The sequence below is a fragment of the Streptomyces sp. NPDC056128 genome, from assembly GCF_042263835.1.
GTDB lineage: Bacteria > Actinomycetota > Actinomycetes > Streptomycetales > Streptomycetaceae > Streptomyces.
The window spans coordinates 108,536-223,878 of the sequence record NZ_JBHJVQ010000011.1; the positions used below are offsets into that span (position 1 = coordinate 108,536).

The 115,343-nt window shown below is 71.9% G+C and carries 89 protein-coding genes, 1 tRNA gene, 1 other RNA gene and 1 pseudogene (2 of these 92 running past the window's edge); 35 read left to right on the plus strand and 57 right to left on the minus strand.

Going from position 1 to position 115,343, the window contains the following annotated elements:
• The 4 genes in view from ACFC1X_RS22060 to ACFC1X_RS22075 are tightly spaced (at most 20 nt apart) and all read left to right on the plus strand, a layout consistent with a single transcriptional unit that may run on beyond the window.
• Positions 1–9, plus strand: partial view of an ABC transporter permease gene (locus ACFC1X_RS22060; RefSeq protein WP_376356114.1) — the final stretch only. 639 nt of this gene lie to the left of the window's left edge; the window shows 9 of its 648 coding nt (coding positions 640–648); its start codon lies beyond the left edge, outside the window; it ends in the stop codon at positions 7–9.
• On the plus strand, positions 2–1,309 hold the full coding sequence (locus ACFC1X_RS22065) for a betaine/proline/choline family ABC transporter ATP-binding protein (protein WP_376356116.1): 1,308 nt from the start codon (positions 2–4) through the stop codon (positions 1,307–1,309). The genes ACFC1X_RS22060 and ACFC1X_RS22065 overlap by 8 nt, the downstream gene beginning before the upstream one ends.
• On the plus strand, positions 1,306–2,199 hold the full coding sequence (locus ACFC1X_RS22070; protein ID WP_376356118.1) for an ABC transporter permease: 894 nt from the start codon (positions 1,306–1,308) through the stop codon (positions 2,197–2,199). The genes ACFC1X_RS22065 and ACFC1X_RS22070 overlap by 4 nt, the downstream gene beginning before the upstream one ends.
• Positions 2,200–2,219: 20 nt before the next feature.
• Positions 2,220–3,188 (plus strand): glycine betaine ABC transporter substrate-binding protein, encoded by a 969-nt coding sequence (locus tag ACFC1X_RS22075; RefSeq protein WP_376356280.1) that lies wholly within the window; start codon positions 2,220–2,222, stop codon positions 3,186–3,188.
• A 19-nt stretch (positions 3,189–3,207) separates the two neighbouring features.
• On the opposite strand, the gene ACFC1X_RS22080 is transcribed toward ACFC1X_RS22075, so the two are convergent.
• From ACFC1X_RS22080 to ACFC1X_RS22095, 4 genes are all read right to left on the minus strand, one after another.
• Positions 3,208–3,987, minus strand: coding sequence for a S16 family serine protease (locus ACFC1X_RS22080; protein ID WP_376356120.1), 780 nt, complete (start codon positions 3,985–3,987; stop codon positions 3,208–3,210).
• A 99-nt stretch (positions 3,988–4,086) separates the two neighbouring features.
• Positions 4,087–4,818: a hypothetical protein gene (locus tag ACFC1X_RS22085; protein WP_376356122.1), complete on the minus strand. Its 732-nt coding sequence runs from the start codon at positions 4,816–4,818 to the stop codon at positions 4,087–4,089.
• 31 nt (positions 4,819–4,849) lie between these two features.
• Positions 4,850–9,538, minus strand: a complete 4,689-nt coding sequence (locus ACFC1X_RS22090) for an RHS repeat-associated core domain-containing protein (RefSeq protein WP_376356124.1) — start codon at positions 9,536–9,538, stop codon at positions 4,850–4,852.
• Between the two features lie 95 nt (positions 9,539–9,633).
• On the minus strand, positions 9,634–10,104 hold the full coding sequence (locus ACFC1X_RS22095; RefSeq protein WP_376356126.1) for an ATP-binding protein: 471 nt from the start codon (positions 10,102–10,104) through the stop codon (positions 9,634–9,636).
• 157 nt (positions 10,105–10,261) lie between these two features.
• On the opposite strand from ACFC1X_RS22095, the gene ACFC1X_RS22100 reads away from it, so the two are divergent.
• Entirely contained in the window at positions 10,262–11,113 is an 852-nt protein-coding gene (locus tag ACFC1X_RS22100; protein WP_376356128.1) for a Scr1 family TA system antitoxin-like transcriptional regulator, read from the plus strand.
• Positions 11,110–11,355 (plus strand): DUF397 domain-containing protein, encoded by a 246-nt coding sequence (locus tag ACFC1X_RS22105; protein WP_376356130.1) that lies wholly within the window; start codon positions 11,110–11,112, stop codon positions 11,353–11,355. The genes ACFC1X_RS22100 and ACFC1X_RS22105 overlap by 4 nt, the downstream gene beginning before the upstream one ends.
• An 11-nt stretch (positions 11,356–11,366) precedes the next feature.
• On the opposite strand, the gene ACFC1X_RS22110 is transcribed toward ACFC1X_RS22105, so the two are convergent.
• The 3 genes from ACFC1X_RS22110 to ACFC1X_RS22120 all read right to left on the minus strand — a co-directional run bounded on the left by ACFC1X_RS22110 (position 11,367) and on the right by ACFC1X_RS22120 (position 15,752).
• Complete coding sequence (locus tag ACFC1X_RS22110; protein WP_376356132.1) at positions 11,367–12,014, minus strand: IclR family transcriptional regulator; 648 nt, start codon at positions 12,012–12,014, stop codon at positions 11,367–11,369.
• A 296-nt stretch (positions 12,015–12,310) separates the two neighbouring features.
• Positions 12,311–14,107: a DEAD/DEAH box helicase gene (locus ACFC1X_RS22115; protein ID WP_376356134.1), complete on the minus strand. Its 1,797-nt coding sequence runs from the start codon at positions 14,105–14,107 to the stop codon at positions 12,311–12,313.
• Between the two features lie 184 nt (positions 14,108–14,291).
• The gene (locus ACFC1X_RS22120; protein WP_376356136.1) at positions 14,292–15,752 is read right to left on the minus strand and encodes an MFS transporter; all 1,461 of its coding nucleotides are present in this window, start codon (positions 15,750–15,752) and stop codon (positions 14,292–14,294) included.
• 182 nt (positions 15,753–15,934) lie between these two features.
• On the opposite strand from ACFC1X_RS22120, the gene ACFC1X_RS22125 reads away from it, so the two are divergent.
• Positions 15,935–16,035, plus strand: a tRNA-OTHER gene (locus ACFC1X_RS22125).
• Here ACFC1X_RS22125 and ACFC1X_RS22130 read toward each other — a convergent pair.
• The 10 genes from ACFC1X_RS22130 to ACFC1X_RS22175 all read right to left on the minus strand — a co-directional run bounded on the left by ACFC1X_RS22130 (position 16,004) and on the right by ACFC1X_RS22175 (position 27,874).
• Positions 16,004–16,657, minus strand: a complete 654-nt coding sequence (locus tag ACFC1X_RS22130; protein WP_376356138.1) for an SUKH-4 family immunity protein — start codon at positions 16,655–16,657, stop codon at positions 16,004–16,006. The genes ACFC1X_RS22125 and ACFC1X_RS22130 overlap by 32 nt on opposite strands.
• Positions 16,658–16,819: 162 nt before the next feature.
• Positions 16,820–19,138, minus strand: coding sequence for a xanthine dehydrogenase family protein molybdopterin-binding subunit (locus ACFC1X_RS22135; protein WP_376356140.1), 2,319 nt, complete (start codon positions 19,136–19,138; stop codon positions 16,820–16,822).
• On the minus strand, positions 19,135–20,949 hold the full coding sequence (locus tag ACFC1X_RS22140; RefSeq protein ID WP_376356142.1) for a 2Fe-2S iron-sulfur cluster-binding protein: 1,815 nt from the start codon (positions 20,947–20,949) through the stop codon (positions 19,135–19,137). The genes ACFC1X_RS22135 and ACFC1X_RS22140 overlap by 4 nt, the downstream gene beginning before the upstream one ends.
• Positions 20,946–21,839, minus strand: a complete 894-nt coding sequence (locus ACFC1X_RS22145) for an FAD binding domain-containing protein (protein WP_376356144.1) — start codon at positions 21,837–21,839, stop codon at positions 20,946–20,948. Before ACFC1X_RS22145 ends, ACFC1X_RS22140 begins: the two co-directional genes overlap by 4 nt.
• A 241-nt stretch (positions 21,840–22,080) precedes the next feature.
• Entirely contained in the window at positions 22,081–23,694 is a 1,614-nt protein-coding gene (locus ACFC1X_RS22150) for a beta-N-acetylhexosaminidase (protein WP_376356146.1), read from the minus strand.
• Between the two features lies 1 nt (position 23,695).
• A complete protein-coding gene (locus tag ACFC1X_RS22155) occupies positions 23,696–24,553 on the minus strand; it encodes a carbohydrate ABC transporter permease (protein WP_352155504.1) in 858 nt (285 codons plus the stop codon).
• Positions 24,550–25,452 carry a carbohydrate ABC transporter permease gene (locus tag ACFC1X_RS22160; RefSeq protein WP_376356148.1) on the minus strand — a complete coding sequence of 301 codons (903 nt, stop codon included), beginning with the start codon at positions 25,450–25,452 and terminating at the stop codon, positions 24,550–24,552. Before ACFC1X_RS22160 ends, ACFC1X_RS22155 begins: the two co-directional genes overlap by 4 nt.
• Positions 25,453–25,475: 23 nt before the next feature.
• Positions 25,476–26,774, minus strand: coding sequence for an extracellular solute-binding protein (locus ACFC1X_RS22165; protein ID WP_376356149.1), 1,299 nt, complete (start codon positions 26,772–26,774; stop codon positions 25,476–25,478).
• A gap of 212 nt (positions 26,775–26,986) precedes the next feature.
• Positions 26,987–27,271 (minus strand): DUF3039 domain-containing protein, encoded by a 285-nt coding sequence (locus ACFC1X_RS22170; protein WP_007450147.1) that lies wholly within the window; start codon positions 27,269–27,271, stop codon positions 26,987–26,989.
• Between the two features lie 30 nt (positions 27,272–27,301).
• Positions 27,302–27,874 carry a YqgE/AlgH family protein gene (locus tag ACFC1X_RS22175; protein ID WP_161328407.1) on the minus strand — a complete coding sequence of 191 codons (573 nt, stop codon included), beginning with the start codon at positions 27,872–27,874 and terminating at the stop codon, positions 27,302–27,304.
• A gap of 234 nt (positions 27,875–28,108) precedes the next feature.
• Between ACFC1X_RS22175 and murA the strand changes: the two genes are divergently transcribed.
• Positions 28,109–29,455 carry a UDP-N-acetylglucosamine 1-carboxyvinyltransferase gene (gene murA / locus ACFC1X_RS22180; RefSeq protein ID WP_376356152.1) on the plus strand — a complete coding sequence of 449 codons (1,347 nt, stop codon included), beginning with the start codon at positions 28,109–28,111 and terminating at the stop codon, positions 29,453–29,455.
• Between the two features lie 185 nt (positions 29,456–29,640).
• On the opposite strand, the gene ACFC1X_RS22185 is transcribed toward murA, so the two are convergent.
• From ACFC1X_RS22185 to ACFC1X_RS22245, 13 genes are all read right to left on the minus strand, one after another.
• A complete protein-coding gene (locus ACFC1X_RS22185) occupies positions 29,641–29,922 on the minus strand; it encodes an HU family DNA-binding protein (protein ID WP_003990598.1) in 282 nt (93 codons plus the stop codon).
• Positions 29,923–30,274: 352 nt separating this feature from the next.
• Complete coding sequence (locus ACFC1X_RS22190; RefSeq protein ID WP_376356153.1) at positions 30,275–31,690, minus strand: NAD-dependent malic enzyme; 1,416 nt, start codon at positions 31,688–31,690, stop codon at positions 30,275–30,277.
• Between the two features lie 419 nt (positions 31,691–32,109).
• Complete coding sequence (locus tag ACFC1X_RS22195) at positions 32,110–34,431, minus strand: HelD family protein (RefSeq protein ID WP_376356155.1); 2,322 nt, start codon at positions 34,429–34,431, stop codon at positions 32,110–32,112.
• An 82-nt stretch (positions 34,432–34,513) separates the two neighbouring features.
• Positions 34,514–35,299: a zf-HC2 domain-containing protein gene (locus ACFC1X_RS22200; RefSeq protein WP_376356157.1), complete on the minus strand. Its 786-nt coding sequence runs from the start codon at positions 35,297–35,299 to the stop codon at positions 34,514–34,516.
• Between the two features lie 59 nt (positions 35,300–35,358).
• On the minus strand, positions 35,359–35,883 hold the full coding sequence (locus ACFC1X_RS22205; RefSeq protein ID WP_007450155.1) for a sigma-70 family RNA polymerase sigma factor: 525 nt from the start codon (positions 35,881–35,883) through the stop codon (positions 35,359–35,361).
• Between the two features lie 184 nt (positions 35,884–36,067).
• Positions 36,068–36,658, minus strand: coding sequence for a CGNR zinc finger domain-containing protein (locus ACFC1X_RS22210; RefSeq protein ID WP_376356159.1), 591 nt, complete (start codon positions 36,656–36,658; stop codon positions 36,068–36,070).
• A 285-nt stretch (positions 36,659–36,943) separates the two neighbouring features.
• Entirely contained in the window at positions 36,944–38,098 is a 1,155-nt protein-coding gene (locus ACFC1X_RS22215) for a uroporphyrinogen-III synthase (protein WP_376356161.1), read from the minus strand.
• Between the two features lie 107 nt (positions 38,099–38,205).
• A complete protein-coding gene (locus ACFC1X_RS22220; RefSeq protein WP_376356163.1) occupies positions 38,206–39,567 on the minus strand; it encodes a nitrate/nitrite transporter in 1,362 nt (453 codons plus the stop codon).
• 135 nt (positions 39,568–39,702) lie between these two features.
• Positions 39,703–40,629, minus strand: coding sequence for a hypothetical protein (locus ACFC1X_RS22225; protein ID WP_376356165.1), 927 nt, complete (start codon positions 40,627–40,629; stop codon positions 39,703–39,705).
• Between the two features lie 82 nt (positions 40,630–40,711).
• On the minus strand, positions 40,712–42,037 hold the full coding sequence (locus ACFC1X_RS22230) for an acyltransferase family protein (protein WP_376356167.1): 1,326 nt from the start codon (positions 42,035–42,037) through the stop codon (positions 40,712–40,714).
• Complete coding sequence (locus ACFC1X_RS22235; RefSeq protein ID WP_376356168.1) at positions 42,034–44,238, minus strand: polysaccharide deacetylase family protein; 2,205 nt, start codon at positions 44,236–44,238, stop codon at positions 42,034–42,036. Before ACFC1X_RS22235 ends, ACFC1X_RS22230 begins: the two co-directional genes overlap by 4 nt.
• Positions 44,238–45,395 carry a hypothetical protein gene (locus ACFC1X_RS22240; protein WP_376356170.1) on the minus strand — a complete coding sequence of 386 codons (1,158 nt, stop codon included), beginning with the start codon at positions 45,393–45,395 and terminating at the stop codon, positions 44,238–44,240. Before ACFC1X_RS22240 ends, ACFC1X_RS22235 begins: the two co-directional genes overlap by 1 nt.
• A 301-nt stretch (positions 45,396–45,696) precedes the next feature.
• On the minus strand, positions 45,697–46,668 hold the full coding sequence (locus ACFC1X_RS22245) for a LysR family transcriptional regulator (protein ID WP_376356172.1): 972 nt from the start codon (positions 46,666–46,668) through the stop codon (positions 45,697–45,699).
• A gap of 83 nt (positions 46,669–46,751) precedes the next feature.
• Between ACFC1X_RS22245 and ACFC1X_RS22250 the strand changes: the two genes are divergently transcribed.
• Positions 46,752–48,050 carry an MFS transporter gene (locus ACFC1X_RS22250; protein ID WP_376356174.1) on the plus strand — a complete coding sequence of 433 codons (1,299 nt, stop codon included), beginning with the start codon at positions 46,752–46,754 and terminating at the stop codon, positions 48,048–48,050.
• Here the strand turns inward: ACFC1X_RS22250 and vanX are convergent.
• The 3 genes from vanX to vanH are packed head-to-tail and all read right to left on the minus strand — an operon-like array spanning position 48,010 to position 50,757.
• Complete coding sequence (gene vanX / locus ACFC1X_RS22255; protein WP_376356175.1) at positions 48,010–48,726, minus strand: D-Ala-D-Ala dipeptidase VanX; 717 nt, start codon at positions 48,724–48,726, stop codon at positions 48,010–48,012. The two genes, ACFC1X_RS22250 and vanX, sit on opposite strands and share 41 nt — an antisense overlap.
• 14 nt (positions 48,727–48,740) lie before the next feature.
• Complete coding sequence (vanA, locus tag ACFC1X_RS22260) at positions 48,741–49,787, minus strand: D-alanine--(R)-lactate ligase (protein WP_376356176.1); 1,047 nt, start codon at positions 49,785–49,787, stop codon at positions 48,741–48,743.
• The gene (gene vanH, locus ACFC1X_RS22265) at positions 49,780–50,757 is read right to left on the minus strand and encodes a D-lactate dehydrogenase VanH (protein WP_376356178.1); all 978 of its coding nucleotides are present in this window, start codon (positions 50,755–50,757) and stop codon (positions 49,780–49,782) included. The genes vanA and vanH overlap by 8 nt, the downstream gene beginning before the upstream one ends.
• Positions 50,758–50,863: 106 nt before the next feature.
• Here vanH and murF point away from each other — a divergent pair, with 106 nt between their 5' ends.
• Positions 50,864–52,207 carry a UDP-N-acetylmuramoyl-tripeptide--D-alanyl-D-alanine ligase gene (gene murF / locus ACFC1X_RS22270; RefSeq protein WP_376356180.1) on the plus strand — a complete coding sequence of 448 codons (1,344 nt, stop codon included), beginning with the start codon at positions 50,864–50,866 and terminating at the stop codon, positions 52,205–52,207.
• A gap of 28 nt (positions 52,208–52,235) precedes the next feature.
• Here the strand turns inward: murF and ACFC1X_RS22275 are convergent, their stop codons facing one another.
• Entirely contained in the window at positions 52,236–53,393 is a 1,158-nt protein-coding gene (locus ACFC1X_RS22275; RefSeq protein WP_376356182.1) for a lipid II:glycine glycyltransferase FemX, read from the minus strand.
• 86 nt (positions 53,394–53,479) lie between these two features.
• Between ACFC1X_RS22275 and ACFC1X_RS22280 the strand changes: the two genes are divergently transcribed.
• Together ACFC1X_RS22280 and ACFC1X_RS22285 are read left to right on the plus strand one after the other, a co-directional pair.
• The gene (locus ACFC1X_RS22280; protein WP_376356184.1) at positions 53,480–54,175 is read left to right on the plus strand and encodes a response regulator transcription factor; all 696 of its coding nucleotides are present in this window, start codon (positions 53,480–53,482) and stop codon (positions 54,173–54,175) included.
• A gap of 10 nt (positions 54,176–54,185) precedes the next feature.
• Positions 54,186–55,268, plus strand: coding sequence for a sensor histidine kinase (locus ACFC1X_RS22285; RefSeq protein ID WP_376356186.1), 1,083 nt, complete (start codon positions 54,186–54,188; stop codon positions 55,266–55,268).
• Between the two features lie 120 nt (positions 55,269–55,388).
• Here ACFC1X_RS22285 and ssrA read toward each other — a convergent pair.
• From ssrA to ftsE, 5 genes are all read right to left on the minus strand, one after another.
• Positions 55,389–55,787, minus strand: a transfer-messenger RNA (tmRNA) gene (ssrA, locus tag ACFC1X_RS22290).
• A gap of 106 nt (positions 55,788–55,893) precedes the next feature.
• Positions 55,894–56,373 (minus strand): SsrA-binding protein SmpB, encoded by a 480-nt coding sequence (gene smpB, locus ACFC1X_RS22295; RefSeq protein WP_052841735.1) that lies wholly within the window; start codon positions 56,371–56,373, stop codon positions 55,894–55,896.
• Between the two features lie 45 nt (positions 56,374–56,418).
• Positions 56,419–57,597, minus strand: a complete 1,179-nt coding sequence (locus tag ACFC1X_RS22300) for a S41 family peptidase (RefSeq protein ID WP_376356189.1) — start codon at positions 57,595–57,597, stop codon at positions 56,419–56,421.
• A gap of 68 nt (positions 57,598–57,665) precedes the next feature.
• Positions 57,666–58,583 (minus strand): permease-like cell division protein FtsX, encoded by a 918-nt coding sequence (gene ftsX / locus ACFC1X_RS22305; RefSeq protein ID WP_122619808.1) that lies wholly within the window; start codon positions 58,581–58,583, stop codon positions 57,666–57,668.
• A 31-nt stretch (positions 58,584–58,614) separates the two neighbouring features.
• Positions 58,615–59,304 carry a cell division ATP-binding protein FtsE gene (gene ftsE, locus ACFC1X_RS22310; RefSeq protein WP_043372426.1) on the minus strand — a complete coding sequence of 230 codons (690 nt, stop codon included), beginning with the start codon at positions 59,302–59,304 and terminating at the stop codon, positions 58,615–58,617.
• A 214-nt stretch (positions 59,305–59,518) separates the two neighbouring features.
• On the opposite strand from ftsE, the gene ACFC1X_RS22315 reads away from it, so the two are divergent.
• Positions 59,519–59,710, plus strand: coding sequence for a hypothetical protein (locus tag ACFC1X_RS22315; protein WP_161330910.1), 192 nt, complete (start codon positions 59,519–59,521; stop codon positions 59,708–59,710).
• Positions 59,711–59,822: 112 nt separating this feature from the next.
• Here the strand turns inward: ACFC1X_RS22315 and ACFC1X_RS22320 are convergent, their stop codons facing one another.
• The 4 genes from ACFC1X_RS22320 to ACFC1X_RS22335 form a co-directional block, all read right to left on the minus strand.
• Positions 59,823–60,689, minus strand: coding sequence for a hypothetical protein (locus tag ACFC1X_RS22320; protein WP_376356192.1), 867 nt, complete (start codon positions 60,687–60,689; stop codon positions 59,823–59,825).
• Between the two features lie 324 nt (positions 60,690–61,013).
• Positions 61,014–62,120, minus strand: coding sequence for a peptide chain release factor 2 (gene prfB / locus ACFC1X_RS22325; protein WP_122619805.1), 1,107 nt, complete (start codon positions 62,118–62,120; stop codon positions 61,014–61,016).
• A 190-nt stretch (positions 62,121–62,310) separates the two neighbouring features.
• Entirely contained in the window at positions 62,311–63,555 is a 1,245-nt protein-coding gene (locus ACFC1X_RS22330) for a serine/threonine-protein kinase (protein ID WP_376356194.1), read from the minus strand.
• Between the two features lie 105 nt (positions 63,556–63,660).
• The gene (locus ACFC1X_RS22335) at positions 63,661–65,304 is read right to left on the minus strand and encodes a serine/threonine-protein kinase (RefSeq protein WP_376356196.1); all 1,644 of its coding nucleotides are present in this window, start codon (positions 65,302–65,304) and stop codon (positions 63,661–63,663) included.
• A gap of 438 nt (positions 65,305–65,742) precedes the next feature.
• On the opposite strand from ACFC1X_RS22335, the gene ACFC1X_RS22340 reads away from it, so the two are divergent.
• The 9 genes from ACFC1X_RS22340 to ACFC1X_RS22380 all read left to right on the plus strand — a co-directional run bounded on the left by ACFC1X_RS22340 (position 65,743) and on the right by ACFC1X_RS22380 (position 83,522).
• Positions 65,743–69,774, plus strand: a complete 4,032-nt coding sequence (locus tag ACFC1X_RS22340; protein ID WP_376356281.1) for an FHA domain-containing protein — start codon at positions 65,743–65,745, stop codon at positions 69,772–69,774.
• Between the two features lie 242 nt (positions 69,775–70,016).
• Positions 70,017–71,414, plus strand: coding sequence for an ABC transporter substrate-binding protein (locus ACFC1X_RS22345; protein WP_376356198.1), 1,398 nt, complete (start codon positions 70,017–70,019; stop codon positions 71,412–71,414).
• A gap of 3 nt (positions 71,415–71,417) precedes the next feature.
• Entirely contained in the window at positions 71,418–72,764 is a 1,347-nt protein-coding gene (locus ACFC1X_RS22350) for a carbohydrate ABC transporter permease (RefSeq protein WP_376356200.1), read from the plus strand.
• Positions 72,761–73,621: a carbohydrate ABC transporter permease gene (locus ACFC1X_RS22355; protein ID WP_376356202.1), complete on the plus strand. Its 861-nt coding sequence runs from the start codon at positions 72,761–72,763 to the stop codon at positions 73,619–73,621. Before ACFC1X_RS22350 ends, ACFC1X_RS22355 begins: the two co-directional genes overlap by 4 nt.
• 187 nt (positions 73,622–73,808) lie before the next feature.
• Entirely contained in the window at positions 73,809–76,061 is a 2,253-nt protein-coding gene (locus ACFC1X_RS22360) for a CDP-glycerol glycerophosphotransferase family protein (protein ID WP_376356204.1), read from the plus strand.
• Between the two features lie 91 nt (positions 76,062–76,152).
• On the plus strand, positions 76,153–78,360 hold the full coding sequence (locus ACFC1X_RS22365) for a CDP-glycerol glycerophosphotransferase family protein (protein ID WP_376356206.1): 2,208 nt from the start codon (positions 76,153–76,155) through the stop codon (positions 78,358–78,360).
• A 7-nt stretch (positions 78,361–78,367) separates the two neighbouring features.
• Positions 78,368–80,602, plus strand: coding sequence for a CDP-glycerol glycerophosphotransferase family protein (locus ACFC1X_RS22370; protein ID WP_376356208.1), 2,235 nt, complete (start codon positions 78,368–78,370; stop codon positions 80,600–80,602).
• Positions 80,599–81,876 carry a hypothetical protein gene (locus ACFC1X_RS22375; protein ID WP_376356210.1) on the plus strand — a complete coding sequence of 426 codons (1,278 nt, stop codon included), beginning with the start codon at positions 80,599–80,601 and terminating at the stop codon, positions 81,874–81,876. Before ACFC1X_RS22370 ends, ACFC1X_RS22375 begins: the two co-directional genes overlap by 4 nt.
• Before the next feature lie 92 nt (positions 81,877–81,968).
• Positions 81,969–83,522, plus strand: coding sequence for a hypothetical protein (locus tag ACFC1X_RS22380; protein ID WP_376356212.1), 1,554 nt, complete (start codon positions 81,969–81,971; stop codon positions 83,520–83,522).
• A gap of 20 nt (positions 83,523–83,542) precedes the next feature.
• On the opposite strand, the gene ACFC1X_RS22385 is transcribed toward ACFC1X_RS22380, so the two are convergent.
• Complete coding sequence (locus ACFC1X_RS22385) at positions 83,543–83,956, minus strand: organic hydroperoxide resistance protein (RefSeq protein WP_376356214.1); 414 nt, start codon at positions 83,954–83,956, stop codon at positions 83,543–83,545.
• Positions 83,957–84,094: 138 nt separating this feature from the next.
• On the opposite strand from ACFC1X_RS22385, the gene ACFC1X_RS22390 reads away from it, so the two are divergent.
• From ACFC1X_RS22390 to ACFC1X_RS22405, 4 genes are all read left to right on the plus strand, one after another.
• The gene (locus ACFC1X_RS22390) at positions 84,095–84,565 is read left to right on the plus strand and encodes a MarR family winged helix-turn-helix transcriptional regulator (RefSeq protein ID WP_376356216.1); all 471 of its coding nucleotides are present in this window, start codon (positions 84,095–84,097) and stop codon (positions 84,563–84,565) included.
• Between the two features lie 105 nt (positions 84,566–84,670).
• Complete coding sequence (gene galE, locus ACFC1X_RS22395; RefSeq protein ID WP_376356218.1) at positions 84,671–85,651, plus strand: UDP-glucose 4-epimerase GalE; 981 nt, start codon at positions 84,671–84,673, stop codon at positions 85,649–85,651.
• Positions 85,652–85,664: 13 nt separating this feature from the next.
• Positions 85,665–86,603: an ADP-ribosylglycohydrolase family protein gene (locus tag ACFC1X_RS22400; protein ID WP_376356220.1), complete on the plus strand. Its 939-nt coding sequence runs from the start codon at positions 85,665–85,667 to the stop codon at positions 86,601–86,603.
• Positions 86,604–86,613: 10 nt separating this feature from the next.
• Positions 86,614–86,898, plus strand: coding sequence for a class I SAM-dependent methyltransferase (locus ACFC1X_RS22405; protein WP_376356222.1), 285 nt, complete (start codon positions 86,614–86,616; stop codon positions 86,896–86,898).
• Between the two features lie 303 nt (positions 86,899–87,201).
• Here the strand turns inward: ACFC1X_RS22405 and ACFC1X_RS22410 are convergent, their stop codons facing one another.
• Positions 87,202–88,359, minus strand: a complete 1,158-nt coding sequence (locus tag ACFC1X_RS22410) for an FAD-dependent monooxygenase (protein ID WP_376356224.1) — start codon at positions 88,357–88,359, stop codon at positions 87,202–87,204.
• A 71-nt stretch (positions 88,360–88,430) separates the two neighbouring features.
• On the opposite strand from ACFC1X_RS22410, the gene ACFC1X_RS22415 reads away from it, so the two are divergent.
• Positions 88,431–88,988 (plus strand): TetR/AcrR family transcriptional regulator, encoded by a 558-nt coding sequence (locus tag ACFC1X_RS22415; RefSeq protein WP_376356226.1) that lies wholly within the window; start codon positions 88,431–88,433, stop codon positions 88,986–88,988.
• Here the strand turns inward: ACFC1X_RS22415 and ACFC1X_RS22420 are convergent.
• Positions 88,985–89,401: a hypothetical protein gene (locus tag ACFC1X_RS22420; RefSeq protein ID WP_376356228.1), complete on the minus strand. Its 417-nt coding sequence runs from the start codon at positions 89,399–89,401 to the stop codon at positions 88,985–88,987. The genes ACFC1X_RS22415 and ACFC1X_RS22420 overlap by 4 nt on opposite strands.
• Before the next feature lie 82 nt (positions 89,402–89,483).
• Here ACFC1X_RS22420 and ACFC1X_RS22425 point away from each other — a divergent pair.
• Positions 89,484–89,902: pseudogene (locus ACFC1X_RS22425) on the plus strand (hypothetical protein).
• A gap of 17 nt (positions 89,903–89,919) precedes the next feature.
• Here the strand turns inward: ACFC1X_RS22425 and ACFC1X_RS22430 are convergent.
• On the minus strand, positions 89,920–90,303 hold the full coding sequence (locus tag ACFC1X_RS22430) for a nuclear transport factor 2 family protein (RefSeq protein ID WP_376356230.1): 384 nt from the start codon (positions 90,301–90,303) through the stop codon (positions 89,920–89,922).
• Between the two features lie 77 nt (positions 90,304–90,380).
• Positions 90,381–91,013: a TetR/AcrR family transcriptional regulator gene (locus tag ACFC1X_RS22435; protein ID WP_376356232.1), complete on the minus strand. Its 633-nt coding sequence runs from the start codon at positions 91,011–91,013 to the stop codon at positions 90,381–90,383.
• Positions 91,014–91,195: 182 nt separating this feature from the next.
• Between ACFC1X_RS22435 and ACFC1X_RS22440 the strand changes: the two genes are divergently transcribed.
• From ACFC1X_RS22440 to ACFC1X_RS22455, 4 genes are all read left to right on the plus strand, one after another.
• Positions 91,196–92,122, plus strand: a complete 927-nt coding sequence (locus ACFC1X_RS22440; protein WP_376356234.1) for an ABC transporter permease — start codon at positions 91,196–91,198, stop codon at positions 92,120–92,122.
• Positions 92,115–93,005, plus strand: coding sequence for an ABC transporter ATP-binding protein (locus tag ACFC1X_RS22445; protein ID WP_376356236.1), 891 nt, complete (start codon positions 92,115–92,117; stop codon positions 93,003–93,005). Before ACFC1X_RS22440 ends, ACFC1X_RS22445 begins: the two co-directional genes overlap by 8 nt.
• Before the next feature lie 123 nt (positions 93,006–93,128).
• The gene (locus tag ACFC1X_RS22450) at positions 93,129–95,345 is read left to right on the plus strand and encodes a CDP-glycerol glycerophosphotransferase family protein (protein ID WP_376356237.1); all 2,217 of its coding nucleotides are present in this window, start codon (positions 93,129–93,131) and stop codon (positions 95,343–95,345) included.
• Positions 95,342–97,084, plus strand: coding sequence for a glycosyltransferase (locus ACFC1X_RS22455; RefSeq protein WP_376356239.1), 1,743 nt, complete (start codon positions 95,342–95,344; stop codon positions 97,082–97,084). Before ACFC1X_RS22450 ends, ACFC1X_RS22455 begins: the two co-directional genes overlap by 4 nt.
• 168 nt (positions 97,085–97,252) lie before the next feature.
• Here the strand turns inward: ACFC1X_RS22455 and ACFC1X_RS22460 are convergent, their stop codons facing one another.
• The 4 genes from ACFC1X_RS22460 to ACFC1X_RS22475 all read right to left on the minus strand — a co-directional run bounded on the left by ACFC1X_RS22460 (position 97,253) and on the right by ACFC1X_RS22475 (position 105,497).
• Positions 97,253–98,725 (minus strand): hypothetical protein, encoded by a 1,473-nt coding sequence (locus tag ACFC1X_RS22460; protein WP_376356241.1) that lies wholly within the window; start codon positions 98,723–98,725, stop codon positions 97,253–97,255.
• A 124-nt stretch (positions 98,726–98,849) separates the two neighbouring features.
• Positions 98,850–103,805, minus strand: a complete 4,956-nt coding sequence (locus ACFC1X_RS22465; protein ID WP_376356243.1) for an NAD-glutamate dehydrogenase — start codon at positions 103,803–103,805, stop codon at positions 98,850–98,852.
• Between the two features lie 458 nt (positions 103,806–104,263).
• Entirely contained in the window at positions 104,264–104,935 is a 672-nt protein-coding gene (locus ACFC1X_RS22470) for an HAD family hydrolase (protein ID WP_376356245.1), read from the minus strand.
• Positions 104,936–104,981: 46 nt separating this feature from the next.
• On the minus strand, positions 104,982–105,497 hold the full coding sequence (locus ACFC1X_RS22475; protein ID WP_376356247.1) for a DUF6912 family protein: 516 nt from the start codon (positions 105,495–105,497) through the stop codon (positions 104,982–104,984).
• A gap of 463 nt (positions 105,498–105,960) precedes the next feature.
• Between ACFC1X_RS22475 and ACFC1X_RS22480 the strand changes: the two genes are divergently transcribed.
• A complete protein-coding gene (locus ACFC1X_RS22480) occupies positions 105,961–106,677 on the plus strand; it encodes an Rv3235 family protein (RefSeq protein ID WP_376356249.1) in 717 nt (238 codons plus the stop codon).
• A gap of 125 nt (positions 106,678–106,802) precedes the next feature.
• On the opposite strand, the gene secA is transcribed toward ACFC1X_RS22480, so the two are convergent.
• Positions 106,803–109,649: a preprotein translocase subunit SecA gene (gene secA / locus ACFC1X_RS22485; protein ID WP_376356251.1), complete on the minus strand. Its 2,847-nt coding sequence runs from the start codon at positions 109,647–109,649 to the stop codon at positions 106,803–106,805.
• Positions 109,650–109,928: 279 nt separating this feature from the next.
• Between secA and ACFC1X_RS22490 the strand changes: the two genes are divergently transcribed.
• Positions 109,929–110,501 carry a GNAT family N-acetyltransferase gene (locus tag ACFC1X_RS22490; RefSeq protein ID WP_376356253.1) on the plus strand — a complete coding sequence of 191 codons (573 nt, stop codon included), beginning with the start codon at positions 109,929–109,931 and terminating at the stop codon, positions 110,499–110,501.
• 194 nt (positions 110,502–110,695) lie between these two features.
• On the plus strand, positions 110,696–111,871 hold the full coding sequence (locus ACFC1X_RS22495; RefSeq protein ID WP_376356255.1) for a winged helix-turn-helix domain-containing protein: 1,176 nt from the start codon (positions 110,696–110,698) through the stop codon (positions 111,869–111,871).
• A 6-nt stretch (positions 111,872–111,877) separates the two neighbouring features.
• Here ACFC1X_RS22495 and ACFC1X_RS22500 read toward each other — a convergent pair whose 3' ends face one another.
• The 4 genes from ACFC1X_RS22500 to ACFC1X_RS22515 form a co-directional block, all read right to left on the minus strand.
• Positions 111,878–112,642, minus strand: coding sequence for a response regulator (locus ACFC1X_RS22500; RefSeq protein ID WP_376356257.1), 765 nt, complete (start codon positions 112,640–112,642; stop codon positions 111,878–111,880).
• 225 nt (positions 112,643–112,867) lie between these two features.
• Entirely contained in the window at positions 112,868–113,560 is a 693-nt protein-coding gene (gene hpf / locus ACFC1X_RS22505; protein ID WP_059301636.1) for a ribosome hibernation-promoting factor, HPF/YfiA family, read from the minus strand.
• 287 nt (positions 113,561–113,847) lie between these two features.
• On the minus strand, positions 113,848–114,735 hold the full coding sequence (locus ACFC1X_RS22510) for a ComF family protein (RefSeq protein ID WP_376356283.1): 888 nt from the start codon (positions 114,733–114,735) through the stop codon (positions 113,848–113,850).
• Positions 114,736–114,836: 101 nt separating this feature from the next.
• On the minus strand, positions 114,837–115,343 hold the final stretch of the coding sequence (locus tag ACFC1X_RS22515; RefSeq protein ID WP_376356259.1) for an LpqB family beta-propeller domain-containing protein. The gene runs 1,341 nt beyond the window's last position; only the last 507 of its 1,848 coding nucleotides appear in the window; its start codon lies off the right edge, out of view; the stop codon is at positions 114,837–114,839.

The window sequence follows — 115,343 nt, forward strand, 5'->3', positions numbered from 1 at the left end:
CGTGCCTGAGACGACCGGGACCACCGCAGCGGCCGACGGGGCCGACGGGGCCGAAGCCACCACCCGGGCCACCACCGGGGCCACCACCGGGGCGACCATCGAGCTGGAGTCCCTCACCAAGCTCTACCCCGGCACCCCGCAGCCGGCCGTCGAGAACGTGTCGATGGAGATCAAGGCGGGCGAGACGGTCATCTTCGTCGGCCCGTCGGGCTGCGGGAAGTCCACCACCCTGAAGATGATCAACCGGCTGATCGAGCCCAGCGGCGGACGCATCCGCATCAACGGCGAGGACGTCACCGACATCGACCCGGTCAAGCTGCGCCGCAAGGTCGGCTACGCGATCCAGGCCTCCGGTCTCTTCCCGCACATGACCGTCGCCCAGAACATCGCCCTGGTGCCGCGGATGATCGGCTGGTCGAAGGCGCGGATCAGGTCGCGGGTGGAGGAGATGCTGGACCTGGTCGGCCTCGACCCCGGGGAGTTCCACAACCGCTATCCGCGCCAGCTGTCCGGCGGCCAGCAGCAGCGGGTGGGCGTGGCGAGGGCGCTGGCGGCGGATCCGCCCGTCCTGCTGATGGACGAGCCGTTCGGCGCGGTCGACCCGATCACCCGGGACCACCTCCAGGACGAGCTGATCCGGCTCCAGCACGAGCTGCACAAGACGATCGTCTTCGTCACCCACGACTTCGACGAGGCGATCAAGCTGGGCGACCGGATCGCCGTGCTGCGCGAACGCTCCCACATCGCGCAGTTCGACACCCCGGAGGCGATCCTCACCAACCCGGCGGACGACTTCGTCTCCGGCTTCGTGGGCGCGGGTGCGGCGCTGAAGCGGCTGAACCTGAGCCGGGTGCGGGACGTGGCGATCACCGACTACCCGACGGTGACCGTGGAGGACCCGCTCCAGCACATCTTCGACCGGCTCCGGGACGCGGGCACCAACGAGATCCTGCTCCTCGACCGGCGCGGCCGGCCCTACAAGTGGCTGCGGCGCGGCGACCTGATGCGGGCCAGGGGTTCGCTGGCGCGGGCCGGGACGCTGGTCCACGACACGGTGACCCGGGACGCGACGCTGCGGGACGCGCTGGAGGCGGTGCTCACCGACAACGCGGGGCGGGTCGCGGTGACCGGGCGGCGCGGGGAGTACACGGGCGTCGTCGACATGGAGACGCTGATGAACTCCGTGCACGAGCTGCTGGAGGCCGACCGGCTGGACGCGCTGGAGCACCAGCACGACTTGGAGGAGACCCGGAGCGGGCAGACCCATGCCGAGCAGGAGGGCTTCGGAGGGATCGGGGGCCGGGCATGAGCGGTTCGTCCCGGTCCCCCGGCGGGCGGCGTTCCGAGGGTGAGCACGAGGTCAAGGGTGTCGCCTTCCGGGACGACGAAGCGGACGAGGCCGACGAGGCGGAGCACGCGGCCGAGCAGGAGCCGCGGCGGCCGTCCCCGGCGGCGGCACAGTCCCGGGTCGGCTGGCGGAAGCTGACCTTCCTGCCGGTGGTCCTGATCGCCGTACTGCTGGCGACCTGGCTGTGGTTCCGGCAGGCGGATCTGGACGCGCTCAGCCGGAACGCGCTGTCGAACGGCCAGGTCACCAAAGCACTGTGGCAGCACGTCCAACTCACGGTGATCTCCACCTTCTTCGTACTGATCATCGCGATCCCGCTGGGCATCCTGCTGACCCGCCGGATGTTCCGGAAGGCCACGCCGGTGGCGATGGCGTTCGCCAACATGGGCCAGGCGACCCCCGCGATCGGCCTGCTCGCGCTGCTGGTGATCTGGCTGGGCATCGGCCGCCGGGCCGCCCTGATCGGCATCATCATCTACGCCGTGCTGCCCGTGCTCTCCAACACGATCGCGGGCCTGAAGGCGAACGACCCGACGCTCCTGGAGGCGGCCCGCGGCATCGGCATGTCCCCGCTGGGCGTGCTCACCCGGGTGGAACTCCCCCTGGCCGTCCCTCTCATCCTGGCCGGTGTGCGCACGGCGCTCGTGCTGAACGTCGGTACGGCGACGCTGGCGACCTTCGGCGGGGGCGGCGGCCTGGGCGTGCTGATCACCACCGGGATCACCAGCCAGCGGATGCCGGTGCTGGTGCTCGGCTCGGTTCTCACCGTGGCCCTCGCGCTGCTGGTGGACTGGCTGGCCTCGCTGGCGGAGCTGCTGCTGCGGCCGCGGGGCCTGGAGGTGGGGACATGAGACGGCCCCGAGTCGGCGCCATGAGCAGGCGTACGTGCCTTCTGCTGGCCGCCTCCGTCCTGGTGGCCTCGGCCGGCTGCGGCCTGACCAGCGGCTCCCCCATGGTCGACGACGTCGGACCCGGCTCCATCGGGCAGGGCCGGCCGCTGGAGGGCGCGGATCTCACGGTCACCTCGAAGGAGTTCACCGAGCAGCTGGTGCTCGGCGCGATCATGGGCATCGCCTTCGAGGCGGCCGGTGCCGAGGTGCTGGACCGCACCGGCATCCAGGGCTCCGTCGGCACCCGGGCGGCGGTGGAGAACGGCGACGCCGACGCCACGTACGAGTACACGGGCACCGCCTGGATCACGTACCTGGGCAACAGCAAGCCGATCGCCGACCCCCGGCAGCAGTGGCAGGCGGTGAAGGACGCCGACGCGAAGAAGGGGCTGACGTGGCTGCCGCCGGCGCCGATGAACAACACGTACGCGCTGGCGATGAACCAGGCGAACTACAAGAGGTACGGGACGAAGACGCTCTCGGAGGTCGCCCAACTGTCGAAGTCGGACCCGGGCGCGGTGACGCTGTGCGTGGAGGGCGAGTTCGCCAACCGCGCGGACGGGCTGCCGGGTCTGGAGAAGGCGTACGGGATGTCCCTGTCGGCCGGGAACGTCACGCAGATGGACACCGGCATCATCTACACCCAGACCGCGAAGGGCGCCTGCACCTACGGCGAGGTCTTCACCACCGACGGCCGGATCAAGTCGATGAACCTGGTGGTGATGGAGGACGACCGCAAGTTCTTCCCGAACTACAACGCGGCCCCCATGGTCCGGACCGCCACCCTCGAGGCGTGGCCCGCGATCGCCTCGGTCCTCGACCCGGTCACCAAGGCGCTGACCAACGACGTCGCGCAGACCCTGAACGCGAAGGTCGACGTGGACGGCGAGGATCCGCACCAGGTCGCGCTGGACTGGATGAAAGAGAAGGGCTTCGTGGTGGAGGGTTAGAGGAGACCGCCCGTGATGCTCAGCAGGCGGGCACGCCGCCCTTGCCGCTCTCCAGGGCGGTGAGGGAGTCGACGGCGCCCTTGAGGGTGGTGACCGGGATCAGCCGCAGCCCCTTCGGCAGCTCGGCCTGCGCGTCCGAACACTCGGCCTTCGGTACGAGGAAGACGGTCGCCCCGTCCCGCCGCGCGGCCTGCGTCTTGAGCGGCACCCCGCCCACGGCGCCGACCTTGCCGCCGGTGGTGATGGTGCCGGTACCGGCGATGACCTCGCCACCGGTGAGGTCGCCGGTGCCGAGCTTGTCGACGATGCCGAGGGAGAAGAGCAGCCCGGCGCTGGGCCCGCCGACGTCCTCCAGCCGCAGATCGACGTCGATGTCCTCGTTGCCGAGGCGCAGGTAGTCCAGGGCAGCCGTGGTCGCCGCATCCTGCGACTCCTTCATCTGCTCCTGGTTGTACTGCTCGATCTCGCTCACGTCGTCGCCGCTCGGGTAGACGGCGTCGCGCGGCATCACGGCCCGGTCGGTGTCGAACCAGCTGTCGACCACGTCACCGAGCCGGACCCGCGCATCCGGCCCGGTCGCCTCGATCGTGGTCATCCGCAACTGCCCACTCGTCTCGTGCGTCGGCGCCCCCTTGATCGTGATCACCTCGGCCCCCTGATTCTCCCCGAGCACATCCGCCGTCAGCCCCGGCTGCGCCACGGAGAACGGCAACGGCGCGAAGAGGGCGGCAGCGAGCAGCCCCACGACGGGGACACCGCAGACGGCGAGGAACTGGGGGCGGGAGAGACGTGAGAGCACGGGGTCAATCTAACGCGGGGGCGCTGCCGCTCGGGGTGGGGGCGGGGCGGCGGCCCCGGAGGACCGGTCCTCCGGGGGCTGTGGGGGACGGATGGGGGCTTACTGGACGCTGGTGCGGGCCACGGCATGCAGCCGGCTGGGGATCACCGGCTCCCGCGTCGCGTCGTGCGTCAGCTCGAGTGTGTCGCCGGTGCTGTCCACTCGCCAGACGGCGCCGTGCCGGTTCTCCCACTCGACGAAGCTGCCGGGAGCGCCGTCGAGCAGTTCCAGTTCCCGCACCAGCGTGTCCAGGGGTGCGAGGCCGCGGGCGTCACCCTTGCTCATGCTCTGGGTACGGGTGTTGTCGTAGCGCATCTTGACGAACGGCATCTCGGTTCGATCGAGCTTGTTCGGCTGGAGCATTTTGCGGAACCTCCCCCAGGCCTCTTCCTCGTTCTCCCTGCCGGAGATCTCACTGGCGTAGGCGGGAAAGACGGCGTAGGTGACCGCTGACAGCTCCGGGTTCTCGGTGCCGTGGTAGCCGTGCACTTCGGGGGCCGCCACTCCAACGGTGTCGAACTGCGTCCCGTCGTGGTGGAAGCCGCCGACGGCTACCAGGGGCCGCCCCTGCCCCACGAAGGTGTCGTCATGGGCGCGCGCGTGGGCGAGTAGTGCCGTGACGAGCGCCTCGTCGTAGCGACCACGTACGTTGACCTGCAGGTTGTGCTGGCCGTCGGTGGAAAGTGCGGCGGTGAAGGTGAACATCGGGTTCGGCGACCACCGCCACGCGGAGGCCAGACCCGGAACGGGAGCGGCGCCGGGCATGGCGGACAGGACGGATCCAAGGTTCATGAGGGTGGCTCCTGTGCTCGGGTCGGGGGCCCTAGCTGCATGAGTAGAGGGTGGGGTGGACATCCTGGCGGTAGGTGGCGTCCATGAGCGCACCGCCGCGGGAGTTCTCGCTTCTCGTCATGGGCTCCATGTTCTCGGGGCGGTTGTAGAAGTCGTTGCGGGTGGCCCGGTCGGAACGGTAGCCCGTCTGGTTCCAGTGATCGACCACCGGTGTCAGGTGCTCGTATGTGAGCTGGTTGGACGGGATGATCTCGCCCGCGGAGTTGCGCCAGGTCAGCTCGGACCTGGGGATGCGTTCCATGATCTGACGGCCCTGGGAGTCGAGCTGCCCGGTGGGCCGCATCGGTGTGCCGCCCTGGGCGATGCCCTCGTCGGTCCAGGTGGCGGTCATGGCGTCATGGGTGGACTGGCGATAGCTGCCGGGGTACTCGGTGTCGCGGTTGTGGGCCTGTACGGGCGAGTTCGGGTCCCTTTCCCAGCGGCCTCGCTGGCCGCGGATGCGGATGAGGCCCAGCGGGTCGAGGAGAATGAGCGGGTTGGCGACGTAGGCGTAGTCGTTCGGGTCCGGTGCCAGGCCCAGCGGATCGGCGCTGACGTAACGCGCGGTCTCCGGGTCGTAGTAACGGAAGTAGTTGTAGTTCCAGCCGGTCTCGGCGTCCGCGTACTGCCCGGGAAAGCGCAGGGGGCAGTCGGCTTCCGGCGTTGGGGGCGGTGCGCCGGTCGGCTGCCCCCAGGCCGTGAATCTGCGGTGCCAGACGATCCGGCCGTCCGCCGAGACGAGTTCGGTTGGCGTTCCGACGAGGTCGGTGACGATGGCGTAGAAGCGGGCGTCGGTGTCGCTCAGGTCGCCTGCGCCGCCGTTTCCGGTGGCGTCCGCTGCCGGCCGTTCCCGGCCGCCGGTCACTGTCTGGGCGACGGGTCGGTAGGAACCCGGTGCGTAGTCCCAGGTGGTGACGGTGCCGTCGGTCTCGATCTGTTCGGCGAGGCGTGTTCCGTCCCAGCTGAACGTCGTCTCCTCCAGCACGTCTCCGCCGGTGCCGAGGCGTTGTTTGCCGACCCGCCGGCCGTCCGGATCGTAGGTGTAGCGCCACTCGGATCCGTCCGGTGCGACGGTCCGGACCAGGCGGTCCTCCGAGCTCCACCCGTAGTGGGATGTGCGCCGTCCGCCACTGAGGAGACGGACGGTCCTGCGGATCAGGCGCCCCTGGCCGTCGTAGGCGTAGGTGGTACGTCCGGCACGGTGCAGTCTGGTTCCGTCGGCATGGTGGGGCTGGGGCTCCGCGGTTCCGTCGTACGGGGAGCTGGTGACGAGGTTGCCCGCGCGGTCGTACCCGTAGTTCTCCTCGCGGTCGGCGGTCCTCACCGCGGTAAGCCTGCCGACCGGATCCACGTCGAACCGGCGGCTTTCGCCGAGCAGCTCGTCGATCTCCCTGAGCGCTCCGTCGAGGTCGTACGTGTAGGTACGGTGCTGGAGCAGCTCACCGCCCACGTCGCCACTGCCGCGGTTGGGCGCGGTGACCGACTGCCCGGTCAGCCGGCCGGAACCGTCCCAGCTCTGGTGGAGCACCGCCTCCGCACCCAGCGTCCTGCGGATCTCACGATGGGCGGTGTCGTAGTCGAAGCGCAGTTGGCTGCCGGCGCCGCTCAGGGTCCGCGGGTGGCCCGTCGCCTCGTACGTCCAGGTCGAGGTGATGCCCGAGGGAGTGCGCCGGCTGATGCGACGGCCGAGGGCGTCGTACGTGTAGGTGGTGGTCCGGCCGTTGACCGTCTCGGTCAACGTGCGCCCCACGGAGTCGTAGGTACGTTCGACCGTGGTGTCGCGGTTGGCGGCGCGGAGCAGTGAGCCGGTGCTGTCGTACTCGTAGGTGGTGACCTCGTCCGCCGTGCGGTACCGGCGTGGCCGGCCGAGCAGGTCCACGGTCACGTCCGTGGTCTGTCCGGCGCCATTGCTCCACGACGTACGCTGCCCGGCCGCGTCGTGCGTGTAGGTGAGCGTGCGGCCGTTGAAGTCCGTCTCCCGGATCAGGCGGTTGGCCTCGTTGTAGGCGTACTCCCAGGTGCGGCCGTCCGCGTTGTGGACACCGGTCAGGTTCAGTTCGGTGTCGTAGGAGAACGTGTAGCAGCGGCCGTCCGGTGTGGTGCGGGAGGTCGGTTGGTGGAAGTGGGTGAACTCGTACGTGGTGACCGCACCGTCGCGGGCCGTGTGCGAGACGGGATTGCCTTCGCCGTCCCAGCTCCAGGCCTCCGTCGCGCCGTCCGGGAGCGAACGCCACGAGGCCAGTCCTTCGACGGTCCAGCCGAATCGATCGGTGGCGCCGGCGGGGTCGGTCACCGCGGTCACGCGCCCGAAGGAGTCGCGCCGCGCTCGGGTCGTCCGGCCCTCCGGGTCGGTGAGGGCCAGCGGCAGACCGGCCGGATCGGTCTGGATGTGCCGGGTGTGGCCGAGCGCGTCGGTGACGGAGAGGGGCCGCCCCAGAGCGTCGTAGCCGTAGCGGGTGGTCGCGCCGGACGGGTCGGTGACGGACAGGCGATTGCCCTGCTCGTCGTAGGTGTAGGTCCAGAACGAACCGTCGGGGTCCGTGAGCCGGCGGGTGCGGCCTGCCTCGTCGTAGTCGGCCCGGACAGAGCTGAGGTCCGGTCTGACCACCTCGGTCAGGTGACCGGCCGCGTCGAAGACCTGCCGGGTGGTGCGGCCCAGGGGGTCGGTCCAGGAGACGAGGCGTCCGTTCTCGTCCCACTCCCGGCGGGTCGAGGCTCCCAAAGGGTCGGTCACCTGGACGAGTTGCAGACGCTCGTCGAACCGGTAGGTGGTGGCCCGGCCGAGGGAGTTGCGGTACGTGTTGACGCGTGCCGCGTCGTCGTAGGTGAGGGAGCAGTCGAGGAAACCGTCCGCCCCCCTGCCGACCGTGACCCTGTGCCGCTCGTCGTAGGTGTAGCGGTACCAACCGCCGTTGCGGTCGGTCCAGCTCGTGATGCGGGACTCGGCGTCGTACGTGAGCTGGAAGTCCCGGCCCTGCCCGTCGGAGACGACGCGGAGATTGCCCTCCGTGTCATAGCCGTAGCGTCGCACCACCGCCCACGGTGAGTGGGCTTCCGCGCCGTAGCCGTCTTCCGGTGAGCTGAGAACGCTCAGGGACGTGACCCGGCCGTCTTCCGTGGCGATTGCCACCCGGTAGCCGCCGGAGTGACGCATCTCGACGAGGGCGCCCCCCTCGTCGTAGAGGAAGTCGATGCGGTGCCCGTTGCGGTCGGTTGTCGCGGCAAGAGGCAGGGTGTAGGCGGGGGTGTCATCGTCGCGCCGTACACCGGGGGCGAAGTGGTGGGTCCGTCCGGTCTCGTCGTCGTGGACGGTGATCGTGCCTGCGCCGTCACCGTTCCACGTCAACGGCCGTCGAGGCCCCTCCAGAGGCAGGGTCGCGGTGCCGGGTGCGGGAATCGGATAGGCCAGGAGCATGCCGTCCTCACTCGCGAATACGACACCCTGGTCGTCGATCTCCAGGCGCTGGTCCAGCGTCGAGGCCCAACTCGCCCCGAAGCATCGCCCCCAGCGGTAGGTCGAGACGTGGGTGCGCCGGACCAACAGCGGCAGGAGCCCGCCGAGTTCCAGGTCCACCTGCTCCATGAGCATCTCGCCGGACACCATGTCGATCGGGTCGCCGCCCCGGCACCGGCCCTTGTAGGGCTTGGCTTTCGCAAGAAGGTCCTTGGCGCCGGAGCGCAAGGTCTTCAGACCACCCCGCACGGCGGTGGCCATCCCCTTCATGCCCTTGGCGAGTCCGCCGAGGGTGGTCAGGCCCTTCATGCCGGGTATGCAGTCCAGAGCCGCCAGCCCCACATCCCACAGGGACGCCTGGCCCTTGCTGTATTTGTAGAGCGTGTCCGCAAGGACCACGAGAGCGGCCACGACGACGATCGCAGCGAGTATCGGGCCGCCGATGATCATCACGATGATCCCGAGGACCGCCACGACGACCTTGCAGACCGCGACGATCGTGTCCCAGTTGTCGGAGAACCAGTCGCCGACGTCCTCCCACCACGAACGGTTCTGGATGCCCGCGTCCGACGCCTCGTCGATCTTGTTCTTCGCGTCGCGGGCCGCGTCCTCGCGCATCTTGCGGGCGTCCTCGGCCATCTTCTTCGCCGCGTCCAGCGCGCTCTGCGCCGAGTCGACGGCCGACTGCGCGTTGGTCTGGGCCGTCCTGGCGTGCTGGGCGTCACGGGTGGCGGCGCGGACCTTCGCCTCGTCCGGCTTGTCCGCGTCCGACTTGCTGCCCGTCGGGTCGTCCTTGTACTTGTCCGCCTCCTTCGACGCCCGCGTCACCCACGAGTCCGCCGAGGACAGCTTCGACTGGGCGGAGGTGAGGTCCTGGCGGGCCTCGCGCGCCTTCACCAGCGCCTTGTCGGCCAGGGCCTGGGCGCGCTCCAGCTTCGGCCAGAAGTCGGCGAGGGCGTCGCCGCACATCCCGTACGACTTCTCGAGCTTCTTCAGGTTCTTCGGAACGCCGGAGAACTCTTCCTTGAAGACCGTCGCCGACTTGCCCGCCCACTCCGCGAGCGTGCCCTCCCCCGCCATGCCCTTCACCAGGCGCAGCGCCTCGGACACGTCGTCCGCGAAGTCGTGCAACGTCTTGGCGAGCGTGCGCACGCGTTGCGGGTCGCCTGGGGTCGGGTCCTTGTCCAGGTCCAGGACATGCCAGTCACTCGGCCTGTGGCCCACCATCACGCAACCCCCGTCGACGCACGCGCATCAGCAACAACCCGTATGCACACGTGAACTTACAAGGCGCGAGTGTTCGAGTGGAAGGTGGGCCGAGTTCAGCCGGCCGGCCGGATGTCCAGTTCGGCCCGGACCGTCTTGCCGGGCAGGGAGACGCCCCGTGAGACGCGGTCGACGACTTCCCAGCGGTCGGCGAGTGCGTCGACCAGGAGCAGGCCTCGGCCGGTGTCGTCCAGCGGCTTCGGGCTCGCCGCCTCCCCGCGTGCGGGCGGCCTGCGTTCCGCTCGGGTGTCGGAGACCTCGATGTGGAGGTGGACGTGCGGGACGTGCGTGAGGCGCAGTTCGAAGTCCCGGCCCGGGACGCGGCCGTGGGTCACCGCGTTGGCCGCCAGCTCCGCGACGATCAGTGTGGCGGTGTCGGAGAGGGCGGTCCGGTACGGGATGCCCCACGCATGGAGCTGGGTGGCCGTGAGGTGCCGGGCGAGGCGGGCGCCGAGCGGGGTGGAGCTGAAGCGCTGAGTGAACATACGTACGGTGAGTGGGAGTTGGTGGGGCGGGAGTGGCGTCATGGGGTCACCGTGACGTTCGGCCGGGCGGTCCGCCAGGTCAGCTACTCGTACGCTCCGTCAGCGTACGAGTACGAGGAGTGGACAGTGTCGGTGACGGGCTGTAACTCTGGGCGCCTTCGGAGTGTGCGGCGGGGAGAGCGTGCGGAAGGTGGCCGCCATGGCGGACGGTGCGGTGGATGCGGGCGTGGTCGGCGGGGGCGGTGAGCCCGACGTGTCCGACAGTCTCAGGACGTTCGGGGCCGTCGTCCAGGGGTTCCGGAAGCGGGCCGGAATGACGCAGGAGGAGCTGGCCGAACGGGTTCGGTACTCCGTGCAGACCGTGGCGTCCGTCGAGCAGGGGCGGCGGTTCCCCACCCTTGAGTACGTCCGGCGGGCCGAGGACGTGCTGGACGCGGCGGGCATCCTCAGCGGGGCTGTGCGGCATCTGTCGCGACAGCCGGGGCTCGCGAGCTGGTTCCGGCAGTGGGCCAGGTTGGAGGCCGCGGCCGTCAGCCTCAGTACGTATGAATGCCGGCTCGTCCCGGGTCTGCTGCAGACGGAGGGCTACGCGCGCACGCTGTTCGAAAACCAGTTGCCTCCGCTGAGTGACGAACAGATCGAGGCGCGATGGGTGGCGCGGGCCGAACGGCAGAAGTTGCTGTGGGAGCGGCCGAACACTGCGTTCAGCTTCATCGTCGAGGAGCATCTGTTCCTGCGCCGTACGGGCGGGGCGGACGTGACACGGCAAGTGATCGACCACGTAATGGAGCTGGCGGGTCTGCGCAACGTCGAAGTACAGGTGATGCCCTTGGTGCGGACGGCTCACGCCGGCCTGGCTGGTCCCATGCAACTGCTGGAGACGCCCGAGGCTCGCTGGTTCGCCTACAACGAGGGGCAGCGCGGGGGCCTGTTCGTCTCCGACCCGAAGGAAGTGAGCGTCCTCCAGATGAGGTATGCCAGGATGCGTTCACAGGCTCTCTCCCTCGAAGACTCCCTGGGCCTGTTGCAGGAGATGCGAGGAGCCCGATGAGCAGCACTGAGCTGGCCTGGTTCAAGAGCAGCTACAGCAGCGGTGGAGACGGAGACTGCGTGGAAGTGGCCGCCGCCTGGTTCAAGAGCAGCTACAGCAGCAGCGGAGACGGTGACTGCGTCGAGGTCGCCACTCGCCCCGCCACAGTCCACGTCCGTGATTCCAAGGACCGGCGCGGCCCCCAGCTCGCCCTCTCCCCCGCCGCCTGGCGCGACTTCGTCGCCTACGCCTCACACGGCTGAGGCAAGGCACGTCAGCGCAGGGCCTCCGCCACCTCGCGGGCCGCATGCATCACGCGGTCGCCCACTCGTTCTGGGACCACGTCGGAGAGCATGACCACGCCCACGCTGCCCTCCACGCCCGTCACTCCGAGCAGCGGCGCGGCCGCCCCGCAGGCGCCGGCCTCCAGTTCGCCGTGGGTCAGGGTGTAGCCGGGGCCGTCCGCGGCCTCGCTCGGCTGGCGGGCGGAGAGGATGGCCTTGCCGGCGGCGCCGCGTTCCAGGGGGTGGCGGAAGCCCGCGCGGTAGGCGACGTGGTAGTCGGTCCAGGTGGGTTCCACGACGGCCACGGCCAGGGCCTCCGCTCCGTCCACCAGGGTCAGGTGGGCCGTCGCTCCGATGTCCTCGGCCAGCGAGCGCAGGGCCGGCATGGCGGCCTCGCGGACGAGGGGGTGCACCTGGCGGCCCAGGCCCAGTACTCCGAGTCCGACCCGGGCGCGGCCGCCGAGGTCACGGCGTACCAGGGCGTGCTGTTCCAGCGTGGCGAGCAACCGGTAGACGACCGTCCGGTTCACGCCCAGCTTGTGGGACAGCTCGGTGACGGTCAGCCCGTGGTCCGTGTCGGCCAGCAGCTTGAGGACCCGCAGTCCCCGGTCGAGCGTCTGAGAGGTCTCCGCGGTCACGACGCCCACTCCTTAGTGGTGAGGTCGGCGGCCCCCTCGCGTCGGATGCGTCACAGAGTCCCGTCAGTGACGCGCTTCAGAGGCCGCCGATCGGCTGACGGTCCGGCCTCTTACCCGGGCCCCGTCGCTTCACGGCTGCGCTCCGCGGCGGCGCTGCCACGGGGCGTGTGCGTAGCGGGACAGTAACGACCAGGTCCGCTGAGCGGAAGGCTCCGTCCAGAATCCGGGCGGCAACCGTTATCCACTGTCGGTGTTTGTCCCGGTACGTACCGCACACGCCTCCGAGGGGGGCGGCGTCACTTCATGCGCGTCGCCCACTCCTGCACCTTGGCGATGCGCTGGCGCAGCTGTCCGCCGGTGGCCTCGGCGCTGGGCGGGCCGCCGCACACGCGGCGCAGCTCGGTGTGGATCACGCCGTGCGGCTTGCCGCTCTGGTGGACGTAGGCGCCGACCATCGTGTTGAGCTGCTTGCGCAGCTCCATCAGCTCCTTGTGAGAGACCACCGGCCGCCGCTCGGCGGGCAGTTCGAGCAGGTCGGCCTCTTCGTCGGGCTTCTTGCGGCTGTGCGCGATCTGGCGGGCCTGGCGCTTCTGGAGGAGGAGCTGGACCTGGTCGGGTTCGAGGAGCCCCGGGATGCCGAGGTAGTCCTGCTCCTCCTCGCTCCCGGGGTGGGCCTGCATGCCGAACTCGGCGCCGTTGTACATGACCCGGTCGAAGGTGGCCTCGGACTCCAGTGCCTCGAAGGAGAACTGCTCCTGCTCGCCGGTGTCCTCGTCCTGCTCCCGGTTCGCCTCGTCCATCTCCTTCTCGGACTCGGCGTACGGGTCCTCCTCGCCGTCCTTCTTGGGCTTGTCGAGGACGTGGTCGCGCTCGCGCTCCATCTCGTTCGCGAACGTGAGCAGGTCGGGCACGGTGGGGAGGAAGACGGAGGCCGTCTCGCCGCGGCGCCTGGAGCGGACGAAGCGGCCCACGGCCTGGGCGAAGAAGAGGGGGGTCGAGATCGTGGTGGCGTAGACGCCCACCGCCAGGCGCGGCACGTCGACGCCCTCGGACACCATGCGGACGGCGACCATCCAGCGGGAGTTGTCCTGGCTGAAGGTGTCGATGTTCTTGGACGCGCCGACGTCGTCGGAGAGCACGACGGTGGCCTTGTCGCCGGTGATCTCGCGGATCAGCTTGGCGTAGGCGCGGGCGGAGTCCTGGTCGGCGGCGATGACGAGCGCGCCCGCGTCGGGGATGGCCTTCCTGACCTCGGTGAGCCGCTGGTCGGCGGCGCGGAGTACGGCGGGCATCCACTCGCCGCGCGGATCGAGCGCGGTGCGCCAGGCCTGGCTGACGGCGTCCTTGGTCATCGGCTCGCCGAGCCGCGCCGCGATCTCGTCGCCCGCCTTCGTGCGCCAGCGCATGTTGCCGCTGTAGCTCATGAAGATGACGGGGCGCACGACGCCGTCGGCGAGCGCGGAGCCGTACCCGTAGGTGTAGTCGGCGGCGGAGCGGCGGATGCCGTCGTTGCCCTCCTCGTACTGGACGAAGGGGATCGGGTTGGTGTCCGACCGGAAGGGCGTGCCGGTGAGCGCGAGGCGCCGGGTGGCGGGCTCGAACGCCTCCAGGCAGGCCTCGCCCCAGGACTTGGAGTCACCGGCGTGGTGGATCTCGTCGAGGATGACGAGCGTCTTGCGCTGCTCGGAGCGGTTGCGGTGCAGCATCGGGCGGACGCCGACGCCCGCGTACGTGATGGCGATGCCGTGGTACTCGCGGCTGAGCGGACCGGCGCTGTACTCGGGGTCGAGCTTGATGCCTATCCGGGCCGCGGCCTCCGCCCACTGCTTCTTCAGGTGCTCGGTCGGCGCGACCACGGTCACCTGCTGCACGACGTGATGGTGCAGCAGCCAGGACGCCAGCGTCAGCGCGAACGTGGTCTTTCCGGCGCCGGGGGTGGCGACCGCCAGGAAGTCCCGGGGCTGTTCCTGGAGGTACTTCTCCATCGCCCCCTCCTGCCAGGCCCGCAGCTTGCTGGCGGTGCCCCAGGGGGCACGGCCGGGGAAGGCCGGGGACAGGTGGTGCGAGGTGCTGGAGCTGGCGGTGGTAGTCACGGTCTCCGAAGGGGTCCGAAGGGGGTGGAGCGGCTCGGCCACGTATGACAACCGGGCCACCCTACCGGCGCCCCGGCACGATCGACGCGCGCACCGGGGCGGGTCACCCCCGGGTGGGACGGACGTCACAACCACCCCGGCGCACCCACGCGCCGCGCCCGGCTCACCCACCGCCGCACCCGGCTCACCGCGCGCGCAGCCGTGTCGCCACCCACGCCCCCACCAGCGCCACGCCCGCCATCGGCAGGAACACCGCCGCGAAGGCCACCGGATGGGAGCCGGTCGCCTGCGTGGCCGCGTGGCTGACCGTGCCGCCGCCGAGGGCGGCGAACGCGGCTCCGCCGACCGACAGCAGGACGACGTTGGAGAGGCCGTCGGAGATCTGGAGGGCGGCGGAGTTGCTGCCGGCCTCCTCGGGGGCGGAGAGCTTGAGCAGGAGCACGCTGGTGGAGGAGATCACCAGGCCCATCCCGAAGCAGCCGAAGCCCCAGGCGACGGCCACCGTCCAGGCGGGTACGGCGTCGATCAGCACGCTGGGTGCCGTGGTGATGGCCGCCGCCACCAGGACCATGCCGAGGGCCATCAGGCGCTCGCGGTGGGGTTCCAGGCGCGGCCGGGACTGCAGCCAGGACCCCGCGGCCCAGGTCGCGCCACCCGCCGCGAGGGACAGGCCGGCCAGCGTGGGGCTGAGGCCGCGCTGGGTGACCAGCATCAGCGGCACGAAGGACTCGGCGGCGATGAACGAACCGGCGGCGATCCCGCGCAGCAGCACCACGGAGGGCAGGCCCCGCACCGCCCGGTAGGTGCCGCGCGGCAGCAGACCGAGGACGGCCGGGACGAGCAGCGCCACGCCCACCGCGCCGGGCAGCAGCGAGACCCAGCGCAGGTCCTGGGCGGCGTACTGGAGCAGGCCCGCGCCCAGCGAGATGGCGAGGGCGAGCCGGATGCGACGGCCGTCGAAGGAGGCGGGCGCGTTGCCACCGCCGACGGCACCGGAGGCGCGGGCGCGTATCTGCGGCAGCGCGAGCGCCAGCGGGAAGACGACCAGCACCGGGATGCCGACGAACACCCAGCGCCAGCCGAGGTGCTCGGTCACCGCGCCGGAGGCGAGCGGGCCGACGATCGACGGGACGACCCAGCCCGCCGCGAACGCCGCCATGATCGCGGGCCGCAGCCGCTCCGGGTAGGCCCGTCCGACGACGACGTACAGGGCGACGATCACCAGGCCACCGCCGAGCCCCTGCACGGCCCGCCCGAGGATGAACAGCCACATCGCGCCGGCCGTCCCGGACAGCACGAGCCCCACCGCGAAGGCGGCGATGCCACAGGTCAGCGACGCCAGCGGGCCCCGCCGGTCCGACCACTGACCGGAGAGCACCATCCCGAACAGACTCGTCGTGAAGTACCCCGAGAACGCGAACGCGTACAGCGACACCCCGTCCAGCTCCCGCGCCGCCACCGGCATCGCCGTACCGACCGCCGTCGCCTCGAAGGCGATCAGCACGATGACGGAGACGATGCCGATACTCAGCGCCCGGTAGGCGCGGCTCAGCACGGTCTCGTCGGGGACGGAGGGAACGGAGGGGGCGCCGGCGGTCGCGGCGGGGACGGCGACATCGGTGTCGCGGGGCTCAGGGACGGTCATGGTCGCCAGGGTAAGGGCCACAGCACCGCTTGACCCCTGTCGTGAGGCGGTACCGGACCGGGACCTTGGTCGTACGACCCCGCCCCGTTCATGAACGCGGTATGGCAGTCGTGTTGCGGCCCCGCCGGATTCCTTGAGCACCCGCCCGGGCCGCCCTACGGTCGGTCACGAGTGAAGGACACGGCCGTGTGCCCGAGTGGTTCAGGGGCTCGCCTGCGCTGTGTCCATCAGCGAGCTCCGCTCGCGGGGAGTTACGCGGGTTCGAATCCCGCCACGGCCTCCATCGCTGCCGCGCGGTGCAGCAGCCACAGGCTGAAGACGAGGGTGGAGACGTCCGGGGTCAGGGGGCGCGGGTCCGCGCCGTCGGCCGGGTGCCAGGACGCGACCTCGCCCGTCGCGCCGTCGAGCACCACGTCGGTGCCGTCGGGCAGTCGGCCCAGCCGGACGAGGTGGGCGGGCGGACCGTCCGCGAACTCCGTGCCGTAGTACTCCGCGAGGGTCGGCAGCGCCATTCCGTCGGTGTCCGCCAGGAGCGGGAAGGTGTCCTCCGGCAGGCCCGTCTCGCGCAGGAAGCGGCGGGTGGGCTCGTGGGTGAGGGACGGGGGGAAGTCGACGTCCTCGAAGCGGGCCACCCGGCCGGGGCCGAACTCACGGGTCAGCAGCCGGTAGGGCAGATCCAGGGCGAGGCCGGACGTCGTGCGCCGGCCCGCCGACAGGAGCAGACAGCCGATCAGCGCCGCCGACGTCCAGAACAGCGGCGTCTCGCGCCCCGGCGGCACCGGGCAGCGGGAGGGCTCCCGGGCCGAGGCCGTGGTGAGACGGGCGAGGGTCAGCAGGGACGGGAGGGACGGCAGGCGCGGTGGTGGCTGAGTCGTGTCCGTCGTGTCTTCCGTGACCGCCTGCATCGTCTCCCCCGGGTGTGCTCGAGCGTGGTGGGAGCGGCAGTCGTCCCCACCGCTTCGCAGCCTAGGGCCTGCCACTGACAACGCCCCGTCGCACGGGACCCGTCCGTCCCGTTACGTAGGACGCGTCCCGTGCCGCGCGCGTTGCCTCCCGGGCGGGGGACGTCAGTTCGCCGTGACCACCGCGGCCTGGGGCCGGATCGGGAGCCGGTTCACCGGGCGGCCCGTGGCCGCCCGTACGGCGGAGGCGACGGCCGCCGGGGAGGCCACCACCGGCACCGCGCTGACCGCCTTCGCGCCGAAGGGGGCGACCACGTCGCGTTCCTCGACGAGCTTCACGATCCGGATGTCCGGGGTGTCCAGCGCGGTCGGCAGGGCGTAGCCGGTCAGGTCGGGGTGGCGGATCAGGCCGCGCGGGGTGCGGAGGTTCTCCGTGAGCGCGATGCCGACGCCCTGCGTGACGCCCGCCTCGATCCGGGCGGTCAGCTGGGCCGGGTTGAGCACCCGCCCCACGTCCTGCGCGACGGCCAGCTCCACCACCCGTACCGAGCCGATCTCGATGTCGACGTCGACCACCGCGCGGATCGCGCAGAAGGACATGCCGACGAAGGCGTCGCCCTGGCCGGTCTCGTCCAGCGGTTCGGTCGGGTGCGGGCGGCACTGGGCGGTGGCCCACAGTTCCTTGCCGTCCAGCGCCTCGGCGACCGTGGTCGACAGCACGCCGTCGTACGAGGTGATCTTGCCGTCGGCGATCTGGAGCAGCTCGGTCGACATCCCGAACTGGTGCGCCAGGGGCTGGAGGAGCTGGGTGCGGACCATCTTGGCCGCCCGTTCCACCGCACCGCCCGACACCCAGGTGTGGCGGCCGCGGCAGCCCGCGCCGGCCGGGGGCTGGTCGGTGTCGACCGGCGCCACCTGCACGTCGTCGACGCCGAGGGTGTCCTGCACGATCTGCCGGGCGAGCGTGGTGAAGCCCTGGCCGGTCTCGACCGCCGCGCACAGCACCGTCGCCACGCCGTCCTGGACCTTCACGGTGGCGGTGGAGACCTCGTCCGCGCCCTCGGCGCCGAGCATGTGCACCATGCCGATGCCGTAGCCCACGCCCCGGCGCACCGCGCCCGGTTCGCCCGCGCCCTCGGGACCGCCGGGCAGCAGCCACTCGTCCTCGGGCGTGTCCTTGGGCAGTGCGGGCAGCGGGAAGTCGCGGACCGCCTGGAGGAGTTCGGCGACCGGGGCGGGGCAGGTGACGGACTGGCCGGTGGGGAGCACGTCCCCGGTGGCCAGTACGTTGCGCAGCCGCACCTCGGCCGGGTCGAGGCCGAGCTTCTTGGCGACCTTGTCCATCTGCGCCTCGTAGGCGGCGCAGACCTGCATGGCGCCCTCGCCGCGCACATGGCCGGAGGGCGGGTTGTTGGTGCGTACGGCCCAGCCCTCGATGAAGGCGTTCGGGACGACGTACGGTCCGCAGGCGAAGGCGACCGCGGCGGCCAGGGCGTCCGACGAGGTGTCGGCGTAGGCGCCCGCGTCGAGCAGGATCTGCGCCTCGACCTTCACCACCCGGCCCTCGGCGTCGGCGTGGTGGCGGTAGCGCAGGAGGGTGGGGTGCCGGTGGGCGTGGCCGAGGAAGGACTCCTCGCGCGTGGCGGTGAGTTTCACCGGGCAGCCGGTCTTCAGCGCGAGCAGGCCGAGGGGCAGTTGGAAGCCCTGATCCTCGCGGTCGGCGGTGGCGCCGGGCACCCCGGTGACGACGATCTTCACCTGTTCGGGCGTCAGGCCGTAGCACTCGGCGGCCGCGTCCCGGTCGCCGTGCGGGTCGGTGGAGGCCAGGTACAGCTCCACGCCGCCGTCCGGGCGCGGTACGGCCAGGCCCGCCTCGGCCCCTATCGGCGCCGGGTCCTGGCGGCCGATGCGGTAGAGGCCCTCGACGACGATCTCGCCGGCCGCGTCCGGGTCGCCGTGGCGCAGCGGGATGTGCCGGATCAGGTTGCCGTCGGGGTGCAGCGGCTCGGCCTCGAAGGCCTGCTCGGGGTCGATCACCGGGTCGAGCACCTCGTACTCGACGATGACGGCGGCGGCGGCCATCCGCGCGGTGTCGGGGTGGTCGGCGGCGACGGCGGCGATGGGCTCGCCGTGGTGGCGTACGACCTCGGAGGCGAAGACCGGGCGGTCGGCCCGGCCGCGTCCGTGCAGCGCGGTGCCGGGTACGTCCTCGTGGGTGACGACCGCGCGGACGCCGGGCATCTCCCGCGCGTGGGTGGTGTCGATGGACACGATGCGCGCGTGCGGGTGCGGTGAGCGCAGTACGGCCGCCCACAGCAGGCCCTCGGCCCACAGGTCGGCGGCGTACGGGAAGGTGCCCTCCGTCTTGGCGCGGGCGTCGGCGGGCGGCAGGGACGCGCCGAGGCCGTGCGGGATGGGCTCGGCGACGGGGGGCGCCGCCTCGGCGGGTCCCGCGGCCTCCGCAGTCGCGGCGTCGTTGCTCACGCGTGGCCTCCGTCCTGGCCGTGGTCACCGAAGGGCCGGTCGTGGGGTCCCGCTGCCGGGTCCGGTGCGCCGGGCGGTGGCTGGGGCTCGAAGGCCGACGCGTTGACGCCGCCCGCGCCCGGTCCTGCCTGGTGCGGGATGCGGGGCGCGTCGCCGTCCGCGGCGGTGTGCGCGTCGGCGCCGGCGTGTGCCTCGCGCTCGGCGACGACCTCCTGGACCGCCTCCAGGACACCGCGGTACCCGGAGCAGCGGCACAGGTTGCCGCACAGGGCCTGGCGGGCCTCCAGGTCGGTCGGCGCCGGGTTGCCCTCCAGGAGGTTGTGCACGGTCATCGCCATGCCGGGCACGCAGAAGCCGCACTGCACCGCGCCCCGCCGGGCGAGCGCCCGCTGCACGTCCGACGGCTGTCCGTCGGCGGCCAGGCCCTCGACCGTGCGGACCTCGCTTCCGGCCGCGGTCACGGACGGGACCAGGCAGGAGGCGACGAGACGTCCGTCGACCTGCACGTTGCAGGCGCCGCACTCGCCCTGCGAGCAGCCGTCCTTGGCGCCCGCGAGGCCGAGCCGCTCCCGCAGCACGTAGAGCAGCGACTCGCCGATCCAGGCGTCGGTGACGGGCCGGTCGGCGCCGTTGACCCGCAGCACGTACGAGGCGAGGGGGTGCTCGTCGTGCGCGGCGGCCGGGGCGCGTTCGTCGGCCGCGGGCGGGGCGGCCTGTACGTCGGTGTGTACGTCGGCGGGCGTGTCGCTCCCGGCCTCGGCCGGGTCGGCTCGCTCGGCCGGGTCGGCTCCTTCGGCCTGGTCCGCTCCGTCGGCCGGTCCGGTCCGGTCGCCGGCCGCGGCGGCCGGGCCCGTCACGGGCTCCTCCGCGGCCTCCGGCACGGATTCCGCGGTCACGTCCTCCGCGGCCCCCGCCGGGCGCCCAGCGGGGCCCTCAGGGGCCTCCTCGGCACCACGGGGACCGCCGGTCGCCGTGGCCTCGGCCGCCGGTGCCACGGAGTCGGCCTCCACGGCGGGTTCGGCGGGTGCCTGGGCGTACGGATCGGCCGGGTGCTGGGGCGGGCGCGACGTACTGGACGTCTGCGTCTCGCCGGTGCCGGGTCCGCCCTCCGCCGTGTCGTCGCCCCACGGCTGCCCGGCGGGCTGGGTCGCCCAGGGCGCGGGGGCGCCGCCCGGCAGGGTGGCCGGAGCGCCGGTGCCCCACTGCTCGGCCAGGGACGACGTGGTGAACTCGCCCGACTCGTCCGGAAGGTCGCCGCCGGCGACGGGGATGGACCACTGTCCGGTCACGTCCTGGCCGGACCCCGGCTCCGCGTCCTCGGGGGGCGCGGCCTCGGAGAAGTCCCACTGGCCGGTGGCGCCTGGCCGGTAGGTGAACCGTTCGCCGTCGCCCTGCCCGGCGTTCGCGTCGTAGGGCGCGGCCCCGCCGTAGGGGTCGTGCGGCGGCGGGTAGTCGGCGTAGCCCTGCTGAGCGGCGTGTTCCTGTCCGGTGTCCGGCAACTGCCACTGGGTGCCGTCCACGGGGGCGGACGGCATGGTCCAGGAGCCGGTGGCGGCCGGGTCGGTGCCGGTGGCGGGCGCGACCGTGATCTGCGGCGGCACGTAGCCGTGTCCGGGTGCGGCGAGCGGACTGTCGGAGGAGGCGAGGAGCGCGTCCACGCCGCCCTCGGGGAGCTTCACGAAGGCGGTGGCGCCGTCGTCGTAGTCGCCCTGGGGCAGCGGGTCCCAGCGGCCGCCGCTCGGGGGCGTGCCCTCTCCGTGCCGGTCGTCGTGCCGGTCGTCGTACCGGTCGCCGTGCTGGTCGTCGGTCACGACAGCGCCCTCCCCAGTGCTCGTCGGGCCAGCGCGGCGACGGTGCGCCGCAGGTGCAGTACGGCGGGCGGGAGCTGCGCCACGGAGCCGTCCTCGGCGGGGGCCGGGTCGGGGATGCAGGCGGCGGCGACGTACTCGCCGAAGCCGTGCAGCGCCTCCGGGACGATCGCGCGGCCGTTGTCCCAGTCGATGAGCGAGGCCACCCACTGCTCGGCCTCCAGGGGCCGCAGCGGCATCGGCGCGATGGCGCCCACGGCACAGCGCACCCCGCGCCGGGCGGGGTCGAGGACCAGCGCGACGGAGGCCGTCGCGCGGCCCGGACCGGTGCGGCCGGTCGCCTTCAGGAAGACCTGCGGCGCGTGCAGCAGCGGCATGCGCACGTAGCCGATCAGCTCGCCCGCGCGGAGCATCTCCATGCCGGCCAGCAGGTGCGAGACCGGCATCTCCCGGCGGGCGCCGTCCGGGCCCGCGATGATCAGTGTCGCCTCCAGGGCGGCCAGCACCGGCAGCGCGTCCCCGGTGGGGGCGGCCGAGGCGATGTTCCCGCCCAGGGTGCCGGCGTTGCGGATCTGCGGCGGTCCGGCCGCCCGCGCGGCGGCGGCGAGCGCCGGGATGAGCGCGGCGAAGTCGGGGCGGCCCATGCGGGCGTGCGTGAGGCCCGCGCCGAGCAGCGCGTGGCCGTCCTGGTACTGCCAGCCGCGGATCTCGCTGATCCGGCCGAGGCCCACCAGCGCGGCGGGCCTGAGCTGGCCGGAGTTGACCGCGGCCATCAGGTCGGTGCCGCCCGCGACGGGCACGGCGGCGGGCATGGCGGCCAGCGCCGCCACGGCCTCGTCCAGAGTCGTGGGCAGCGTGACGGCCTGCGCCGCCTGCGGTGCGTGCGTGGTCAAACCGACTGCCCCTTCCCGCTGTCCCACCTGGTCCCGCCCATGTGGCCGTACGGTACGACCTGACAGGGCGGACGTGGCAACTCTGGCACATCTTTGCAGGGCCCGAACGCAGGGGTCCGCTAGGAGGCATTCGCCCGACTCGTCCACAAGACGGCTGGTTTACCTGGGGATCTCCGGCGATCGGAACTACGCGCGATGCGTGCGAGTTGCCACTCTCAGGTGACGTTCAGGGGCTTTCTCCTTACTTGTTCGGCGGTGGCCCGTCGAGCGGCCGGCCGAGCACGCCGGGCCGCCGCTGCCAGGGCAGCGGACCGCCGGGGGGCCGGTAGCCGACGCCCAGGGCGTCAAGTCGCCGGTAGTGGGCGGCCATCCGCTCCTCGAAGGCGTCGAAGTCCCGGTCGGCCGGGTCGGGCAGGGTGCTCCAGGACACCTCGGCGAACGCGGCCAGCCTCGGGAAGGTCTGGTAGTCGACGCGTGCCTGGTTCTCCATCACCTCGGTCCACACGTTCGCCTGGGTGCCGATCACATGTCCGGACTCGCCCGGTGTCAGTTCCGCCGGAACCGGCTCGAACCGGTAGACGTCCTCCAGGGTGCGCACGAAGCCGATCGGCACCGGCTCGTCCGCACCGGCGTGCTGCCGGTGGTCCAGGTACACCTGCTGTTCGGGGCACATCACCACGTCGTGTCCCGCGCGTGCGGCGGCGATCCCGCCCGCGTACCCGCGCCAGGAGGCCACGGCCGCGCCCTTGGCGAGTCCGCCCTCCAGGATCTCGTCCCAGCCGATGAGCCGGCGTCCGCGTTCGCTCAGCCAGGTGTCGAAGTGCTGGATGAACCAGGCCTGGAGTTCGTCCTCGTTGGCGAGGGCGAGTTCCTCGATGCGGGCCTGCGCGGTGGCCGAGCGCCGCCACTGCTCCTTGGGGCATTCGTCGCCGCCGATGTGGATGAACTCCGAGGGGAAAAGCTCCAGGAGTTCCTCGAACACGCCCTCGTAGAAGCGCAGTGTGTTCTCGGTGGGGGCGAGTACGTTCGGGGAGACGCCCCAGGTGTCCCAGACGGAGAGGGCGGTGGTGTCGATCACATCGGTGTTGCCGAGTTCCGGATACGCGGCGATGGCGGCCTGCGAGTGTCCCGGTACGTCGATTTCGGGGACGACGGTGATGTGCCGTTCGGCGGCGTAGGCGACGATCTCCCGGATGTCCTCCTGGGTGTAGTAGCCGCCGTGGGGTTTGTCCTCCCACAACGGCGAGGCACGGTGGCCGTATTTGGTGCGCGCCCGCCAGGAGCCGGTCTCGGTGAGCTTCGGGTGCCGCCTGATCTCGACGCGCCAGCCCTGGTCGTCCGTCAGGTGGAAGTGCAGGACGTTGAGTTTGTGGGCGGCCATCAGGTCCAGGTAGCGCAGGACGCCGTCCTTCGGCATGAAGTGCCGGGCGACGTCCAGCATCAGTCCGCGCCAGCGGAAGCGGGGCGCGTCCTCGATACGGGCCGACGGCAGCCGCCACCGGCGGTCGGGCAGCGGCGCGCGCCGGAAGGCGTCCGGGCCGAGCAGCTGCCGCAGCGTCTGGGCGCCCCAGAAGAGGCCGGCGGGGCCGCCGCCGGTCAGCCGCACGCCGGTCGGCGCCACGTCGAGGCGGTAGCCCTCGTCCGGCAGTCCGGCGTCGAGGGACAGGCTAATGACGCCGTCGTCCCCCGTGCCGGGGGCCAGCGGCAGGCCGGTGGCCGCGCCCAGCGTGGCGCGCAGCCATCGTTCGGTGGACCCGGTGCCCTCGTCCGCCACCACCTTCGTGTCGGGGCCGAGGGTGAAGAAGCCGCCCTCGCCGGACGTCACTTGCACGGGCTGGGGAATCACGTCCGTCACGTCAGTCCTTTACCGCTCCGCCGAGGCCGGAGACGAGTCGTCGTTGCACGAGTACGAAGAAGACCAGCACCGGAATCGTCATCACCGTGGACGCGGCCATCACGCCGCCCCAGTCGGGATCGTCCGGCTTGTAGAAGACCAGCAGCGCCATCGGCAGCGTCGACTGCGAGGTGTCGCTGATGATGAACGACTTGGCGAACAGGAAGTCGTTCCAGGTCGAGATGAAGGAGAAGACGCTGGTCGCCACCAGCCCCGGGAAGACCAGCGGGAAAAGGATCTGCCAGAGGAATCGCGACCGGCTCGCCCCGTCCATGTAGGCGGCCTCCTCCAGGGCCTCCGGCACGGCTTTCACAAAGCCCCGCAGCATCCAGATCGCGAAGGGCAGCGAGAAGGCGATGTGGGGCAGGATCAGCGACCCCAGGGTGTTCAGCTGGCCGGCGTCCCGCATGAGGAAGAACAGCGGGATCGTGAGGGCCTCCACGGGCACCATCTGGGCCACCAGGAACATGATCAGCAGGGTGGTCCGGAAACGGAACCGGAATCGCGTCACCGCCGTCGCCGCGAGGAACGCGATCAGCGCCGAGGCGACCACGACGGTGCCCGCCACGAGCAGGCTGTTGAGAAAGTAACGGCCGAATTCCTGCTGTCCGAAGACCCGCCGGAAGGAATCCAGCGTGGGCGTCAGGGTCCACGGCCGCGGCTCGGTCGACTCGATCTCACCGGCCGGTTTGAAGGCGCTCAGCACCATCCAGTACAGCGGGAAGGCCACCACGACCGCGATCAGCAGCGCCGATGCCTCGGCCGCCAGCCGCCACGGACGACGCACACGCGCGCGTGGAAGACGCAGTGGAAGATTCACAGTTCCTCCCCCTGGCGGCGCAGCAGCCGCAGGTAGACCAGCGTCACGGCGAGCAGGATCAGCAGCATCACGACGCCGATCGCCGAGCCGAGGCTGTACTGCGAGGACGCGAACGCCTTCTGGTAGGCGTAGACGTTGAGGACGAGGTTCTGGCCGGCGATGCCGCCGCCGTTCGTCATGACGTAGATCTGGGTGAAGACCTTGAAGTCCCAGATGACCGACTGGATGGTGACGACCACCAGGATCGGCCGGAGCATCGGCGCCAGCACCGAGCGCCAGATCCGCCACTGCGAGGCGCCGTCCAGCGCGGCCGCCTCCAGCACCTCCGCGGGCACGGAACGGATCCCGGCGTAGACGGTCACCATGACGAACGGGAAGGAGCACCAGACCACTTCGAGCAGGACGAGCAGGAAGGCGCTGTAGCGCCCGTACGTCCAGGAGTGGTCGCCGAGCCCCAGCATCCGGTTGACCGGCCCGAAGTCCGGGTCGAAGAGCAGCAGCCACACCGTCGACCCGGTCACCGCCGGGGTCGCCCACGCGCCGAGGGCGGCCAGCATCAGCACGAGCCGCGGCACGGCCCGCACCCGGGTGAGCAGCACGGCCAGCGCACACCCCACGGCGAGCGTGGACACGACGCAGGCGGCGGCGAACACGACGGTGGCGAGCAGGACCCGCCAGAACTCCCCGTCCCCGAACAGCTCCGCGTAGTTCCCGAACCCCCGGAAGGTGGTCGCCTCCCCACCGGACACCTGAGCCTGCGTGTACTCCAGAAAGGAGATCAGCCCAAGCTGATAGACGGGATAGACGAGCAACCCACCAAGGACGACAAGAGCAGGCGCGAGATAGATCCAGGGCGTACTGGCCGCGCCCCCGAAGGGGCGCGGGGAACTGCGCGACAAGCCACGACGCACCCGCACCCGAGTCACCCGGCGGAGCCAAACGCCGCGTCCATCTTCTTCGCGGCATCCCCCGCGGCAGCGCCCACGTCCTTCTTGCCGCTCACGACCTCCTGGAACATCGTCGGCAGCACCTGCGAGGAGTCGATCGTCGCCCAGGCCGGCGAGGCCGGAACGAACTTCGTACCGGCGGCCAGCGTGTCGACGAACGGCTTCACGAAGGGCTCCTCCTTCGCCACCTGCTGCCGCACGTCCGTGAAGGTCGGCAGGAAGCCCATCGCGTCGAACAGGTCGGCCTGCGCCTTCTTCGACGCGAGCCGCTTCATCAGGTCGACGGCGAGGGTGCGGTGCGAGGTGCTCTTGAGGACGCCGATGTTGTTGCCGCCCGCGAAGGCCGGGGCTATGGAGCCGGGCTCGACGCCGGGCAGCGGCACGACCGCGTACTTGCCCTTCACCTTGCCGGCCTCCACGGCCTGGTGGCTGAAGTCGCCGCCGATCGCCATGGCCGCCTTGCCCGAGGCGAAGGCGGTGACGGTGTCGTTGCCGCCCATGCCCGCGCACTTGGCGGCCGGGCAGTTGTCGTCGCCGAACAGGGACGTGTACGCCTCGATGCCCTTGCGGGCGGCGGCGCTGTCGATCGCCGAGGCGTACGAGCCGCCCTTGCCGGTGGCGAGTTCGCCGCCGTTGGCCCAGATGAACGGCATCGCGCCGTAGGTGTAGGCGCCGCCGACCGCGAGGCCGTACAGGTCGGGTTCGGCCGCCCTGACCTGCTTCGCGGTGGACGCCACCTCCGCCAGTGTCCGGGGGACGTCGAGGTTCAGCTTCTCGAAGACGTCGGTCCGGTAGTACAGGGCGCGGACGCCGACGAAGTAGGGGGCGCCGTAGACCTTGCCGTCGACGGTGACCGACTGGCGGGCGGTGGGGTCGGTGTCCTTGGCCTCGTCCCAGTCCCCGAACTCATCGGTCACGTCGGCGAGTCCGCCGTCCTTCACGTAGCCGGCGGTGTCGGTGTTGCCGAACTCGATGACGTCCGGGGCGCTCTTCGGGTCGTTGAACGCGGCCTTGATGCGCTGGGCGCGCGTCTCGACGGGGATGTACTCGACGGTGACGTCGGTGTCCGCGTGCGCCTTCTCGAAGTCGGCGAGGACCGCGTCGACGACCTTCTCCTTCGGCTTGGTGTTGACCTCCTGGAAGAGCCAGACCCGTAGCGTGCCGCTCTTCTCGTCCTTGCCGGAGGAGGAGTTGTCGGACGTCTGGGGGGCGCAGGCGGTCGCGGAGACGACGGCGGCGGCGAGCAGGAGGGCCAGGCGTGGGGCGAGCTTCATGGAGTGTTTCCTCCGGACGTGCGTTGCAACATATGCAATGACGGTTTCGCTCTGCACAACAGTCAGGAGGGTAGGGAGTACATGAACATGTCCACAAGAGGTCTGAACCAGTTAGTGACGCGGGGGCACCGCACCCGGAACGCACGAAGGCCCCCGGAGTGCGCGCGGGCACACTCCGGGGGCCTTCGGGGCAGTCTCTGCGGGCGGGACCGCTACTTCTTGTCGCCGCCCTTGCCCTCGTCCCCGCCGCCGTTCATGGACTCGTAGATCTCCTTGCACATGGGGCAGACCGGGTACTTCTTCGGGTCACGGCCCGGCACCCAGACCTTGCCGCACAGCGCCACGACGGGGGTGCCGTCGAGGGCGCTCGCCATGATCTTGTCCTTCTGGACGTAATGGGCGAAGCGCTCGTGGTCGCCGTCGCCGTGGGACGTCTGCGGCGTCGGCTCAACGAGGGTCCCCGTACCAGTCCCGCGCTCGGGCTCGAGAGTGCTCATAAACGCCAAGGGTACTGAAGCTCACACGCTTCAGTTGAGCGACGGGTCGTCCGGATACGTGGCCACCATCGCCAGGTCGCCCCGCTGGCGGCGCAGGACCTCGCGCCAGAGCCGCTCGGGGAAGGGGGAGGAGATGTCGCCGGGTTCGGACTCGACCACGTACCAGGCGCCCTCCGCCAGCTCGTCCTCCAGCTGGCCCGGCCCCCAGCCGGCGTACCCCGCGAAGATGCGCAGGGCGCCCACGGCGGGCGCCAGCAGTTCCGGCGGCGCCTCCAGGTCGACCAGGCCGATCGCGCCGTGCACCCGGCGCCAGCCCAGCGGCGCGCGCTCGCCGGACGCCCCGCCCGGGACGACGGCGACCCCGAGGGCCGAGTCGAGCGACACCGGGCCGCCCTGGAAGACCACGCCCGGTTCGCCGGCCAGGTCCGCCCAGTCCTCCAGGATGTCGCCCACGTCGACCGGTGTGGGACGGTTGAGGACGACACCGAGAGAGCCCTCCTCGTCGTGGTCGAGAAGGAGCACCACCGCACGCTCGAAGTTCGGGTCCGCCAGGGCGGGCGTTGCCACGAGCAGCCGCCCCGTGAGCGAGGACACCTCGGTCATGCCTGACATGATCCCGCATGTTCCCCTCCCGTGGGGAGGCAATCGGGGGCACGGGGGTGAACACGCACCCCGCGCACGCCCCACGGCCGTGACCCCCCGTACGCGCCGGGGAACGCGGCGTGTTGTGACGAATCCATGACGTAGCCCGACCATGCACAGGCTTACAGAAGGGGGGTACAAGGCGATTACCCTTTCCCTTCTGGCCCCTGCCCGAACCCACGGAACGCGAGATTCATGACCGTCAACGGCGCTGATGACGTACTGCTTGTCCACGGCGGAACCCCGCTGGAGGGCGAGATCCGGGTCCGCGGTGCGAAGAACCTCGTGCCGAAGGCCATGGTGGCCGCCCTGCTGGGCAGTGCGCCGAGCCGGCTGCGCAACGTGCCGGACATCCGCGACGTGCGGGTCGTACGCGGACTGCTGCAACTGCACGGGGTGACGGTCCGTCCGGGCGACGAGCCCGGCGAGCTGGTGATGGACCCCTCCCACGTGGAGAGCGCGAACGTCGCCGACATCGATGCCCACGCGGGTTCGTCGCGCATCCCGATCCTGTTCTGCGGCCCGCTGCTGCACCGCCTCGGCCACGCCTTCATCCCGGGCCTGGGCGGCTGCGACATCGGCGGCCGGCCCATCGACTTCCACTTCGAGGTGCTGCGCCAGTTCGGCGCGAAGATCGAGAAGCGGGCGGACGGCCAGTACCTGGAGGCCCCGCAGCGGCTGCGCGGCACGAAGATCACCCTGCCGTACCCGTCCGTCGGCGCGACCGAGCAGGTGCTGCTCACGGCCGTGCTGGCCGAGGGCGTCACGGAGCTGTCCAACGCGGCGGTCGAGCCGGAGATCGAGGACCTGATCTGCGTCCTGCAGAAAATGGGCGCGATCATCGCGATGGACACCGACCGCACGATCCGCGTCACCGGCGTGGACGAGCTGGGCGGCTACACCCACCGCGCCCTGTCGGACCGCCTGGAGGCCGCGTCCTGGGCGTCGGCGGCGCTGGCGACCGAGGGCGACGTCTACGTCCGCGGCGCCCAGCAGCGGTCGATGATGACGTTCCTCAACACCTTCCGGAAGGTGGGCGGCGCCTTCGAGATCGAGGACGAGGGCATCCGCTTCTGGCACCCGGGCGGCCGGCTGAAATCCATCGCCCTGGAGACGGACGTGCACCCCGGCTTCCAGACGGACTGGCAGCAGCCCCTGGTGGTCGCGCTGACGCAGGCGACGGGCCTGTCCATCGTCCACGAGACGGTCTACGAGTCCCGGCTGGGCTTCACCTCTGCGCTCAACCAGATGGGTGCCCACATCCAGCTCTACCGCGAGTGCCTGGGCGGCTCCGACTGCCGCTTCGGCCAGCGCAACTTCCTCCACTCGGCCGTCGTCTCCGGACCGACCAAGCTGGAGGGCGCCGACCTGGTCATCCCCGACCTCCGCGGCGGCTTCTCGTACCTGATCGCCGCCCTCGCGGCCCAGGGCACCTCCCGGGTCCACGGCATCGACCTGATCAACCGCGGCTACGAGAACTTCATGGAGAAGCTCGTGGAGCTGGGCGCGAAGGTGGAACTGCCGGGCAAGGCACTCGGCTAGACAGCGCAAGCAACGCCGATGGGGCGGTCACCCGGAGTCCGAGTGACCGCCCCATCGGCGTTGCCTGTGCGCCCCGTCAGGGGCGCGGGGAACTGCGCGACAAGCCACGGCGTCGCCGCACCCGCCCACGGCCCGCAGGCCACGCGGACGGTCCGCGCAGTTACCCGGCACTCCAAGCGGAGCGCTTACTTGCCCTTGGCGGCTTCCTTGAGCTTGCTGCCCGCGGAGACCTTGACGCTGTAGCCGGCCGGGATCTGGATCGGCTCGCCGGTCTGCGGGTTGCGGGCGGTGCGAGCGGCACGGTGGGTGCGCTCGAAGGTCAGGAAGCCGGGGATCGTGACCTTCTCGTCGCCCTTGGAGACGATGTCGCCGACGACGTCGGCGAACGCGGCCAGCACGGCGTCGGCGTCCTTGCGGGTCACCTCGGCGCGGTCGGCCAGCGCGGCCACCAGCTCACTGCGGTTCATGTTGTTACTCCCGTGTTCTTCTTGCCGTTGAGGCGTGCCACGCGGCGGAGCCGCATGTTGGGCACAGCGATGCCGATGCTGCCAGGGGCCTCGGACACTCCCCGGACCCGGGTCGGTCGTCAGACCCTCGCGCCCAGGGAGGCATCCTGCCTCCACCTGCGGCGGTAAAGCCAATCCGGCACCCCCAGGAGTCGTGAGAACACCCTTGGGAGTCACACGATGAGAGGGCCTGAGCCTTGCGCCACACTAGAGGGCTGTCCGAGGCGCGCCGCCGCGCGACGCGCCGGTGGAGCCGCCCGTGGTGGTGATCCTCACCACCACGCCACAGGCCGCCTGCCCCCGCCCGGGGAACCTACGCCACCACTCCGGCGGACTTCGCCGCCTCGCGCACGGCGCCCGCGACGGCACCGGCGACCTTGTCGTTGAAGACGCTCGGAATGATGTAGTTCGGGTTGATCTCGTCCTCGGTGACGACGTCCGCGAGGGCGTGCGCGGCGGCCAGCATCATCTCGGTGTTGACCGTGCGCGACTGGGCGTCCAGGAGACCGCGGAACACGCCCGGGAAGACCAGCACGTTGTTGATCTGGTTCGGGAAGTCCGAGCGCCCGGTGGCGACGACCGCCGCGGTCTGGCGGGCGATGGCCGGGTCCACCTCGGGGTCCGGGTTCGCGAGCGCGAAGACGATCGCGCCGTCCGCCATGGCGGCCACGTCGTCGCCGTCCAGGACGTTGGGGGCCGACACGCCGATGAAGACGTCCGCGCCGTGCACGGCCTCCTTGAGGGTGCCGGTGAGGCCCTCGGGGTTGGTGTTGTCGGCGATCCAGCGCAGAGCCGACTCGGGCGCGGCGTCGACCAGGTCGGCGCGCCCGGCGTGCACGACGCCGTGGATGTCGGCGACGACGGCGTTCTTCACACCGGCCGCGAGCAGCAGCTTGAGGATGGCCGTACCGGCGGCGCCGGCGCCGGACATGACGACCCGTACGTTCTCGATCGGCTTGTCCACCACGCGCAGGGCGTTGGTCAGGGCGGCGAGGACGACGATGGCGGTGCCGTGCTGGTCGTCGTGGAAGACGGGGATGTCCAGGGCCTCGCGCAGCCGGGCCTCGATCTCGAAGCAGCGGGGCGCCGAGATGTCCTCCAGGTTGATGCCCGCGAAGCCCGGGGCGATGGCCTTGACGATCTCGACGATCGCGTCGGTGTCCTGGGTGTCCAGGCAGAGCGGCCAGGCGTCGATGCCGGCGAACCGCTTGAACAGGGCCGCCTTGCCCTCCATCACCGGCAGTGCGGCCTTCGGGCCGATGTTGCCCAGGCCCAGCACGGCGGAGCCGTCCGTCACGACCGCAACCGAGTTGCGCTTGATGGTCAGGCGGCGGGCGTCCTCGGGGTTCTCGGCGATCGCCATGCAGACGCGGGCCACGCCCGGCGTGTAGACCATGGAGAGGTCGTCACGGTTGCGGATGGGGTGCTTCGACGCCATCTCGATCTTGCCGCCGAGGTGCATCAGGAAGGTACGGTCCGAGACCTTGCCCAGGCTGACGCCGTCGATGCCGCGCAGCTGCTCCACGATCTCGTCGGCGTGCGAGGTCGAGCCCGCCGCGATGGTGACGTCGATGCGGAGCTTGTCGTGGCCGGAGGCCGTGACGTCGAGGCCGGTGACGGAGCCTCCGGCGGACTCCACCGCGGTGGTGAGCTGCGAGACGGCGGTTCCGCCCGCGGGCACCTCCAGCCGGACCGTCATCGAGTAGGAGACGCTGGGCGCCGTTGCCATGGCCGACTTCCTCTGCTTTCACCGTGTAACTGGGTTGTGCCGTCCGATCGTCGCACCTACCACTGAGTACGCGGTAGCCGCCCCGGATTGCGAACTTTGTGTTCGCGGGCCTCTTTCGGAAAACGACTTCCACCATACGAGAAGTTGCTCGTCGAGGAAACCCGTCGGGGAAAGAGGTCGCCGGAAGCCGCGGACCGGCCGTCGGAGCGGCCCGCGAAGGAACCCGCGGGACGGGAATTGCCTTGCGGGGATCGTTTGTTACCTTGGACGTGGCACCGGCTCGATCCAAGCCCCCGGGCCCAACCTTCGTCGCTACGAGCGACCACTTGCCGCGAGGCGAGCATGGCGGGTCGGTGCCACCTAAACGAAGAGACGAGAGGCCCGCGCCGTCCACGGCGCGGGCCTCTCGCACGTCCGCCTCAGTCGCGGAGCAGGTCAGGCACCCCTCGGGCGTCGGGCTCGTCCCGCTCGCACGAGACCACCGTGAGCTGCTGGGTGGCCCGGGTCAGGGCGACGTACAGGACCCGCAGCCCGGCGGGCGACTCGTCGGCGATCTCGGCCGGGGAGACGACGACCGTGGCGTCGTACTCGAGCCCCTTCGCCTCCAGGCTGCCGAGCGCCACCACCCGGTCGCCGAGCCCGGCCAGCCGGCGCCGGGCCTCCTCGCGCCGGTTCATGGCGACCACGACGCCGACGGTGCCGTCCACGAGGCCGAGCAGCCGGGCCGCCTCCGCGCGGACGGCGTCGAACAGGGAGTCCTCCGCGACGACGAAGCGCGGCTCCACGCCGGTCGAACGCACGGCCGACGGCGAGGTGGCGCCCGGCATGGCGAGGGCGAGCACCCGGGACGCCAGTTCGGCGATCTCCGCCGGGTTGCGGTAGTTCACCGTCAGCTCGAAGCGGCGGCGCGGACGGGAGCCCAGGGCCTCGTCGCGGGCCTGGGCCGCCTCGTCGGGGTCGGACCAGGAGGACTGGGCCGGATCGCCCACGACGGTCCAGGTGGCGTGCCGGCCGCGGCGGCCCACCATCCGCCACTGCATCGGGGTGAGGTCCTGCGCCTCGTCCACGATGACGTGCGCGTACTCGGTGCGTTCCTGCGCCAGCCGCTCGGCGCGCTCCCACTGGGTCTCCTCGCGCTGCGGCATCAGCTCGTCCAGGCCGGTCAGCTGGTCCAGCGGGTCAGCCTCGCGGCGCTTGCGGGGGCGGGCCGGGGTGCCGACGATCGCCTGGAGTTCGTCGAGCAGGGCGACGTCGTGCACGGAGCGGCCCTCGCGCCGCAGCGAACGGGCCACCTTGCGGACCTCGCCCGGGTTCAGGACGCGCCGGGCCCAGCGGCCGAGGCGCCGCTCGTCCGCCATGGCCGCCAGCACGGCGCCCGGGGTCAGCTCCGGCCACCAGGCGTCCAGGAAGCCGGTGAAGGAGTCCTCGGAGCTGACGTCCTCGTCGAAGGAGGAACGCAGCTCGGCGGCCAGCTCCGGGTCGCTGTGCCGGGTCCCGGCGCCGGACTTCTCCCACAGGGCGTCCAGGAGCAGCCGGCGGGCGCGGGGGCGCAGCAGGTTGACCGGGGCGGTGCCGCCGAGGACGGTGCGGCGGATGCCGGCCAGTTCCTCGGCCTCCAGTTCGAGGCGGCGGTTGAAGGCGACGACTCTCAGCAGGGTCGGCGAGTCGGCCGGCTCCAGCGCGCCGCGCGCGGCCTTGCGCAGCACCCGGAGCATGCGGGAGGACCCCTTGACGCGGGCGGTGGCCGGGGAGTCGTACAGCGTGGCCTCGCCGCCCGCCGCGTCGTCGGCCAGGGAGCCGATCGCGCGGATCGCGACCTGGCCCTCCTCGCCGAGGGAGGGCAGCACGCCCTCGGTGTACGCCACCAGCAGCGGGGTCGGCGAGACGATCAGGATGCCGCCCGCGTACCGGCGCCGGTCCTGGTAGAGCAGGTACGCCGCGCGGTGCAGGGCGACGGCGGTCTTGCCGGTGCCGGGGCCGCCCTCGACATAGGTCACGGAGGCGGCGGGGGCGCGGATCACGCGGTCCTGCTCGGCCTGGATGGAGGCCACGATGTCCCGCATGGTGTGCGTACGGGCCTGGCCGAGCGCGGCCATCAGGGCGCCGTCGCCCACCACGGCCAGTTCCTCGCCGGCCAGCCGGGCGGTGACCTCGGGCCGCATGAGGTCGTCCTCGACGCCGAGGACGCGCCGCCCCTTGGAGCGGATCACCCGGCGGCGCACGACCCGGCCCGGATCGACCGGCGTGGACCGGTAGAAGGGGGCCGCGGCGGGCGCCCGCCAGTCGATGACCAGCGGCGCGTACTCCTCGTCCAGGACGCCGATGCGGCCGATGTGCAGGGTCTCGGCGATGTCGGCGGTGTTGTCGGCCCCGAGGGCGCCCTCGGCGGGCTCGACCGCCGTGTACGCGCCGTCCGGGCCCTTCTTGCCGTCCTTGCCGAGGAGCAGGTCGATGCGGCCGAACAGGAAGTCCTCGAACTCGTTGTTCAGGCGGTTGAGGTGGATGCCGGCCCGGAAGACCTGCGCGTCGCGCTCGGCCAGCGCGCCGGGCGTGCCGACGTGACCGCGCTGGGCGGCGTCGTGCATGAGGAACTCGGCCTCGTGGATCTTCTCCTCCAGGCGGCGGTACACCCGGTCGAGGTGTGCCTGTTCCACGCTGATCTCTCGGTCCCCTACGGAGTCCTCCCGTACGGGGTCGTGCACCGAGCCGACCGCTGAATCCTGTTGAGCCTGTGCGGCCACCGGGCCCCCTTCTGACGTGCTGGGCAGCCGTCAAAGGTACGCGAAGGGGGGCCCGGAAGCCACGGCACGCCTGAGAACCCGCCTACGCGTCCACCTCGACCAGCCGCTCCCCGTCGAAGGTCATGACCTCGAAGTGGTCGATCTGGTTGGGGTCGAAGGCGGCGCCGCCGTGCACGTAGAGCGGCTTCTTGGCCTTCTCGGTGGTGGCGTCCGGGATGCCGTAGCCCCAGTCGGGGACCGTCCAGGAGCTGAGGGTCTCCCGCTCGCCGTTCTTGCCGACGGCGATCAGGGAGCACTTCTCGGGCCCCTTGACGTTCTTCAGCTCCAGGACCGCCTCGGTGCCCCAGGCCTTCTTCGCCAGGGCCACGGTGGCGCTGACCTCGGTGGCCGGGTCGGTGGCGGTGACCCGGTCGGGCATGGCGGCGAAGGCGGACTCGGCGGGGCTGCCGGTCTGCTCCTGCGAGGCCTCGGTCTTGCGTCCGCCGTCGTCGTCGCCACCGCCGCCGCCCGTGGTCGCCACGGCGGCGAACGGGCCGCCGATGATCAGCGCGGCGGCGGTGCCCACCAGGTAGAAGTTGCGCCGGCGCTTGCTCGCGCGGCGCTCGGCGACCTCGTCGACGAGCTTCTCGGACAGCCGCGGGCTCGGCTTGGCGGTGAGCGACTCGGCGATGGCCGGCGTACCGGCACCGGGCAGGTCCGCGAGCGCGGCCATCATCGGTTCCATCCCGGCCAGCTCGTCGAGCTGCTGGGCGCACCATTCGCAGGTGGCGAGGTGCGCCTCGAAAGCGGTTGCTTCCGCGTCGTCGAGAATCCCGAGGGCATAGGCGCCGACGGTCTCGTGCTCGTTCGGCGCCGGTGATCCCTCCATGGGGACAGAATTACCCGTATCCCCCGGACCGAACCCCTGAACTCCCCCGTACCCGCTCATCACGCCGTCACCCCCCGCTCCTCCAGTGCCAGCTTCATCGAACGCAGGGCGTAGAAAACCCGGGAGCGAACGGTGCCGCTGGGTATGCCCAGTGTCTGCGCCGCCTCATTGACGGTACGCCCCTTGAAGTACGTCTCGACGAGGACCTCACGGTGAGCCGGGGTCAGGTCGTCGAGCGCGTCCGACAGCGTCATCAGCCACAGCGCCTTGTCGATCTCGTCCTCCGCGGGGATGACCTCCAGCGGCGACGGATCGACCTCCTGCGGCCGGGCCTGCCGGCTGCGGTGGCCGTCGATGACGATGCGCCGGGCGACCGTCACCAGCCAGGGGCGTACCGATCCGGTCGCACGATTGAGCTGACCGGCGTTCTTCCAGGCACGGATGAGCGTCTCCTGGACGACGTCCTCGGCGCGCTGCCGGTCCCCCGCGACCAGCCGCAGCACATAGGCCAGCAAGGGGCCGGCGTGCTCGCGGTAGAGCGCGCGCATCAGCTCCTCGTCGGGTTCCGAGGACGACTGGGACATGCGATGTCGGGCCCTCGCACCACGTTCATTGGCCACGACGGAATCCTTGCGCACGCCCACCTCCGATGTCCGGGGGTTCCCCCAGTCGGTCGCTCGCCCATTCGGTACGGACGCGAAGTGCGGGGTGTTCAAAGTGAGATGACAGTTTTCTCGGGACGGTGTGACGAAGGGGGCGTGGCAGCACTTATCGGGCGAGGGCGGCGCGGCGGCGGTGCCGGGCGACCCGCTCCCGGTTCCCGCAGACCTCGCTGGAGCACCAGCGCCTGCGGTGCCCGCGGGAGGTGTCCACGTAGAGGATCGGGCAGTTGTCCCCCTCGCACTGCCTGAGGCCGGCCCGCGCCACGGGGTCGGTGAGCAGTTCCAGGGCATCCCGGGCGAGGGCGCCGAGCAGCGCCGCGCACTGCGGCGGTCCGGTCAGCTCCCGGGTCAGCGCGCCGTCCTCGCCGTGCACCGCGCGCGGGGCCGGGGGCGCGGCCAGGGCCAGGTCGTTGACGCGGGCCAGCGCGAGGTCGTAGCGGCGGGTGCGGGGTACCGGGCGGGCGCGCACCAAACGGGCGGTCTCGCGGCGCAGTTCGCGGAAGCCGGTCAGCCAGGTGGCGTCGGCGTGGGCCAGCGGGGTGCCGGGCGGGACGAGTCCGGAGCCGGCGATCCAGGCGCGCAGCACGACCACGGAGCCGAGGCGCTCGACGGGATGGGTGGTGGCGATGAGGTCCAGGCAGATCCGCCCGGTGTCGAAGCGCAGCTCGTACGGGTCGGTGGCCGTACTCATTGCCATGTTCCTGTCACCGCCTGGGGGTGGCCCGCCGAGGTACGGGCTGGGAAGGGGAGCAGGTGGACCGCTCCCTCTACAGTGCCTGCCCGCACTCGCGCCCGGAACCCCTCGTACCGGTGACGCGTGGACGCGTACGCGCGCGCCCGCGCACCCGGGCCGCGTCCGGCGCCCGCACGTCCCGTCGGCCGTCACCGGCCACACGCGACCCGTCGCCCGCGACCCATCACCCCGCCCTGGCCCAGGACCCGTGACACGCGACCGTCGCCACGCCCCCGCGCCAAGGGCCCGTCACTCGTCCGCCGTGTACTTGGCGTCCGTCGCCGGGTCCAGGGCCAGGCGGTAGCCGCGCTTGACCACCGTCTGGATCAGCTTCGGGGTGCCGAGGGACGTGCGCAGGCGGGCCATCGCCGTCTCGACGGCGTGTTCGTCGCGGCCGGTGCCCGGCAGGGCGCGCAGGAGCTCCGCGCGGGACACCACCCAGCCCGGCCGCCGGGACAGCGCCCGCAGCAGGGACATGCCGGCCGGCGGTACGGTCCGCAGCTCCCCGTCGACGAGCACCGCGTGCCCGCGGATCTCCAGCCGGAACCCGGCGACCGGCAGGGCACGGGCCCGCGCCGGGAGTTCCTGGCACAGCACTTGGACGAGCGGGCCGAGCCGGAAGCGTTCGGGCTGGACGGTGTCGACACCGTGCGCCTGGAGCGGCACCGCGGTGACCGGTCCGACGCAGGCGGGCAGCACGTCGTGGCCGAACGCGGCGAGCAGGTCGGGCAGCAGACCGCGCTCCTCGGCGCGGCCCAGCAGCGAGGACGCGGCGGGCGCGCTGGTGAACGTCACGGCGTCCACGCCCCGCGACACGGCGGCGTCCAGCAGCCGGTCCACGGGCCCGAGGTCCTCCGGCGGCAGCCAGCGGTACACGGGCACGCCGACCACCTCGGCGCCGCCCTCCCGCAGCGCCTCCACGAACCCCGGCAGCGGCTCGCCGTGCAGCTGTACGGCGATCCGGCGGCCGTCGACGCCCTCGTCCAGGAGCCGGTCGAGCACCTCCGCCATGGACTCCGACGACGGCGACCACCGCTCGGTCAGCCCCGCCGCCCGGACCGCGCCCTTGACCTTGGGCCCGCGCGCCAGGAGTTCGACCGCGCCCAGCCGCTCCAGCAGGGTGTCGCCGAGCCCCCAGCCGTCGGCGGCCTCGACCCAGCCCCGGAACCCGATGGCCGTGGTGGCGACGACGACGTCCGGTGCCTGGTCGATGAGCTGCTTGGTCGCGGCCATCAGCTCGCTGTCGTCGGCGAGGGGCACGATCCGCAGCGCCGGCGCGTGCTGGACGGCGGCACCGCGCCGCTGGAGCAGCGCGCCCAGCTCGTCGGCCCGGCGGGCGGCGGTCACGCCCACGGTGAATCCGGCCAGGGGCCCGTGGTCAGGTCGCTGCTGTTCGTCGTCCATCGCTCGCCGCGCTCCGATCCTCACGCCCATGTGCGTACTCGCGTGCCGACCGAGCCTGTCAACGGTGCGTGACAGGCTCGGTTCCGCCTCATGTCACCAGTGTTACGTCACACCTCGGCGTAGCTGAGCTGGGCCTTCGTGTCCGCCGGGCCCGCCGGGTCGTCCGGCACCCGCGGGGCCGGACGGCGAAGGTATACCGCCCAGGTGACCGCGAAGCACACCGCGTAGTAGGCGAGGAAGGCGACGAAGGCCCCGGTGCCCGAGCCGGAGGAGAGGAAGGACTGCCGGAAGGCCAGGTTGATGGCGACGCCGCCGAGCGCGCCCACCGCGCCGATCAGCCCCATCGAGGCACCGGAGAGGCGCCGCCCGTGGGCCACCGCCGCCTCGCCCGTCAGCCCCTGGCCCAGCGCCTTGTTCTGGAAGATGCCGGGGATCATCTTGAACGTCGACCCGTTGCCGAGGCCGCTGAGCACGAACAGCACCACGAACACGGCCACGAACAGCCCGAGCGACTTCGCCATGCTGGCGGCGACCAGCACCGCGGTGGCGGTGGCCATCGCGACGAAGTTCCACAGGGTGATCCGGGCGCCCCCGTACCGGTCGGCGAGCCTGCCGCCCAGCGGCCGGATCAGGGAGCCGAGCAGCGGGCCGATGAAGGTCAGGTAGGCCGCCTGGAGCGGGGTCCGCCCGAACTGGGTCTGGAGCACCTGCCCGAAGGCGAAGCTGTACCCGATGAACGAGCCGAACGTGCCGATGTACAGCACCGCCATGATCCAGGTGTGCGCGTCCCGCGCGGCGTCCTTCGCGGCCCCGGTGTCGTTCTTCACGGAGGCGAGGTTGTCCATGAAGCAGGCGGCGAGGACCGCGGCCACCAGGATCAGCGGAATATAGATGCCGAGCAGCACCCGCGGCCCGCCGCTCGCCCCGATGATCGCGAGCGCGGTCAGCTGGATGACCGGCACGCCGATGTTCCCGCCCCCGGCGTTGAGACCGAGCGCCCACCCCTTCTTCCGCAGCGGGAAAAAGGCGTTGATGTTGGTCATGGAGGAGGCGAAGTTGCCGCCGCCGATCCCGGCCAGCAGCCCGACCAGGAGGAAGGTGGAGAAGGACGTCCCCGGCTCCATGACGGTGAAGGCCGCGACGGTCGGCACGAGCAGGAGCCCGGCGGAGATGATCGTCCAGTTCCGCCCGCCGAAGACGGCGACGGCGAAGGTGTACGGCACCCGCACGACGGCGCCGACGAGGGTCACCACGGACGTCAGCAGGAACTTGTCGGCGGGCGTCAGCCCGTACTCCGGCCCCATGAAGAGGACCAGCACGGACCAGAGCGTCCAGACGGAGAACCCGATGTGCTCGGAGAGCACGGAGAAGAACAGGTTCCGCCGGGCGGTCCGCTCCCCCGTCTCCTTCCAGAACGTCTCGTCCTCCGGATCCCAGTACTCGATCCAGCGGCCGCCTGGGAAAGTCATGACGCCTCCACGGTGCTCCACAGCTCGGTTGCCCCGACGGTAGGAAGGGCGCGTTTCGGGCCGGTGGGGCTGTGGATGACCGGAAGGGAACGTTGCTCTCACCCGGCACCGGTGCCGGATGAGAGGTCGCGCCGGTCAGCCCTGGGGGTGCTGGGGCTGCCAGTGGGGGTTCTGCTGGGGGTAGGGCTGCTGCTGGGGGTAGGGCTGCTGCTGGGGAGCGGGCTGCGGAGGGTACGGCTGCTGCTGCGGGTACGCCTGGGGCGGGTACGGCTGCTGCTGGCCCTGGGGCGGCGCGTAGGGCTGCTGCGGGTGCGGCTGCTGGGGGTACGGCTGCTGGGGCTGGGCGTACTGGGCGGGAGCCGGCTGCGCGTAACCGCCGGGGGCGCCGTAACCGCCCGGGGTGCCGTAGCCGCCGGGCGCGGCGTGGCCTCCCTGCGCCCCGCCGAACGGGTTCCCGTGTCCCGGGAGCTGCCCGCCGGGCGGCAGGTACCGCACCCGCCCGGTCTCGTCGGCCGTCGGGACGAATCCGGCGGCCTGCAACCGGGCCGCGAACTTCGCGTTGCGTTTGCGGGTGACGAGGAAGCCGACGCCCAGGAGGGCGAGGACGGCCAGCCAGATGACCGCGGCCACGACGAAGTCGTCGGACGAACCGCCCGAGCGGTAGGCGAGGACCACACAGCCGATGGTGACGCCGAGCGCGCCGTACCCCATCCGCTTCTCGGCGCTCTTGCCGGTGAGGTCGAAGTTGATCCGCGCCTTGAGGAGTTCGAAGGCGTCGGGCACGAGCGGCGGCACCGAGACCCCGTCGCCCGCGTTCGGGTACTGCGCCCAGTTCTGCGCGGCGCGGGCGCGGGCCTGCGGGCTCGGGTCGGGCACGAGCAGCATCGTGAGCGAGCCGTTGCTCCCGCCACCCTGCCGGGCGTCGGCGTACTCGTAGCCGAACTGCTGGGCGACGAAGGCGAGCTTGGCGAGTTTCTTCACGGACGCCATCGGGCTGGTCAGCTCGACCGGCTCGCCGCTCGCCATCAACCGCAGCATCTTCTGCGTCTGCCGCTTGCTCATCCCGCCTGTTCCCCCTGACTGGCTCACGCCACCGTGTTCACTCGCGCAACCGGTGCAGTCTCGCACGCCGGTACGACGGCCGTCAGCCCCGGTGCGCCGCCCGGGTCCTCGGCCGCCCGCGCGCGGCGCTCTTGGCGCCGTCCGGCCAGAGCTGCGGCCTGCGTTTGGCGGCCACGTCCTCCATCCAGCCGAACCAGACGACGCAGCTCCCGATGAGCAGCCAGGCGAGGACCAGGACCGGCCAGGGGCTCTCCAGGAGCCAGGTGAAGTGCTCGTACATGACGTCGAAGCCCCACAGCTGGTCCCACACGGTGGCCGCGATCAGGATGCACACGTTGTGCCACAGGTAGATCGTCACCGCCCGGGAGTTGAGCAGGGTGACGACGCGGTCCCAGCGGCGCAGCCGGCGCGGCCACTCGGTCCACGACGGGCTGACGTGCAGGAGCAGCAGCACCGTCGCGAAGGACCAGACGGCCTGGGCGAAGGGGATGGAGTCCAGGTCGTAGCCGGACTTGAAGCCCTCCCCGAAGGCGTACCAGAGGCCGAGCGCACCGATCAGCGGGGCGACCGACGGCACGACGTAGCGCGGCAGCCGCTTCAGGACGCCTTCCTGGTGGGCCATGCCCAGGATCCAGCAGGCCCCGAAGGTGCTGAAGTCGGTGAGGGCGGAGGGGATCCGCTCGCCCGGCAGTTCGAGGTAGCCGAACTGGAAGGCGGCCGAGAGCGCGATCGGCGCCAGGATCGTCGGCCACGGCAGCGCGCGCAGGGCGCGCAGCAGCAGCGGGGAGAGCAGGACGTACCAGAGGTAGGCGCGGATGTACCAGAGCGGCCCCGCGAGGTCCGAGGCCCAGTTGTCGCCCAGGAGCCCGTGGATGCCGGTCAGGCCCTCGGCGTACGGCGGGTCGCTCAGCGGCAGGATCCAGAAGGTGAGGTGGAGCCACCACCACCCCGGGTGCCCGTCGTCGTTCGGTCCCCAGCCCTGGAGCAGCATGCCGGTCACGCCCACCGCGCCGAGCAGCCACAGCGGCGGCAGCAGGCGGCGCATGCGGCCGCGGACGACCTGGACGGCCGGGCGCTTGAGGGAACGGGCCATCAGGTTGCCGGCCAGGGCGAACATCACGCCCATGGACGGGAACAGCACGGGCAGCCACGCCCAGCCCGTCAGGTGGTAGAGGACCACGCGGAAGAGCGCCACGGCCCGCAGCAGGTCGAAGTACCGGTCCCGGACGGGCGCACGCCGGGCCTGCATCTGCTGAGCCTGCTTCTGCTGGGGCAGCACCGGCGGGGCGGTGGCGGTGTCCGCGCCGACGGGCGCGTACGGGGGTGGTGCGGTCACGTACGGGGCTTTCCGGGGCGTTGCGGTCGGGTCGGGGAAGGGCGGGGCGGGGTCGTAGGGCGGGGTGGTCATCCCACCGGCCTCCCGTCCAGGGCGCCGGAGCGCGGGGCGGGCACACCGGGGACCCCGCCGCCGGGCGGAGCGGACACGCCGCCGCTGCGGCGCAGCTTCTGCCAGCGCAGCCGGCCGCCGGTGAGGGCCGTGATCCAGGACTGGAGCAGCACCACGTACATGATCTGGCGGTAGAGGATCTGCTGGAGCGGCAGCGAGATGAGCGGTGTCAGCCGCTCCCGGTCCAGCCGGAAGGCGTAGGCCGCGCAGACCGCCTGGATGGCCAGGACGCCCAGCCAGGCGACGATCGTCTGCCGGGTCGGGCCGAAGACGATGCCGTAGAGCAGGAACACGTCGATGAGCGGGGCGAGCAGCGGGGCCAGCACCATGAACAGGGAGACGAAGGGCAGCCCCACGCGGCCGAAGCGGCCCGAGGGGCCCTTCTCGATCACCGCGCGGCGGTGCTTCCAGATGGCCTGCATGGTGCCGTACGACCAGCGGTAGCGCTGGGACCACAGCTGGCTGACGGACTCCGGGGCCTCGGTCCAGGCGCGGGCGTTCTCTGCGTAGACGACCCGCCAGCCGGCCCGGTGCAGCGCCATGGTGACGTCGGTGTCCTCGGCGAGCGTGTCGTCGCTCATGCCGCCGATGGGCGCGAGCGCGGAGCGGCGGAAGGCGCCGACGGCCCCGGGGATGGTCGGCATGCAGCCGAGGATGTCGTACATCCGGCGGTCCAGGTTGAAGCCCATCACGTACTCGATGTGCTGCCAGGCGCCGATGAGGCTGTCCTTGTTGCCGACCTTCGCGTTGCCGGCCACGGCGCCCACCCTCGGGTCGCCGAACGGCTGGACGAGTTCGCGGACGGTGGACGGTTCGAAGACGGTGTCGCCGTCCATCATCACGACGATGTCGTACCGGGCGTTGGCCAGGCCCCGGTTGAGGGCGGCGGGCTTGCCCGCGTTGTGCTGGCGGATCACCCGGACGCCCGGCAGGCCCAGGCCCTCCACGATCCGGGCGGTGCCGTCGGTGGAGCCGTCGTCGATGACGATGATCTCGATCGGGTGGTCGCTCTCCATGAGGGAACGGACCGTGTTCTCGATGCACTTGGCCTCGTTGTACGCCGGGACCAGCACCGTCACCGGTCCGGTGACCGCCGGTCCCCAGCCGAAGCCCTTGCGGCGGACCCGGCGGGCGTGGACGCCGGAGAGCAGCAGCATCAGCAGGAAGCGGCCGATGACCAGCGTGCCGATGATCGCCAGGCCCACCACCAGGACGTCGGTGAGCTTCTCCGAGGCCTGGACGAGGAAGACCCACGCCCTGCCCTTCCACAGTTCGGCGCCGGTCACCGGGCTCATGGCGCTGGGCGCGTCCAGGGCCTCGGTGAGGTTGTCGAACTCGTAGCCCTTCGCCTTCAGGTCGGGCAGGAGCCGGTCCAGGGCCTGGACGGTCTGGTGGCGGTCGCCGCCGGAGTCGTGCATCAGGACGATGGCGCCCTTGCCGCCGTGCGGGGTGGCGCGGCGGATGATCTCGGCGACGCCGGGCTTCTTCCAGTCCTCGCTGTCCGTGTTGTTGACGACGGTGATGTAGCCGCGGCTGCCTATGTACTCGGTGACCGGCCAGGACTTGTCGTCCATGGCGTCGGCGAAGGAGGAGTAGGGCGGGCGGAAGAGCGAGGTGCGGACGCCGGCCGCGCCGGTGATCGCCAGCTGGTTCTGCGACAGCTCCCAGTCGATGCGCTTCTTGGACTGGAAGGAGAGGTCGGGGTGGTTGAAGGTGTGCAGGCCCACCTCGTGGCCCTCGTCGACCATGCGCTGGACGAGGTCCGGGTAGCGGGAGGCCATGGTGCCGGTGACGAAGAAGACCGCGTGCGCGTCGTGCTTCTTCAGCACGTCGAGCACCCTCGGGGTCCAGGTCGGGTCCGGTCCGTCGTCGAAGGTGAGGACGAGCCGGTGGTCGGGCACGCTCAGGCTCTCGGTGCGGCCGGCCCGGGCGTCGATGACCGGGCCGCCCTCCAGGATCTTCTCGGGCACGTGGGTGGTCGGCGCGGGTTCCTGGACGCGGTGGTCGGCGAGGATCTCGCTGTGCACGTAGCCGCGCAGCATGAGCATGGCCGCCAGGGCGACCAGGAGGAGCAGGGGGAGCAGCAGGCGCAGGGGGAGGCGGCGGCGGAAGCCCGCACGGGGGCTGCGCGCCGCCCCGTGACGGCGGGTGCGGGGTGCCATCAGAGGGTGGTCTCCGGGGACGGGGTCGTGGACGTGGAGGTGTCGCCCGGACCGGCGGCGACGGGCGCGTCGGCGGCCCCCGCGAGGGGGGTGGTGTCGCCGGAGCCGTTGGCGTTGGCACCGCCGTCGCCCGGGTCGGAGCCCGTGGTGGCGCCGCCGGTGGGCGTGGTCGGGTCGACGGTGGTGTCGCCGTCGCCCGTCGACGCGGACGGGCCGGTGGTGACGGGCGGCGGGGCCTGCGTCGTCGCGCTGGGGTCCGGGTCCGTCGTTTCCCCGCCGCCCGGCTTCTTGTCGGTCCCGGTCTCCGTCACGCCGGAGTCGGCGGTCGTGCCGGGCTGCGGCGCGGTGCCGGCGGTGGTGCCGGGCGCGGGGACTCCGGCGCCCGGGGTGCCGGTCACGCCGGTGCCGTCGGTGGGGCCGGTCTGCGGGGCGCCGGTGCCGGTGGCGGCGGGCGGCCCGGACTGCGAGGGCAGCGGGGTGGTGTCGACCTGGCCGGCGGGCTTGCCCTCGTCCTGGCCCGGCACGGGCATCCAGGGGGCGTTGGAGTTGCCGGACATCAGGGTGGAGACGATGACGACGGCGTAGATCGCGCAGGCGACGCCGACGGATATGCCGAGGCGGCGGTAGAGGCGGCTGCGGCGGCCGGAGGCGTCGACGAAGACCGGTCCGTCGGAGGTCTCCCGGCCCTTTCCGCGGTGCCCGCCGTCGGCCCGGTGGAGCACACCGTCGCCGAGCAGGACGGCGTCGAGCTGGACCGTCACCTCGTGCGGGTCGTGGGTGTGCGGGGCGTCCGGGGCGTCGCCGTCCGCGGCCTCGTCCTCGTCCGGGGTCTCCTGCCAGGGGTCGCGGAGGAGGGGGACGGGAGGGGGCGGGGTGGTCGGGGCGGCCTGGGTGGCCGGGGCCATCGGGGTGGCCGGGGCTATCGGGGGGACGGCTGCGGTGGGGGCGACCGGAGTCGCCGGGGCGGCCGCGTCGGTGTTGCCCCACGTTATGCGCGGCTGCCGGCCGAAGGCGTCGGGGCCCTGGTACTCCCGGCCTATTCGGGAACCGAATATCTCCGGCCCGCCGTTGCCGCCACTCCCCTGGCGACGAGCGCCCTCACCGGGACCGCTTCCGAACCATCCAGGACCGGACCCGCCGGACGCCGGCGCGGTCATCGGAGACCCTCCCGCGGGTGGGAAGGGGCGGGTCGGCGGAAGCACCTCGGTGGCGTCAGCATCCGGTCTTGCCTCCGAGAGATCACGACCCCCGGACTCGACCTCGGGCCACTCCGGTTGGGCGTCTTTTTGCCAATTCTTCACGCGTGCGCACTTCCCCCCACGGGACACTTCCGGGTGCGCATACGACTCCGAGCACTCGTCGGTAGAACCGGCCCCCACCAGGTTCGAGCGCCCCCTGTATCACACCGTGCTCAGGCAGAGAATGTAGCGCACGCGGAGGATCCGTGGTTGCCGCGTGTCAATTGTGGGCGGACATCACAGCGCTGTCGGCGGCCGGAATCCATCCCCCGGCGGGGGCCCGGAGCCAGTCGTTTTCGGCCGCGACCTGCGCCGCCGCCCGGCGCAGGGCGTCCAGCGCGGGATGCACGAGTCCCTTTCGCCAGACCAGTGAGACCGGCGACAGCGGCACGGGATCGACGAGCGGGCGTACGACGGTCGACACCATGACCGGAAAGCCGACCACGGCCAGGATCGGATGGCGCGTCCTGTCCATGATCCTCTGGAACTCCTCGTCCCCGACCGCCAGCGGAAGCGGTGGCGCCACGTCGATGCCGCGCCCCTCGAACAGGCGGTGCGCGAGGTCGGTCCACTCCGGCGTGCGCGGGTTGCCGGCCCCGGCGTACACCCGCTCCCCGGCGAGCGCGGAGAGCGGCACCTCGTCCAGCCCGGCCAGCGGATGGTCCTCCGGCAGGACGACCGCCATCGGCTCGTGGCGCACGGGCTGGTGGCCGAGTCCGGCCCGCAGCGCCGGGGGCAGGCCCGCGAACCGGCCGAAGGAGGCGTCGATCCGGCCCGCGATCACTTCGGCGGCGGCGTAGGTCAGTCCGCTCTCGTAGCGCGCCATCAGCTCCTGGCCGGGGGCGAGTTCGCGCGCCCGTTCCAGGACGAGGCGGCCGGTGACCAGCCCCGGGGAGTTGAGGTCGACCAGCAGCGGGCGGGCCTGCCCGAAGGCGGCCAGGAGTTCGTCCTGCGCCTGGAGGACGCGCCGGGCGTACGGCAGCAGCCGCTCGCCGTCGGCGGTCAGCGTCACCTGCCGGGTGGTCCGGACGAACAGCTCGGCGCCCAACTCCCGCTCCAGGCGCCGAACGTCCCGGCTCAGCGCCTGCTGGGCGACGTACAGCCGGGCGGCGGCGCGGGTGAAGTGCAGGTCCTCGGCGACGGTGACGAAGGCGCGCAGCAGGCGGGGGTCGAGGTGGGCGGGTGCAGGCATCCGGTGAACCTACAACAGGAGTGCGTGAATGGCGACGGAGTAGGTGTTGGACCCCTTGATCGCCTCCGGGCCACGGTAGACGCATGCCGCAACCGACCTTCGAACGCCCTTCCCCGCAGACCACTTTCCTCGCGGTAACCGCCGACACCCTGGTCGCCGCCGACTTCCGCCCCCGCACCCGGCGCCGGCCGCCCGGCCCGTACCGGCGACTCCTCGCCACACCCGGCGCCCGCGCGTTCACGATCGGGAACCTCATGGCGCGGCTGCCCATGGGCATGTTCAGCGTGAGCGCCGTCGTGATGATCGCCGGCACCCGTGGCTCGTACGCCCTGGCGGGCGCCGTCACCGCGACGGGACTGGCGGCCACCGCCCTGGTCGCCCCGTGGACCGCGCGGCTCGTGGACCGGCACGGGCAGGCCCGGGTCGCCGTGCCCGCCACCCTGATCGCCGCGCTGGGCTCGCTCGCCCTGCTGCTGTGCGTGCGCCACGGCGCGCCCGCCTGGACCCTGTTCGCCTCCTACGCCGCCACCGCGACGACCCCCAACACCGGCGGCATGGCCCGCGCCCGCTGGAACCACCTGCTGAAGGGCGACGCCGACGCGCTGCACACCGCGAACTCCTTCGAACAGGCGGCGGACGAGCTGTGCTTCATGCTCGGGCCGGTCCTCGCGGCCTTCCTGTGCACGGCGTTGTTCCCGCAGGCGGGCACGCTCGTCGGAGTGGTACTGCTGGTGAGCGGCATGCTGCTGTTCACCGCCCAGCGTTCGACCGAGCCCCCGGCGGCCCGGCCGCGCCCGACCGCCAAGGCCCCCCTCCGCGCCCCGGGCATCCCGCCGCTGCTGGTCGTGTGCCTCGCGATGGGCGGCGTGTTCGGGGCCATGGAGGTCGTCACCATCGCGTTCGCGGACGCACAGGGACACCGCGCGGCGGCCGGGGTGGTCCTCGCACTCCAGGCGGCCGGTTCCTGCGCGGCCGGCCTGCTGTACGGCGCGATGAGACCGGCCGGACCCGCCGAACACCGGCTGCCGTGGTGTGTCGCGGCGATGACGGCCCTGCTGACACTGCCGCTGCTCGCGGCCTCGCTCACCGGCTCCCTGCCGCTGCTGGCGCTCACCCTGCTGATCGCCGGGATGGCGACCGCCCCGACCATGGTCACCACCATGACGCTGGTCCAGCGCCGCACTCCTGAGGGCCGCCTGAACGAGGGCATGACCCTCGCGGTGACCGGCCTCCTCGGCGGCATCGCCTGCGGCAGCGCGGCGGGCGGCTGGGCGGTGGAGCACACGTCGGCCGCGGCGGCCTACGGCATTCCGGTGACGGCGGCCGCGGTGGCTCTGATGCTCACCCTGCTGCCGCCCCGGCGGGCCCGCGCCGCCGGATGACGGCGACGGGTTCGTCCGCGCCGTCCTGCTCGACCCCGCTCGAACCGGGTCCCGAGTGGGAGGTGATGGGGAAATCGAAATAGGTGTCCGGATACGGTTCGTCGGCCAGCGTGTAATGCCACCACTCGCAGTCGTATGCGGTGAAACCGCAGGCCTCCATGAGGGTACGGAGGTGTCGGCGGTTTCTCGCTTCGGCTTGCGTGATCCCTTGTGCTCCATGGTGGGAGAGGGAATCCATCAAGTCATGGCCACCGCCCATGTGGACGATCTCCTGGGAACCGAGGTCGTAGAGCGTGAGATCGACGGTGCTGCCCCTGCTGTGACCCGACTTGGCGGCGACGTATCCCCGCTCGAACATCTCGTCCCGGCCGATGTTCGGATAGTGCCGTGCCTTCGTGCGACCGTCTTCCGGCTGCTGTGACCAGCGCACGAAGCAGTCGACGGCGCGCTGCGGGCGGTAACCGTCCCAGAGAAGCAGGCCGAAGCCCTGAGTTTCGGCCTTGTCGCGCGCTCGTTCCAGGGCTAGGCACAGCGCCCTCGTGCCGACGATCCGATTGGCCAGGTACCCATCCACGGGCTTGCCGGTGAAGTTTTCCCAGGTGGCGTACTTGGCATCCCAGCGCATTCCGGAAATGCCGGATGGAAGCTCATCGATGAAGACGAAGTCGTCCGTCATCGGCCTTTCCCCCTTCACCGGCTCTTCCCCGCCGAGGCCAAGGACAGGATCCGGTCGAGGACTTCGCCGAGCGGCACTCCTGCGGCCGCCATCATGCGCGGGTAGCGGCTGTACGACGTCATGCCAGGGAAGGTGTTCACCTCGTTGAGGACCACTGCTCCGTCCTCCTTGAGGAACATGTCCACCCGTGCGAGACCGCTGCACCCCAGAGCGCGGTATGCGGCCATGGCCGTCTCCTGGACGAGCAGGCGCGATTCCGGCGAAATGTCGGCGGGAACGATCGCCGTCGAGTTGTCGGAACCGGTCTCTGGTGCGTCCTCCTGATGGATCCGGAAGAAACCGTGGGAGAGCGCAATCCGGTCCACTTCGCCTGCCGTCAGGTCGAGTTCGTTGCCCAGAATGGCGCATCCGATCTCACTGCCGGCGACCGCCTCCTCGATCAGTACCTTCGCGTCGTACTTCCGTGCGGTCTCCACCGCGCTCCGCAGTTCCTCTGCCCGGGACACCTTGGTGACGCCGAAGGACGAGCCCGAACGTGCCGGCTTCACGAACACCGGAAAGGTGAACTGCTCGGGGACGATGTTCTGGTCGGCCGCGACGGTCCAGAAATCCGGCGTGGCGATTCCCGCGCTTCTGGCGACGACGTAGGCGAGGGATTTGTCCATGCACAGGGCGGAACTCTGTACATCGCAGCCCACGTAGGGGATGCCGGAGAGCTCGAGGAGCCCTTGCATCGCACCGTCCTCGCCGCGCTTGCCGTGCAGCACGGGCAGCACGACGTCTAGGGGGATCGTCTCGTACCGCTCTTGCCCATGCTGCTGGACGAGCAGTCCGTGCACGGTGCTGTCCGGTGACAGTGCGGCCGGACGGCAGTCGCCGTTCTCCCACTCCGCGTCGGGGCCGTCGCAGAGCTTCCAGGCACCGTCCTTTGTGATACCGATGTAGAACGGTTCGTACTTCTCGCCGTCGAGGTTCCGGGCGACCTCTTGTGCGGACTTGATGGAAATGGGGTGCTCTTCGGAGCGTCCGCCGAATATGATGCCGACCTTCAGCTTATCCATGCTGGTTCCCGCTTTCGAATTTCAGGCAGTTGGTGAGGGAGTTTTCGACCGTGTCGCGCAGGGCGTGATCCGTGTAGTAGGCGGTGTGCGGGCTGATGAGCACATTCGGCAGCTCTTGCAGCCGCAGCAGCGGCTTGCTTTCTACGGGCCTGGTGCGGCAGTCGGCGTAGAAGATTCCTTCCTCGCCCTCGACGACATCCAATGCCGCGCCGCCGATCCTGCCGCTTTCCAGTGCCGAGACCAGGGCCTCGGTGTCAATGAGCGCCCCACGTCCGGTGTTGACGATCAGTGCGCCCTGTTTCATCTGCTCGATACGCTGCCGATTCAGCAGGTGATACGTATCCGGGGTGAGCGGTGCGTGGAGCGTGACCATGTCGCTCTGCTGCAGCAACTCGTCGAGAGAGACGTATTCGGCAGGGGTCTTGGGACGATTGTCGTGGGCGAGTATCCGGCAGCCGAAGCCCCGCAGCCTGTCCACGACCGCGGCGCCAATGCGGCCTGCGCCGATCACACCAACGGTCAGATCGCGCAGTTCCTTGCCGCGCACTTCGTTCAGCCGGTAATCGTGCACATCCGCACGCCGGACGATGGATTTCGCGTCGCGCACTGCCATCAGCATCAACATCAACGTGAAATCGGCCACGCTGTCCGGCGAGTAGCTGACGTTTCCCACGGTGATGTCGATAGTGTCCGCGTACTCCACATCGATGTGGTTGCACCCGATGCTCCGCGTGGAGATATACGTCACGCCGGCTTGTGCAAGCGCAAGAAGAGTAGTGTTCGCGATGGGAGTCTTGTGGCCGACGCTGATGCATCGGCTTCCGGCCGCCAGTTCAATATTGGCTTCGGATACCGGTGCGTCTGTGATGTTCGGCGTCACGCCGAAGCGAGGTGCCAGCTCTCGGAACAAGACGGCCTCATCCGGGCCGCACCCGTAGACGGTGATCCGGGGCGGTTCGCTGTAGGTCATGTCTCCAGTCAAGGCAGCATGGTGTTGCCGGAACGTATGCGATTTTCGATATGCCGCCGATACACCGCGGCACATTGACTGAGGGCATGGCCTACAAGGAAGCAGCATGATCCCCCTCAGCCTCGGCGAGATCGCCGAAGTCGTCGGCGGGACGGTCGAGGGCGACAGCTCCGTGACAGTGACCGCGCCGACCGTGCTCGACGGGCGGCAGGCCGAGCCGGGCGGCATCTTCGTCGCCTTCACCGGCGAGCACGTCGACGGCCACGACTACGCCGACCAAGCGGGCCGGGCCGGCGCGGTGGCCGTGCTCGGCTCCCGGCCCACGGCACTGCCCACTGTCGTCGTCGAGGAGCCTCAGGCCGGCCTGCAGTTGCTCGCCGCCCACGTAGTGGCCCGGCTGCGCGACGGGCTGACCGTCGTCGGGCTGACCGGATCCCAGGGCAAGACCAGCACCAAAGACCTGCTGGCGGCCGTGCTGTCGAGCACGGCGCCGACGATCGCCACGATCGGCTCGCTCAACAACGAGCTCGGAGTACCGCTCACCATGCTGCGTGCCGACGCGGCCACCCGGTTCCTCGTCCTGGAGATGGGAGCCCGCCATATCGGCGACATCGCCGCGCTCACCCGCCTGGTCGCGCCCGACATCGCCGTCGTCCTCAACGTCGGCCAGGCCCACCTCGGCGAATTCGGCTCACGGGCGGCCATCGCCAGGACCAAGGGCGAGCTGGTGCAGGGGCTGGCGCCCGGGGGCACCGCCGTTCTCAACAACGACGATCCCCGGGTGGTCGCGATGCGCTCGCTCACCGACGGTCCGGTGCTGACCTTCGGCCGGGCAGACCACGCCGACGTGCAGGCGATCGACCTGACCGTCGACCGGCTCGGCCGGCCGTCCTGCACGCTGCGGACCGCCGACGCCTCGGCCCCTTGCGCGCTGCCGCTCGTGGGCGCCCACCAGGCGCTCAACGCGTCGGCTGCCGCAGCGGCCGGGCTGGCGGCCGGCGTACCCATCGACGTGGCCGCGACGGCGCTGGCCACCGCCTCGTTGTCGAAGTGGCGCATGGAACCGCGCGACCTCGCCGGTGGCGCGACGCTGCTCAACGACTCCTACAACGCCAACCCCGACTCGACCCGCGCCGCCCTGGACGCGCTGGCGGCGGTCGAGGGCGGGCGTCGCATCGCCGTCCTCGGCGAGATGCTCGAACTCGGCGACGACACCGAGGCCGAACACCATGCCGTCGGGGCGTACGCCGCCTCCCGGGCCGACATGGTGGTCGCGGTCGGTGACGCGGCCCGGTCGATCGCCGACGGGGCGGGAGAGCGGTCGGTGGTGCTGGCCGACAACGACGCGGCCGTCGACTGGCTGCGCGGCCGCCTCACCGCCGGCGATGTGGTGCTCGTCAAAGCCTCCCGCGGGGCACGCCTCGACGAGGTCGCCGCCGCGCTCGCGTAGCCGGCCGGGCCGAAACCCACCTTGAGGCTCAGCCCCCGCGCCGCCTCATGTAGAGGTCGAAGGCCCGGTAGACCATCGGCCGCAGCGGCAGGTCCCACTCGCCGACGTACCGCACCGCCTGACCACCGGTGCCGGCCTTGAACCGAATCAGTCCGACGCGCGAGTCGTCGGCGTCGAGGGTCGGGGTGATACCGCGCAGGTCATAGACGTCGCAGCCGGCCGCGTGGGAGTCGCGGATCATCGCCCACTGGCAGGCGTTGGACCCGCGTACCTCGCGCTTCTCGGTGGCGGAGGCGCCATAGACGTACACCGCGTGGGCGCCGACGCGGACCAGGATGGTGGCGGCAACCAAGTCGCCCTGGTGGTGGGCCAGGTAGAGCTTGATCCGCTCGGGGTCCTCGGCACGCAGCGCCGCGAACATGGTTTCGAAGTAGCGCAGCGGCCTGGGCGTGAAGCGGTCGCGCTCGGCGGTGTGGACGTAGAGGTCGTGAAACGCCTTCAGGCCCTCCAGGCCCTCGCCGACCGTGACCTCGACGCCCTCCTTGGCTGCCTTCTTGATGTTGCGGCGCCACTGCTGGTTCATGCCCCTGAGCAGGTCGTCCTCGGTCCTGCCGGCCAGCGGAACCTGGTATTTGAACTGCGGATGCCCGACCCCGAAGCCGTCCTGAGGGTTCTGCGGCAGCCAGCCGGCGTCCCTGAGCCGACCGGTCACGCGGGCGCCGACCGGGTGCTCCCCCCACTGGCTCGGCATCTCGGTGAGCCGCTTGACGCCCGGATCGGACATGCCCTCCTTGACCTGGGCGGCGCTCCAGGTGTCCGTGCACACCGGCGGGCCGAGCCGGATCGCGAACGCACCGTGTGCCTTGGAATAGGCCGCCAGCGGGTCGAGCCACGCGTCGATCTCGCCGGTCCAGTCGATGACCGGGCCCTCGGGCAGATAGGCCAGCGTGAAGCGGTCGAACCGTGGCACCGGGCGGTGCAGGACGAGCCCGGCACCGACCAGCCGCCCGCCGGCGAACCAGCCCAGGGACTCGCCGCGCCACTCGGTCTTGACGCGGGCCCATGCCGGGGTCTGCAGGAAGCTGACCGACCGCTGTGTCCGTACGAACGCCAAGTGCTCGGCGGCGGTGATCGGTTCGACGGCCGGGCTCACGCCCGCTGTTCGTGCTGGTTCGCTGTAGGGCATGCCTTCAGTCGAGGCGGCGTGATGTTGTCCCCGCGTATGCGGTTTTCGATATGCCGACGATATGTCCCGAGTCGTAGTCTCGGAGCATGCGGGTATTGATCGTGGAGGACGAGCCCTATATGGCAGAAGCCATCCGCGATGGCCTGCGTCTGGAAGCGATCGCCGCCGACATCGCCGGTGACGGCGACACCGCTCTGGAACGGCTGAGCATCAACGCCTACGACATCGCCGTCCTCGACCGCGACATCCCCGGGCCTTCCGGCGACGAGATCGCCAAACGCATCGTCGACTCCGGCAGCGGCATGCCGATCCTCATCCTCACCGCCGCCGACCGTCTCGACGACAAGGCCACCGGGTTCGAACTCGGCGCCGACGACTACCTCACCAAACCCTTCGAGCTGCGAGAGCTCGTCATGCGGCTCAGGGCACTCGACCGCAGGCGCGCGCACACCAGACCTCCCGTGCGAGAGATCGCCGGCCTGCGGCTGGATCCGTTCCGCCGCGAGGTCTACCGCGACGACCGCTACGTCGCGCTCACCCGGAATCAGTTCGCCGTGCTCGAAGTCCTCGTCGCCGCCGAAGGCGGTGTCGTCAGCGCCGAAGAACTCCTCGAACGCGCATGGGACGAGAACGCCGACCCGTTCACCAACGCCGTACGCATCACGGTCTCCGCCCTGCGCAAACGCCTCGGCGAACCCTGGATCATCGCCACCGTGCCGGGCGTCGGCTACCGCATCGACCCGACGCCCGGCACCGGGCATGGGGGTGGTGTCCGTGGATAGGCAGCGCGGCATGAGCGTCCGCCTCAAACTCACCCTCAGCTACGCCGGATTCCTCCTGCTCGCGGGGGTCGTGCTGCTCGCCGTCGTGGGAGTGTTCCTCCTGCTGTCGGGGTGGTTGCGAACCAACGAATCGGGGGCGGTGCGAGCCAATCCGGTCATCGAGTTCGTGCGCGCTTTCGCCCCAACGGCAGCCGTAGTCATGGTGTTCCTCCTGGTCTTCGGCCTCCTGGGAGGATGGCTCCTCGCCGGCCGCATGCTCGCCCCCCTGGACCGCATCACCCACGCCACTCGCACGGCCACAGCCGGATCACTCTCGCACCGCATCCGGATGCCCGGCCGCCAGGACGAGTTCCGCGAACTCGCCGACGCCTTCGACATGATGCTCGCGCGGCTGGAAGCACACGTCGCGGAACAGCAGAGATTCGCCGCCAACGCCTCGCACGAGCTGCGCACCCCGCTGGCGATCTCGAAGACACTCATCGACGTCGCCCGCGCCGATCCGAACCACGACACCGGCGAGCTCATCGACCGCCTCCACGTCGTCAACACCCGGGCCACCGACCTCATCGAGGCGCTGCTCCTGCTCAGCCGCGCCAGTCAGCGGTCCTTCACCCGGGAACATGTCGACCTGTCCCTGGTCGCAGAGGAAGCAGCCGAAACGCTCCACCCGCTCGCAGAAAAGAACGGTGTCACCCTCGAGACCAGCGGCGACATCGCCCCCACGCGCGGTTCGCCCGCCCTCCTGCTGCAGCTCATCACGAACCTCGTACACAACGCGATCGTCCACAACCTGCCGGAACGGGGCACCGTCCGGGTCCACACCGGTGTCCGCCCCAAGACCGCGGTGCTCACCGTCGAAAACACCGGCGAGCAGCTCACCCCACAGCTGGTCACGACCCTCACCGAACCGTTCCAGCGCGGCACCGTGCGTATCCACACCGACCAGGCCGGCGCCGGCCTGGGCCTGGCCATCGTCAAGACCATCACCGAGGCACACGACGGAACCCTCACGCTCACCCCTCGCTCTGCCGGCGGGCTCCGCATCACTGTGGAACTACCCGCGCCGGCCCGCACACCGACAGGTAGCGAATGACACCAGGGCCCCGGGAAGGGGGTGCGGGTGGCGGAGCCCCCGCTCGCGCGGCAAAGCCGCGCAACAACGACGAAGGCGACGCTGCCCGCGCTGTCCGCGGGCGTGCGTCGCCTGTCGCCTTCGTGGAGATGGCGGGAATCGAACCCGCGTCCAACGGTGCGGAATCAGGGCTTCTCCGTGTGCAGTCCGCTTCGATTTTCTCAGCCCCGGAGATCACGCGGACAAGTCTCCGACGGGCTCAGTCACTGTTTGGTTTCCCTCTTCACCCCGTGACCGGGATCAAGGTTTAGTCCCCTAGCTGATGCCAGGATCCGGGTCGGGAACAGCCCCGGGCTGACACTCCCGTAGTAGGAGGCTCGCTCTGCTACCTGAGATCAGGCAGCGAGGGCGAAGGCCTGCTGGGAGGAATCGCGCTTGGTGTTGGCGATTATTTTTTCGGCCTGTGGTTTACGAGATCATGGCCGCTTCCTCGACACGCTTCCCCTGCTTCGACAGCCGCTGTCGAAACCGATCATCCCCATGTTGATTTTTCAAGCTCTCCGAAGAGAGCGCACGCACCCTCTTGGGGTGCGTTCACCATCGTACGTGACCAACGCACGCAGGGGCCAGCCCATTCCCCCGGCGGTCAGGCCCGCTGCTTGCGCCGGATCGCCGAGATCGTCCGCTCCGCCTCGCGGCGGTCCTGCTTCTCGCGGAGCGTCTGGCGCTTGTCGTACTCCTTCTTGCCGCGCGCCAGCGCGATCTCGACCTTGGCCCGGCCGTCCTTGAAGTAGAGGGCCAGCGGCACGATGGTGTGCCCGGTCTCCTGGGACTTCGACTCCAGCTTGTCGATCTCCACGCGGTGCAGCAGCAGCTTCCGCTTGCGGCGGGCACTGTGGTTGGTCCAGGTGCCCTGGCTGTACTCCGGCACGTGCACGTTGTGCAGCCACGCCTCGTGTCCGTCCAGCTGCACGAAGCCGTCGGCCAGCGAGGCCCGTCCCTGGCGCAGCGACTTCACCTCGGTCCCGGACAGGACGAGTCCCGCCTCGTAGGTGTCGAGGATCTGGTAGTCGTGCCGCGCCTTCTTGTTCTGCGCGATCAGCTTGCGCCCTTTTTCCTTAGCCATAGTGCAACCATTTTGGCACTACCGAGGGGGCTCACGGAAAGCCGATTACGCGGTCGGTCCCAGTCCGCTCAGTACCGTCCGCGCCCGTTCCAGGGCGGCGGGCTCCGCCGGGTCGACCTCCAGGTCGGGTGTGATGCCCGTGCCGTCGACGCCGCGGCCGGAGGGGGTGCGGTAGTGCCCGACGGTCAGCTCGGCCACCGAGCCGCCGGGCAGCCGGCTCGGCATCTGCACCGAGCCCTTGCCGAAGGTGCGGGAGCCCAGGACGACCGCCCGGCCGCGGTCCTGGAGGGCCCCGGTGAGGAGTTCGGCCGCGCTCATCGTGCCGCCGTCGACGAGCGCGACCAGGGGTCTGGTGGTCTCGCCGCCGGGCTCGGCGTGCAGGGCCCGCTGTTCGCCGTCGACGTCGTACGTGGCGACCAGGCCGCCGTCGAGGAAGGCGGAGGCGGCGGTGACCGCCTCGGAGACCAGACCGCCGGAGTTGCCGCGCAGGTCGAGGACGACTCCCGCACCGGACGGCAGCCCCCGCACGGCGTCGCGCACCTGGGCGCCGACGCCCTTGGTGAAGGAGCTGACCTTGATCACCGTGTCGCCGGTGGCGAGGGTGCGTACCGTCACGGGCTCCGTGGAGAGCCTGGCCCGGCGCACGGTCTCGCTCCACGCGCGCGTGCCGCGCTCCAGACCGAGCCGGACGGCGGTGCCGGCGGGCTCGGCCTCGGCGTCGCCGCGCAGTATGGCGACGACCTCGGTGACGGGGCGCCCGTCGACCCGTTCGCCGTCGACGCTGCGCAGCCGGTCGCCCTCGCGGATCCCGGCGTCGGCGGCGGGCGAGCCGGAGCGCACCCTGGTCACCTCGATGCGGCCGTCGCGCTCGCGGCGCGCGGAGAGCCCGACGCCGGTGTACCGGCCGTCCAGGGCGTCCTCCAACTCCTCGTACTCGCCGTGGGAGTAGACGGCACCCCAGCGGTCCCCGCTGCGGCTGACCGCGCGTTCGGCGGCCTCCTCGGGGGACTTGCCGTCGGCCAGCGCCTCGGCGGCCGCCCTGGCCACCGCGTCGTGCCGCCCGGTGGGAGCGGCCGGGTGCGCGGCGTCCGGCTCGGGCTTCCGGTCGCTTCCGGAGAACGAGCCGGTGACCCCGCCCGCGACGAGCACACTCGCGAACACCAAGGTCAGGGCGGCCCCGTGGCGTACGCGGCGGGGCTGACAGAACAGGTCACGACCTGACATGCCGGTGAGTCTAGGACAACGCGAGAGGGCCGCACGGTCGCTTGACCGTTCGGCCCTCTTGGTATGTGTCACACCTTCAGGTACTTGCGCAACGCGAAGAACGCGGCCAACGCGGGCATCAGCAGGCTGGTGGCCAGGATGAGCGGCAGCTTCGTCAACACGGCGTCCCACCCGATGAAGTTGATCAGGTTCAGCTTCTCGGACAGGGCGAGACCGTGGTCGATGATGAAGTATCGGGCGACCACCAGGAAGCCGCAGGCGACACCACCGCCGATGAGTCCGGCGACCGCGGCCTCCATGATGAACGGCGCCTGGATGTAGAACCCGGAGGCGCCGACGAGGCGCATGATGCCGGTCTCGCGCCGACGGCTGAACGCCGAGACGCGCACCGTGTTGACGATCAGCATCAGGGCGACGACCAGCATGAGCGCCATCACCGCGCGGGCGGCCCAGTTCATGCCGTTGAGGAGGCCGAAGAGGTTGTCCAGGATGCCCTTCTGGTCCTGCACGGACTGCACGCCTTCCCGGCCGTCGAAGGCGGTGGCGATGACCTGGTACTTCTCCGGGTCCTTCAGCTTGATCCGGTACGACTCCTGCATCTGGTCCGGCGTGAGGGAGCTGGCCAGCGGCGAGTCGCCGAACTGCTCCTTGTAGTGCTTGTACGCCTCGTCCTGCGACTCGTACGTCACCTTGTCGACGACGGCCATCTCGTCGAGGTCGGACATGATCTGCTTCTTCTGGTCCGAGGTCACCGCGCCCTTGGCGCAGTTGGGGTCGGACTCGGCGTCGCTCTTGTTGCAGAGGAAGACCGAGACGTTGACCTTGTCGTACCAGTAGCCCTTCATGGTGTTGACCTGGTCGCTCATCAGCAGCGAACCGCCGAACAGGGCCAGGGACAGGGCGACGGAGACGATCACCGCGAAGGTCATCGTCAGATTGCGGCGAAGACCGACACCGATCTCCGAGAGCACGAACTGGGCGCGCATGGCGTCTCGTTAAGCCTTTCGTTCCTCGTCGTCAGTGCTGGTAGCCGTAGACGCCGCGTGCCTGGTCGCGGACGAGGCGGCCCTTCTCCAGCTCGATGACGCGCTTGCGCATCTGGTCCACGATGTTCTGGTCGTGGGTGGCCATGATCACGGTGGTGCCCGTCCGGTTGATGCGGTCGAGCAGCTTCATGATGCCCACGGAGGTCTGCGGGTCGAGGTTGCCGGTGGGCTCGTCCGCGATCAGCAGCTTGGGCCGGTTGACGAACGCCCGCGCGATCGCGACGCGCTGCTGCTCACCACCGGACAGCTCGCCGGGCCTGCGGTCCTCCTTGCCGCCGAGACCGACCAGGTCGAGCACCTGGGGCACCGACTTGCGGATCTCGCCGCGGGACTTGCCGATGACCTCCTGGGCGAAGGCGACGTTCTCGCCGACCGTCTTGTTCGGCAGCAGGCGGAAGTCCTGGAACACCGTCCCCAGCTGGCGCCGCATCTGCGGCACCTTCCAGTTGGACAGGCGGGCGAGGTCCTTGCCCAGGACGTGCACCTGGCCGTGGCTGCACCGCTCCTCGCGGAGGATCAGCCGCAGGAAGGTGGACTTTCCGGAGCCGGAGGATCCCACGAGGAAGACGAACTCGCCCTTCTCGACCTCCAGGGAGACGTCCCTGAGGGCTGGGTGGCTCTGTTTGGGGTAGACCTTGGAGACGTTGTCGAATCGGATCACGGATGCACCACGGGTCGCCGGGGGTAGATGTGCGTGACCATACGCGAACCGGGGAGCGGACCGCAGTCACCGGTCTGGGTTGCGTATCAGTTGCGCGTTTTGTCCCTGGCGGGAGGACGGGCGGGGTCCCCCGGAACCTGGCACAGTGGAAGGGGAACGTTCGTGTCGTTGCGGGCGTTGTTCTGACGGAGCCGGCGGCAAGGAGGGCGAGCGCATGACGTACGACCGGTTGGTGTGCGCGAACTGCGCGGCGCCCGTGAACGAGGGCCGGTGCCCGGTGTGCCGGGCGAACCGCGAGCGGATGCAGCAGGAGGGCCCCCTGGCGGGGCTGAACCCGATGACGCTGATCGCGCTGCTGGCGGTGCTGATCGCGGCGGTGGCCCTGCTGGCCCACCAGACCGTCTGACGGGCGCGTAGGGCCCCACAGGGCCTTTTGGAGACATGGCAGAGGGGCCCGGAGCGCTGTGCGCTCCGGGCCCCTTCGCGTGCCTGTGCCGTGCGTAGCCTGACGGCTACCTTCAGGCAGCGGCCCCGCCGCGACCGTTCATCATGCGCGGCAGCAGGCGGAAGCCGATACCGCCCGCGATCATCGTGGCGGCGCCGACCAGCAGGAACGTGGTCTCCGCGGCGCCGGTCTCGGCCAGCTCGTCACCGCTGCCCTGGGCGGCGGTGTCGGAGGCCGGGGCCTCTTCGCCGGTGTCGGTCAGGGCCGAGGAGCCCTCGTCCTGGGTGACGTTGTCGTTGCTGCCGCCGTCGGGGGTGGTGTTGTCGCCGCCACCACCGTTGCCGCCGGTGCCACCGGTGTTGCCGTTGCCACCGTTGTCGCCGGAACCGCCGGTGTTGCCGTTGCCACCGTTGTTGCCGTTGCCGCCGTTGTTGCCGGAGCCGCCGTTGTCGCCACCCTCGGTGGTGCCCTCGGACGTGCCCTCCGTGGTGCCTTCCGAGGTGCCCTCGGTCGTGCCCTCGGTGGTGCCTTCCGTGGTCCCCTCGGTGGTGCCCTCGGTCGTCCCCTCCGTGGTGCCTTCCGAGGTGCCCTCGGTCGTGCCCTCGGTGGTGCCTTCCGTGGTCCCCTCGGTGGTGCCTTCCGTGGTCCCCTCGGTGGTGCCCTGGGTCGTCCCCTCCGTGGTCCCCTCCGTGGTCCCCTCCGTGGTGCCCTCGGTCACGCCGACCGAGGTGCCCTCGGTGGTGCCCTCGGTGGTCCCCTCGGTCGTGCCTTCGGTGTCGCCACCGACGCTCACGCCGAGGTCGACGTTGGTGTCGCCGACACCCGCGCTCACGCCGATGTCGAGCGCCGAGGCGGCACCCGCGGCGGTCAGCGAGGCGCCGGCGGCGATCACGGCGCCGGCCGCTATGCGCGCGACACGGATGCGCGTCTTCTTCGTCATGTGGTTGCTACCCCCAGTAGCCGATTAGTCAGTGAGGCCGCACTCGGGGCCGTGATCGACGGGAGTGGCTGCGCTTATGTCCCCCGGTTCACATGCGCCCCAGAAATACGCATGCCGCGCCTCACCCTTACGAATGTTCAAAGCAACGTCAAGGCCATTGCGTACGCGATGTCCAGGTACGGGACGTATGCCGGACACAAAGGGTGTGAGTGTGATGTAAAACCCAGACATCACCGGCGTACGGCGGGCAGACAAAAGGCAACCGCCGCCCGGTGGACGGCGGTTGCCTTGTCGACAAAGCGGCGTGAGCGCAACCGCTTCGCGCTACTTCTCCTGCTGCTTGCGCCAGCGAATACCGGCCTCGAGGAAACCGTCGATCTCGCCGTTGAACACGGCCTCGGGGTTGCCCACTTCGTGCTCCGTGCGCAGGTCCTTGACCATCTGGTACGGGTGCAGCACGTACGAACGCATCTGGTTGCCCCAGGAGTTGCCGCCGTCGCCCTTGAGGGCGTCCATCTTGGCCTGCTCCTCCTGGCGGCGCCGCTCCAGCAGCTTGGCCTGGAGGACGTTCATCGCGGTGGCCTTGTTCTGGATCTGGGACCGCTCGTTCTGGCAGGAGACCACGATGCCGGTGGGGAGGTGGGTGAGCCGCACCGCGGAGTCGGTGGTGTTCACGCCCTGGCCGCCGGGGCCGGAGGACCGGTACACGTCCACCCGCAGCTCGGACTCGTCGATCTCGATGTGGTCGGTCTGCTCGACCACGGGGAGGATCTCGACGCCCGCGAAGGAGGTCTGGCGGCGCCCCTGGTTGTCGAAGGGCGAGATGCGCACCAGCCGGTGCGTGCCCTGCTCGACGGAGAGGGTGCCGTAGGCGTACGGCGACTGCACGGCGAAGGTGGTCGACTTGATGCCGGCCTCCTCCGCGTACGACGTCTCGTAGACCTCGGTCTTGTAGCCGCGCTGCTCGGCCCAGCGCAGGTACATGCGCTGGAGCTTCTCCGCGAAGTCGGCGGCGTCGACGCCGCCGGCCTCGGCGCGGATGTTGACGAGCGCCTCACGCGCGTCGTACTCGCCCGAGAGCAGGGTGCGGACCTCCATCTCGTCCAGCGCCTTCTTCACGGCCGTGAGCTCGGACTCGGCCTCGGCGCGGGTGTCCGGGTCGTCCTCCTCCTCGGCCATCTCGAAGAGCACGCCGAGATCGTCGAGCCGCCCGCGCAGGGCCTCGGCCTTCCGCACCTCCGCCTGGAGGTGGGAGAGCCGGCTCGTGATCTTCTGCGCCTCGTCCGGGTTGTCCCACAGGGAGGGCGCGGCCGCCTGCTCCTCGAGCACGGCGATGTCTGCCCTCATCCTGTCGAGGTCCAGGACGGCCTCGATCGACTCCATGGTCGAGGAGAGGGACTTCAGCTCTTCGGATACATCGACGACTGCCACGCGTCCAGCGTAACGGCTCCGTCGACCGGCCCCGGCCGGACCGTGACGCCGGGTGCCTGCGGCGGCGTGCGGCGGGGGTGCGCGGCCCCCGGTGCGCCGGGGGCCGCACGGGCCGGTGCGGGGCGCGGGCGGCGGGCGGCCGCCGTCGGCGATCCGGCCGGTCGGCGGCGATCGGCCAGGCCGCCTGGGGTCAGGGGGAGGCCGGGGCTGAGTTTCGGGTGTCCTGGGGGCCCGGGGCGGTTTCGTCGGGGCTGGTGGCCAGCCAGGTGCCGACGCCGATCGCTGCTGCCAGGGCGACCGCGCCGCCGCCCAGGGCGAGGCGGCGGCGGCGGGTGGCGGCGCGGTTGCGGGCCGAGCCGGGGCGTGGGGCACCGGAGGCGCGTGGGGCGCGGGCGGTGCCGCGGGCGCCGCCCGCCAGTTCGTCCGGGGCGGGCACGCGCATCGACGTGTGCGTGTCGCGGTTGGAGTCGGCCGGCTTCGCTCCCGGGACCAGTGGCACGGCCCCCCGGCGGCGTACCGGTTCCCCGGCGGGCGCCGAGGACGTCGCGGGCTCCTCGGGCGAGTCCTCCTCCTGCTCGGCGTCGGGCTCGTCCACGTCCAGCGGGCCCATCCCGGCCAGCATCGGCAGCAGCTCGCGCAGCCGGGCGCTCAGCTCGGAGGCGCGCAGCCGGGAGGCGGGGCCCTTGGCGAGGCACTGCACGAGGAGCTGCCACAGCTCGTCGGGGATGCCGGGGAGCGGGACGACCGTCTCGGTGACGTGGCGGCGCAGCACCGCGCCGGGGTGGCCGCCGCCGAACGGCGTGAAGCCGGCGAGCAGCTCGTACAACACCGTGGCCAGCGCGTAGATGTCGACCGCCGCGCGCGGGGGCAGGCCCTCGACGATCTCCGGAGCCAGGTAGTCCGGCGTGCCGATGATCTTCGTGGCCCGGGTGCGCCGAGGGGTGTCGATGAGTTTGGCCACCCCGAAGTCCGTCAGCAGGGCGGGGTGGGAGCCGCCTGGGCCGAGAGGGCCCTGCATGTCCAGCAGCACGTTCTCGGGCTTGACGTCGCGGTGCACGACCCCGGCGGCGTGCGCGGCGGCCAGACCGTCGGCGACGTCCGCGACGACGGCCACGGCGGCCTCGGGCGACAGGCGCCGCTCGCGGTCGAGGCGGGTGCGCAGGTCCGTGCCGCGGACCAGGTCCATGACCAGGGCGAGGTCGTTGCCGTCGACCACCAGGTCACGGACGGAGACGACGTGCGGGTGCTCCAGGCCGAGCAGGGCCGTGCGCTCCTGGACGAAGCGTGAGACGAGTTCCTCGTCGGACGCCAGGTCCTCGCGCAGCAGCTTGATCGCGACGGGCCCCTCGGGACCCTCGCCGAGCCACACCGTGCCGGCGCTGCCCCGCCCGAGGATCTGGTGGGCGGTGTACCGGCTGCCGATCTTCCGTGCCAAGACTGCTCCTACCGACGCGTGTTGTGCCTAAAAGTACGCGTCCACGGAGCCAACCTTCACAGCGGAGGCGGAAATCACCCGCCGGATGTCGACAAATCTCCAGACTCAGCTGCCGGAGGAGCCGCCGCCGTCCGAACCACCCAGGTTTCCGATCCAGTCGGTCGCCGTGGTGAACCAGTCGCTGAGCTGCGCCCAGTAGCCCTTGCCCGTGCCGATCCAGCCCTGGAGCGGGCTCAGCTCCCAGACCAGCCAGCCGGCCACGAACAGGATGACGAGCGTGAACAGGCACCCCTTGAGGCAGCCGAGCCCGGGGATGCGCATCGGGTTCGCGCTGCGCTGCCGCGGCGGGCGCGGCTCACGCCGGGGCGGCCGGGGCTCGGGCGTGGGCGGCGGCGCGTACCGCTGGGGCTGCTGCGGCTGCGGGGTGGCGTACCGCTGCGGCTGTTGCTGCTGCGGGTAGCCGTAGCCGGGCTGCTGGGGCGGCGGGCCCTGCGGGGCCTGCCGGGGCTGCTGCGGCGGGCGGGAGACCTGCCGCTGGGGGCGGCGGCGCAGCGGGTCCTGGTTCGGGTCGAGGTACTGGACCTGCGTCTGCTCGTTGCGGTCGCGGGCGGCGCGCAGCTGGTTCTGCCAGGGGTGCGGGTCGTCGGGTCCGCCGGGCTGCCCGCCCTGGCCCTGCCCCGGCGGCACCGGCGGCATGACGGCGGTGGGGTCGGCGGCGCCGGACGGGTTGCCGGTGTGCGGCAGGACGCTGGTCGCGCCGTTCGGGTCGTAGCCGCCGTTCTGCGGCAGGACCTGCGTCGGGTCGGCGGCCCCGGGGTCGCCCGGGACCTGTGCGGGCGCCGGGTCGGGGACGAGGAGCATCCCCACGTTCTCGGCGGCGCCGATCTGCGCGTTGTTCGCGTGCACGCCGATGCCGTCGGCGACGACGCGCAGGCCGCGGGCGAGGTTCTCGGCGCTGGGGCGTTCGTCGGGGTTCTTGCGCAGGCAGCGCTCGATGACCGTCCACAGCGGGTCGGGGACGGTGGAGGGGCGGCGCGGTTCGGCGCTCAGGTGCTGGTGCAGCACTTCGAGGGCGGAGCCGCCGCCGAACGGGGGACGGCCGGTGACCAGCTCGTACAGCAGGATGCCGGCGCCGTACACATCGACGGCGGAGGTCTGGGGGCGGCCCTCGGCGGACTCCGGCGCGACGTAGGCGGGCGTGCCGACGAACTCGTGGGTGCGGGTGAGACCGGGCGAGTCGGCGAGGCGGGCGATGCCGAAGTCGGTCAGCATCGGGTGCATCTCGCCGCCGGTCTGCTTCAGCAGCACGTTGGCCGGCTTCAGGTCGCGGTGGACCACGCCGTCCGCGTGGCTGGCGGCGAGGGCGTCGGCGATCTGGGCGGTGAGCAGGGCGGCGGCGACCGGGGTGAGCGGCCCGTTCTCCCGCAGGTAGCGGTGCAGGTCGGGACCGGCGACGAGGTCCATGACGAGCGCCAGCAGTTCGCCCTCCACGACCAGGTCGCGGACCCGGACGATGTTGGGGTGGGTGAGCCGGAGCAGGACGGAGCGCTCCCGCAGGAAGCGCATCACGATGTCGGGGTCGCTCGCGAGCTCTTCCTTGAGGACCTTGATCGCGACGGTCTCGCCGGGCTGTCCGGCCACGGCCGCCTCGGCGCCCGCGGTCTCCCGCTGGCGCGCACGCCAGACGGTGCCCGTCGCGCCGCGACCGAGGGGCTCCTCGAGGAGGTACTTGCTGCCTACCGGCCGCACGTCATGCGCTCCTAGTTGCTTGCTGGCTGTTCCGACCCACTGTAATGCCGCGCTCCCGGCACCGGGCTGTCGTCATTCCACGGTTGTTCCGTGGTTCCCATTGGTCCGCCGGTAAGCCTTACGTTCCGCTCCCGGCCCGTGTTCGAAGGAAAGACGCTCGACCCGGTCCCTTGGTTGCCGATGCCCGGACGTGACCGATCTCAAGCCGACGGTCTTCGATCACCTCCGAGGCACCTGTCAGGCATTTTTGGGGTCAGAGCCGACCAATCAAGATCATTTGACGGCGGGAGGCGGGCGCGTTGTCAGTGGCAGGTGCGAGGATGCGTGGAGAACTGGCCGACGTGCTCGTGTGGCGGTGGGGGAAGTCCGCGGTGGGTGACCGTGGTGACGGCTTCTGCCCGGCGTGCGGGCGCCCGCGCGAAGGGACCGCTGACGGCGATGCAGATCCGGCTGACCGTCGTAGACCCGCTGGGCCCGCATGCTTCGGCGGGGGGCCGCGCCGCGAGCAGCGACGTGCTGGTCACCGCGCCGGCCGGCACCGCCCTGGCCGCCGTCGCCTCCGCGCTGGCCGCGGCGCTCCCCGGCGGCGAGACCCCGGGCACCGGCCAGGTGGTGCTGTACGCGGGCGCGCACCGGCTCGACACCCAGCGCAGCACCCTGGGCGAGCCACCGCTGATCGACGGCGCCGTGCTCTGCCTGGGCGCCCCCGGCGAGCCCGACCCGGACACCGAGCCGGCCGGCGTCCCCGCCCAGCTCCACGTGGTCGCGGGCCCGGACGCGGGCGGCGTCCACCTCCTGCACGGCGGGCAGATCCGCCTCGGCCGCTCCGCCGACGCCGATGTCGCGCTCGACGACCCGGACGTCTCCCGGATGCACTGCGCGGTCACCGTCACCGCCGACGCACGCGTCTCGGTCGCCGACCTCGGCTCCACCAACGGCACCACGCTGGACGGCACCCGCGTGGGCGACCGCCCGGTCCGCTTCGCGCCGGGTGCGCTGCTGCGGATCGGCGAGTCGGCCCTGCGGCTGGTGCCGGTCCAGCGCGAGGCGACGACGCGGGCGGCGACGACGCCGGACGGAGAGGGGTACGTACGGCTGTCCGGGGCGGCGGCCCCCGCGCCGGGCGGCGGTGACGCCGACGAGGTGGCGCACGCGCGCGTGGCCGACGGCGGACACGCGGGCGACACGGACGGTGCCTCCCGCGCGGAGGGTCCCCGCCCGGCGGGCACCGCCTCCCGGGACGCAGGTGTGACGAGCGGCCCCGCGCGTGCGGGCGGTGCGGCGTCCCCCGGCTGGGAGACTCCGGCCCACGGGACCGGAACCGACGGCGCGAGCCGCCCAGGTGCCGGTGAGTGGGACAGCCCCGCCGGACTGGGCCACCGGGCCGACGGACCGTCGGGGTACGGCCGGGGTGCGACACCCACCGAGCCTCCCCAGGTGCCCGGCCAGGGCGGCGCGCCCCGCATAGAGAGCCACGGCACGGGCCCCACGGCCGGCTTCCCCCGGCAGACCCCTGCTGGGGGCGAGACCCACGGCGGGGCGGCGTCCTACGGGGCGTTCGACTCCGCGGCGGGTGGGTACGGCGCGGGCGCGTTCGGAGGGAGCGCCGCCGATCCGGACGGGCCCGACGCGCGTACGTCACGCGGTGGCGAGCACGGAACGCGCTCCACCGAGTCCGGGAGGTCGGACGCGGGTACGTCACGCGGTCGCGGCCATGGCGGAACCCCCGCCACCCCGGACGGCACCGGCACCCCGACCTCACGCGATGGCAGGCCCGCCGCTCCGGCACCCCGCAGGGGCGAACACGGAACGGACCCCGCCGAGCAGGGCAGGCCCGGCGCGGGAGCACCCCGCAGGGGCCAGCACGGAACAGACCCCGCTGAACCGGGCGGACCCGGCGCGGGAGCACCCCGCAGGGGCGAGCCCCGGACCGACCCCGCCGAGCAGAGCAGGTCCGGCACGGGCGCACCCCGCACCCGTCCCCCCGGCACGAGCACCCCCCGCCCCCAGCCCTCCGGCGCGGGCGGTCACCCCGAAGCCGCGCCCCCCGGAAGCGGATCGCACCCCGGCGCACCCGGGCGCGGCGGCGACGACGGTGGGGTCCCGGACGGTGGTACCGGACGTAAAGGCACCCCCCTGCGCGGCACCGACCTGCCGCAGGGTGTGCGGCGGCGCGGCGGTATCGGCGCGTGGGCGCGGCGGCTGACCGGAGGGCGCGGGAGTGCGCAGGACGACACCGCCACCGGTGCGCACGCCTACGACGACGAGGCGGCCGGACCGGCACCGACCGCACCCGGTGCTGCCTCGCACGCCCCGGAGACCTGGCCGGACGCCGCGTCGCTGCTGCTGACGGCGCTCGGACCCGGGCCCCGGCTGTGGGAGCGGGGCCCGGCGCACCCGGAGGCGCTGACCGTGCGGCTCGGTACGGCCGACCGGGTGGCGCCCGGCGGTGCCGCGCCGTTGCCCGCGGTCCCCGTGACCGCCGGGCTGCGCGAGGTCGGCGCGCTCGGCCTGGCCGGCCCGCGCGCCCGCCTCGCCGGGCTGGCCCGCTCGGTGCTGGCCCAGCTCGCCGCGCTGCACTCCGCGGAGACCCTGGAGATCGTCCTGATCAGCGCGGACCGCTCCCGTCCGCTCGCCGAGCGGACCGCCGAGTGGTCCTGGCTGGGCTGGCTGCCCCAGCTGCGCCCGGCGCACGGCCAGGACTGCCGCCTGCTCCTCGCCCACGACCGCGAACAGGCCATGGCCCGCGCCCACGAGCTGGTCCGCCGCCTGGACGACCACCTGTCGGACACCCGGCCCAAGGCCAGGCCGGCGACGGCCCCCGGCAGCACCCGGCAGCCCTCCTGGGCCCGGCCCGACGACGGCACCGACCCGGCCGACGGCTTCGCGGGGCCGTACAGCGTGGTCGTCGTGGACGGGGACCCCGGCGGGGCCGACGTGCGCGAGACCGTGGCGCGGCTGGCCCTGGAGGGACCGCGGGCCGGTATCCACGTCCTGTGCCTCGCGGAGACGGCCGCCGCCTCCCCCACCTCGCCCGTGGCGGAGACGTACGAGGCGGCCTGCGCGGTGTCGCCGGTGTTCCGGGAGTGCGGTGCCGTGGCGCTGCTGAGCGGCGACGTGGCGACGACCCTGCGGCTGCTGCGCGTCGCGCGCACGTCCGGCGAGGCCCCGGCCGGCCCGGTCGGGCACGGCACCCTCGGCACGGTCGACGCCGTCTCCCTCGCCTGGGCGGAGCGGTTCGCGCGCGCCCTGGCGCCGCTGCGCACCGACGCCCCCGCGGGCGGCGAGCGGCACGCGCGGGTGGCCGCGCCGCTGCCCCAGGCGGCCCGGCTCCTGGACGAACTGGGCCTCGCCCGCGCCACCCCGGCCTCCCTGATGGCCCGCTGGGCCGACGCCGCCGACGACACGCACGCCCTCGGCGGGCGCGCGCACGCGGTCCTGGGCGCCGGACCGCGCGGCCCCGTCACGGTCGACCTCGCCGCCGAGGGACCGCATCTGCTGGTCGAGGGCGAGCCCGGCAGCGGCCGCACCGAGCTGCTGCGGGCGCTCGTCGCCTCCCTCGCCTCCGCCGACCGCCCCGACCGCCTCGGCGTCGTCCTGATGGACGGCCGCGACAGCGTGGGCACCGACGGCGGACACGGCGAAGGACTGGCCGTCTGCACGGACGTACCGCATGTCACCACCCATCTCACCGCCAACGACCCGGTCCGCATGCGGGAGTTCGCCCAGTCCCTGAGCGCCGAGCTGAAGCGGCGGGCCGAGCTGCTAGGGCGGTCGGAGTTCCCCGAGTGGCACACCGGACGCGAGGTGTCGGGCCGCCTGGTCACCCAGCGCACGCCGCCCGACGGCGCACCCGGCACCGCGTCGGCGCCCGACAACGGGGACCTCGACTCCCCGCCCAGCTCCACCATGCGGCTGCGCCCGGGAGCGGCCCGGCGCCGGTCCGGGGCCGTACCGCCGCTGCCCCGCCTCGTGGTGGTCGTGGACGATCTCGACGCGCTCGTCACTCCCCCGCTCGGCTCGCCCGGGCGCCCCGCGGCCGGGTCGGTCATGCGGGCGCTGGAGGCCGTCGCGCGGGAGGGCGGGCGGCTGGGCGTGCACCTGGTGGCCGCCACCGCGCCGGGCGGCCGTACGGCCCAGACGGAGCCCGCGTTGCGCGCCACCCTGCGCATCACGCTGGACACCCCGGCCCCGGGACCGGACGAACCGATGCCGGGACGCGGCCGGTTGACCCGCCCCGACGGACCGGCCGTGGTCTTCCAGGCCGGAAGGGTCACCGGCCGCATCCCGCGCACCGCGACCCTGCGCCCCACGGTGATCCCCCTGGAATGGCACCTCATGGGCGACCCGCCCACCCGCCGCCCGGTACGCGAACTGGGCAACGGCCCCACCGACCTGGCCCTGCTGGCCAGCGCGTTGGAGCGGGCGGCCCGCGAGGTGGAGGCGGCACAGGTCCCCTCACTCCTCTGACGCCGGGGTCGTCACTGACAGCCCGTCCGGCGTTTGAGGACGAGGCCGTCCAGGCCGATGCGGGGGTCTGGGGGCGGCAGCCCCCAGCGACGCCCACACCCACGCCGCCCACCTGGTCACGACGCGGTCACGATCCCCCCGTTGACCGCGGACGCGCCCTTGCCGCCCTCACCCCCCTGGCGTACACCAGAGCGCACGGAAGAGCGCTCAACGTTCGACGAGGCACGAAGAACGGGGCAGTGATGCGCACGAGCAGCACCATGGGGCCACGCAGGACCCTCGGCAGAAGCACCCGGATCGCCGCCACCCTCGCCGCGGGAGCGCTCGCGCTCTCGCTCACCGCGTGCGGCGGCGACGACGACAACGGCGATGGTGACAAGGGCAGTCAGGGAGACGGCGGCAAGGACACGGCCGCCACCGTCACCCTCCCGAAGCTGGACGGCGAGAGTCTGGAGGTCGCCGCCGTCTGGACCGGCGCGGAGCAGGAGAACTTCAAGAAGGTCCTCGCCGAGTTCGAGAAGCGCACCGGCGCCAAGGTGACCTTCGTGCCCGCCCAGGACCCGATCATCAACTTCCTCGGTTCGAAGATCGCGGGCGGCGCCCCGCCGGACGTGGCGATGCTCCCGCAGCCCGGCGCCATCAAGCAGGCCGTCGAGAAGGGCTGGGCCAAACCGCTCGGCGCGGAGGCCACCAAGGAGCTGGGCGAGAACTACTCGCCGGGCTGGCAGGAGATAGGCAAGGTCGGCGGCAAGCAGTACGGCGTGTACTACAAGGCCGCCAACAAGTCGCTGATCTGGTACAACGCGCAGGTCTTCGAGAACGCGGGCGCCGCCGAGCCCAAGACCTGGGACGAGCTGCTCACCGCCGCCCAGACGATCTACGACTCGGGCGTGACGCCGTTCTCCGTCGGCGGCGCGGACGGCTGGACCCTCACCGACTGGTTCGAGAACGTCTATCTCTCGCAGGCGGGCCCGGAGAAGTACGACCAGCTGGCCAAGCACGAGATCAAGTGGACGGACCCGTCCGTCAAGGAGGCGCTGACCACCCTCGCCGAGATCTGGGGCAAGAAGGACTACGTGGCGGGCGGCGCGTCCGGCGCGCTGCAGACGGAGTTCCCGGCCTCGGTGACGCAGACCTTCACCGGCGGCGACCAGCCGAAGGCGGGCATGGTCTACGAGGGTGACTTCGTGCAGGTCAACATCGCCGAGACGGACGCGGAGGTCGGCACCGACGCGAAGGTGTTCCCGTTCCCGGCGGTCGGCGACACCGCGCCGGTGGTCTCCGGCGGCGACGCGGCCGTGGTCCTGGAGGACTCGAAGGCGGCGCAGGCGCTGGCCACCTGGCTGGCCTCGCCGGACGCGGCGACGATCCAGGCGAAGCTCGGCGGCTACCTCTCGCCGAACAAGAACGTCGACGCGTCGGCGTACCCGAACGACGTGCAGAAGAAGATCGCCGAGGCGCTGGTCGCGGCCGGCGACGACTTCCGCTTCGACATGTCGGACCAGGCCCCGCAGGCCTTCGGCGGCACGCCCGGCAAGGGCGAGTGGAAGGCCCTCCAGGACTTCCTGAAGAACCCGAAGGACGTCGAGGGCGCCCAGAAGCGGCTGGAGGCGGACGCGGCCGCCGCCTACGGGAGCTGACGGATGACGTCGGCCACGGCGGCGGGGACCTCACCGGGCCCCGCCGCCCCCAAGTCGCGCAGGAGCGTGACCGGCACCCGCAGGACCGTGGCGGCCCTGTTCCTGCTCCCCGCCCTGGTGCTGCTCGGCGCGCTCGTGGTCTACCCGATCGGGTACTCGCTGGTCCGCAGCTTCTACGACCAGTCCGGCGACTCCTTCGCCGGATTCGACAACTACCAGGCGCTGTTCACCGACGACGGCATCCGCACCGCCCTGAAGAACAACGTCATCTGGGTGGTGTTCGCGCCGACGGTCGCCACCGCGCTCGGCCTGATCTTCGCGGTGCTGACCGAACGGATCCGCTGGGGCACCGCGTTCAAACTGGTCGTCTTCATGCCGATGGCGATCTCGATGCTGGCGGCCGGGATCATCTTCCGCCTGGTGTACGACCAGGACCCGGACAAGGGCGTCGCCAACGCGGTGTGGGTCGGCGTGCACGACACGTTCGCCGAGTCGTCCGCGTTCCCGAAGGCGCACCCGGGCCGTGATTCGCCGCTGGAACCGGCCGGCGGCGGCGCCTTCGTCACCAAGCAGCCGGTCGACGCCGGCACTCCCGTCGTCCTCCCCCTCGTCGGCGTCGCCCCCGACCTGATGCCGGACGGCGCGAAGAAGGCCGTACCCGCCGAACCCGAGGACGGGAAGATCACCGGCACCACCTGGCAGGACTTCACCCGCGGCAAGGGCGTCGGGAAGCTCAACGGCGTCGACGCCGCCGAACTGGGCTACGCCGGGATGACGATCGAGGCGGTGAAGGACGGCAAGGTCGTCGCGTCGGCGAAGGCGTCCGGCGACGGCACGTTCACGCTGCCCGCCGCGGCCGACGGGGCGCTGCTCAGACTCCCCGCCGACAACTTCAAGGAGCCCTACAACGGCCTCAACTGGCTCGGCCCCTCCCTCGTCACCCCGGCCATCATCGGGTCGTACGTGTGGATGTGGGCGGGCTTCGCGATGGTGCTGATCGCGGCGGGTCTCGCCGGGATGCCCCGGGAACTCCTCGAAGCCGCCCGGGTCGACGGCGCCAACGAATGGCAGGTCTTCAGACGGGTCACGGTGCCGCTGCTGGCGCCGGTCCTCGCGGTCGTGGTCGTCACCCTGATGATCAACGTGCTGAAGGTGTTCGACCTGGTCTTCATCATCGCCCCGGGCTCATCGCAGGACGACGCGAACGTGCTCGCCCTGGAGCTGTACCGCAAGGGCTTCGCCTCCGACCAGCCGGGCATCGCCAGCGCCATCGCGGTGTTCCTGCTGCTCCTGGTGATCCCGGTGATGTGGTTCAACGTACGGCGACTGCGGCGGGAGGTGCGGCGATGACGGCGAAGCGTTCCCTGGGGGCGCGGCTGGCCGAGGGCGTCAGCGGCGGCCTGGTCCGGGTCTTCCTGATCGTCGTCGGTCTCTTCTGGCTGGTGCCGACGATCGGCCTGCTGCTCTCCTCGCTGCGCACCCCGCGGGACATGGCGGCGAGCGGCTGGTGGGAGGTCTTCACCAAGCCGTCCCAGCTCACCTTCCAGAGCTACGAGGAGCTGCTGAAGAACGGGGACATCACGTCCTCCCTGTTCAACACCGTGCTGATCACGGTCCCGGCGACGGTCCTGGTCGTGGTCATCGGGTCGCTGGCCGGGTACGCCTTCGCGTGGATGGAGTTCCCGGGCCGCGACTGGTGGTTCCTGGCCGTGGTCGGGCTGCTGGTCGTCCCCGTGCAGGTGGCGCTGATCCCGATCGCCGAACTCTTCGGCAAGATCGGCCTGTTCGGGTCGATCGTCGGCGTGGTCCTCTTCCACGTCGGCTTCGGCCTGCCCTTCGCGGTGTTCCTGCTGCGGAACTTCTTCGCGGAGATCCCCCGGGAGCTGCTGGAGGCGGCCCGGCTGGACGGCGCCGGTGAACTGCGGCTGTTCGTGCGGGTCGTGATGCCGCTCGGCGGGCCCGCGATCGCGAGCCTCGGCATCTTCCAGTTCCTGTGGGTGTGGAACGACATGCTGGTCGCGCTGATCTTCTCGGACTCCGGGAGCCAGCCGATCACGGTCGCGCTGCAGACGCAGGTACGGCAGTTCGGCAACAACATCGACGTGCTGGCGCCGGGGGCGTTCATCTCCATGGTGATCCCGCTGGCCGTGTTCTTCGCGTTCCAGCGGCAGTTCGTCTCCGGCGTGATGGCGGGCGCCGTCAAGTAGCCGCCGCGACAACACCCTTGAGGGGGCGGGCCGGACACCGGTCCGCCCCCTCATCCGTACGGGGCACCGGACTGGGCGCGGATCCCCCGAATGCCGCAACGACCCGTAACCAAGTCACTCCATTGGCCGTTCCCGGCGCGAACGCCCGCGCCGACCCCGCCGACCCAGCCGACCCATGGATGTTCCCGTGCCCAGGTTCAGTGTCATCGTGCCCGCGTACCAGGTCCAGGCGTATCTGCACGCGTGCCTGGAGTCGGTGCTGTCCCAGTCGTACCCGGACTTCGAGGTGATCGTCGTCGACGACCGGTCGCCGGACGCGTGCGGTGCGATCGCCGACGAGTTCGCGGACCGCGACCCGCGCGTACGCGCCGTGCACCTGCCGCAGAACCAGGGCCTCGGCCCCGCCCGCAACGCCGGCATGGAGCGGGCCACCGGCGACTACCTGGTCTTCCTCGACGGCGACGACACCCTCGCCCCGGACGCGCTGCGGGCCGTCGCCGACCGTGTGAAGGAGACCGGCGACCCGGACGTACTGGTCTACGACTACGCCCGGACGTACTGGACCGGCGAGACCGTCCGCAGCCAGGCGGCCGAACACCTCACCGAGCGGGGACCGGCGCCGTTCCGGCTGGCCGACCGGCCGGGGCTGCTGCGGCTGCTGATGGTGGCCTGGAACAAGACGGTGCGGCGGGAGTTCGCCGAGCGCGAGGGCCTCACCTTCCCGCCCGGCTACTACGAGGACACCCCGTGGACGTACCCGGTCCTCCTGACCGCGGAGTCCGTCGCCACCCTGGACCGGGTCTGCGTCCACTACCGGCAGCGCCGCCGGGGCAGCATCCTGGGCACACCGAGCGAACGCCACCTGGACGTCTTCGCGCAGTACGACCGGGTCTTCGCGTTCCTGGAGTCCCACCCGGAGCACGACCGCTGGCGGCCGGTGCTGTACCGCCGCATGTGCGACCACCTGGCGACCGTGTTCACCCGACCCGACCGCCTCCCGCGCTCCCTGCGCGCCGAGTTCCTGCGCCGGGCGCGGGTCCACTGCCGCCGCTACCGGGTCGCCGGTGCCCCCGTCCCGGCGCCGGTCCGGATGCGCCACGCCCTGCTCCGGCTGGGCCTGCGCCGCACCTGGGAGACCCTGCGGCTGGCGTCCGCCCTGCGCCGACGGACCGCGAGGGCCGCCGCCGGACTGCTGCGGGCCGCCCGGACCGGCGCCCTGCGCCTGCACTACCGGGGCCAGCGTCTCCTCCCGCTGTGCGCCGACCGCGCCCTCTTCGCCGTCGACGGCGGCCGGGGCCACGGCTGCAACCCGGGCGCGCTGGAGGAGGCGTTCCGCCGCTTCGCCCCGCACGTGCGCACGGCGTGGGCCGCCGACCCCGCGCACCACCACACGGTCCCGCCCGCGACCCGGCGCCTCACTCCCGGCACGGCCGCCTACTGGACGGCCCTGGCCCGCTCCCGGTACCTGGTGCACAACTCCGCCTTCGACACCGGCCTGGTCAAGCGCCGGGGCCAGGTACTGGTCCAGACGCAGGCCGGGACGCCGCTCGCGCACATGGGCCTGGACCTCCAGGAGCGGCCGGCCGCCGCGGGCACCACCGACTTCGCCCGGATACTGCGCGAGGTCGACTCCTGGGACTACGTGGTCTCCGCCAACCCCCACTCCACCCTCACCTGGGAACGCGTCCACCCCGGCGGCTACGCCACCCTGGAGTACGGCCAGCCCCGCACCGACGCCCTCCAGCGGGCGACCCCCGCGGACGTGGCCCGGCTCCGCGAGATCCTCGGCATCCCCGAGGGCACCGTGGCCATCCTGTACGCGCCCGCCCACCGCGACTACCGCCGCACCCAGCGCTCCGCCCTGGACCTGGAGCGCGTCGTACGCCGCCTCGGCCCCCGCTTCATGGTGCTGGCCCGCGCCCACCCGGGCCACGACGACCGGCCGGCCGCGCCCGTCGGCCGGGTCCTGGACGTGAGCGGCCACCCGAGCGTGGAGTCGCTGTGCCTGGCCTCGGACGCCCTCGTCACCGACTACGCGTCCCTGATGTTCGACTACGCGGGCCTGGACCGGCCGATCGTGCTCCACGCCGACGAGCCGGAGGCGTTCGAGGCGGCCCGCGGCACCTACGTCGACCTGCGCTCCGTCCCGCCGGGGCCGATCGCGCGGGACGAGGACGAGCTGATCGGCGTCTTCGCCGGCGGCGACTGGCACGGCGCCCGGTCCACCCGGCTGCGGGCCGAGTTCCGCGAGCGGTTCTGCCCGTACGACGACGGCCGGGCCGCCGAACGCGTGGTGCGCCGGGTGGTGCTCGGCCAGACCCGGCTGCCCCCGGTCGTGCCGCTCGGCGCCCGCCGGCCGCCCGCGGCGGCGGTCGCCCGCACCCCACTGGCCACGGTGCCGCAACCCGCCGGCCCGCGCACCGTCACCGACAGCCTCTGAGCGCCGTTTGTCCCTCGGGAGCCCGGGTGTCCCGCGGCTCGCGGCCGGCGCAGGGCTCCCGCCGGACCAGCACAACGAGAGAAAGAGCAGCATGCCCCGCTTCAGCATCATCGTCCCGTCCCATGGGGTCGCGGGGCGGCTCTCCCAGGCACTGGACTCGGTGCTCGCCCAGTCCTTCGGCGACTTCGAGCTGATCCCGGTCTGCGACGCCCCGGACACCGTCGCGGCGGACGTCGCCGAGGAGCACGCCGGACGGGACTCGCGGGTGACGCCCGTGCACGCGCCGCCGTCGGCCGGGCTGGCCGGGGCGCGCAACGCCGGGATGCGGGCGGCGACCGGGGCGTACCTGCTGTTCCTCGACGGCGACGACGTCCTCGTGCCGGGCGCGCTGGCGGCGCTGGAGGCGCGGCTGGCGGACACCGGCGGCGTCGACGTGCTGTATTTCGAGTACGAGCGGGTGCCCTGGTGGGAGGGCGAGGCCACCAACCCGGCCGCCCCGCTGCTGGCGAGGACCCCGGACGGCGCCTTCAGTCCCGACCGCGCCCCCGATCTGACCGGCGTGCGGCTGCCCGCGTGGAGCGCCGTCCACCGCCGCACGTTCCTCACCGAGCGCCGGCTGGCCTTCCCCGACGGGCACTTCACGGACGTCGGCTTCGGCGCCCTGGTCGCGGCACGCGCCGAACGCGTGGCGGTGCTGCGCTCGGTGGTCGTCCGGCATCTGGTGCGGCGGCAGGGCAACCGGCTGAACCTGCCCGGCGCGCACCACGCGGACCTCCTCGACCAGGCCGAACTGGCGCTCACGCACGCCGCCGAGCGGGGGCTGCCGGACGCGCGCCGCGGACCGCTCTTCGAGCACCTGTTCGCCGCGATCCTGAAGACGGCGACGCATCCGCGGCGGCTGACGCGCCGGGAGCGCCGGGTCTTCTTCCGGCGGGCGAGCCGCCTCTACCGCCGCCACCGCCCCGCCGGTTTCCGCCCGCCGGGCGGCCGGCTCGGCGTCCAGCACCGGCTGCTCGCGTCGGGGTCGTACGCCGGTTTCCGCGCCCTGCGCGCCACCAACCGGGCACTCACCGGGGCGCTGCGCCGCCTGCCGTGGCCGCGGGGGCTGCGCACCCGGCTGCTGTACCGGCGCCACCTGCGCCGCCCGCTGGATCCGAACCTCGTCGTGTACTGCGCCTACTGGGGCCGCGGCTACGCCTGCAGTCCGGCCGCGATCCACGCCAAGGCCCGCGAACTCGCCCCGCACCTCAGGTCGGTGTTCCTGGTCGAGCCGGACCAGGCGCACACCGTGCCGGAGGGCGTCGACCACGCGGTCATCGGCGGCCGGCGGTACTGGGAGGTGCTGGCCCGCGCCAAGTACCTGGTGAACAACGCCAACTTCGCCGAGGGCGTGGTCAAGCGCCCCGGCAGCGTGCACGTGCAGACGCAGCACGGCACCCCGCTGAAGACGATGGGCGTGGACCAGTCGACGTACCCGGTAGTGGCCGCGGCCAGCGGCAGTTTCACCAGGCTGCTGGGCCGCGTGGACCGCTGGGACTACAACGTGTCCGCCAACCGGCACTCCACCCAGATGTGGGAGCGCGCCTTCCCGGGCTCGTACGAGCACCTGGAGTACGGCTATCCGCGCAACGACGTCTTCTGCACGGCGACCGCCGAGGACGTGGCCCGCGTCCGCCGCGAACTGGGCGTCCCGGAAGGGGCGACGGCGGTCCTGTACGCGCCCACGCACCGGGACTACGAGAGCGGCTTCGGCGCGGGCGGCCTGGATCTGGAGGCGTTCTGCGAGGCGGCCGGCGAGGACGTGGTGGTGCTGCTGCGCGCCCACTACTTCTACGACCGGGGCGGCCGCGAGGGCAGCGGCCGGGTCATCGACGTCACCGCGCACCGCTCCTCGGAGGACGTGTGCCTGGCCGCGGACGCGCTGGTCACCGACTACTCGTCGATCATGTTCGACTACGCCAACCTGGACCGGCCGATCGTCGTGTACGCCGACGACTGGGACGTCTACCGGGAGACCCGGGGCGTCTACTTCGACCTGATGGCGGCGCCGCCCGGACCGGTGGCGCGGACGCCGGAGGAGCTGGCCCGCGTCTTCGGCGACGGCTCGTACGCGGGCCCGGAGTCGGCGGCGCTGCGGGCGGCCTTCCGGGGGCGGTTCTGCGAGTTCGACGACGGCCGGGCCGCCGAGCGGGTGGTGCGCAGGGTGCTGCTCGGCGAGCCGCCCGAGGCGCTGCCGCCCGTGACCCCGCTCGCGGAGCGCGTCCCGGCCCCCGCCGCCGCCACCCTCGTAAGGAGCTGACCCCGCCGTGCCCCGCTTCAGCGTCATCCTTCCCTGCTTCAAGGTGCAGGGCTTCCTGCGCGAGTGCCTCGACTCGGTCCTGGACCAGTCCTTCCGGGACATCGAGGTCGTCGCCGTCGACGACTGCTCGCCCGACGGCTCGGGCGCGATCCTGGACGAGTACGCCGCCCGCGACGACCGGCTGCGCGTGCTGCACCTGGAGGAGAACGTCGGCCTCGGCCGGGCCCGCAACGCCGGGCTGCCGCACGCCACCGGCGACTACCTCTTCTTCCTCGACAGCGACGACACCCTCACCCCGGGCGCACTGCGCGCCATGGCCGACCGGCTCGCGGAGACGGACGACCCGGACGTTCTGGTCTTCGACTACGCGCGCACCTACTGGTGGGGCGGCACCCGGCGCAACGCCCTGGCCCGGGTGCTGGCGGAGGCCGGCGAGGACACGTTCACGGCCGCCGGCCACCCCGAGATCCTCGACCTGCTGATGGTGGTGTGGAACAAGGTCTACCGGCGCGACTTCGTCGAGCGCGAGGGCTTCACCTTCCCGCCCGGCTACTACGAGGACACGCCCTGGACGTTCCCGGTGATGTTCAGCGCGGAGCGGATCGCCACGCTGGACCGCATCTGCCTGAACTACCGGCAGCGGCGGCAGGGCAACATCCTGTCCACCACCAGCCGCAAGCACTTCGACGTGCACGCGCAGTACGAGCGGGTCTTCGCCTTCCTGGAAGCCCGTCCGGAACTGGCCCGCTGGCGGCCGTTCCTGCACGCCAAGATGGGCGAGCACTGCCTGGACATCCTGTCCAAGCCGGACCGGCTGCCGCCGTCCGACAAGGCCGAGTTCTTCCGCCGCACCGCCGAGATGTTCCGCGCGTACCGGCCCGAGGGCGCCGAGGTCCCGGCCGAGCTGCGGGTGCTGGCGGGCGGCGCCCTCGGCTACCCGGCCTACCGGCTGCGGCGGCGCTCCGGGCAGGCGGCCCGGGAGCTGGAGCGCCGGGCGCGGCAGGCGGGGGGCGTGGTCGCCGGGCGGCTGCGCGGGGCCGGCAGCGCGGTGCGCGCGCGCCGTCCGCTGGACCCGGACCTCGCGGTGTACTCGGCGTTCTCCCACCGGGGCGTGCTGGGCGACCCCGCGGCGATCCACGGCAAGGCGCGTGAACTCGCCCCGCACCTGCGCGGGGTGTGGGTGGTGCGCGACGAGGAGACGGCCGCGCTGCTGCCGCCGGACACCGAGCACGTGGTCCTGGGCAGCGCCGGCTACCGGCGGGTGACCGAGCGGGCGACGTTCTTCGTCAACAACGTCAACTGGCCCGGTGCCGTGGCCAAGCGCCCGGGCAGCGTCCACATCCACACCCACCAGGGCACCCCGCTCAAGTACATGGGCGTCGACCTGCTGGGCAGGCCCGGTGCCCGGCACGGCCTGGACGTGCCGCAGATGCTGCGCCGGGCCGACCGCTGGGACTACAGCCTGGTCGCCGGGCGGTACGCGGAGCGGGTGTGGGAGCGGGCGTACCCGTGCCACTTCACGTCCGTGCCCAGCGGCAGCCCCCGCAACGACGTGCTGGTGAACGCCGGTCCGGACGACGGCCGCCGGGTCCGTGAGCGGCTGGGCGTCCCCGACGGCCACACCGTGGTGCTCTACGCGCCGACCCGGCGGGAGTACCGGCGGGGCGGACTCGTCGACCGCCTCGACCCGGCCCGGCTCGCCGCCGACCTCGGCGAGGGCCACACCCTCGTGGTCCGGCTGCACCCGTCGCTGGCCACCGGACCGGCCCGCGGCCTGGGCCTGTCGGAGCTGCACCGGCGGGGCGTCCTGGTCGACGCGACGGACGAACCGCACGTGGAGGAGCTGATGCTCGCCTCCGACCTGCTGATCACCGACTACTCCGCCCTGCTGTTCGACTACGCCCTGCTGGACCGGCCGATCGTGATCCACGCCGACGACTGGCGCGCGTACGAGGCGAGCCGCGGCGCCTACTTCGACATCACCGAGGAGGCACCGGGGCACGTGTCGCGCTCGTACCGGGAGCTGGCCTGGCTGCTGGCGTCCGGGGCATGGCGGGACGAGGAGGCGGCGCGGCTGCGGTCGGCGTTCCGGGCCCGGTACTGCGAGTACGAGGACGGCCGGGCCGCCGAGCGGGTGGTGCGGACGCTGCTGCTGGGCGAGCCGATGCCCGGTCCGGAGCCGTCCGGCGTCCCCGGCGCCCGCTCGGTCGCCGCCGGACACGACCTGCTCGCCTCCTCGTGAGACCGCGTCTGTGGGTATTGGTCCTGGCCGCCGTGTTCGCCGCGCTGCAACTGGCGAACATCACCGGCCGGGACACCCCCGACACCAAGAACTACCTGGCGTACACGCTGAGTCTCAGCGGTGAGGGCAAGCGCGGGGTGGCGGCGGCCACGATCGACTACGTGTGCGCGAGCCGGGCCGAGCGGGCCCGCCGGGACCAGAGCGTGCACGTGGTCCGCTTCCACCGGCCCGACCCCACCGACCAGGTGGCGGCCGAGTGCCGGGATCAGGAGTGGCGGGTGGTGGAGCCGCAGCTGGCGGCGGGCCGGACCGGCGGGCACACCCTGCCGTACATGCCGGACCGCTTCATGCGGATCTTCGAGGTGCGGCCCGGCTACCCGCTGCTCCTGGTGCCGTTCGTGGCGGTCTTCGGGGTGACCTGGGGCCTGTGGGCGGCGGGCGTCGTCATCGCGTGCGCGGGCGGGGTGCTGGCCTTCCTGATCCTGCGCACGCTGTCGGTGCCGGTGCCGCTCGCGCTGGGCGGGCAGGCGCTGTACTACGCGCTGCCGTGCGGGACGACCGCGATGCGCCCGATGACCGAGGGGCTGCTGATGGCGCTGACCCTGGCGGCGGTCTGGGGCTGCGCGCTGATGCTGCGGGCGGGACGGACGCGGGCGGGGCTCGCCCTGGTGGCCGGGTCGCTGGCGGCGCTGTTCACGGTCAAGCACTCCCAGTCGCTGTTCCTCGGGGTGTGCCTGGCGGCGGCGGGCGCGCTGATCGCGTTGCGCCGCCGGCGGGGCGGCCGGTCGCCCCGGGACGTGCTCGCGCTCGCGGCGGTGGGGCTGGCCGGGGCCGTCGGCACGCTGGTGCTGGCGCGGCTGCTGCACTACCCGTCGGTGTCGGACAGCGTCCAGGATCTGCTCACGGACCACTTCGCGCGGCCCGACCGGGAGCGTCCGTGGCCGGAGTTCTGGCAGCTGCAGGGCAACTTCTGGGTGGAGTGGCTGCGCCGGCAGGCGTGGCAGCCGCTGTTCGTCGCGGCCCTGGCCGCCGGGGCGTGGGGCGCGCTGCGGCGCGGGGGCGCGGTCGGCGGGTTCCTGGTCGCGGCGGCGTGCACCGGGATCCTCACCCAGGCCGCGCATCCGGACATCAACATCTGGGGCGAGCGGCTGATCGTGCTGGCCTGGCTGCTGCCCGTGGTGGGCATCCCGCTGCTGCTGGAGCCCGTGGTGCGGGGTGGCAGGATGCCGCTGCCCGCGCAGGGGCCGGCCGACCCGGTCCGGGCGGTCGGCTGAGCGTCACCCGTTGAGGTGACTTGGGTTCAGGGCGGTGACCACGCCGGGAACATACGCCAAATGTCCCGAATGCCCCACCCTCTGATCCCTTCGTGAGCGCCGACGTCCTCGTCCGGCGGCCGGTACGCGGCGCGACGGCGCTGCGCGGTGGCCGCGGCCGGCGCCCCACCCCGTACCAGGTCACCGGTTTCCTGTTCCTCCTGGTGATGTCGCTGGCGTACTGGGCGGTGCCGCTGTGCTGCGACGCGGGCCAGCACGCGGCGGTCGTGGAGCGCCTGAAGGCCGACCTCCTGGACCCCCGGCACCCGATGGCCGACCTGCCCGGCGCGGGCAGCGCGTACTACTCGCCGTACACCGTCGCCCAGGGCGTGTTCGCGCGGCTGACCGGGCTGGGCGGCTGGGAGGTGGTGCGGCTCGCCGGGCCGCTGAACCTGCTGGTGCTGCTGACCGGCCTGAACCGGTTCGTACGGGTGCTGAGCCCGCGGCCGTGGGCGCCGGTCCTGGCGCTGGGCGCGATGACGCTGCTGTGGGGCACCGAGCGGGCCTGGTGGAGCGGCTACCTCGGGCTGATGTCGATGACGGGCAACCTCGGCTACCCGTCGACGTGCGCGATCGGGCTCACCTTCTGGGCCTGGGCGCTGACCGGGGCGCGGGCGCGGGACACGCGCCGGGTGCGGTACGTGGGGCCGAGCGGGCTGCGCGGCCTGCCCGGGTACGCGGGGCTCGGCGCCCTGTACGGGCTGGTCCTCCTGATCCACCCGATCACCTCGGTGGCGGCGGCGCTGGGCGCGGTGGCGCTGGTGGCCGGGTGGCAGCACGGATGGCGCGGCCCGGTCGTGGGGCGCTGGGCGCTGACGGGCGCGATGGCGGTGGCGTCGGCGGCGCCGTGGCCGTACTTCGACGTGTTCGCGCTGGCGGGCGACGACAGCGTGGACGCGATGCACCGGGTGCTGTACCTGGACCTGCCCGGGGAGTTCTGGCTGGGGCTGCTCGGCCTGCCGGCGCTGTGGGCGCGCGGGCGCCGCTCGGCCCGGGACCCGCTGGTGCTGATGTTCGCGCTGGACTGCGCGGTGGTGGCGTACGGCTGGTGCAGCGGGCACTACACCTACGGCCGGATCCTCGGGCTCTCGCTGGTGCCGGCGCAGTTCGCGCTGGCGGTGGAGCTGGCGGCACCCCGGCCGTGGGCGCGGTGGCGCAGGGCGCTGGGCGGGGTGGCGGCCGCGGGTGCCGCGCTGGGGTTCCTCACCGTCCACGCGGGGGCGGTGGTGCCGCGGGCGCTGGACCCGGTCGGCTTCGAGCAGCCGCCCGACTGGCCGGAGTACGCGTGGGCGGCCCGGCACATCGGCCCCGGCGAGGTCGTGATCACCGACGGCTACTACGCCGGGCACGCCATCGCCGGGTACGGGCCCAACCTCGCGGCCCCCGCCTGGCCGGACCCGGCGCTGGACGAACGGGAGCGCGGGCGGCGGGTGGCCGACGTCCGGGCGTACCTCGCGCCCGGTTCGACCCGCGCCGAGCGCGCCACCGTCGTCCGCCGGTACGACGTCCGCTGGCTGCTGCTGACCCGCTGGCACCCGGTGCCCGAGGAGGCGGTCGTGGTGGCGTGGAGCGGGCGCACCGGCGAGGTCCTGGCGCGGGTCGGGTGAACGGCGTACCGCCGGCCGGACTACTCGACGACCAGCTCGACCGGGATGTTGCCCCGGGTGGCGTTGGAGTAGGGGCAGACCTGGTGGGCCTGCTCGACCAGCTTGCGGCCGGTCTCCTGGTCGAGGCCCTCGGGCAGCTCGACGCGCAGCGTGACGGCGAGCGCGAAGCCCTCGCCCTGCTTGCCGATGCCGACCTCGGCGGTCACCGCGGCCTCGCTGACGTCGACCTTCGCCCGCCGGCCGACGACGCCGAGGGCGCTGCCGAAGCAGGCGGCGTACCCGACGGCGAACAGCTGCTCGGGGTTGGTGCCCTTGCCGTCGCCGCCCATCTCGACGGGGGCGCCGAGCGCGAGGTCGAGCTTGCCGTCGGAGCTGACGGCGCGGCCTTCGCGGCCGTGGGTGGCGGTGGCGGCGGCGGTGTAGAGCGCGTCCATGGGAAACCCGTCCCTCTCAGTGGGGGTGTGTCGCACGTGGTGGCGACTTCCGACATCCACAAGTAGAGCACGCAACTTGAAAGCGCGCAACTTAATTGCACACAACTAAATGACGCCTGGTCGGCTACCCTGGATCCCATGACCACGCCCGCGACCGACTGGCTCCGCCTGGACCAGCAGATCTGCTTCTCCCTGAACGCCGCGTCCCGCGCCTTCGGCGGCGTCTACCGCGTGGTCCTCAAGGACCTGGGGCTCACCTACCCGCAGTACCTGGTGCTGCTGGTGCTGTGGGAGCACGGCGAACTGCCCGTGAAGAAGCTCGGCGAGCACCTCCGCCTCGACTCCGGCACGCTCTCACCGCTGCTCAAGCGGCTGGAGGCGGCCGGTCTGGTCCGGCGGGAGCGCAGCGCGCGCGACGAGCGGTCGGTGGAGGTGCGGCTGACCGGGGAGGGCGTCGCGCTGCGCGAGCGGGCCGCCGAGGTGCCGCGCCGGATCGCCGCGGCGACGGGGCTGGACGTGACCGAGGTCCAGGACCTGCGCGACCGCCTCGACCGGCTCACCTCCGCCCTGGACGGGTATGGCACCGATCCGGCCCCGGCAGCGTCCTGAGGGGTGCGGGCGCCCGCGGGGCGCCGGGATGAAGGATCATGTCCACTCAGGACACTCAGGACGACCACTGTCCACCCAGGACCACTCACGAGGGGACGGCCGCACATGACCTGGCTGATCACCGGCGGCGCCGGATACATCGGGGCGCACGTCGTACGGGCGATGACCGAGGCGGGCGAGAAGGCGGTGGTGTACGACGACCTGTCCACCGGCATCGCCGACCGCGTGCCCGACGGCGTCCCCCTGGTGGTGGGCTCGGTCCTGGACGGCGAACGGATCGCCCGCGCCCTCGCCGACCACTCCGTCACCGGCGTCGTGCACCTGGCCGCGAAGAAGCAGGTCGGCGAGTCGGTGGACCTGCCGCTGCACTACTACCGGGAGAACGTCGAGGGCCTGCGCGTCCTGCTGGACGCGGTCACGGCGGCCGAGGTCCCGTCCTTCGTCTTCTCCTCCTCCGCCGCCGTGTACGGCATGCCGGACGTCGACCTGGTGACGGAGGAGACGCCGTGCGCGCCCATGTCGCCGTACGGCGAGACCAAGCTGGCCGGCGAGTGGCTGGTCCGCGCCACCGGCCGGGCGACCGGCCTGGCCACCGCCTCTCTCCGCTACTTCAACGTCGCGGGCGCGGCGAGCCCCGAGCTGGCCGACACCGGTGTCTACAACCTCGTCCCGATGGTCTTCGAGAAGCTGACCGAGGGCGCCGCCCCGCGCGTCTTCGGCGACGACTACGCGACACCGGACGGCACCTGCGTCCGCGACTACATCCACGTCGTCGACCTGGCCGAGGCCCACGTCGCCGCGGCCCGCGCCCTCCAGTCCTCGCCGGGCCGCACCCTCACCCTCAACATCGGCCGGGGCGAGGGCGTCTCCGTCCGCGAGATGATCGACCACATCAACGCCCTCACCGGCTACGACCACCCGCCGACGGTCACCCCCCGCCGCCCCGGCGACCCGGCCCGCGTCGTCGCCTCGGCCGACCGCGCCGCCGTCGAACTGGACTGGAAGGCCAAGTACGACGTCGAGGAAATGATCACGTCGGCGTGGTCGGGCTGGGTACGGCTGCATCCGGAGGCGGGGCGGGACTAGGACGCCGACGCGCATGGGCAGCCCTTCCCGCCTCGAACGCGCCCTCGGCACCGTCATCGGGTCGGCGGTGGGTGACGCGTTGGGCGCCCCCTTCGAGTTCGGCCCGGGGGGCGCCTTCTCCGAGCGCTTCCCCGGCCCCGGGCACGGCGGCGAGATGTGCGGGGGTGGCGGCTGGGACCCGGGCGAGGCGACGGACGACACGCAGATGGCGGTCCTGATCGCCGAGTCCCTGCTGGGGCGCGGCGGGCTCGACCTGCCGGACGTCTTCGGGCGTTTCCGACGCTGGGCCGCCGCCGACCCGAAGGACATCGGCCTCCAGACCGAGGCCGTACTGACCTCCGGCGACCCCTGGGACACCGCCGCCGCACTCCACTTCCAGGTCAACGGGCGGGGCGCGGGTAACGGCGCGCTGATGCGGGCCGCCCCGTCAGCCGTCCACTTCGCATCGCACGGCCGCGACGCCACCATGGAGGCTGCCCGCCGCCTCGCCGCGCTCACGCACGGAGACCAGGCGGCGTGGGAGGGCACGGCGGTCCTCCACGAGCTGATCCGGATCGCCCTGACCGGGGACGACCCACTCCCCGCACTGCCCGCCACCCTGCGCGCCGTCCACCCCGACCACCGCGCGCGCTACGCAACCGTCCTCGCCTCCGACTGGCACCCCGACTTGGCGACCGAGTTCAACGGCGCCGTCTGGCCCTGCCTCGGCTCCGCGGTCTGGGCCCTGCGGACGACCTCCTCGTACGAGAACGCGGTACGCGCCGCCATCGATCTGGGCGGCGACACGGACACGGTGGCCGCCGTGACCGGCGCACTGGCCGGGGCCGTGTACGGAATCGGCGCCGTCCCGCCACGCTGGACGGAGGCTCTGCACGTACCCCTGCCGGGGTTTGACGGCACGGTGCTCCACGCGGCGGAACTGGCCGAGTTGGCGCGAAAGTTGTGCGGCTGAAGGGCGGGAGATGAACGAATCGTGGGACACCATCGCCGACTGGTACGCGGAGCTGTTGCGATCCGGCTCCCCCATGCACGACTTCGCTCGCGACAGCCTTCTCGCCCGTGCGCCCGAACAACTCGCGGGTCAGCGCGTCCTCGACCTCGGGTGCGGCGAGGGGTTCATCGCCCGCGCTGTGGCCGCCCGCGGGGCTTCGGTGGTCGGAATCGACCCCTCGCCGCGAATGATCGAGAACGCGCGGGCTGCCGAGAGTCGCCGACCGAGCGGGGCTCGCTTCTCCGTCGACGACTGATGCACACTCACCACGGTCACCACATTCCGCATCCCTGTTTTCGAGGCGCCACACGCCACTTGGACGGATACCGGAAACGGGGTCCTGCGCAGAGTCGTCGGCGATTACGTCACCGAGGGCTTCTGGCGTTCCAAGAACTCAGAAGGTGCGGCGTCGGGCAGGCAACCACCACCGAAGGCTGTCCACGTACTTCACCACGCTCACACGGCACGGCTTCCGGATCGAATCCGTCGAAGAAGACCTCACCAGGCGGAACTTGCCCCGGTCGGTGCCGTTGGTGAGTCGGCAGGCACGCGAACCGGGTCAGTTCAGGTGCGGCGGGACCCACGCGTGGTGTCGGAGGATCATGCGCGTTGCGACGCGGGAGGGTGTCAGCCGCATCGCCGTGTTCCGCAGGGCGACGGCCACCGGGTGGGAGAGCTGCTGGCCCATGCGTCCGGCCTGCCGGGCGGCCCGCGCGACGGCTTGGCTGCGCGGACGGCGCTCGGCGTTGTAGCGGGCGAGCGCGGCTTCGACCGTGGGGCCGGTGTCGAGGGCCGCGGCCAGGGTGACTGCGTCCTCCAGTGCCTGGCAGGCGCCCTGTCCGAGGTTGGGGGTCATCGCGTGTGCCGCGTCGCCGAGCAGCGCGATCCGTCCGGCCGTGTACGAGGTGAGCGGTGTGCGGAGTTCGTTGACATCGTGGTGCAGCACGGCTTCGGGCCGGGTCGCGTCGAGCAGGGCGGGGATCGGGTCGTGCCAGGTGTGGAACCGTCGGCGCAGTTCGGCCAGTGGGTCGGCGAACCGCGTTCCGGCAGGGAGGTTGAGGACGGCGTGCCACTCGGCCCGCCCGTCCAGGAAGGCGATGTGCCCGAACTCCGCGCCCCGGCCCCAGGTCAGCTCGAAGTCGGTGCGCAGGTCGACCGCGTGCTCGGTGATGGCGCGCAGCACCGCCGACCCGCTGTGGACCGGGCCGGGGTGGTCCGGGAAGAGACGGCTGCGGACCCTGCTCCCGATGCCGTCGGCCGCCACCACCAGATCGGCGTCCAGGACCGTGGCGCCGAAGCCGACTTGAACCGTTCCGGGGTCGATGTGCTCGACCGAGACCGCCTCGGCGCCGATCAGCAGCGATGGGGCGGGCAGGGAGTCGCGCAGCAGTCGGTGCAAGGTGGAGCGGGGGATGCCCATGATCGGCGCGCCCACCGCCTTCTCCAGCGCTGAGCCGTCCATCCGGGCCAGCCAGCCACCACGGGGCGTGCGAGTGCCCCCGCTGTACTGGCCTCGCGAGGCATCCCGTACTGCCTCGCCGACGCCGAGTTCGTCCAGCGCCCGCAGGCCGTTGGCGGCCAGTGAGATGCCCGCCCCCGCGTCCTCGAGCAGGGACGCGCGCTCGACCACCGTCACCTCCCAGCCGATACGGCGCAGGCCGATCGCGACGGCAAGCCCGCCGATGCCCCCTCCGACCACCACTGCCGTGCTGCCCATACCGAAGCCCCGATCCTTCTACAGATGTAGAAGGTGATCCTAGCTGCGCCTCTACAGGTGTAGAAAGGGGTATGGCTTCGGACCGGCGCACACTCCTCGCGGACTCGGCAATCGTCGTACTCGCCGACGAAGGGATCCGCGGCCTGACCCACCGCGCGGTCGACCGCAGAGCCGCCATGCCGCCCGGCACCACCTCGGCCTACTTCCGCACCCGAGCCGCGCTGCTCACCGCGCTGGTCACACGCCTGGTCCAACTCGACCAAGCGGAACTGCAGACGATGCCCGAGGAACTGCCGCCCCTGCGCACCATCGAGGACCTGGTGAACGGCATGGCACTGCTCATCCGGCAGCGACTCACCGGCGAGGGACGCCGCCGCTCCCTCGCCCGCTACGCCTGCGCCGTCGAGAGCGTGCGCGACCCGGAGCTGCGCGAGATCCTCGTCCCCCGCGAGAACGCCGGCCGTGAGTTCGTCCGGCTCTTCCTCGCCACGCACGGCGTCACGGACGCCGAGAACCGCACGCACACCCTGCTGACCTGCGTCGACGGACTGGTCTTCGACCGCCTGGTGAGCGGCGGCGACGTACCCCGCGAGGCCCTGGAAGGACTGGTCGCCGCCGCCCTGCGTTAGATTCGCGGCCAGGTGTCCGACGGCCCATCGGATCGCAGCGCTGACAGCAACTCATCGAGGGTCGGGGGGCCGGGATCACGAACCGGCTGACCGACCTCGGTTGGCCAATAGGGACGGACACGTCTCACGAAGTCTGTGAAGTCGTTCCGCAGATACCGAGAGTCGGACGGCTTCAGCCGGATCTGCTGACGGCTGTCTGCCCACCAGATCTCGAAATTCGCAACCGTGCCTTCCACCGGCCAGTCATCGCTCGTTCCCGGAAGCAACAGGACGTCGACGAAGCCTCCGACGCTCAGACCGATGTCCACGAAGATCCCGATCGCACCGGGCCAAGGAACCCTCACGACGGTGCCCTCGAAAACCTGCCCGAAGCGCAGCCCCCTCCGGATCCGAGCCCACTCGGCATCTGTCACCACGAACGCATCTTCGCACCCTCGTCCGGGTCATGAGCGACTGCGCACGGGCGGCAAAGCAGAAGCCACCGCGTACAACCTGCTGCTCATCGGCGGCGGCTCCGGCGTCGGCAAGAGCACCGTCGGGTGGGGGACCCGCACCGCACGGCGGTCACGGAGCGGAACATCGCGGCGGTGTGGGCGAACTACGCGGCGCTCGGACAGCGCCGGCTGATCTACACGAACACCGTGAGCATCCTTGAGGCGCCGATGATCGGGAGGGCCATGGGCGGGGACCAGGTGCGGGTCACCCACGTACTGCTGACCGCAGGCGAAGCCACCGTGCGGCAGCGGCTCGCCCCGCGGGAGACCGGGTCGCGGCTCGGCGTGCACATCGAGCGGAGCCTTCGCACGGCTCGGCGGCCGGCCGGGAAGGCTCCCGCCGGGACGGTCCTGGTGGCGACGGACGGCCGGACGGTGCCGGACATCGCGGCCGAGGTGGTCCGGGCCGCCTCCTGGTGAGGGCGGCGGCCCCCGGGTCACAGAGGCTGGACGAACTCCGCCCGCCACTGGGGGGACGGGTCCGAGCCCAGCTCCGTCCAGTACTCCCGGCCGCCGGTGATCGTGCCGTCGCGGACGGTCCAGAGCGACACGACCCGGTGGACGCCCATCGTCTCGTGCGGGACCTCCACCTCGGAGACCACGGTCTCGCCGTCCCCGTCCGCCACGACGCGTATGACGTGGATGGACCAGCCCTCCGGGTACTCCGCGTTGACGGCCACGAAGTCCGCGCGGCCCACGATGCGCTCGGCGCTGACCGGCCACTCCACGACCAGGTCGTCGGCCAGCAGCGCGCCCAGACCCGCCCAGTCGCGGGCCTGCATGCGGGACCAGAACTCCTGCACGATCGCCGTAGGTTCCATGCCCGCATCCTCGCAGGCACCACTGACAGTCCCGCCCCAGTCCAGCCCGGACCGGTCCAGCCCGGTCCGGCCCCGGCTCAGAGCGCCTTCAGGCCCGCCGCCGTGGCCCGGGCCAGCGCCGCCAGGTGGCCCTTCGGCAGCTTCGGGCTGCGGATGACCACCGAGCGCCAGTACAGCGGGCCCGAGATCAGGTCGAGGGCCAGGTCGGTGTCGAGGCCGGCGGCCAGCTCGCCGCGTTCCGTCGCCGCCGCGAGGATCTTGCTGGCGACGCCGTCCTGGCCCTCCCGCAGGGTCTTCCGCAGCACCTCGGCGATCTCGGGATTGCGGGCCGCCTCCGCCTGGAGGTCGGGGATGATCTGCGAGGCCACCGGGTGGCGCAGGGCCCGGGACGTCACCTCGTACAGCAGCCGCAGGTCACCCTCCAGCGAACCCGTGTCGGGCGCGGGCAGGCCCTGCACGGCCAGCGCCGAGACGACGTCGAGCACCAGGTGCAGCTTGGAGCGCCAGCGCCGGTAGACGGCGGTCTTGCCGACCCCCGCGCGGCGCGCGATCCCCTCGATGGACATCCGCGCGTAGCCGACCGCCGCCAGCTCCTCGAAGACCGCCGCCCGGATCGCCTCCGTCACGTCCTCGCGGAGCACGGCCGCCCCGGCGGGGGCCCGGCGGCGGCGCGGGCGCGGCTGGGGCTCGTCGGCGGCGTCGGTCGTCATGCGGGACAGCATAGGGCGTCACGACGAAACGGTTGCGTTCCGGCGTCAGCACGCCGTACGCTCCCGTTACGACGATACGGTCCCGTCCCGACGTGAATGAACGCCTCACGACACCCGGGTGAACGACGGGAATCGCCCGCAACGCCTCCCCCTCCCCCCCTCCGAGCGAAAGCAGCGCGGATGTGAGCCAGGTCCTCGACACACCGCCCCCGACAGCGGCCCCGCCCGCCCCCGCCGACCACGACCTCGGGGCTCTCGCCGCCCGGCACGGTCTGACGGTCAGCGGCGCCCGCCCCTCCCTGCCCGAGTACGTCCGCCAGCTGTGGGCCCGGCGGCACTTCATCGGCGCCTTCTCCACCGCCAAGCTCACCGCCCAGTACAGCCAGGCCAAGCTGGGACAGGTCTGGCAGGTGATGACGCCCCTGCTCAACGCGGCGGTGTACTACTTCATCTTCGGCATGCTGATGAACACCAGCCACGGGGTGGAGGACTTCGTCCCGTTCCTGGTCACCGGCGTGTTCGTGTGGACGTTCACGCAGAGTTCGATCATGGCGGGCACCCGGGCCATATCCGGCAACCTCGGCCTCGTCCGCGCCCTGCACTTCCCGCGGGCCGCGCTGCCGGTCTCCTTCTGCCTCCAGCAGCTCCAGCAGCTGATGTTCTCGATGGGCGCCCTCGTGGTGATCCTGCTCGCGTTCGGCGTCCCGCCCGGCCCCTCATGGCTGCTGGCGATCCCGGCGCTGGTGCTCCAGTTCGTGTTCAACGCGGGCGTGGCGCTGGTCATGGCCCGGGTGGGCTCCAAGATCCCGGACATGGCCCAGCTGATGCCCTTCCTGCTGCGCACCTGGATGTACGCCTCGGGCGTCATGTTCAGCATCCACCACATGACCGGCCCCGACAGCGACCTGCCGTCCTGGGTCGGCCCGCTGCTCCAGGTCAACCCGGCCGTCGTCTACATCGACCTGATGCGGTTCGCCCTGATCGACAGCTTCGGCGGGGACATGCTGCCGGACCACGTGTGGGCGATGGCCCTGGGCTGGGCCCTGGTCGCCGGGATCGGCGGCTTCATCTACTTCTGGAAGGCCGAGGAGACCTACGGTCGTGGCTGACAACACCGGCAGCATCAATCAGACGGACGAGCGCATCCCCACCGTCGTCGCCGACGGCGTCGACATCGTCTACCGGGTCAACGGCACCGGGGCGGGCCGCGGCTCCGCGACCGCCGCCCTCAACCGCATCCTGCGCCGCAAGAAGAGCGAGAAGGCGGCCGGCGTGCGCCGGGTGCACGCGGTGAAGAAGGTGTCCTTCGTGGCGTACCGCGGCGAGGCGATCGGCCTGATCGGCACCAACGGCTCCGGCAAGTCGACGCTGCTCAAGGCGGTCACCGGGCTGCTCCCGGTGGAGAACGGCCGCATCTACACCGACGGCCAGCCCTCGCTGCTCGGCGTGAACGCCGCCCTGATGAACGACCTCACCGGCGAGCGCAACGTGCACCTCGGCGGCCTGGCGATGGGCATGTCCCGCGCGCAGATCAAGGAGCGCTACCAGGACATCGTCGACTTCTCCGGGATCAACGACAAGGGCGACTTCATCACCCTGCCGATGCGCACGTACTCCTCCGGCATGTCCGCCCGCCTGCGCTTCTCCATCGCCGCGGCCAAGGACCACGACGTCCTGCTGGTCGACGAGGCCCTGGCCACCGGCGACCGCTCCTTCCAGAAGCGTTCCGAGGAGCGCATCCGGGAGCTGCGCAAGCACGCGGGCACGGTCTTCCTGGTCAGCCACAGCAACAAGTCCATCCGCGACACCTGCGACCGGGTGCTGTGGCTGGAGCGCGGCGAGCTGCGGATGGACGGGCCCACGGAGGAGGTCCTGAAGGAGTACGAGAAGTTCACCGGCGGCCCGGACAAGGCGGCGAAGCCGAAGGCCGCACCCAAGGCCGCGCCCAAGCCCGCACCCAAGGCGGCGCCCGGGGCGAAGGTCTCCGCCTGACGGCGCCCTTCCCCCGTGAGGCGTACTCTCGATTAACCCTTTTGCCCGTTTGATGCCACCATGTCCGAATAGATACGACCCAAGGAGTGCGCAGGGAGCGACCAAGGCTAAGGAGCCCCAGCGATGCCCGAGACCCCCGACCTCAGCGTCGTCGTCCACGGCCCCAACGTCCAGGACCACCTGCCCGCGCTCCTCGACTCCCTGGCCGCCCACCCCCTCACCGGCGTCGAAGTGATCGTCGCCGCGGTCGGGGACTGGGCCAGGGAGACGGCCGAGGGCCACACCCCCGCGTTCACCGTGCTGCCCCTGCCCGACGGCGCCCGCGACTCCGCGGCCCGCGCGGCGGGGGCGGCGCGGGCGAAGGGCCGGTGGCTGCACTTCGTCCACGCCAAGGACGGGCTGCCCCCCGGCGCCCCGCGCACCGTCGCCCAGCACGCCGCGGACCTCCCCGACACGGTGGACGTCCTGCTGTTCGACCACGTCCGCAGCACCTGGCGGGCCTCCGGTCTGCCCTCCCCCGACGGTCCCCGCCTCGCCCGCGCCGGACGCGCCGACCTCCCCCTGGACGACCGCGCGGCGCTCCTCGGGCTGACCCCGCTGCTCGGGAACCGCGCCGTGCGCGCCGGCTTCTGGCGGGCCCACGAGCACCTCCTCACCACCGACGACGAGCCGTTCGCCGCCCTTGTCGCCCTGCTGCTCGCCGACCGCGTCGCCTGCCTGTCCCAGCCGGCGTTCGAGGACCGCCGGCTGCGCGCCGAGAGCCTGCCCCCGGTCACGCCGGAGCAGCGGTACGCCCTGGTCGACCGCTACGAGACGCTGCTCGGCCTCGCCGCCGACCGCCCGGCCGTCCGCGGCGCCCTGTACGACCTGATGGTCCGCGACTGCCTGCGCACCTTCGCCCGCGCCGACATGCCGGACGACGTGGCGCGGGAGTTCTTCCGCCGGGCGTCGTCGGCCGCCCGGCGCCTGCGCCCCGACGGCCACCGCAGCCCGGCCGGACTCGAAGGCGTACGCCGGTCGCTGCTGGCGGACGGCGCGTACACGAAGTACCGCGCCCTCCAGGCCGCCAACCACACGCGCCGCAGGGTGCGGTCGGCGGTGCGCATCGGCAGACGCCTGGCCGGCGACCGGGTGCGCGCCCTCCAGTACCGCAGGGCACTGGCCCGCCCGATCGACCCGCACCTCGCCGTCTTCTCGGCCTACTGGGCCCGCGGCGTGGCCTGCAACCCGGCCGCGATAGCCGCCGCGCTGGCCGAACTCGCCCCGAGCGTCCACCCGGTCTGGGTGGTCACCGCGGCGAACGCGGCGCTGCTGCCGCCCGGCACCGACCACGTCGTCCCCGGCACCCGCCGCTACTGGGAGGTGCTGGCCCGCGCCAAGTACCTCGTCAACAACGTCAACTTCCCGGACGCGGTGGTCAAACGCCCCGGCACCGTCCACCTCCAGACCCACCACGGCACCCCGCTCAAGCGCATGGGCCTGGACCAGATGCCGTACCCCGCCGCCGCCCGGGGCCTGGACTTCCCGGCACTGCTGGAGCGCGTCGACCGGTGGGACTACAGCGTCTCCGCCAACGGCCACACCACCCGCATGTGGCAACGGGCCTACCCGTCCCGCCACGTCTCCCTCGACCACGGCTATCCGCGCAACGACGTCTACTACACGGCCGGCGCCGCCGAGGTCCGCGCGGTCCGCGAGCGCCTGGGCATCCCGCCCGGCCGCAGGGCGATCCTCTACGCGCCCACCCACCGCGACTACGAGGCGGGCTGGACCCCGCGCCTCGACCTCGCGGCCCTGGCCGCCGACCTCGGCGAGGAAACGGTCCTGCTGGTCCGCGCCCACTACTTCTACGAGGGCGCGTCCACCCCGTCCGCCCCGCTGGCCGGCCTGCGCCGCACCGGCCGCCTCATCGACGTCTCCTCCTACGAACCCGTCGAGGAGCTGTGCCTGGCCGCCGACGCGCTGGTCACGGACTACTCGTCGATCATGTTCGACTACGCCAACCTGGACCGCCCGATCGTCATCCACGCCGACGACTGGGAGACGTACCGCACCACCCGCGGCGTCTACTTCGACCTGATGGCCGAGGCACCCGGCCCGGTCGCCCGCGGCCAGGCGGAGCTGACGGAGATCCTCACCACCGACGCCTGGCACGACGAGCGCGCGGCCAAGGCACGGACCGCGTTCCGGCGCCGGTTCTGCGAGTACGACGACGGCCGCGCCGCCGAACGCGTCGTCCGCCGGGTCTTCCTCTGCGAGGACGAACGCACGCTGCCCCCGGTCCTGCCGATCGAGGAGCGCACCCCGGCGCCCAGCCCCGAGGAGGCCAACGCGTCATGAGAGCCGCCACGAGAGCCGCCACGAGTCCTGCCACCGACCCGGCCGCGGGCCTGCCGCCCGCCCCCTCGTCCGTGGACGCCCCCGACGTCACCGTCACGGTCATCGTCTACAACGACGCCGAGCGCCTCCCGCGCGCGGTCGCGTCCGTGCTGCGCCAGAGTCACGCGAACATCGAGGTCGTCATCAGCGACGACCACTCGACCGACGCCACCCCCGAGGTGGCCCGCGCGCTCGCGGCCCGCGACCCGCGCGTCGTGTACCTGCGCCTGCCGGAGAACAGCGGCGGGTGCAGCGCGCCGCGCAACCGCGCCCTGGAGATCGCGCGGGCGCCGTACCTGATGTTCCTGGACAGCGACGACGAACTCCCCGAGCGCGCCGTCGAGACCCTGCTCGCCGCCCACCGCGAACGCGACCTCGACTTCGCGATGGGCGCGGTGCACCGGGTACGCGTGGACGGCGGACGCCGCACCACCTGGATGCCGCACCTGGTCGCCGAACGCCGCACCCTGGACGGCATCGAGGCCGATCCGCGGCTGCTCTTCGAGCACCTGGCGACCAGCAAGATGTACGCCCGCGCCTTCCTCGACCGGCACGGCCTGCGCTTCCCCGAGGGCATCCACTACGAGGACCAGCTCTTCTCGGCGCAGGCGTACTGCCTGGCCAGGACGTTCACCGTCGTCCCCGAACCCGTCTACCGCTGGTACGTCGCCCCGTACGCCGCCTCCGAGACGGCCTCCATCTCCAACCAGCGGCACCTGCTCAGCAACGTCCGCGACCGCGTCCACGTCCAGCGCCTCATCGACGCGTTCCTGACCGGGAGCGGGCACGAGTCGCTGCGCGAGGACAAGGACTTCAAGTTCCTCAAGCACGACTTCCGCATGTACGCCGGTGACCTCCCGTACCGGGACGACGCCTGGCTGGCGTCCTTCGCCGATCTCATGACGCCCTACCTCGACACGCTCGCCGAGGGCGCCTACGCGCGCCTGCCCCGCGCCGAACGGGTCGTCCTCCAACTGCTGCGCGACCGGCGCCTGTCCGACGTACGCGTGGCGGCGCGGGGCCTCGGTCACGCCGTGGCACCGCGCCGGGTGACGCCGGACGAGGAGAGCGGCCGGACCTACTGGGGCGAGGAGGTCCCCGGGGCGGCCGAGGCCCGCCGAGAGCTGGACCTGACGGACCTGGAGCTGGACACCCGCCCGTTCTTCACCGCCCTGCTCCGGCACGAGATCACGGACCTCGCGCGCGGCCCCGGTGCGTCGATCGACCTCACGGTCCGCACCTACGACCCCGCGCTGCGCCTCCCGGTCGGCCCGCAGCGTGCCACCCTGCACCTCTCGCCGGGCCGCCGGCGCCTGACGGTGCCCTTCCGCCTCTCCCCGGTCCGCCCCGGCGTCTTCGAGGGCCGCGTCCGCCTCGACCTCGCGGCGGCCCGCCTCCCCCTGCACGGCTTCGAGGGGCTGCGCCACCCCGTACTCCGGCTGCGCCACCAGGGCCGCGTCCACACGGGCATCCTCCTGGCCCCGCTGCGCTTCCCGCCCCTCACCGCCCGCGTCCCGTACCACGCGGGCGCCACGCCCCACCGGGTCACGGTGGAACCGGAGGGCCACAACCCGGGCCGCCTACAGATCCACTGGCACCCGGTGGGCACCACGGCAACCATCCTCCACCCGGCCGCCCGCCACCTCACCACCCCCCGAACCCGCCGAGCGGCCCGCTTGGCATCAAACATCCTCCACTGACCGGGACGCTCAGCTACCCGCCGACCCGCTCAACTGCGGGCAATCGTGCCGCTGGGGCGGCACGGGTGGGCGCAGCGGCACCCGGCAAGCGCCGGCCCGCGTCACCCACCCCCGCCCCACACGAACACCGGGCACCCGACCAACGCACGTCCACGCCCAAGGCCCGCCTCACCCCACCACCGCGTACAACACCCACCCACCCGGCCCCCTCCCCACCTCCCGCAACCCCGCATCCCCCCGCACCCCCACCCCCCGATCCACCACCCACCGCACGTCATAGGCCCGCTCAATCCCCCTCCGCACACTCCCTGACACCCCTTCCACCCCCACCGAGAAATACCTCCGCACCGCCCCCACCCGCTCCCCCTCGTCATCGAGAAAGAAGTCGGTGTACCCCGGCGCCACCGTGTACGCCCCGGTCGCCGGAATCTGCCGGGACGGGAACTGCCTCGCCATGACCACGTCCCCGTACCCCACCCACCGCGTGATCCAGCCGTACCCCTCCCACGGCTCCCGGTACTTCTCCGCCACCACCCCCGGCAACGCCCCCCGCCCGACCGCGTACCCCAGCACGCCCACCTGCCCCCAGACCCCGACCACCAGCGCCACCCCCAACACCCCCGCCCACACCCACCGCACCGCCCGCCGCCCGGCCTCCCCCACCTCCACCGCCACCGCGAGCTGCGCCGGAATCACCGCCGCGGGCAGCACCCGCCCCCACGACCAGTGCCCGGTCACCCCGCCCGCCACGAACACCACCAGCCCGAGCGCGAAGAACAGCACCAGCACGTCCCGCCGGTCGCGCCGCCACCGCACCACCAGCGCGGCCACCCCCACCAGCACCAGCCAGTACCGCGCCCACAGGTCCCGGTACAGCGACCGGTGCACCGCGTCCATCCCGTCCCCGGCACCGAAGAGCGCGAAGAAGTCGTAGTACGGCCAGACCCACAGCACCACCACCCCCAGCGCCAGCGCCCCCGCCACCCGCGCCCACACCCGTCGCCCGGCATGCCGCGCGCCGACCACGACGGCGAGCGCACCCAACGACGCGACGATCCCGGAGTACTGATGGACCAGCAGGATCACGGCCCACAGCACCCCGCACCCCAGCCAGCTCCCCCACCCGTTCGCCCGCGCCAGCCACGCCCACAGGTGAAACGCCAGCCCGAGGGCGAACACACTCGGGTACGCCGCCGTCAACGCGAGGGAGTGCAGCCCGAGAAAGCCGCTCCAGCTGAACTCGGTCGTCCCCCACAGCAGCACCAGGCACAGCAGTGCCAGCGGGGGCACCACCGGGCGCGCGCTCAGCGTGCGGGCGTACCGCCACACCCCCGTGACCAGCACCGCGAGCGCCACCACAGCCCCGATCCGCAGCACGGTGAAGACGGAGAACCCGGTCACCCCGGCCACCCAGCCCAGCGGCACCGTCCACGGCGTGTAGTACGGGCTCGGTGTGTCCGCGTCGACCAGCGGGTTGCCGGGGTGGAGGAGGTCGTGCCGCAGGCGTTCGAGGGTGGCCGCGTGCATGCCCAGGTCGCCGATCCAGGGCAGCCGGACGACCACCAGGACCAGCAGGATGAGGACGAGGGCCGCCCCCGCTCGCGGCAGCGCGGTGCGCGTCAATGCGGAACGCCCGGTCACGCGATCACTTTATCCGCATAAACCGCCCGAACAGGACGCGAACGGGCCACGAACGGCACATAAAGGCGCCCCGGGTCATCAAGACCCGGGGCGCCCGTCAAGCCCTGCTCGGGCGGCTACGCTGTCACGCGTGCGTGCGCAGCAGCGTCCGCATCGTCCGCATCGCCACCGACAGGTTGGACAGGTCGAACGCGTCCGACCCGTGGATCTCCTCCAGCGTGGTGCGGGCCCGGCCCAGGATGGCCGCGTTCTTCTGCTCCCACGCCTTGAACCGCTGCTCCGGCGTGGACGTGCCGTTGCCCGCCGCCAGGACGTCGGCGGTGAGCGAGGCGTGGGCCGCGTACAGGTCCTCGCGGATCGCCGCGCGGGCCATGGACTGCCAGCGGTCGGTGCGGGGCAGATCGCTGATCCGGTCCATCAGCTGGGTGACGCTCAGCCGGTCGGCGAGGTCGTAGTACACCTCGGCGACCTCCAGCGGCTCCTTGCCCATGCGGTCGGCCACCGACACGATGTCCAGCGTCGGGAAGGCCGAGGAGAACCCGGCCACCCGGGTGGCCGTCTCGTCCGGGACGCCGACGGCGGTCAGCTCGTCGAAGATGTGCTGGTACCACTCCGCGTCCGCGCCGCGCAGCAGCTTCGGCAGCTGCGACCAGACCTGCTCGACGCGCTCGGCGAAGAACTCCACCGTCTCGGCGAGCTCCAGCGGCTGCGGCCGGTTGTTGAGCAGCCAGCGGGTGCCCCGCTCGACCAAGCGCCGCGAGTGCAGCCGGATCCGGGTCTGTACGGCGGCGTCGACCTTGGTGTCCAGGGACTCCACCGCGTCCCACACCGGGGAGGAGCGGAAGATCGCCCGGGCCGCGGTCTGCGCCCGCACGATCTCCTCCAGCGACGCGCCGGTCTCCTCGCGCATCCGGTGCAGATACGTCGTACCGCCCGTGTTGACCGTGTCGTTGACCAGGACGGTCGTCGTGATCTCCCGGCGCAGCGGGTGGCCGTCGATCCGGTCGAGGAACTGCTCGCGCAGCGCCGTCGGGAAGTAGGCGTGCAGCAGACCCTTGAGGTACGGGTCGTCGGGCAGCGAGGTGTGCAGCAGCTCCTCGGCGACCGTGATCTTCGTGTACGCCAGCAGCACGGCCGTCTCCGGGCCGGTCAGGCCCTGGCCGCTCTGGAGGCGCTCGCGGATCTGGCGGTCGGTGGGCAGGAACTCCAGCGCCCGGTCGAGACGCCCGTCCCGGACCAGGTGGCGCATGAAGCGCTGCTGGGCGTGGAGCATGTCGTTGGACTGGGCGAGCGCGTTGGCGATCGCCGTGTTCTGCGCGTAGTTGTTGCGCAGGACCAGCGCGCCGACCTCGTCGGTCATCTGGGCGAGCAGCTTGTTGCGCTGCTTGACGGTCATGTCGCCGTCCTTGACCAGGCCGGTGAGCAGGATCTTGATGTTCACCTCGTGGTCGGAGGTGTCCACGCCCGCGCTGTTGTCGATGGCGTCGGTGTTGATCTTGCCGCCGGTGCGGGCGAACTCGATCCGGCCCAGCTGGGTCAGGCCCAGGTTGCCGCCCTCGCCGACGACCTGGACCCGCAGGTCCTTGCCGTCGACGCGGATGGCGTCGTTGGCCTTGTCGCCGACGTCTCCGTTGGACTCGGTGGACGCCTTGACGTAGGTGCCGATGCCGCCGTTCCACAGCAGGTCCACCGGTGCCGAGAGGATCGCCTTCATCAGGTCGGCCGGGGTCATCTTGGTGACGCGGGCCTCGATGCCGAGGGCCTCGCGCAGGTGCGCGTTGACCGGGATCGACTTGGCGGTGCGCGGGAAGATGCCGCCGCCGGCCGAGAGCAGCTCGGTGTCGTAGTCCTCCCACGACGAGCGCGGCAGGTCGAACAGGCGGCGGCGCTCGGCGTACGAGGTGGCCGCGTCCGGGTTCGGGTCGATGAAGATGTGCCGGTGGTCGAAGGCGGCGACCAGGCGGATGTGCTCGCTGAGCAGCATGCCGTTGCCGAACACGTCGCCGGACATGTCACCGATGCCCACGACCGTGAAGTCCTGGGTCTGGGTGTCCACGCCCAGCTCCAGGAAGTGCCGCTTGACGGACTCCCAGGCGCCGCGGGCGGTGATGCCCATGCCCTTGTGGTCGTAGCCCGCGGAGCCGCCGGAGGCGAAGGCGTCGCCGAGCCAGAAGTTGTAGGACTCGGCGACCTCGTTGGCGATGTCCGAGAACTTGGCGGTGCCCTTGTCGGCGGCGACGACGAGGTAGGTGTCGTCCTCGTCGTGCCGGACGACGTCCGCCGGGTGCACGACCTCGCCGGCCACCATGTTGTCGGTGATGTCGAGCAGCGCCGAGATGAAGGTCTTGTAGCTGGCGATGCCCTCGGCCATCCAGGCGTCGCGGTCGACGCTCGGGTCGGGCAGCTGCTTGGCGACGAAGCCGCCCTTGGCGCCGACCGGCACGATGACGGTGTTCTTCACCATCTGCGCCTTGACCAGACCGAGGATCTCGGTGCGGAAGTCCTCCCGGCGGTCCGACCAGCGCAGACCGCCGCGCGCGACCTTGCCGAAGCGCAGGTGCACGCCCTCGACGCGCGGCGAGTACACCCAGATCTCGAACGCCGGGCGCGGCGCGGGCAGGTCGGGGATGGCCTGCGGGTCGAACTTCATGGAGACGTAGTCGTGCGCCTTGCCGCCCGCCGCCTCCTGGAAGAAGTTGGTCCGCAGCGTCGCCCTGATGACGGTGAGGAAGGACCGCAGGATCCGGTCCTCGTCGAGGCTCGCGACCTGGTCGAGGGCGGCGTCGACCTCTTCGAGCAGGGCGTCGACGATCTCGCGCCCGGCGCGCTGGCGCTCGGGGGCCATCCGCGCCTCGAACAGGGAGATGAGCAGCCGCGTGGTGTGGACGTTGTTGCGGAGGGTGTCCTCCATGTAGTCCTGGCTGAACGTGGAGCCCGCCTGCCGCAGGTACTTGGCGTACGCCCGCAGCACCATGGCCTGCCGCCAGGTCAGCCCGGCGCTGAGCACGAGGGAGTTGAAGCCGTCGTTCTCCGCCTGGGCGTTCCAGGTGGCGGCGAAGGCGTCCTGGAAGCGCTCGCGGGCGTCGTCGCCGAGGTAGTCGGCGCCGCCGGCCACCGACTTCGGCATCCGCAGGCCGAAGTCGTAGATCCAGGCCGTCGTGCGGTCGGCGCAGCGCAGCTCGTAGGGCCGCTCGTCGGTCACCTCGACGCCCAGCCGGCTGAGCACCGGCAGCACGGCGGACAGGGAGACCGAGCCGCCCTTCTGGTAGATCTTGAAACGCCGTTCCTCGGGCGCGGCGCCGACCGGCTCGTACAGGCTCAGCGCGAAGGTCTTGTGCTCGTCGAGGCGCTCCAGGTGACCGAGGTCGGCGACCGCGGAACGCGGGCCGTGGTCGGCCTTGTACCCCTCGGGGAAGGCGCCTCCGTAGTGCCGCAGCAGCTCGGCGGCGCGCTCCTCGCCGACCTCGGCGGTCAGCGCCTCGCCGAATCCGTCGGCCCAGGACCGGGCGGCCTCGACCAGGCGGGCCTCGATGCGCTCCCGGTCGGAGTCGGAGAGCTGCGGCAGCTCGGTGCCCTGCGGGACCCGGACCACGAAGTGCAGCCGGGACAGGATCGACTCGGTGTTCCAGGCCGTGAAGTCGACGCTGGTGCCGCCCAGCTCCTCCTTGAGGATGTCGATGATCCGCAGCCGGACGCCGGTGGTGTAGCGGTCGCGCGGGAGGTAGACGAGCGCCGAGTAGTAGCGGCCGTATTCGTCCTGGCGCAGGTAGAGCCGCAGTCGGCGGCGCTCCTGGAGGTAGAGCACCGAGGTGACGATCGGCTCCAGCTCCTCGACGGGCATCTGGAACATCTCGTCGCGCGGGTACGTCTCCAGGATCTGCAGCAGGTCCCGGCCGTCGTGGCTGTTGGGTGAGAAACCGGCCCGGTCCAGGACCTCCTCCACCTTGCGCCGGACGACCGGCACCCGGCGGACGGACTCGGTGTAGGCCGCGGAGGAGAACAGGCCGAGGAAGCGCCGCTCACCGACGACGTTGCCGTTCTCGTCGAACTTCTTGACGCCGACGTAGTCCAGGTACGAGGGCCGGTGCACGGTGGCCCGGCTGTTCGCCTTGGTCAGCACCAGCAGCCGGTGCTCGCGCGCCTTGGCCCGGGCGTCGGCCGGGAGCCGCTCGAAGGAGGGGCTGACGGGGTGGCTCTCGTCGGTCTCGTGGTGCGGGTCGGAGCGCAGGATGCCCAGGCCGGTACCGGCGACGGCGGCGAGGGAGTCGTCCTCGCGCAGCTCGTACTCGCGGTAGCCGAGGAAGGTGAAGTGGTCGTCGGCCAGCCAGCGCAGCAGCTCGCGGGCCTCCTCCAGCTCCCGCGGGGGCAGGTCCCCCGGGGTGGGCTCGGCGGGCAGCTCCTCCGCGATGCGGACGGCCGCGTCCCGCATCTTGCCCCAGTCCTCGACGGTCTCGCGGACGTCGTTGAGGACGCGCAGCAGGTCGGCGGTGATCTGCTTGAGGTCGCCGCGGTCGGTCTCGCGGTCGAACTCGACGTGGATCCAGGACTCGACGTGCGCGTCGTGCGGGAGGTCGGCGGTGGGCCGGCCGTCGAGCACCTCCACCAGCTTGCCGGCGACATCGCGCCGCACCACGATCTGCGGGTGCACGACGACGTGGATGCCGCGGCCCTGACGGGTCAGCTCGTTGGTCACGGAGTCGACGAGGAAGGGCATGTCGTCGGTGACCACCTCGACGACGGAGTGGCTGCAGGTCCAGCCGTTCTCCTCGACCGTCGGGGTGTGCACCCGCACGTTCGCCGTGCCCTGCGGGCGGTTCTCGGCCAGCCGGTAGTGCGAGACGGCGCCGCCGAAGATGTCGACCGGGTCGCGGTCGGCCAGGTCCTCCGGAGCGGTGTGCCGGTAGTAACGCCGGAGGAACGCGAACACGGATGCGTGGTCCGGGGCCGGGGTGCCCGGGGTGTCCGGGGTTCCCTTGTCCGTCGTCCCAGTCGGTAGGTGCCCCCCGACCGGGCTGTTCTCAGCTACCCGCGCAGCCCTTTCGAGCAGCTCGGCCTTGGCTTCGTCCAGCTTGGTCTGCATTGTCCTCTGGCTCCTGTCGCGCGCCGTTGCGTGACGTAGAAGAAAGTACGGTCTCCTGCCTTCCGGCACGACGTCGAGACGCGGGGTGTCCGGTCTGCTCCGACGCTATGCCGCAAGATGAGAGGAGCGGGGGCATATCAGCCAATGTCGCCGCACCGGCCGGGTGTGACATCGCTCTCGCCGTCACCGTCCGGGGTGTGCGCGGCGCCGTGCGGGGAGCCTGCGGCGCCCCGTCCCGCTCGCGAGGACCAGCGACCGCCGCCCGGACACGGATGTGGTCCGTGCGTACCGGGCGCAGGGCAGGGGCACCTGTGCCCCCGCGAACTATCGCGCTGATCACGCCACCAGGCTATCGCCCCCGACGGGCCCCTCGTCACGAGCCGCATGTGTACAAAACCATGCCCGGAACTTGGACGTTCCGCACAGCTCCGCACGCGGGCCCGGCGGCGCCCACCGACTCACGCCGCCAGCCGCTCCGCCTCCGCCACGGCCTCCACCAGCGTGTCCACCACCGGCACGCCGACCCCCTCCAGGCTGGCCCGGCTGTGCGATCCCCCGGTGTACAGCACCGCCCCCGCGCCCACGTACCGCGCGGCCACCGCGTCGTCGGCGGCGTCCCCGATCACCACCGTCCGCGCGGGCTGCACCCCGGACACCGCCAGCTCCTCGAGATGGCGCACCATGTGCTCCGCCTTGCTGCCCCCGGACGGCCCGATCCGCCCGTCGACCCGTATGAAGTGCGCCTCGATCCCGAGCCCCTGGACCAGGGGGACCAGCTCCTCATGGCCGTACATGCTGAGAATCGACTGGCTCCGCCCCGCCGACCCCCAGCCCGTGAGCAGCTCGACGGCCCCCTCGGTGAGCCCGCACGCCGCCCGGTGCCGGGTGTAGTGGCGCTGGAAGGCCGCGTCCATGACCTCCCACTCGGCGTCGGTGGGCAGCCGGCCCAGCAGCCGCTCGTAGAACTTCGGCACCGGCACGCAGTACAGCGCCCGGTACTGCTCCATCGTGATCGGCGTCATGCCCAGCTCGGCGAAGGCGGCGTTCGTCGCCCCGATGATCGCGTCGTTGTCGTGGAACAGCGTCCCGTTCCAGTCCCAGACGATGTGCGCCCCTGTCTGCATCCCCATGCCCGAAAAAGTACCCGCCGCCACTGACAATCGGCAGGCCGCCGTGTCAGCGCCCGGCTTCCACCAGGCCGGGGATCTCCTGCGTGGCGTACCAGAGCAGCTCGTGGTCCTCGGCGCCGTCCACCACGGACCGGGCGTCGTCGTCCCCGCCGTCCGCCGCCGCGAGGGCCCGGGCAGCGGCGGTCACGTCCGCCTTCGCGTCGGCGGAGTCGACGTGCACCGAGGCCACCTTGGCCATCGGCAACGGCCCGGCGACCCGCACCTCGCCCGGCGCCGCACCGTCGGGCGCCCGGTCCGGGTCGGCCGAGACCGCGCCGTCGGGTACGTCGACGGCGACCACGACGCGGCGCCACTCCGCACCCGGGGCGGCCGCGAGCAGTCGCAGTGAGGCCTGGGCGGCCCGCCCCAGGGCGGCGTACTCCAGCTCCTCGATGTCGTCCGACTGGTACCACTCGCGCAGCGCCTGCGTGACGGCGTGGGCGGGGAGCGGCCCGGCCCCCAGCTCTCCCGTCCGGTGCGCCTCGGCGAGGCCGGCCAGGGTCAGGGGGACGTAGACGCGCATGAGACCGCCGCTTTCGGGTCGGGGGGCTTCGGCCGGGAGTGACTTGGGGAGGGCTTTCAGGATACGTGCGGCCGTCGCCCGAGCACGGGGAGAGTCCCGGGAGGCCGGGTGGATGGCCGGGAGGCCGAAGCCCCCGGGAGGCCGGGATGCCGGTCGGCCACGCCTCCCGAAGCATCCGGGAGCCGCCGAACCGGGAACCGTCCCCTCGCCCACCGACGCCAGGGTGTCCCCTTTCGGGTACCCACCCATGACGCCGGAGGCGTCCACCCCTGCCCCCGAATTCACCCGCTCCTCCCGCTCCGCCCCGGGCTTCCGAGCCATGCCGGTCACTCTGATAGGTGAACCTCACGACCCCCTCGACCCGCCCGCCCCGCTCCTTGCCGTCCGGCCCCTCCACCCCGTACAAGATCCCCAACCACTAAGTTACTGCCCGGTATCGCCCGGGCCGCCGAACGGGGACCCCATGCGCAAGGTCATGACCAGGACCACCCAGCTCCGCCCGAGCAGCCCGCTCCTCCCCGCCCCCGACGCCCCGACCGGGCCCGGCGCCGGGTCCCGGGCACCCGGCGGCGTTCCGCCCCGCAGGCCCGGCGGGCGGCCCTCCCGCACCGCGCCGTCCGGTGGCCGTCCGCCTGGCTCCCCGGGCCGGTCCTCGCGGGCCCGCACGAGGCCGGCCGACACCCGCCCGCCCACGGCGGGACAGGGCCCCGGCCGGGCCACCGGAACGGCCCCGGCGGCACCGGACGCCCACCGGCCCGCCCCGCCCTCCACAGCGCCTCTGGCCGCGCCTCCCACCCCGCCTCTCGTTCCTGCCCAGACCCCGCGCCGCCCCGTCCCCCAGGTCCGCCCCACGGACCGCTTCGCCGAGCTGCTCCTCCATGTGCTCAGCGGCCGGCGCCCCGTCCACTCGATGCTCCGCCACACCGTCGGCCGCGCCTACGACGACCTGGCCCACCTCGCCGAGCGCGGCCCCCTGCGCACCCGCGGCGCCCTCCCCGTCGTCCGGGACATCGGCTACTTCGAGCCTCGGCCGGGCGCCCTGGAGGTCTTCGCCCGCATCGGCGCGGGGGACCAGCTGCGCGCGATGGCCTTCCGGCTCGAACGGGGCCAGGACCTGCGCTGGCGCTGCACCGCGGTGGAGCTGGGCGGCCCCCGCAGGCCCCACGCCGACGACGACTGACGACCCCGCCGACGGCCGTCCACAGCCCAGCGCCCACTGCCCACCGCCCAGCGCCTACGCCGAAGGGCCGGCCACCACGGGTGACCGGCCCTTCCACCGCTGCGGCGCCCTGCGGCACCGCACCGTCACTTCTTGCGGCGTCGCCCGCCCTTGGCCTGCTTGCGGCGCTCCGCGCGCGTGAGCCCGTCCGACGTGGCCTGCGCGGGCTCGCCGTCGGTGGAGAAGTCACCCTCGACGACACCACCCTCGCCGTCCACGGTCGGCGCGGAGAAGTGCAGGTCCCGGCGCTGCGGGGCGTCGAGGCCCTTGGCCCGGATCTCCGGGCGCGCGCCCGCCTGGGCCGGGACCGCGTCCTGCGCACCCTTCTCCAGGGACGGCGCCGCGTCCTCGACCGGAACCTCCTCGACCTGCTGCTCGACCTGGACCTCCAGGTTGAACAGGTAGCCGACGGACTCCTCCTTGATGCCCTCCATCATGGCCTGGAACATGTCGAAGCCCTCGCGCTGGTACTCGACCAGCGGGTCCTTCTGCGCCATCGCGCGCAGGCCGATGCCCTCCTGGAGGTAGTCCATCTCGTAGAGGTGCTCGCGCCACTTGCGGTCCAGGACCGACAGCACGACCCGGCGCTCCAGCTCGCGCATGATCTCGGAGCCGAGCTGCGTCTCACGCGACTCGTACTGCTCCTGGATGTCGTCCTTGATGGACTCCTCGATGTAGTCGGCGGTCAGACCGGCCCGGTCGCCGGCCGCCTCCTCCAGCTCCTCCACGGTGACCTTCACCGGGTAGAGCTGCTTGAAGGCGCCCCACAGCCGGTCGAGGTCCCAGTCCTCCGGGAAGCCCTCGGCGGTCTCGGCCTGCACGTAGGCGTCGATCGTGTCGTTCATGAAGTGCTGGATCTGCTCCTGCAGGTCCTCGCCCTCCAGGACGCGGCGCCGCTCGCCGTAGATGACCTCGCGCTGCCGGTTGAGGACCTCGTCGTACTTCAGGACGTTCTTGCGGGTCTCGAAGTTCTGCGTCTCGACCTGCGACTGGGCGGACGCGATCGCGCGCGTCACCATCTTGTTCTCGATCGGCACGTCGTCCGGCACGTTCGCCATGGACATCACGCGCTCGACCATCTGGGCCTTGAACAGCCGCATCAGGTCGTCGCCCAGGGAGAGGTAGAAGCGGGACTCGCCGGGGTCGCCCTGACGGCCGGAACGGCCGCGCAGCTGGTTGTCGATACGCCGCGACTCGTGCCGCTCGGTGCCCAGCACGTAGAGGCCGCCGAGGTCCTTGACCTCGTCGAACTCGGCCTTGACCGCCTGCTCGGCGCGCTCCAGCGCGGCGGGCAGGGCCGCGGCCCACTCCTCGATGTGCTCCTCGGGGTCGAGGCCGCGCTGGCGCAGCTCCGCCTCGGCGAGGTCCTCGGGGTTGCCGCCGAGCTTGATGTCCGTACCGCGGCCGGCCATGTTCGTGGCCACCGTCACGGAGCCCTTGCGGCCCGCCTGGGCGACGATGGTCGCCTCACGGTCGTGCTGCTTGGCGTTGAGCACCTCGTGCTGGACACCGCGCTTGCTGAGCTGCTGCGAGAGGTACTCGGACTTCTCGACCGAGGTGGTCCCGACGAGGATCGGCTGGCCCTTGCGGTGCTTCTCCTCGATGTCGTCGACGACCGCCTCGAACTTCGCGACCTCGGTGCGGTAGATCAGGTCCGACTGGTCCTTGCGGACCATCGGCCGGTTGGTCGGGATGGGCACCACGCCGAGCTTGTAGATCTGGTGGAACTCGGCGGCCTCGGTCATCGCCGTACCGGTCATGCCGGACAGACCGGGCTGTTCCTTCTCGTCGTGGTCGTGGCGCTTGTAGAGGCGGAAGAAGTTCTGGAGGGTGATCGTGGCGAGCGTCTGGTTCTCGTCCTTGATGTCCACCCCTTCCTTCGCCTCGATCGCCTGGTGCATGCCCTCGTTGTAGCGGCGGCCGGCGAGGATACGGCCGGTGTGCTCGTCGACGATCATGACTTCGCCGTCGAGGACGACGTAGTCCTTGTCCTTCTTGAAGAGTTCCTTGGCCTTGATGGCGTTGTTCAGGTAGCCGACCAGCGGGGTGTTCACCGACTCGTAGAGGTTGTCGATGCCCAGCCAGTCCTCGACCTTGGAGACGCCCGACTCGTGGATGGCGACGGTGCGCTTCTTCTCGTCGACCTCGTAGTCACCGGTTTCCTCGATGCCCTTGAGGGTGTTGCCGGCCTCGCCCTTCTTCAGGCGGGTGACCAGCTTGGCGAAGTCGCCGTACCACTTGGTGGCCTGGTCGGCCGGGCCGGAGATGATCAGCGGCGTACGGGCCTCGTCGACCAGGATGGAGTCGACCTCGTCGACGATGGCGAAGTTGTGGCCGCGCTGGACGAGTTCGTCCTTGGACCACGCCATGTTGTCGCGCAGGTAGTCGAAGCCGAACTCGTTGTTCGTGCCGTAGGTGATGTCGCAGCGGTACATCTCGCGACGCTGGGCCGGCGTCTGGTTGGCGAGGATGCAGCCGACCGACAGACCGAGGAACTTGTGGACGCGGCCCATCATCTCGGAGTCGCGCTCGGCCAGGTAGTCGTTGACCGTGACGATGTGCACGCCCTCGCCGGACAGGGCGTTGAGATAGGCGGGCAGGGTGCCGACGAGGGTCTTGCCCTCACCGGTCTTCATCTCGGCCACGTAGCCCATGTGCAGGGCGGCGCCGCCCATCATCTGCACGTCGTAGTGCCGCTGGCCCAGGACGCGCTTGGCGGCCTCGCGGACGGTGGCGAAGGCTTCGGGCAACAGGTCGTCCAGGCTCTCACCGTCGGCGTAGCGCTGCTTGTACTCATCGGTGAGGGCCCGCAGCTCGGCGTCGGAGAGGTCAGCGAAGTCCTCTTCGATGGAGTTGACCTGGTCCGCGATGCGGTGCAGCTTGCGCAGGATCTTGCCTTCGCCTGCACGCATGATCTTTGAGAGGACGGACACGGGGGTTGGTCTCCTTGCCGGTCGGGCCTGGGACGGTCGGTTTCCTGTCACGGACTGAGCAACGGCCATCGTATGCGAGGACCCCGCCACCCCGGGAGGCCCGCCGTAACGGGACCGTCCACTCCTTGCATCCAGCTTCGCTGTCTGCCGTCACCGGGTTCAACGTCCGGGCCCCGCGGATGGTGCCGCACCCTCCGGTGAATTGAGCGGAAAGTGACCACGTGTTCACGCAGGGCAAAAAGATGGCGCCCGCCACGGGAGGCCGAGCAGAATCGGCCGATGGAACCCGTCACCCTCACCACGGAACGCCTCGTCCTGCGCACGGTCGGCCCGCAGGACAACGATGCCGTGTACGCCGCCTGCCAGGATCCCGACGTCCAACGCTGGACGCCGGTTCCCTCGCCCTACCTCCCCGAGCACGCGCGGGGCTTCACGGAGCAGCTGGTCCCGGACGGCTGGGCCAACGCCTCGATGTTCAACTTCGGCGTCTTCCTCCCCGCCGGTGACCTGGTGGGCATGATCGGCGTCAGGATGATCTCCCTGGGCGTCGGCGAGCTCGGGTTCTGGAGTGCCAAGGAGTTCCGCGGCCGGGGCTATATCACGGAGGCGGCCCTCGCCGTCGCGCGCTGGTCCTTCACCGAGCGGGCGATCGACCGTCTGGAGTGGCGCGCCGAGGTCGGCAACACGGCCTCCCGCGCGGTGGCCGATCGGGCGGGCTTCACCATGGAGGGCACGTTGCGCTCCGCGGTCAACAACAAGGGCGTACGCCGAGACTGCTGGATCGCCTCCCTCCTCCCCTCGGACCTGGCCCTCCCGTCGACGGCGCCTTACTTGCCGGCGCAGACCGCCTAACTGCGCAGAGCTGCGGGCAGTCGTGTCGCTGGGGCGGGACGGGTGGGCGATGGGGGTCCCCCCGCTCGAGCGAAGCCGAGAGTGGGGGAGGCACCCCGCAACGCCGGGCCGCGCACCTACCCCGCGCCCACCCCAGCACCGGGCACCTTGCAAGCGATCGGCACTGTCAGACCCACCCTCTATCGTGCGGACGTATGACGACCCTCCCGCCCCCCGCCACGGAACTGTCCGCAGACGAGGCCCGCCGCCTCGCCCTCCGCGCACAGGGCTTCCTCGGCGCCCCCGACCGCCGCGCGGGCGTCCGCGGCGTCCTCCGGCACCTGGGCGCGGTGCAGCTCGACACCATCTCGGTCCTCGCCCGCTCCCACGAACTCATCCCGTACGCCCGCCTGGGCGCGGTCGGCCGCAAGACCGTCGAGGACGCCTACTGGAAGGACACCCACGCCTTCGAGTACTGGTCGCACGCCGCCTGCATCCTCCCCATCGAGGAGTGGCCCCACTTCGCCTTCCGCCGCCGCGCCTACCGCAGCCGCCCGCACTGGAACCACTCCCTCCCGGACGGCACCTACGACCAGGTCGTCAAGCAGCTCCGCACCGAGGGCCCGCTCACCGCGACGGACCTGGGCGGCGCGAAGCGGACCAGCGAGTGGTGGGACTGGTCGGGCACGAAGGTCGCCGTCGAGCGCGCGCTGATGTACGGCGAGGTGGTGTGCGTGGAGCGCCGCGGCTGGAAGCGGGTGTACGACCTCGCGGAGCGCGCGGTCCCGGCCGCGCTGCTCCATGACGACCTGGACGACACCGAGTGCCTGCGCCGCCTGGTCCGCCTGGCCGGCGAGTCCCTGGGCGTGGGCACGCGCGCGGACATCGCGGACTACCACCGACTCAAGGCCGAGCAGGTCGACGCCGTGATCGCCGACTCGGGTCTGGTGCCGGTCACGGTGGCGGGCTGGTCCAAGCCCGCCTGGGCGGACCCCGCCGCCCTGGAGACGGTCCCGCGCGGCCGTCACCGCACCACGCTGCTCTCGCCCTTCGACTCCCTGATCTGGGAACGGGCGCGCACGGAGCGGATCTTCGGCTTCACCCACCGCCTGGAGGCCTACGTGCCCAAGCCCAAGCGGGTGCACGGCTACTTCGCCATGCCGGTGCTGGCCGGCGGCCGCCTCGTCGGCCGCGTGGACCCGGCGCGGGAGGGACGCACCCTGGTCGCCAAGCAGGTCAGACTGGACGGCCTCAAGGCCGCTCCGGCGGTGGCCCAGGCCCTGGTCGAGGCGGCGAGCTGGGTCGACTGCACGGACGTGCGGGTGGAGCGGGTCGACGCCCCGCACCTGCGCGAGGCCCTGACGGCGGAGCTGGCCCGCCTGCTCGCCTGACCGGCGTCAGCGGATGTCGAGAATCTTCTCCCGCATCGCGTACACCACGGCCTCCATCCTGGAGTGCAGCTGCAGTTTCTCCAGGATGTTGCGGACGTGGTTCTTCACGGTGTTCTCGGAGATGAACAGTTCCTTGGCGATGTCCCGGTTGTTCATTCCGGTGGCGACGAGCTTGAGGACCTCCAGCTCGCGATCGGTGAGCCGCGGCGCCGGCACCAGCCGGCGTTCGTCGGTCCGCTGGATCATCGACTTGAACTCGGTGAGCAGTTTCGACGCCATGGACGGACTGATCTGCGACTGCCCGTCGGCCACCGCGCGAATGGCGGTGGCCACCTCGTCCGTGGAGATCTCCTTGAGGAGATAGCCGGTCGCGCCCGCCTTGATCGCGTCGTAGAGGTCGGCCTCCTCATCACTGATCGTCAGCATGATGATCTTGGCGCTGGGGGCCACTTCCTTGATGGAGGTGCAGGCCTCGATCCCGCCCCGCTTGGGCATCCGCACATCCATCAGGATGATGTCCGGCAGCAGGTCGGCGGCCTTCTCCACGGCCTCGGCGCCGTCACCGGCCTCGCCGACGACCTGGATGTCCTCCTCGGCCGCGAGCACGATCTCCAGGCCCCGGCGGAAGAGGGCGTGGTCGTCCACGACCAGGACCCTGATGGGTTCCTCGCGTGTGGAGCCCACGTCCGCGTCCGGGCCCATGCCGACGGCCCCGTCGTCGATCCCGTGGTCGACGCCCGCACCTCGCATCGGTCCGAAACTGTCCGCCATCGTTCCTCCCCCTGAAGGCTTTGGCCCGTGGTCCTGAGCCATCGCCAACCCAGAGCAACGGCCCACCGGTTGGGCCGTTGCCGCCATGATTCCATGCCCGACGGACAACGGGGTGACCACGCGGGTCCCGAAGGGGTCGCACACCCTCGCGCACCGTCGCACACCGATGCCCCTGGGGGCGCACACGCGCTCCAGGGGCACCGGTCCGCTGTCACCCGGCGGTGGTCAACCGCCGAGCGCGTCGCCCGCGTCGGGGGCGTGCGCCTGGGTGACCATCGTGTCCGTGGTGAGGTGGATCACGCCGTAGTCGTAGGCGTGCCGCCGGTAGACGACACTGGGTTCCTTCGTCTCGGAGTCGACGAACAGATAGAAGTCGTGCCCGACCAGTTCCATCTCGTAGAGCGCCTGGTCGAGGGACATCGGCGCGGCCACGTGGGTCTTCTCGCGGACGACGAGCGGCCCGTCGCCCTGGACCTCCAGCGAGCCGATCTTCTTGGTGGGTACGCCGTCCTGCTTCTCGGTCGGGACGACGTCGCCGTTCCCGTTGAGCGTCGCCGCGCCGGGTACGTGGTCGGCGACCTCGGCCGCCGGGATCCGGCGTGCGCCGCGGCGCGAGAAGCGCTTGTCGTGCTGCTTGCGCAGTCGTGCGCCAAGCTTCTCCGCCGCCAGGTCGAGCGCCGCGTACGGGTCGCTCGCCGCTGCCTCCGCCCGGATCACCGGACCGCGGGAGCGGAGCGTGATCTCCACTCGGTCACAGCGGTCGGCCTGTCGGGGGTTCGGCTCCTTGGACACCTCGACGTCGAGGCTGATCACCTTGCCATCGAGCTTCTGGATCTTCTCCAGCTTCAGCTTCTCGGCCACGTGCTTCCGGAACCGCTCGGGCACCTCGGTCTTGCGGCCCTTGACGACGATGTCCACGCAGAACTCCGTTCCCGGATCGCTCCGCTTCCGTGGCGGAGCATCTCCCTTTTGCACCAGGTTCCGGTCTACTCCGGAACCTCGGACTCGGTGACGTCCACCTCCTCCCCCGCGGGCGAGATCTCCACTCCCCCGGTGCGGGTGATGACGGTAAAACCCGCAGCACGGCATTCGGATTTGAGAGGTGTGGCCTGCGGCTTTGCCTCACAACCGAACATATCTCGCCCGGGCGGATGTCGTCACCCTCTACCGCGACGTACCTCCGTTCCGGTGAATAGGACCTCTCATTACCTGCAACGACGTATGTTCTCAGTCAGTTCCGGTTTATTTTCGAAAGAATCAGGTGAAGCCGCGACCACTGCCGCGCAGATCGCTTCACGGATCGCGCCATCTCCTCCGTTCGGACCCGCCATTTGCGGCCCGGTCTTCCGTTCCTCTCTGCCTTCCCCCGCCGCCGACGGATACACAGCCGATCTCGCCTTCCCGTACGTGTCCCGTCCCGTCCGCGACTCAGCCGCGCGCACGGCACGTGCCGCCTCGGTCAGGGACGCCCCCGTCGTCATCAGGTCGTCGACCAGGACGACCGGGCCGCCGCCGCACAGGAGCCGGCCGCCACCGGGAGCCACCGCCAGGGCGCCGGCGAGGTTGTCCAGCCGCTGCCGGGCGTCGAGGTCCGCCTGGTCGGCCACGGCGTGCCGCTGCCGCAGCAGGGCGACCACCCGGGCGGGCACCCCGGTCCGCCGCAACTCCCCCGCCGCCGCGAGAGCGATCCGCCGCGCCGGGTCGTGCCCGCGTCTGCGCACCGCCCGCCGCGCCGACGGCACGGGCACCAGGAGCACCGGGCCCGGTACGCCACCCGCTCCCCCGACGCCGGTCCACGCCTCGTGGAGCCCCGCCCGCACCGCTCCCGCCAGGGCCTCGCCGAGCGGCGGCGTGAGGGCCAGCACGCCCCGCTCCTTGTGGGCCAGCAGCGCCGCCCGTACCTCGTCCGCGTACGGCGCGGCCGCGTGCACCGACGGCAGCCCGGGCGGCTCCGGCACCGGCCGCACCCGGCGCGGCGCGGACCCGCTCAGGGCGGTGCGGCACCGTGGGCACAGCACCGCCCGGGTCCGGCCGCAGCCGCCGCACTCGGCCGGCAGCACCAGGTCCGTGAGGTCTCGCCACCAGTCCCGCAATCGCCACATGGCCACCACTGTGCCAAGCCCGGCGAAACCCGGCCAGGCCTGTGGAAAACGCCGCCCGGCTCCCCCTGTGGAAAACCGCTGCGGACGACGCCTCAGCCCGGATAGACGGGCGCCGTCCCCTCCGTGACCTTCTGCCACTGGAGCCCCGACGGCAGCCGCACGATCAGGTCCTCGGAGTACGCCACGAGCGGCAGCCGCTCGTCCTCGGTCGCGGCGATCTCCTTGACGCCGGTCAGGGCGGCGGGCACCGAAGCCTCCGGCGTCGAGCCGTCGACCTGGACGTATCCGATCTGCTGGACGCCGCCGCGCTCGCGCCCGACCACCACGAGCCTGCTGTCACCGGCCCACGACATGGCCGTGACCTCCTCCAGCTCGGGAGTGGCGGAGCGCAGTTCGAGGACGGTGACCGCAGGCCGTTCGCCCGCCTTCTCGTCCCGTTCGATCCGCCCGATGAGCAGCGACCGCTCGCCGTCCTTCTCCACGATGAGCGCGATCCGCACCCCGTCGGCCGCCGCCCGCACGGCCTGCACCCGCCCGTCGAGCCCCGGCGTGCGCACCTCCACCGGCTCGCCGGCGCCCTTCTCCAGCAGCAGCAGCCG

What these genes read in the sequence shown, in the direction of transcription:
- ACFC1X_RS22285 (WP_376356186.1), top strand. Translation starts at nt 54,186, where the DNA reads ATGAGCGTCCGCCTCAAACTCACCCTCAGCTACGCCGGATTCCTCCTG.
- ACFC1X_RS22205 (WP_007450155.1), bottom strand. Translation starts at nt 35,883, where the DNA reads ATGTCCCAGTCGTCCTCGGAACCCGACGAGGAGCTGATGCGCGCGCTC.
- vanX (WP_376356175.1), bottom strand. Translation starts at nt 48,726, where the DNA reads ATGACGGACGACTTCGTCTTCATCGATGAGCTTCCATCCGGCATTTCC.
- ACFC1X_RS22390 (WP_376356216.1), top strand. Translation starts at nt 84,095, where the DNA reads ATGACCACGCCCGCGACCGACTGGCTCCGCCTGGACCAGCAGATCTGC.
- ACFC1X_RS22230 (WP_376356167.1), bottom strand. Translation starts at nt 42,037, where the DNA reads ATGACCACCCCGCCCTACGACCCCGCCCCGCCCTTCCCCGACCCGACC.
- ACFC1X_RS22415 (WP_376356226.1), top strand. Translation starts at nt 88,431, where the DNA reads ATGGCTTCGGACCGGCGCACACTCCTCGCGGACTCGGCAATCGTCGTA.
- ACFC1X_RS22340 (WP_376356281.1), top strand. Translation starts at nt 65,743, where the DNA reads ATGCAGATCCGGCTGACCGTCGTAGACCCGCTGGGCCCGCATGCTTCG.
- ACFC1X_RS22345 (WP_376356198.1), top strand. Translation starts at nt 70,017, where the DNA reads ATGCGCACGAGCAGCACCATGGGGCCACGCAGGACCCTCGGCAGAAGC.
- ACFC1X_RS22470 (WP_376356245.1), bottom strand. Translation starts at nt 104,935, where the DNA reads ATGGGGATGCAGACAGGGGCGCACATCGTCTGGGACTGGAACGGGACG.
- vanH (WP_376356178.1), bottom strand. Translation starts at nt 50,757, where the DNA reads ATGACCTACAGCGAACCGCCCCGGATCACCGTCTACGGGTGCGGCCCG.
- ACFC1X_RS22225 (WP_376356165.1), bottom strand. Translation starts at nt 40,629, where the DNA reads ATGAGCAAGCGGCAGACGCAGAAGATGCTGCGGTTGATGGCGAGCGGC.
- ACFC1X_RS22210 (WP_376356159.1), bottom strand. Translation starts at nt 36,658, where the DNA reads ATGGCAATGAGTACGGCCACCGACCCGTACGAGCTGCGCTTCGACACC.
- ACFC1X_RS22450 (WP_376356237.1), top strand. Translation starts at nt 93,129, where the DNA reads ATGCCCGAGACCCCCGACCTCAGCGTCGTCGTCCACGGCCCCAACGTC.
- ACFC1X_RS22365 (WP_376356206.1), top strand. Translation starts at nt 76,153, where the DNA reads ATGCCCCGCTTCAGCATCATCGTCCCGTCCCATGGGGTCGCGGGGCGG.
- ACFC1X_RS22105 (WP_376356130.1), top strand. Translation starts at nt 11,110, where the DNA reads ATGAGCAGCACTGAGCTGGCCTGGTTCAAGAGCAGCTACAGCAGCGGT.
- ACFC1X_RS22200 (WP_376356157.1), bottom strand. Translation starts at nt 35,299, where the DNA reads ATGGAGGGATCACCGGCGCCGAACGAGCACGAGACCGTCGGCGCCTAT.
- ACFC1X_RS22465 (WP_376356243.1), bottom strand. Translation starts at nt 103,805, where the DNA reads ATGCAGACCAAGCTGGACGAAGCCAAGGCCGAGCTGCTCGAAAGGGCT.
- ACFC1X_RS22070 (WP_376356118.1), top strand. Translation starts at nt 1,306, where the DNA reads ATGAGCGGTTCGTCCCGGTCCCCCGGCGGGCGGCGTTCCGAGGGTGAG.
- ACFC1X_RS22235 (WP_376356168.1), bottom strand. Translation starts at nt 44,238, where the DNA reads ATGGCACCCCGCACCCGCCGTCACGGGGCGGCGCGCAGCCCCCGTGCG.
- ACFC1X_RS22240 (WP_376356170.1), bottom strand. Translation starts at nt 45,395, where the DNA reads ATGACCGCGCCGGCGTCCGGCGGGTCCGGTCCTGGATGGTTCGGAAGC.
- ACFC1X_RS22175 (WP_161328407.1), bottom strand. Translation starts at nt 27,874, where the DNA reads ATGACCGAGGTGTCCTCGCTCACGGGGCGGCTGCTCGTGGCAACGCCC.
- ACFC1X_RS22165 (WP_376356149.1), bottom strand. Translation starts at nt 26,774, where the DNA reads ATGAAGCTCGCCCCACGCCTGGCCCTCCTGCTCGCCGCCGCCGTCGTC.
- ACFC1X_RS22495 (WP_376356255.1), top strand. Translation starts at nt 110,696, where the DNA reads ATGACGACCCTCCCGCCCCCCGCCACGGAACTGTCCGCAGACGAGGCC.
- ACFC1X_RS22480 (WP_376356249.1), top strand. Translation starts at nt 105,961, where the DNA reads ATGCGCAAGGTCATGACCAGGACCACCCAGCTCCGCCCGAGCAGCCCG.
- murA (WP_376356152.1), top strand. Translation starts at nt 28,109, where the DNA reads ATGACCGTCAACGGCGCTGATGACGTACTGCTTGTCCACGGCGGAACC.
- ftsX (WP_122619808.1), bottom strand. Translation starts at nt 58,583, where the DNA reads ATGCGCGCCCAGTTCGTGCTCTCGGAGATCGGTGTCGGTCTTCGCCGC.
- ACFC1X_RS22120 (WP_376356136.1), bottom strand. Translation starts at nt 15,752, where the DNA reads ATGACCGTCCCTGAGCCCCGCGACACCGATGTCGCCGTCCCCGCCGCG.
- smpB (WP_052841735.1), bottom strand. Translation starts at nt 56,373, where the DNA reads ATGGCTAAGGAAAAAGGGCGCAAGCTGATCGCGCAGAACAAGAAGGCG.
- ACFC1X_RS22220 (WP_376356163.1), bottom strand. Translation starts at nt 39,567, where the DNA reads ATGACTTTCCCAGGCGGCCGCTGGATCGAGTACTGGGATCCGGAGGAC.
- ACFC1X_RS22350 (WP_376356200.1), top strand. Translation starts at nt 71,418, where the DNA reads ATGACGTCGGCCACGGCGGCGGGGACCTCACCGGGCCCCGCCGCCCCC.
- ACFC1X_RS22170 (WP_007450147.1), bottom strand. Translation starts at nt 27,271, where the DNA reads ATGAGCACTCTCGAGCCCGAGCGCGGGACTGGTACGGGGACCCTCGTT.
- ACFC1X_RS22095 (WP_376356126.1), bottom strand. Translation starts at nt 10,104, where the DNA reads ATGACGCCACTCCCGCCCCACCAACTCCCACTCACCGTACGTATGTTC.
- ACFC1X_RS22075 (WP_376356280.1), top strand. Translation starts at nt 2,220, where the DNA reads ATGAGCAGGCGTACGTGCCTTCTGCTGGCCGCCTCCGTCCTGGTGGCC.
- ACFC1X_RS22355 (WP_376356202.1), top strand. Translation starts at nt 72,761, where the DNA reads ATGACGGCGAAGCGTTCCCTGGGGGCGCGGCTGGCCGAGGGCGTCAGC.
- ACFC1X_RS22300 (WP_376356189.1), bottom strand. Translation starts at nt 57,597, where the DNA reads ATGTCAGGTCGTGACCTGTTCTGTCAGCCCCGCCGCGTACGCCACGGG.
- ACFC1X_RS22410 (WP_376356224.1), bottom strand. Translation starts at nt 88,359, where the DNA reads ATGGGCAGCACGGCAGTGGTGGTCGGAGGGGGCATCGGCGGGCTTGCC.
- ACFC1X_RS22475 (WP_376356247.1), bottom strand. Translation starts at nt 105,497, where the DNA reads ATGCGCGTCTACGTCCCCCTGACCCTGGCCGGCCTCGCCGAGGCGCAC.
- ACFC1X_RS22090 (WP_376356124.1), bottom strand. Translation starts at nt 9,538, where the DNA reads ATGGTGGGCCACAGGCCGAGTGACTGGCATGTCCTGGACCTGGACAAG.
- ACFC1X_RS22275 (WP_376356182.1), bottom strand. Translation starts at nt 53,393, where the DNA reads ATGCCCTACAGCGAACCAGCACGAACAGCGGGCGTGAGCCCGGCCGTC.
- ACFC1X_RS22500 (WP_376356257.1), bottom strand. Translation starts at nt 112,642, where the DNA reads ATGGCGGACAGTTTCGGACCGATGCGAGGTGCGGGCGTCGACCACGGG.
- ACFC1X_RS22400 (WP_376356220.1), top strand. Translation starts at nt 85,665, where the DNA reads ATGGGCAGCCCTTCCCGCCTCGAACGCGCCCTCGGCACCGTCATCGGG.
- murF (WP_376356180.1), top strand. Translation starts at nt 50,864, where the DNA reads ATGATCCCCCTCAGCCTCGGCGAGATCGCCGAAGTCGTCGGCGGGACG.
- galE (WP_376356218.1), top strand. Translation starts at nt 84,671, where the DNA reads ATGACCTGGCTGATCACCGGCGGCGCCGGATACATCGGGGCGCACGTC.
- ACFC1X_RS22245 (WP_376356172.1), bottom strand. Translation starts at nt 46,668, where the DNA reads ATGCCTGCACCCGCCCACCTCGACCCCCGCCTGCTGCGCGCCTTCGTC.
- ACFC1X_RS22190 (WP_376356153.1), bottom strand. Translation starts at nt 31,690, where the DNA reads ATGGCAACGGCGCCCAGCGTCTCCTACTCGATGACGGTCCGGCTGGAG.
- vanA (WP_376356176.1), bottom strand. Translation starts at nt 49,787, where the DNA reads ATGGATAAGCTGAAGGTCGGCATCATATTCGGCGGACGCTCCGAAGAG.
- ACFC1X_RS22100 (WP_376356128.1), top strand. Translation starts at nt 10,262, where the DNA reads ATGGCGGACGGTGCGGTGGATGCGGGCGTGGTCGGCGGGGGCGGTGAG.
- ACFC1X_RS22455 (WP_376356239.1), top strand. Translation starts at nt 95,342, where the DNA reads ATGAGAGCCGCCACGAGAGCCGCCACGAGTCCTGCCACCGACCCGGCC.
- ACFC1X_RS22435 (WP_376356232.1), bottom strand. Translation starts at nt 91,013, where the DNA reads ATGACGACCGACGCCGCCGACGAGCCCCAGCCGCGCCCGCGCCGCCGC.
- ACFC1X_RS22385 (WP_376356214.1), bottom strand. Translation starts at nt 83,956, where the DNA reads ATGGACGCGCTCTACACCGCCGCCGCCACCGCCACCCACGGCCGCGAA.
- ACFC1X_RS22315 (WP_161330910.1), top strand. Translation starts at nt 59,519, where the DNA reads ATGACGTACGACCGGTTGGTGTGCGCGAACTGCGCGGCGCCCGTGAAC.
- ACFC1X_RS22250 (WP_376356174.1), top strand. Translation starts at nt 46,752, where the DNA reads ATGCCGCAACCGACCTTCGAACGCCCTTCCCCGCAGACCACTTTCCTC.
- ACFC1X_RS22215 (WP_376356161.1), bottom strand. Translation starts at nt 38,098, where the DNA reads ATGGACGACGAACAGCAGCGACCTGACCACGGGCCCCTGGCCGGATTC.
- ACFC1X_RS22185 (WP_003990598.1), bottom strand. Translation starts at nt 29,922, where the DNA reads ATGAACCGCAGTGAGCTGGTGGCCGCGCTGGCCGACCGCGCCGAGGTG.
- ACFC1X_RS22085 (WP_376356122.1), bottom strand. Translation starts at nt 4,818, where the DNA reads ATGAACCTTGGATCCGTCCTGTCCGCCATGCCCGGCGCCGCTCCCGTT.
- ACFC1X_RS22405 (WP_376356222.1), top strand. Translation starts at nt 86,614, where the DNA reads ATGAACGAATCGTGGGACACCATCGCCGACTGGTACGCGGAGCTGTTG.
- ACFC1X_RS22130 (WP_376356138.1), bottom strand. Translation starts at nt 16,657, where the DNA reads ATGCAGGCGGTCACGGAAGACACGACGGACACGACTCAGCCACCACCG.
- ACFC1X_RS22430 (WP_376356230.1), bottom strand. Translation starts at nt 90,303, where the DNA reads ATGGAACCTACGGCGATCGTGCAGGAGTTCTGGTCCCGCATGCAGGCC.
- ACFC1X_RS22280 (WP_376356184.1), top strand. Translation starts at nt 53,480, where the DNA reads ATGCGGGTATTGATCGTGGAGGACGAGCCCTATATGGCAGAAGCCATC.
- ACFC1X_RS22320 (WP_376356192.1), bottom strand. Translation starts at nt 60,689, where the DNA reads ATGACGAAGAAGACGCGCATCCGTGTCGCGCGCATAGCGGCCGGCGCC.
- ACFC1X_RS22490 (WP_376356253.1), top strand. Translation starts at nt 109,929, where the DNA reads ATGGAACCCGTCACCCTCACCACGGAACGCCTCGTCCTGCGCACGGTC.